Origin of the sequence: Vibrio qingdaonensis, from assembly GCF_026191675.1 — a bacterium.
GTDB classification, from domain to species: Bacteria; Pseudomonadota; Gammaproteobacteria; order Enterobacterales; family Vibrionaceae; genus Vibrio; species Vibrio qingdaonensis.
This window is the reverse complement of record NZ_JAKRRY010000022.1, coordinates 1-96,885: the sequence shown is the minus strand read 5'-3', so window position 1 is coordinate 96,885 and position 96,885 is coordinate 1. Positions and strand designations below refer to the sequence as shown.

Sequence of the window (96,885 nt, the reverse complement as noted above, 5' to 3'; positions counted from 1 at the left end):
TTTATTATTGGTATGGGCCTGTGGAGCAAGCTCATCCTATATTGTTTGATTCATGTATTTGATGTTGAGCATATTACTTATATTTAAGTTAAATAATGTGACCTGAGTCTTATGGTTAACTTTAGTGTACGGAGTTGGGGTTATTTTGTGTTTAAACTTGATTTTAGTCAAAAATAACAAACTTTAGGTCTGGATTGTTAACTTTTGTGTTGATGGCTATGAACGTTTGTAGTTATATAGTTACATAAAGTTGAGTTTGCTATTGCAATCACTTCTATAGGAAGGGACAATGTGTCTTGAGTTGAAGTTAACAGTAGTGGTCTAAGATGAACGCAGCAGCATATAAGTCATTCAGTGTCGAATTTACTGATTCAGATAGAGAATATTTAGCCTCCAATTTCCGCCTAGCCGATACCATGGCTGATTTTATTGGGCCTCATTGTGAAGTGGTGATTCACTCCTTTGAGAGTTTTGAAAAGTCAGTGGTTAAGATTGTCAATGGTCACCATACCGGGCGTGAAGTGGGATCGCCGATCACCGATATGGGGCTTAGAATGTTAAGCGCATTTGAGAGAACGGGTGAAGTGACCCCTAAATGCTACTTTACCAATAGTAAAGATGGCTCTCTATTAAAATCAACGACATGTGTTCTTGCTGGTGAGGGTGGGAAGCCAATCGGCTTGTTTTGTATCAACATGAATCTGTCTCACCCGTTCCCTGAAATCATGAAGACTCTGATGCCCGACAGCGCTTTGCCGCATGTTGGCGTACACGAAAACTTTAGCGCTTCAGCGACTGACGTCATTGAACAAGCTCTGGAACATGCGATCCAAGAAGTCGAAAGTGATGCATCCGTCAACTTGAAAAGCCGCAATAAGACGATTACCAAACTCTTATTTGAGAACGGCATTTTTGAATTGAAAGAGGCAACAGGACTCGTATCCGACCGCCTTGGAATTACTCGCCATGCTATTTACAAATACATTCGTGAGTTCAAAGCTTAAGCACAATAAAGGTCAATAAGATGAAAACAACCATACACACAGAGTCAGCACCTGCCGCTATCGGTCCTTATTCACAAGGAACGGCATTTAAAGAGCTGGTTTTTACGTCCGGTCAGTTACCGCTAGATCCAACGACGATGGCTTTTGTTGAAGGGGGCATTACCGAGCAAGCTCGCCAATCGCTGTCTAACTTACAAGCCGTATTGGAGGCGGCTGGCGCGTCTATTGATAGCGTAGTGAAAACCACGTGTTTCCTATCGGATATGGAAAACTTTGTCGCATTCAACGAGGTCTATACGGAAGTGTTTGGTACTGAAAATGCACCATCACGCTCTTGTGTAGAAGCCGCAAGATTGCCGAAAGACGCGTTGGTTGAAGTTGAAGCGATCGCGTATATCAAATAAATAGTCGCTCTTTGTTATCACAAGCCACCGGTAGTTATCGTCCACCACTTCATACTCTGATCATTCATTGCGTGGCTTGTTCTTTTCACTCTGTTCTCTTTAGGTATTCACCATGCTCAAGCTAGCCAATAATGCATTTTATTCTGGAAAAGCCAGCCCACTATTTTCAACCGACCAAGCGCGTCAAGCGCGTCAGTTTCACCAAAAAATTGAAGGTTACAAACCCACACCGTTAGTGTCTTTACCCGCCCTTGCGCAGCAGCTAGGTGTGAAAGCGGTATTGGTGAAAGATGAGTCCAAGCGTTTTGGTCTTAACGCGTTTAAAGTGTTGGGTGGCTCCTACGCATTAGGTCGTCAATTAGCGAAACATTTGAATGTGGATATTGCTGACATCGACTTAAAAACCGTGTCATCAAAGCTTGAGGCACCATTAACGTTTGCGACGGCGACCGCAGGAAACCACGGCACTGGCGTGGCGTGGGCAGCGCGTGAAATGGGTCAAAATGCAGTGGTGTACATGCCAAAAGGCTCGGCACAAGCCAGTGTTGATCGCATTAAAGGTTTAGGGGCGGAGTGCATTGTAACCGACGTCAATTATGATGATACCGTGCGCCTTGCCAATGAAACTGCGCAAGCAAATGATTGGATGCTGGTACAAGATACGGCGTGGGAAGGGTATGAAGAAATCCCAACGTGGATTTCTCAAGGCTACATGACCATGGCGGATGAAGCGATTGAGCAAACGGCGGCACTTGAATTTGGTATGCCGACGCATGTGGTATTACAAGCGGGTGTTGGCGCAATGGCAGGTGGCGTTTTGGGCTATTTAGCGGATAAGTTAGGCGCCGATACCTTTGATACTATTATTGCAGAGCCTGCGGCTGCGGATTGTATTTATCGCTCCGGCACCAGCGCAGAAGGCGATATGGTGAACGTGAGCGGTGATTTGAACTCCATTATGGCAGGGCTTGCGTGTGGTGAGCCGAACCCGGTGACGTGGCCTATCCTGCGTGATTGCAGCCGTTATTTTGTCTCGGTAGAGGACAGTGTGTCCGCGAATGGTATGCGCATTTTGGGTAACCCACTGAGTGATGATCCGAAGATCATCAGTGGCGAGTCAGGGGCGATCACGTTAGGTGCATTACGTGAACTGCATACGCAGGGTTTGGATGAGCAAGTGGGTCTAAATGCAGAGTCAGTGGTTTTGCTGTTTAGTACCGAAGGGGACACCAATCCAGATCGTTACCGTCGTATCGTATGGGACGGTGAGTACGCCGCATCGTAGGTTATGGCGGGCTATCTTAGCAATGAAAAAGCGCATCGATGATGCGCTTTTTCATTATTTGATACTTAGCGATTACTAACGCTAAGTGTCAGTAATCTTAGAAATAATGGGTTATTTTAATGGTGATCGTGGTTCATTTTACTCATGCCTGACATGACTTTTTTCACTGGCACGGTAACCACTTGTACTTCACCATTGGCAAACGTTAGTTCGACATCAATCGTTTGGGTTTCTTTTAACGGCTCATTGATATCCAGTAGCATGATGTGCAGGCTGCCAGGCTTTAACATGACATGACCGTTCGCTGGGATCTCAATGTTCTGGACTTGGCGCATTTGCATCACCTCACCATCCATTACTACATCATGAAGCTCGACCACAGCAGCGGCTTGCGAGTGTGCTTTGACTAGGGTTCTAACATTATCACTGGTGTTTTCAATGGTGGCAAATACCGCACTGGTCGTTGCATTCGGCGCAGTCGCGCGCGCGTAGGCATCGTGAACATCAATGGCCGCATTGGCAAATGATAATGGTGCAAGTGCAAGAAGAGATAAGAGTGTTTTGTTGAGCTTCATGTGGATTCCGATTCTTGTTGTCGTGGTATCTATCCCTGATTATTCAGTCGCTTGATCGCCTCAATAATAGGAGCTGGAGTTAGGGTGTGAGGCACCTTCTCAATCAATGTGCCATCGGGTTTAAGAAAATAGAAGTAAGAGCTATGGTCGAGGGTATAACCAAGTTTGGATCCCTCTAGTTCGGTTTTACGAAATATCACGCCATAGCGATGGGCCAGTGGGGTAGTTACATCAAGCGGTGCGGACAAACCTTCGATCATTGGGTGAAAATAGTGGGCATATTCCGCTGATGCTGCGGCAGCGTCGCGTTCAGGATCGAGAGAGATAAATAGAGGACGAATGGTTGTTTTACTTGATTCATCAATCTGATTGAGCGCACCAGCCAGCATCGCCAGTGACGTTGGACAAACATCAGGGCAACGTGTAAAGCCGAAATAGACGATACGGGTTCGGGAATCTTGTTGGTCAAAGATAGCGATAGGGTTATCATTTTCGCCAAACAACACCGCACTTGATGTTTCCTCTATCTGACGTTTAGCGTCGGCTTGCTGGTCGGAGTCTTTTTTATGTTGTAGGGTGATATTCGTTGCGATACCGACAGCAAAAGCACCAATCAGTAGCAGTAACCATTTTTTTTTCATCGTGTCATCCTTACTGCCGCTTGTACTGAATTCTCACCTTCGGCGATAGTGCCATACCATGTCATGCTATCTTCAGTACAGACTGGGAGAATGATTTCACCTTGATAAACATTCGGTTTGATCATATCGAGTTGGTATTTTACCACACCCATATCCATCTCTTTACCTTGTAAAGACACCAGTAGCTGCTCGGCTTCAGCATTGGGCCAGAACACTTGTATCTCCACGGGCATTAATGGATGAGCACGGTCTTTATTGAGTTGAATTTTGACGCCATCCTGCTCACAAAGCTTGGTTGATAGCATGCAGTATTCACTTAAATCGACGTGCATGGTCTTAGCTTTATTGAGTAAATTAGGCAGAAGAAAACCCGCACCGAGTGCAAGCGCGATAAATAAAAACTTTACTTTGTTGTTCAAGTTGTTATCAACCCAGAAGAAATTCGTAGGCGCATCGTAACATAATCTGAAATGACCGCCGTGCGGTCACTCCAAAAATACGAAATAATTGATGGATTTTTATAAAGCTAATTGCGTTGTAGGAGAAAGTTAGATCTTTATAAGCCCGTGCAGTTTATAGCATGGCAAGGCGCATTCTTTCGTGATACAGCTTTTCAATATCAAAAGATTTTTGGGTGTTTTTACCTTCCATAAGATGGCTGGTTTTCAATTTTTTACTCACACGAATAACGGTTTCTGTCGAGCAACCACAGTGAGACGCAATTTCTCGGTATGTCCAATTGTACGTAGCGTCGACTTTGACCAGATCGATCATACTGTCGATGACCCTGAGTTCTACGCTGTGACTCGGCATTTTTGACAAACGAATTTCGGCATGGCGCAGCTCGGTTGCCATTTCGCTCATTAGAAAACGGATGAAGTTGATATTGTTTTGAAAAAAGGCATCAAGATTGACGATGTGAATTTTCGTCAGGGTGACATCCGTTAATGCTTTCGCACCGACGTGGTAGGTTTGACCGGAAAGAAGCGTACGGTAACCAAAATACTGTTCACATGAGTAGACTCGGCTGAGGACTTCTTTGCCGTTAAGCAATAGTCGATTTAGCGCGATCAAGCCGTTGTCGATGAAATAGAAGCAGTCGGCGTTGTCATGTTGAAGATAAATGTCTTCACCCTTAGAAAATGTGACTTTTCGAAACTCGCAAGAAACCAAATCAAAATCCATTTACGTGCTCCTATTATTCCTTATGGTTTACAGGGTTGATGTTTACATATTATTGGTGTGCTGTCTGTGTCGGTTCCCATCTTTTCCCTTAGTATACTGATAGGTTGATCCTAGGGTTAACGAGATTACGAATACGTTGCTAACTGGAAGGAACCAGTGATTGAAAGAGGGTTCGATGTTACACAGAAGGCGTTAAAGAATGGTGATGTGCGAAAGGCAGCATTGTGTAATCAAAGTGTCACCATCGTAATCAAAAAATGGCGTGTAGAAAAAAGCCTCCTAGAGGAGGCTTTGGTGCAGCTATCTACTTTGAGCTGACACTTAAGTGGCCGCTTTGTTCAAGCTCTCTGCCTCTTTTTCCGCTTCTTGAAGATGTTTTGCTCTCATATCTTCCGCGATCATTTCTGCTGATGTGCCAACAATGATTTGTACAGTGGTTGGCGTAGGGCGAATGACACCCGCAGCCCCAAGGCGTTTGCACGCGGCGTCATCCACAAGGTCACTATTTTCTAGCGTAAGACGCAAGCGTGTCATACAGCAGTTGATGTTTTGAATGTTGGTGTAGCCTCCAGCAGCGGCGTAGTATGCGCCTGCCAGTTCGTCATTGTTGGTGGTCGTTTTTGCCGATTCAACGGCTTCTTCTTCATCTTCACGTCCTGGCGTTTTTAAGTTGAAGTACTTGATTGCAGCCGTAAAGGTGACGAAGTAAATGGCGAAGTATGCTAATCCTAATGGGATGATACGAATAGGGTTCGTAGCAAGGTTCCAGTTGAGCACATAGTCTATGAAGCCTCCGGAGAAACCGAATCCATGTTTGATGTTCAATAGGTCTGAAATGACATAGGACATGCCCATTAAGATAGCGTGCAGCGCAAACAAAATCGGTGCGGTGAACATGAATAGGAATTCAATGGGTTCCGTAATACCAGTTAGGAAACTGGTCAGTGAAATAGAGACCAGCATGCCGACAAGTGCTTTGCGACGCTCTTTTTTCGCTGTAGTGTAAAAGGCTAAACAAACCGCAGGTAGACCAAACATCATCACGACGTAGCAACCTGTCATGAATGCGCCAGCTTCTGGGTCACCAGCAAAGAAGCGCAATTGATCGCCAATGATTTCAGTCCCTGATGGATCGGTATACGAACCAAACATAAAGCGAACAATACTATTGAGGATATGATGCAAGCCAAACGGGATAAGAAGACGGTTCATTGCACCGTAAACAAACAGTCCAGGTTCGCCACTTTCAATCATCCACATACCAAAGTTGTTGATCATTGCGCCAATAGCAGGGAAACCGTGACCGACAATGAACGCCATGACGATTGAGCATAATGCCGTTACGATCGGTACAAATCGCTTACCACCAAAGAAGCCAAGCCAATCAGGCAGTTTGGTGTCTTTAAAGTTGTTATAAAGATAACCCGCCATGAGGCCTGCGATAATCCCTGACAACACACCCATTTTTAGATCGGGTGTGATGGTTTTCGCACCTTCTAAAATAATAAGGTGTGCGATAACGCCAGCGACCCCAGCGGTACCGTTATGATCTTTTGCTAAACCAACCGCAATTCCAACCGCAAACAGCATAGGTAGTCCGCCAAAGATGGCGCCCCCCGAAGCTTTCACAAAAGGAAGATCGAGTAAATCCGGCGATCCAAATCGCAGTAGTAATGCGGCAACGGGCAGTACGGCTATTGGCAGCATCAATGATGCCCCAACTCGCTGTAGCTGATTGAGTATGCCGGAGAGTATTTGTTTCATAAGAACCTCCAGTTCCATTCATTATTCGATAAAGTCCTGACATTAAAATAATGTCTTTCTACGCAATATTTTCTAGTTATAGGTCTTGGTTGTTACGTAGTATTTCAAAGTGAAAAATTACCGATATGACAGCCGTCATAAGTGAGGGGCTAACCAATCAAAGATGTGACTTTGCGCGCTTTATTGAGTTTCTTGTAATCAGAATTAGCCGACAATATCGCACTTATTGCTAGCAATGTTTAGCTTATGATCGCAGTCATACCCACTCTAAAATGGACCAAATATAATCGTGTGGTCGTAATTATAGGGAAAGCGCTATGTACAACTATCAGTCTGTTGTGTTCGACCTAGATGGAACACTACTTAATAGCCGCCATCAGATTCTGACCGAAAATAAAGCCGTTATCCAAAATTTACAATCAACGAAGGTTGATATTTATCTTGCAAGTGGTCGACCCCATCAACTGATGTTGCCTTATGCTAATGAACTCGGGTTAGAGACGCCATTAATTTGCTGTAATGGGGCGTATTGCTTTGACGCAAAGTCCAAGGACATTATTCATGGCCGCCCATTAGATAGAAATAGCCTTAGTGCGTTACTTACGTTCTGTAAACCGCTGGATGTTGCCGTGAGGATCATCAGCCCTAAGCACATTTACTTATATCAAGCGGCGCCCAGCTTTCAACAAATGTCTGAGTGGGAGAGAACGCGCGAACCAAATGGTGTACCTACCTATCAGCAGGTGCACGAAGAGCAGTTCGTCTCATTCGCGCAATCATTGACCATCTATAAAGCCGTGGTTGAAACAAAAGACCTTGCGGTACTTAAAGCATTACAAACGTATTGCGATGACCATGAATTGAATTTCACTCAATCGAGCCAAACGATGGCGGACATTACAACCCTTGGCACGAATAAAGCGCAGGCCTTGAGCCAGTTATTACAAGCTAAGTCCTATGATGTAGTTGATACGGTTGCCTTTGGGAATTACAGCAATGACATAGAGTTATTGGTCAGTGCTGGATTGGGAATTGCAATGGGAAATAGCCCGTTAGAAGTCAAAGAAATCGCCAATATTGTGACAACCCACCATGATGAGTCAGGAATTTACGATTCGCTTTGTCTTTATTTTTAACCGCTAATACTGAGCAAGGATAACCATTGAAATACACTAAATCATCGAACTGGAGAAGCGAAGGGCAGGCACCTGATTATCGGTTTTCTTTGGCCAATGAACGCACGTACTTATCATGGATTCGTACTTCTTTGGCGTTGCTTGCTGGCGCGGTTGGAATTGAACATCTAGTACCCGAGTTTGCGGCTTCGAACATGAGGTTGTTGTTGTCGGCGATACTTTGCGTGATGGCGGCAGCACTACCGTTGTTGGCTTATATACGCTGGGCATCCAATGAGCGCGCCATGCGCAACGGTCGGGAACTGTCGTATTCGGTCGCGATTAAGGTCATCAGTATTATCATCTTTCTGGTCGCGATGTTGGTTATTGCCATGATGTGGTTGCCGTGAGGCAGAGGTAGCGATGAGGATAAAAGATCCTGGACTACAGCTAGAGAGAACAGTATTAGCATGGTTTCGAACGATGTGGTTGAGCCTGTTACTAGCGATGGTAATGATGAAATATGCAATCACTAATCAGCAACTTTCTTTAATGATTGGCAGCGTTGCTTTAGCGGTGTTGAGTCTGTTGTTATTTGGATGTGGTCATTGGCGTGCTAGAAGGTTTCACTATGAGCAGCATCAAACATCGAATAGTGAGGCTGGAATTAAGAAGTTTATCGCATTATCGATTTTGCTGGTCGCGGTGGTGAATTTGTTGCAATTGGTCATTTAAATAGTGTGAGTGCCTTGTGCTGTGTGCTGTGTGCGTGTAGTGACTTGGGAACCTGCTTCGCTACATAAAAAGAAAGCCACCCATGTTTAGCTAAAATCCGTGACTGGCAGCTAAACTAAGTGGCTTTGTTTGATGGTTATTTACCTTGCAACATACTGTTCGAGCCTAGGTGGATTACGCTACTCCTTCCTGTTCTACGTTGTCCTCACCGCAAATAAACCCACCAGTCTGATGCGCCCAAAGCTGCGCGTAAACGCCTTTTTGTTCAATCAACTCTTGGTGTGTGCCTTCTTCAAGAACTTGCCCTTGGTCTAACACGATCAAGCGGTCCATGGCCGCAATGGTTGATAAGCGGTGTGCAATGGCAATCACGGTTTTACCTTCCATTAACTCATTGAGACTTTCTTGAATAGCGGCTTCAACTTCAGAATCGAGCGCGGATGTTGCTTCATCGAGTATTAAGATCGGCGCATTTTTAAGCAGGACTCGTGAGATAGCAATACGTTGTCTTTGTCCCCCAGAAAGTTTCACGCCTCGCTCACCGACTTGCGCATCGTAGCCCACGTTACCAAACGGGTCGGTAAGGGTTTCGACAAACTCATTGGCATGGGCTTGTTTAGTGGCCGAGAGGAGATCGTCTTCAGTGGCATCCGGACGACCATACATGATGTTTTCTCGGATAGAGCGGTGCAGCAGCGAGGTATCTTGTGTGACCATGCCAATTTTGCTGCGTAGAGAATCTTGTGTGACCTCTGAAATTGTTTGACCATCGATTCGGATCTGACCGCCCTCGACGTCATGGAAACGAAGCAGCAGGTTCACAAGTGTTGACTTTCCTGCACCAGAGCGACCAACTAGGCCAACTTTCTCTCCCGGTTTAATGTTGAGGTTGAGGTTACTAATCACGCCTTTATTCTCACCATAGTGGAAGCTGACGTTATCAAACTCAATACCGCCTTGGTCGACCACAATCGGCTTAGCATCAGGTTTATCTTGGATAGCGATAGGCTTAGACATCGTTTTGATGCCATCGACCACGGTACCCATGTTTTCAAATAACGCCCCCACTTCCCACATGATCCACATCGACATGCCATTGATTCGCAGCGCCAAACTAATCGCGATGGCGATGGCACCAATTGTGATGGCGCTCTGCATCCATAAATAGATGGAAATGCCAGCGATAGAGAACAATAAAATGTAGTTAGCAAGCTGTACACAGACATCAAACCCTGTCACTAGGCGCATTTGCCTGTGAACGGTATCGAGAAATCCGTCCATGCCTTCTTTGGCATATTCTGTCTCTCTTTTACTGTGTGAAAAGAGTTTGACGGTAGAGATGTTGGTGTAGCTGTCTACTATTCGTCCTGTCATCAAAGAGCGAGAATCCGCTTGCTCTGCTGCTACTTTTTTCAGCTTTGGGACAAAATAAAGCTGGATACCAATATAAGCGAATAGCCATAAAAGCATTGGCAGCATTAACCAAAGATCGGCCTGTGCCAAGATAAACAGCATGGAGGTAAAATACACCATGACATAGACAAAAACGTCAGCGGTTTTCATCACCGTTTCGCGAACCGCTAATGCCGTTTGCATCACTTTAGTCGCAACTCTTCCCGCAAAATCATCTTGGTAAAAGGACAAACTTTGCTTTAACAAGTAGCGATGCATTTGCCATCGGATAGACATGGGGTAGTTGCCAAGCAAGGTTTGGTGCGTCAATAAAGAGTACACCAAAATAAGGGCTGGCATGACGAGCAGAATAACGAGCCCGATCCAAAAGAGTGTGCTTCCGTTTTCTGCCATAAAGGTTTCGGGTGTGCTGGCGGTTAGTAAATCGACCAGTTCACCCATAAAGCTAAATAGCGCCACTTCTATAATCGCGACAGTGGTACTGAGTAGTGCCATTAGAATTAATGGCTTTTCGAATCCACGAGTAAAGTGTCGACAAAAAGCAAAGATGCCCTCTGGCGGTTGCTCGGGCTCCTGCTTTGGAAAAGCTTTTGTGAAAGATTCAAAGCGTTTAAACATGATTCACCTAGGTGCTATGAATGCTCGACTGCATTCAGAATAAAATGACGAACTCTCGCCACAATAGGCAGAGAGAAGCCTTTAGTAAGAATTTGTTTTTAAGCCGTTTTTATTTTACATGGCGAAGGTTCCATTTCGCTGAAGAGCACAGTGGAGTGCATTAAATTTATGACGAAATTGCAACGCCAACGAAACGGATAGTATGACAAGATTCAAAGGGCTACGAAATTAAGTGTATAACTTTCAATCAACTGGCTCAAGTTGTGTCATTAGATTAGTTTGAATATGAAACAATATTGTTACTTTGTTGTAGGCATATCAAAGAAAAATGGCGGAATCGGTGCAAAATAGTTGACGATTTTACTGACTTGCTTGGATATTCAGTAAATACGTCTGAATAAAGTGAATAATGCAGTTAATGAGTGGAGTCTTTGATGTCAAATAGGGTTGAATTCAGTTAATTGGCAATTAACATTTTGCTTACAATTCAAAAATCGTTGATGAAGTTTGTAGGATGAGTGGACTCAATATGAATCAAGGAACAGCTTTACATCTAAAATGGCCCCGTCAATCAAAGTTACAATGCTCGGTTCAAAATGCGAATTGTGTGGTGATGGTGCCCCCTAAAGAGTTCGGTTTTAATGCTGAAACAGCAAAAGATAATGAATTTCAACAGCCAGTGACGATGGACTCGGTTGCTGTACGTGCTGCTGCCATGGGCGAGTTCAATACTATGGTAGCGGCGCTGCGCAAGGTTGGCGTGCAAGTCGTCGAGTTTGATTACCCGAAATCAGAGCAAGAAACCCCCGATGCTGTCTTTCCAAATAATTGGTTTAGTACTACGCAAGATGGGGCGTTTTATACGTTTCCAATGGCATGTAATAACCGCCAGCATGAAGTGCGCCCTGAAGCGCTAATGAAATCCTTACGCGCTGCTGGGCGAGTGATTATCGCAACTGATTCCATGGAAAGCTACGCTAAGCGAGGTGCTTATTTAGAAAGCACTGGTGTGATGGTTAAAGACCATGTTAACCGAACTATCTATGCGGCTTTGTCTCAGCGTTGTGAAAGAGAGGCGCTGGAGGATTATGCCAAGCGTATTGGTTATCATCGCGTGGTCTCTTTTCAAACGGCACTTCCATCGGGACTACCGATTTATCACACCAATGTGATGATGGCGATTGGAGAAAATTTTGCGGTGATTTGTGCAGACCTTATTCCGGAATATGAGCGCCGATTTGTGATTAAATCTTTGGCTAAGTCCAAGCAAGTGATCACCATCAGTGAGCCTCAGATGAATCATTTTTGTGGCAATATTCTTCAGCTGGAAACGGTGAATGGCGACAAAGTCATTGCCATGTCACAATCGGCGTATGATGCCTTTACGCCTTCACAACGGCAGCAATTGAGCACGCATGGAAAGCTACTCCCTTTCGACGTCTCTACCATTGAGACCGTTGGTGGTGGAAGCGTTCGTTGTATGCTGAGTGAAATCTTTCTGCCATCGCGAGTGAAATCGTTGTAAGGGCGACTTTGAATGAGCATGTATTTGAATTTGCCGCGCAAATAACGTTTGGTGGTTCGATAGCTATTACTTATCGAATTGATAGTTAGATCCCGTTGTCTATTTTGATTATCCGCGTTTATAGTAAGTGTATTCAATCGGCGATGATTTGATCACTAAGGATCTACTATGACTAAGAAATTAACGACAGCGGCAGGTTGTCCTGTTGCACATAACCAAAACGTGGCGACTGCTGGTAAGCGTGGCCCGATGTTGCTGCAAGATGTCTGGTTTTTAGAAAAGATGGCGCATTTTGACCGCGAAGTGATCCCTGAGCGTCGTATGCATGCCAAAGGCTCTGGGGCTTACGGCAAGTTTACCGTCACCAATGACATTACTCAGTACACCAAAGCGGCAATTTTTTCAGAGGTGGGTAAAACGACCGAGTTGTTTGCTCGCTTTACCACGGTGGCAGGTGAGCGCGGCGCGGCGGATGCTGAGCGCGATATTCGTGGCTTTGCGTTAAAATTTTATACGGAAGAAGGAAACTGGGATCTAGTCGGTAATAATACGCCGGTATTCTTTTTGCGCGACCCACTCAAATTTCCAGACCTAAATCATGCGGTTAAACGCGATCCTCGCACCAATATGCGTAGCGCAGAAAATAACTGGGATTTTTGGACGTCATTACCTGAAGCATTTCATCAAGTCACCATTGTCATGAGTGACCGTGGTATTCCTGCCACCTACCGTCATATGAACGGTTTTGGTAGCCATACCTTTAGTTTAATTAATGCTGACAACGAACGTGTTTGGGTGAAATTTCATTTCCAAACACAGCAAGGGATCAAGAACTTAACGGACCAAGAAGCAGAAGCGTTAGTAGGACGTGACCGCGAAAGTCACCACCGTGATCTATACGAAAGTATTGAAAATGGTGAGTTTCCAAAATGGACGATGCAGATTCAAGTTATGACGGAAGCACAGGCTAATGCGAGTGAGTTTAATCCGTTTGATCTTACTAAAGTATGGCCTCATGGTGATTTCCCACTGATCGAAGTCGGTGAGTTTGAATTAAACCGCAACCCTGAAAACTTCTTTGCTGAAGTAGAGCAATCGGCATTTAATCCAGCTGCTATTGTCCCAGGAGTAGGGTTTTCTCCAGATAGAATGCTGCAAGGTCGTTTGTTTGCTTATGGTGATGCCCAACGCTATCGTTTAGGCGTAAACCATCATCAGATCCCAGTCAATGCACCACGTTGTCCAGTACACAGTTATCACCGAGATGGGGCAATGCGTATTGATGGTAACTATGGCTCAACAAAAGGCTATGAACCTAATCAGTATGGGGAGTGGGCAGAGCAATCTGAATATGCTGAGCCAGCGTTAGCCATCGAGGGAGATGCGGGGCATTGGGATCACCGTGAAGATAGTGATTACTTCACACAAGCAGGTGATCTCTTCCGCCTAATGACTAAAGAAGAGCAACAACGCTTGTTTGAAAATACGGCTCGTTCGGTAGGCGCGGCGTCTAAACCTATCCAGCTCAAGCATATTTGGCACGCATTGCAAGCTGATCGTGATTACGCGGAAGGTCTGGCTGCTGCTTTGAATATCGATATGGCTGAAGTGGAGGGTTAGCAATGACATGGTTGGAGAGAGTATTTCAGCTGGATCATGTCTTTTTTTCCATTGACAATCGAGTGGTGAAAACGTCTATGCAGCGTCAGTACTGCTCTTGTTAACGTAGTTACTGCCTTGTAAATCTGACTTCGATAGAAATGCCCGGGTACTATCCCGGGCATTTTTTATATCGGGTAGTAAATTAGAGTCGGAGTTGGTGGTGAATACTCGCTACTAAAGAGCGGCTCCGTTCTAGCACATCAATCATTCACATTATTGCTATACGCGCCTCATCCATTCTTTACTTTTGATTTAGATCAATTCTTTATTTTCTAGTGATGAAGTTTATACTGAAACAAGATTGGTAAGGAAACCATTCAAAAGGAATTGTATGCTGAAAGTAATAGCGGTGGTATCTGTGCTTACGGGGCTGGTGGTTGGCGCAAAATACAACAAAGAAGTGAATGATGTCCTCGACATAGAGCGTTATGAGTATGTCGTCGACAAAGTGCTTGAAAGTCATCTTGTTTTTGAAGAGCTGAGTGAAGATCTCACCCAGCTGTTTGAACCTTAGCGAAGTTGGGCTACCGTTCTCCCTGAACTTCGAAGTCATCGCTAATAAGTCGCGCTTTACCGTCATCTTCTACTGCCCACAATTCACGATGAACGACGCCAAAGGCTTTATTCATCGTCCAGCTTGATGTCAATATATAGCCCTTTTCGCCATGAGCTTGCCACTGAGTATCGGTGTATTCAACTTCTTTGAAACCTTGGTCCATTATATTTTGCCAAAACGCTTGTATGGCGTCTCGACCTTCGAACGTCCCAAAGGGGCGAGCATGCATGGTACAGTTTTCGTTATATTGCGCAGCACAACCTTGAGCATCTTGGTTGTTAAATGCGTCTTGCCATGCAGCGATACCTTGTTTGCAGGCGTTGAGTGTTTGATGGTTTGACATAAGGAGCCCTTACTTAAATAACTGAATACGGGTCCAGCATAGCGCTATGATTAGCATTGAAAAATAGTTATATTAAAAAGGAATGTTTAATAAAACAGAACAATAAAATGAATCGTCTAAGACAAATGTCAATCTTCGCGCATATTGTTGAAGCGGGCTCTATTTCAGCGGCTGCAGATACATTAGAGCTATCAAAGTCGGTCGTGAGTCAGCACCTAAAAGCGCTTGAAACAGAATTAGGTCTAACGCTACTTAAGCGAACGACCCGACGACAGGCACTCACAGAGGCAGGTCGAAGCTTTTATTCTCGTTGCAAGGATCTTAACTGCATTATCGATTCGGCTTGGGCTGAGGCTCAAGAGTTGGTAGCAGAGCCAACAGGAAGAGTCAGGATAACAGCGCCAAATGCCCTCATGGAGACTCTCATAACGCCGATTATTGGTGATTTAATGCAGCAATACCCACGTTTGGAACCGGAGCTGATAAGTAGTGATCAACATATTGATTTTTATGAGCATGACATCGATCTGGCGATTCGGGTAGGACCGTCGAAAAGCAGCAATTTAAAACAGCGACGTTTGGGCCAGTTTCGAGATGTGTTATGTGGGGAAGCATCGTTGGTGTCCAGCACGGCGTTGGATGACCTTAATTATATCTCTAATCATTGGCAAGGTAGGCAAATTCATCATGTTTTTACCAGTAAGAAAGAGGCAAATCAGGAATACCGTAAAGAGGCTCGCTGCATGACAAATTCATTTCATAGTAGCTTATCATTAGTCACTCAGGGGGCAGGGATCGGTCTCGTACCTGATTTTTATTTACCATTGGTAAGTCCCAAGCTCGTGCCTGTATTACCGAATCATCATCTGCCGCCAAATTCAATTTACGCACTTAATCCATTTAGTCAGAGCGTACCAATGTCAGTAAATGTGTGTATCAAAGCGATTGAAGAGCAATTAGTCATGTTGGTTTAATTAAACTTAAATTCCAGAAATATAGAAATAAAAGGCGAAATTAAAAAAGAAAGCGAACGTTCTTGGTTTGTCTGGTTTTAAGTAATGAGTTAACTGCTGGAGGTCTTAGAGATAACAGAAGGGGTGGTGCTAGGGGGGAGGATAAAAAAGTGGCGCAAACAGTAGACTGTTTGCGCCGCTCTTAAATTAGATAGCTACTACGTTTGCAGCTTGTGGGCCTTTTTGGCCTTGCTCTACTTCAAAAGACACTTTTTGGCCTTCAGCAAGAGTTTTGAAACCTTCAGAAGCGATAGCACGGAAGTGAACGAATACGTCAGCACCGCCGTTGTCTTGAGTAATGAAACCGAAACCTTTCTCTTCGTTAAACCATTTTACGATGCCAGTAGTTTTGTTAGACATGAGAGCCCCTTAATATATTTAATTTCATAAAGTTATCGCGAAATTGCGATGCGCTGATAGCTCGGAATTATTTAATGTTACGATGAAGCAAGGGAAACACTGAGGATAACAACACTAACGTGGGCATTCTAAGGCTTTACTTTTACTTGATGTTTCATTAATAACTCTGTTCAACAGAGCGAGACAAATCATACCCGACCCCTGTGGTAAGTAAAGCGTTATTTTGGTTTTTTCGAAATATATTTCACTATATTTTCTGGCGTTAATGCAGGATCTCATGTTTTTTGTTGGTTATTTGAATTTATGTGTTTGATTTAAATAAACGTTTTATGTTTGGGCAGTGCTCAATGACGCTTAGGTAGGCTGCGAAAAGATAGTCAATGTATTGTATTAACGAGCGATTAATTTTGATGTTCGTTGGAGTATACACTCTATATCTTGGAGGACATGTGGAACACACCAAGCAAAAAAATTGTGAGCGATTATGAGCGATAGTGGGCTAGTCTTACGTAATAATTGATATGTAGACCCTTGAGTGAAACATGGTGTTGTTGCCAAATTTAATGTCTTTGATATCGATAAAGCGCTGCGCGTTGCTTATTGTGAGTACGGTCAGTGTCGCTGGGTGCTTTCAATCGAATGCTCAAGGAGACCTCTTTAGTGATTATCAACATCGTATTGCCTCGGTGCAGCAGCAACCTGTTGCCATTGTCCCTGACGTTAGCTTGGTAAGCCTGCCCGATAAACGGGACATCTTTCTGACTATCCCTGTTACCACATTAGGCATCGTACAAACTTATCAGCTTCGCAAATGTGGACTGTTTGGGTTGGTTGCAGAAAAGAACTCGTCGCTTGGTAAGGTGCAAGATGAATTTCGGTATTTCGACTATCAACTACAGCTTATTGTAGGATTAGAGGCATGCCTAGCGTCAGACAGTATTGACAGTGATTTGAAGTCGGAACTACAAGCGATACTTGATAGTAAATATCACTACCTGCCGTACTATTTCTCTAACCTTGTGTTGTCCAGTGACGCAATGAGGTCTCAATTGAATAGCGATGGGTGGGTGGTGTTAAACGCTAGCCGAACAGCGGTTTATGTTCAACCAGCATTAGAAAAACTGAATCAAGTGTCGGATTACATACTTGGCGTCCAAGCGGGAACCTCATCAGCACTAGAGATGCCAGAGCCATTGATGGCGTATCAAGAAGTTCTAGAGAAGCAGCGCGTGGTTGGCAATCTGTTGTTTTCATTGAAAGCCAGCACGGCGTGGCTAAATGCAATCACCTTACAGCTGAAAGAACATGACTCAGGAATTGTTTGTGGACCCGGTAGAGATATGACTCGATTTCGTTATTTGGTTAATGTTTTTAACCAACAGTTCATCGCGAGAGTTCAGCCCTATTTGGCGTTCATAAGCTCCGAGTATCAAGTGATTGCACGGGATATTAGTGTTATTGATTCAGCGTTGCTCGCGGGTAATCATGACATGAGCCATTATCCGACGCATGCCATCTACCAACAATTTACCATCGCCACTCAGTCACACGTTAGGTACTGGAAAGCGCTGTTTCAGCGTTGTGGGAAAACACTGAATGAAGTTCGTGGGCACTGACTCCGTTAAATTTGACTATTTACCAAATAATTGGAGGGGAATCCGCTGATAGGTTTTGCTGAACAGTCAAATTATAGCGTAGCCGTTCTTCATGATGCCCGGTCGACGATCAGAGAAATTATATCGTCATGACTTTGGCTGTTTGTTGTGTGTGCAATGGTAGCGAGATCGATGATAGGGCTAAATAGCAGGCAGCTCAGTGTTTCTGTTGTTGTTTTTGAAGCTTTAGCGGCGATGGATAGCATACCAACAAGGCGTATTTTGGCTGTTGTAATTTCGCCGTTGATTAAGCTATAGGCGTTGATATTGTTTCTTTGCTTCAGGTACATAAAGTGGTCAGGATAGTCTAAAAGGTAGTGAAACAGATTAGTACAAGCTGAGTGTATGCTATTATCAAGATCCTTATGTGGGCGCAGTATTGCAACGATAAGTCTATTTTCAATATCGCTTTGCGCATAGTTAAGCATATCCTTTTTACTGTTAAAATAGACATATAAGTTACTTGGAGTCATTCCTGATTTTTCTGCGATTCTAGGTACCGTAAGGTTATTGTAGCCAACCTCACGAGAGGCGCATGCTATAGCATCACTTATTATACGAAGCTTCTTTCTTCTATTCATATTAATGTCCGGTGTGTTACGCGAGAACTATTCTTAAAAGTTTGTTGCTAGTAATAAATTGGTCTATTCATTATTGCCATAATTCCTGGAAAATTATGCATTCTGAACTTAAATTAAATCGATTACCGAAATATAGAGGCGTGTATGAAAAGAATTTCTTTGTTATTGGCTGTATTCCTGATGACCGTGTCATTTAATTCTATTGCTAAAAGAGGTGAGAGTAGCGATCAATTACCTTGTATTAAAGATGGCTACTTTCTAGGTTCTATGTCTGAAGTTAACTGTAAGGCTGTTAAAGGCCTTACAGTTAAAAATTGGACAGACTATTAGAAAAATGACCGCAGCAATGCACCTCGGATCTGTGTTGTTTAGAAGAACATTTTAGCACCGAGGCCAAACTGTGTTTGGTCGTCGGTTGCCATTCGGGTTACAGCAAACAACCTCAATCCTTTACTATAGTTGTAAGCAAGGTCAACTATCGCGAAGGTACCAGTAATATCATTACCCACAGAAACTAGTGGCTCAAATCCGTTTTTGAAAGTATAGCGAGCCATAGCGGTTGCGCTGAGTCCAACACCATCCTCATACACCATACCTGCGCGTTGGAAACCAGAATTTTCTAATGTGTCATCTAAGCTTTTTCCGTCATCCATATTTGAATAGGTCAAGTTACCAGCGAGATACCACGGACCTGTTCTGATGTAACTACTTACAGAGTGAACTAGGTTTTCGTGGTTGGCGTTGTGGTATTGATAGCCGCCTGCAGCTGCTCCACCAGTACCAAAGCTATCGCTTGGCGCATCGCCATACTGCGTAGCGAAATGTTCATTTGTGACATCGTAATAGACGCCCCAGCCATCAAAACCACGCGCATATGGTGAGAATGTATCGTACGCAAGCGTCATTCCCCATGTTCCTTCTGTCCGAGCGGGAGAAGCAGCGTGAATTTCATACACCGGTGATTCGGGCCTATAAACACCACGAACTAGCCACTTGTTATTCCATTTATTGTGATAGAAAATCTTTGTACCATCATTTTTTGCATTGAGTTGTAGTTCTGTTAAACCAAACATGTTGTATTGGTCAAAGATTGTACCTGCTCCCCACTGCGTGACTTGTTTACCGACAGTGAGCGCACCGAGTGTTTTGTGTTCAAAACCAATTTGAAGTTGTTCGAAATAAATAGGGTCTTGGTTTAGAACTGGTGTATTGTAGTCTCGTTCCCAATGCATTTTGTTTTGTTCGAAGTCACCCGTCACCCATGCTTCAGTAATAAAACGGAAATTTTCTGTAAATTCATAGTTACCATTTACTTGTACTTTTGCTTTTATCGCCGCGCCCTTATCTGAGCCATCAACGGCATTGCTAATAAATGTAGGCTTAATCAGTCCTTTTACTTCCCAGTTGCCAGCCGCCTTAGGTAGAGGTGTCGCGAAACCATGTGGCGTATTTACGTGTGAGAACCATGTTCCTTGGAATCCATCATTCAATCCCGATGTTTCAGCCAGTACGGAATTAGAGCAGAGTGCGATAGCCGTAATTGTGGCTAAGGTTGTATATTTCATAGTAACCCCAAAATTATGCTTGATATATTGAATTAAGTTAATTGTTGCTAATTGTTTTTTTTATATCTTCCGCATTTAGTCCAAGTTCAAATGCGTTTTTAAAAGTAGGTATGTATTTTTCTATATGTAAAAATATCTTTTTATATCCATTACAGAAGTAGTTTTTATTGGGAATGCCAGAGGAAGACAGTTCAAATCTATGCTTAGGGCATCCTCCATTGCAAATAGATAAGAAAGGGCATGTGTTACACTCTGTTGCCATATTAGTTTTCTTATCTGACCCGAATTTAGTTGCTTTGGGTGAGTTTGCTATATTTTCTAGTTGTTCGGTATGTATATTTCCTAGTTTATATTCTGGATAAACGAAATGATCACATGAGTAGGTGTCACCATTTAATTCCAGTGCGAGTGCATTGCCGCATTCTTTTTCGAAAACACATAGATTTCCAGGCTCACCTAGCATTTTACCTAGCGTATTTTCAAATGTTTGAATAAAAACCTCACCCAGGTCATGCTTAATCCAGTGATCAAACATCGTTGTGATAAACTCGCCATATGCCGACGCGTCAACGCTCCATGGTGCAACAGTGGCTTGACTCATATCCGTTGGAGAAATAAGTGTAAGTCCGTCCTTTGTAGGGGTGTTCGCAATTCGTTCAACAAGTGGTGTGAATTGAAAGTGTCTAGCGCCAATAGACTTGAAAAACTCATAAACCTCAATGGGTTTTTCGACGTTTGCTTTACTTACTACGGCTAAAATATTGTAGTCAATGTTGAATTTATTAAAAAGCTCTACCGTATTGATTACTTTACTAAAAGTGGACTTTTGAGAGCGACTTTTACGATAGCTATCATTAATCTCTTTCGGACCATCTAATGATAGACCTATCAAAAACTCATGTTGTCTAAAGAAATGACACCATTCTTCATTAATTAATATGCCATTAGTTTGTAAGGTATTGGAAATTAGCTTTCCGTTAGCGTACTTATTTTGAAGTGCAATGACCTTGTTGAAAAATGCAAGGCCCAATAATGTCGGCTCTCCACCTTGCCAAGAAAAAAGAACGTTATTCCCTTTCTGTGCTTGAATGTATTGCTTGATATAGATATCAAGCGTTTTATCATCCATACCTACCGTTTTGTTCCTTTCTGGGTATAACTTTTCCTTTTCCAGATAGAAGCAGTAATCACAATCAATGTTGCAAAGTGAACCTGAAGGTTTTGCGGTAACGTGAAAGTCGGACATATCGGGCCTGCTAGCGTTTATCTAAGATCAAATAGTGGGGTGACTTTTTCACCTAAAGAAGCATCGTATTCTTGAGCTTCTTTCACCATCATGGCGAGCACTTCTGGATTTTTCTCTGCGACATCGAGCTTTTCTTCTTCATCATTGATCATGTTGTACAGCTCTGGCTTTTCCAGCTTGTAACCAGAGTAATTTTTCGGGTCACTTCCGTAAAAGACCACTTTCCATTCTTGATTTCTATATGCTTGCATGTTGCCTTTGTAGTAGTAAGGCATAACCGTGCGTGCACTTGGCTTCCCTTCCAAAAGCGTGGCACTTAAATCAACACCATCTAGGTCTGCGTTTGGAAGTGTTGAACCAGTTAGCGCCGCAACCGTTGGTAAGATATCCATTGCGGAACCAATATCGTTGACGACTTTAGGTTCAATTTTCCCTGGCCAGTAGAAGATACCAGGTACACGAGCCCCTCCTTCAAAGGTACTGTTTTTGCCGTTTCTTAGTGGAAGGGCAGAGCCCGCATGATCGCCCATTTGTAGCCAAGGACCATTGTCTGATGAGAATACAATGAGTGTATTTTCATCGATATTGTACTTCTCTAGCGTTGCAACAATTTCACCGACAGACCAGTCAATTTCCATCATGACATCCGCATAGAGTCCATGACCACTTTTTCCTTCAAACTCAGGAGAGACAAACAGCGGCGCGTGGTTTTGCGTATAAGGTACATACGCAAAAAATGGGTCATCTTTATTGTCTTTAATATAATCTTTTAGACGAGCGGTGATATTTTGTGTATGCATTGCTTGGTTTAATGGACGCTCAACAACTTTATCGCTATAGACTCCGTTATTATTATTGGACTCCATAACAGAAATATCCCAATATTCGTCTTTAGGGTTTTTTAAAGCCTCATATTTTAACGCCATATCTTTTTGTAATGCCGCACCTACTTTTTTGACTGTTTCCCAGTCTTTCTTTTCTTTCGCTTTGGCAATTTGAACAAATGCACCTAATTGTTGTAGGCGAGGTAAACCGACGGTGAAGTTCATGTCATTAGAAGCAATGGTTCCATACCACTGCTCGAATCCATGTCTCGTAGGGTACGAAGCCTCAGTATTGCCTAAATGCCATTTACCAAACATTGCGGTTTTATATCCATTGTCTTTCAACATGGTAGCTATGGTGGTTTCTGTCGCCGGAAAGTCGTTTTGATTTGGCTCCATCACCACCGGAATTTCTTTGCCGTATAAACCGGTTTTAGTACCAAGTCGTCCAGTAAGTAAGCTGCCTCGCGATGGAGAGGAAACTGGCGAAGTGACATAGAATTGGCTCCAACGTTGACCGCTGTTAGCAATCTTATCCAGATTTTCAGTCTTATATGGTGCGCCTTGCGTGCTCATGTCTGCCCATCCCATATCGTCAGTAAAGAAGACAATGACATTGGGTTTTTCCACGGCTTTAGGTTGGGCAAATGCACTCGGTACTGCTGACATAAGTGCTAATGCGATTCCTGTACTGATTGCCTTTCGGCGAAATGAAGGGGTGTTCATAAATCGTCTTCCTTTACCTACAACTTTACGGATGAGTCATAACACGCTGTGCTGTGCTACATGTGTAACAGGAACAATAGCACACGTGTAACAGAGTAAAATGTGACATGGATCTTTGCGTGCAATGATGACCAGTAAGTTGTTTTGTATTTGTGAACTGAATCATCTATTGATTAATTTGCCAATTAATCCTGTTTATTTAAAATCAATTAAATCAACTGTTTGCGCTGTGATTTGGTGTGCCATATGAGCCGGGTTGATGTTAATGAATGGTGATTTTTCATGCTCTGGATCTCAATTTGGTGTGGTAAGTATGCTTGGATCACATTAATTGCGAATGCCGCTATTCAAAATGATGGTACACGTGTAACACTGTCGATAGTTTGATTGCTGAGGCAAAAATATGACATACACAGTAGAAGAGACCAGACGTAGAATTTTAGCGATTTCTCAAGAATTGTTTACTCAAAATGGGTTCTATGACACACAAATGACGGACATTGCTAAAACCGTGGGAATCAGCCGTACGAGTTTGTATCGCTACTATAAGGACAAGTTCTCATTAGGATTGGCTATTTTAGAAACCGTGATTTCATCGGAAATGTCGATGGAAAACTTGAACACGTTGTCAGACAGAATTTCCGGCAGCCCAACGGGACTAAAGAAACTGGAAGAGTTTAGCTTGTTTTTTTGGGCTGAAGATCGGTTTGACAAAGTAGAACGGTTTCTGGCTGAGTTTGATGGTTACTTTACGAGCCAAAGATTAGATAGTGAAGATATTGATAAACTAAAAGCACAAACAGAAAAGAACGCAACAGGATTACTTATTAAGTCTTATATTAATGAGGGAATCGTAGATGGATCAATTCAAAGTAAAGTCGATTCTCATTTAGCGAGTGTCACCATTATTAATACTATCCGAAGTTTAAAGCATCGATTGATTTTACGTGGGGATACATTAGTAGAAGTCTCACCAGAATCGCACAATGAGGTGATGAAAACTGCGATTGAATTTGTACTTCATGGTTTAAAAAATAATAAATAACAGGAAATTATCATGACCAGTCAAACAGCGACAATTTCGGATCATAAAGAAGATCTAGATGTTATTCCAAGAAAGCAAAGTTTTTCATTTACTGCCGCACTGGGTGGGCAAAATATAATATTTGGTATACAACTTAGTTTTTTAATGTATGCGTTTACGGATATTCTAGGTTTATTGCCAGCGGCTGTCGGTACATTGGTTCTCGTCGCGAGGTTATGGGATGGATTTAATGATCCTCTTATGGGCATTCTTGCAGATCGAACGAATACGCGATGGGGAAAATTTCGTCCTTGGTTACTTTTTGTGCCAGTCCCGCTCGCCATTGTCACGACGCTCTGCTTTTACAACCCAGGCTTTTCTTATACCGGTACTTTGATCTATGCCTATGTCATTTATATCTTGTGGGGCATGCTATATACACTGACTGATATTCCTATCTGGGCGTTGTCTACCGTGATGACAAGAAGCTCATCGGCGCGTACCAAGATGGTGAGTATTGCTCGTTCTTTTTCGACCATGGGGATACTTGTTCCGACCATTCTTATTCCTGTTTTGGCTGAAAAGTTTTCTCCCGAGGATCCCAGTCAAGGTTACTTCTATTCAGTTGCTATATTCGCTGTACTCAGTGTGCCGCTGATAACGTTAGCATTCTTTGGAGTAAAAGAGCGCTTAGTCGTTAAACGCCCAAAGATTCGCCTATCTGATACGGTAAACGTATTTAGATCCAATCGCCCATTGCAGTTAGTATTTTTGACCATGCTTTGTTCATCGCTAACCGCTGCCCCTGTTTCCGCAGTGATCTATTTCGCTACTTACAACTTAGGTGATGCAAAACAGATGGGGATTATTAGTTTAATCTCGATGCTTGGCATGATTATAGGTATGGCGTTTACTCCTATGATGATCAAGCGTATTCAAAAGAAAGGCGTCATCATTGCGACCTCTATTTTACGTGTCGCTCTGCTCAGCCTGTATTTCTATCTCGGTTATGATGACTTGATTACGGTTTATGTCATGACATTCGTGCTTGCAACATTGAACTCTCCTTTCCTTGTCCTTCAGCCCATTATGGTGGGTGATTCTGTTGATTATGCCGAATGGAAAACGGGCATTCGTTCTGAAGGGGTGGCATTTAGTTGCATGACATTTGCAAACAAGGTTATTACTGCTCTAGGTGCGTTTGCCGTTGGTCTTATTTTGTCTATGACTCACTACGTTGCTGGCACTAGCCAAACGCAAGAAGCCATGGATGGAATCTTTTTGGCGATGACAGTTCTGCCAGCGATCAGCTGCGTATTAATGCTTATTCCTATCAAATTCTATTCATTAACCGACGAAAAATTGGCTGAAATATCAAAAGAATTGGAAGTAAGAAATGAAAAATAGACAATCAATTCAAAAAGAAGTGAACGAGTTGCTTACTCAACTCACTCTAGAAGAGAAAGCCAGTCTGTGTTCAGGCAAAGACTTTTGGCATTTACAAGATATAGAGCGTTTAGGTATTCCATCAGTCATGGTTACGGATGGCCCTCACGGTCTTCGTAAGCAACAAGGAAATACGGATCACCTAGGCTTGAGTGCTAGTGTAAAAAGTACCTGTTTTCCAACAGCAGTGACGTTGGCAAGTTCTTGGGACGTTGATCTTATTGCTACTGTCGGAGAATACTTGGCGACAGAAGCATTAAAGGAAGATGTGAGTACTTTACTTGGTCCAGGTATGAACATTAAACGCCACCCATTGTGCGGACGTAACTTTGAGTATTTTTCTGAAGACCCTTACTTGACAGGTCGACTGGCTACTTCATTTGTTAATGGGGTTCAAAAGCACAACGTTGGCACGAGTGTGAAGCACTATGCTGTTAACAATCAAGAAACCAATCGAATGGTCATTGATACGCTAGTTGATGAGCGGACGTTGCGTGAAATTTATCTTCCGGGCTTTGAAGATGTGGTTAAAAATGCCCAGCCATGGACCGTGATGTGTGCGTACAACCAAGTCAATGGGGAGTTTTGTAGTGAGCACAACCGACTCTTGAATGACATTTTACGTGAGGAGTGGGGCTTCGAAGGCTTAGTCGTGACCGATTGGGGTGCAATGAACAATCGTGTCGAGGGAATAAAAGCGGGCTTGGATTTGGAAATGCCTGGCTGCGCAGGGCTCAATGATATTCGAATTGTTGAGGCTGTGAAAGATGGTTCACTGGATGAGAAGGCACTAGATCGAGTTGTTGAAAGAATATTGGCGCTGATTGTGAAGTCTAAGCGAGCGATTACTTCTCATGAACAATTCGATATCGACGCTCATCACCAAATGGCTCGTAAAGCCGCTGGTGAGTCCATGGTGTTATTGAAGAATGATGCGAAGGCCTTGCCATTATCGAGCTCAGAAACGGTGGCGGTTATTGGTCAGTTTGCCAAAACGCCACGCTATCAAGGTTCAGGTAGCTCACAAGTCACGCCGACGAAAGTATATTCTTTGTGTGACGCATTAAATGAAAAACTCAGTGCAGAGGTTTGCTTTGCAGCAGGATATCGAGAGTCCGGTGAGTTAGATGCCGGTTTGATTTCTGAAGCGGTGGAGCTAGCTCGAAGTGTCGACAAGGCAATTGTGATGGTTGGCCTTCCAAATAGCTATGAAGCAGAGGCTTTTGATCGTATTCATATGAATTTACCTGAATCTCATAATGCATTGATTGAGGCGGTTAATCAGGTCAATCCGAATGTCATCGTAGTGTTGAGTAATGGTTCTCCCGTGACGATGCCTTGGATTGATAAAGTACCCGCAATTTTAGAAAGTTACTTAGGGGGACAGGCAAGTGGAGGTGCAATTTGTGACATTCTGTATGGTGATGTATGCCCTAGTGGTAAGCTGGCAGAAACGTTCCCTCTGACATTAGAAGATTGTGCTTCAAACGCCAATTTCCCAGGTCTTCCTAAGCAGGTTGTTTATAAAGAAGGGTTGAATGTTGGCTACCGACATTTTGACTCCCATTGCGTACGCGTACTGTTTCCGTTTGGACATGGCTTAAGCTATACCGATTTTTCTTATCATAATGCCACGGTAGTTAGCCAAACAGACGAGCAGATTGTGTTTTCGGTTGAGGTGACGAATAGTGGCTCCGTAGCTGGCAAAGAAGTGCTTCAGCTGTATATTGAGAAACTGAATAGCCAAATTGAACGAAGTAAACAAGAGTTGAAAGCCTTTGAGAAGGTAGACTTGCAACCGGGAGAAAGCAAAACCGTAGAGTTCACTTTGGATCGACGAGCGTTCTCATTCTTTAGCTCGGCGTCAAAACAGTGGGAAGTCGAAGCTGGGGAATATCATATTCATATTGGTGCCTCGTCACGTGATATACGAGATAGTGTTCTAGTGACATTGGTTAGTGACTATATCGTTAAGCCACTTGATGCGAGTAAACGCCAAACAGTGATGACAGATCAGCAGTTTGAAGCGCTACTAGGCAGAACGATTCCGGCTCTACAAACCATGACACCATTTACCGAAAACTCGACACTCAAAGATATTCAAAGTACCTGGATAGGTCGTAAAGTAAATCAAAAAGTGGTGGAAAACATGGCAGGGTCGTTTGGTCCAAATAAGCCTAGTGAAGCGGTACTGTTAATGGTTGAAAAAGCGATTCAAGGTATGCCGCTGCGCTCTTTAGTATTACTAGGTGGTGGGAAGTTGAAGTTTGAGCAAATAGATTTTCTAGTGAAGTTATTGAACGGGCATTACATCCGAGCGCTGGGTATGTTCCTAAAGCGTAAGAAATAATGACTTAGCGTTTAGTTTTAAAGGGATGTAATGGTAAAAACCTTATCATTGCACAAGCAATACAAAGGCGAGCATTTGGCTCGCCTTTATTCGTTAAACGATGCAAACTATTTTCGCGCACGGGATATCAATGCTCAAACACAACCTCAGTCATTGACACGCGGTGGCGCTCACCATAGACACCGTCATCAGCACGTACACCGCAGCTGATGATCATAGTGATTTCATGGCGTGGATCCATCCCAAGTAATTGCTTGGCACGATGTGAATCAAAGCCTTCCATTGGGCAGGTGTCATAGCCTTGCTCACGCATAGAGAGCATAAAAGTCATGGCCGCCAATGCGGCACTTTTGTGTAAGCACACACGAACATCTTCCTTACTCACCTCTCTTACCATAGGCTTGTTGCGCCCAATCCAAAAACTAAACAGCTTACGAGCAACGCCCCTAAGACCGAGTTTATCGTTGTTGTACAACGTAGGTATGAGCGAGTCGTAATATTTCAGCGCACGTTTGGTAGTGCTGTCTTCGCGACCAGCAAAAGCGGCGCGGACTGTTTCCGCGTTCATCTTTGCACGTTGCTGCCAAATATTAGGCGTTACTGTCACCACAATAAGTTCATTTGCCGTTTTCGCCGCATTTTGTCCCATGCAGATGTCAGCCAATTGGCGTCGTTTGTCTTCACTGATAACACGATGAAATGCCCACATTTGCATGTTGCTACTGTTTGGGCTGAGTGTCGCAAGTTCTAGCGATTTCTTTACCGCGTCGTGGTCAAACTGGGCTTGGGTGTCGTACTTACGCACTGAACGTCGAGCGTTAAGGATGTCTTCTAGAGATGCGGGCTGAATCATAATAAAGTGACCATACGGGAAGTTTGGTCACTTTCTATCAGTTATTGATGGTCTATACAAGTTGCTTAGAGGAAGGTGGTTTAAGCTTTCTAAACGATGCTGTTGACAAAGGGGTCTTTTCTAAGAGGATGACGATCACTGGAGTGATAAGTAGCGTACCAATGAACACCAATGCATCTCGAGCCATAAACTCAACACCTAGTAACCCTGCTACGTTATTTAACCCAATGATGACGAGTAAGTGCACCACATACATAGGAAGCACCAGTTTCGCCAACGTATGGACAATAGGGTAATTTCCAAGCTGTGGTTGACTTTGTAGCCATAAAAACAGGCCTGTCGCCCAAAAAACAGTCCCAATCAAGAAGTCGTTACTATTAAATTCGTGACCTAACTGATGCAAATAAAAGGCTTCGGAATAGTGTAGAGCGATACCGAAAACCGCTAAAAGTATCGACTTTGAGGCTGATAACTTCCAATGATGACGTCGGATCTCAAATCCTATGGAGACCATCAAGAAACTAATAAACGGACCATTTCGCGTGAAAATCGCGGTTTCGTCGTGAGTAATGACCTGATAGCTACCAGCGATGAGGCCGTAGGTGTAAATGATGGCAGCAAAAGGAATAAGCAAGGTTCGGCAATGGTTATCCACAAACCATGCGATCATTAATACGGCTAAACATAACGAAGGCAAAAACCATAAGTGCACTAATCCACCCTCAAAAAGGGAGTTGAGTGGGTTCTGCATCAGGTAGTCCCAATATTGCTGGCGTTCAGCAAGGTAGCCAAATTCACTGACAGTGGCAAGGTTAAAAGGGATAACCAGATAGGTGACGCTCCATATTGCCCAAATGACCATAATCGGGTAGCTGTAGGCCCGTACCGTTCGGTAGGGACTCTCGTTAAGTTTTGGCTGTATCAAATAACCAGCAATGATAAAAAATAAAGGGACAGCGAAACGAGCAGCCTGGTTAGTGAGATAGTTGAACCAAGGTTCGTCATTCACCAAGCTGTGGGTTAAAAACAGCTGACAATGAATAGAGATCACCGCTATCAATGCAACAATTCTCGCCAACTCAAAACTACTCACGATTTTATTATTCGACACATAAGCCCCTTGTAAATAATGACAACGAAACGGTAACGCGTCTCGACTCGATTATCTCATGCGTTATATCAATCGTTATCGAGTTAGCTTGCAACTAAGTGTAACAATTAGGTGTAGACCGCATATTTACGTAATTTCAACGAGGCACAAACGGCGATTTTTTTTGGGTTAGCTCGATAATAGGCAGCCAAACAGCATAATCGTTTAGTTAATTTGAACGTTTATTATAAAAAGCTTGATATTATGAACGTTAAGGCTGGGTTAGCATTCAATGAACCATAACGCGAGGAGATGCATATGTGTAAGTTGGATGAAGGCTATGAAGATTTGATGTTTGAAATCGATGATTCAGATATAGAGATGCTGGGTTGGGATGACAAAGAATGGTGGTTCGAATTGATTGTATTTCTGCTTATTTTAGCGAGTGCGACGGTCATTGCACTGTTCCGTGTTATCAGCGAATAAAGTGGTGGGTTTAGTCGTCGAACAAATAAGCGGAATTAAAAAAACGACACTATGTCTGTTGACTGATTTAGCTAGTGAGCCACTCATTGCTAAAATGGTCAACAGACACATTTACTTCCTGTAATTTAATCGTTATGCCAACGGCCACGATAGGCATGACTATAGTCTGGCTCATCAATCTGTGGATCTAATGCTTCACACGCTTTAAGTGGGCCAATTACGGTTCGATACGGTAAAACGCCCGCCCATGCTTTGATATTCATATCTGAAGCATCATCGTTTACGCCGTGACGACCGATTTTTACTGAAGCTTCATTCAATTCAATCGCTAATAAATCTGTGGCGGCGAGTTCTTTTTCGCTACTCAATCTCACTTCTTGTGTTCGACCAGGGGCAATATGTTCAATGAAGTGGTTTAAGATTCTATCTTTCTCATTGTTGTTTTCAATCGCCGTGAAGTTGCCAAAAACCATGGCGCTACGGTAGTGAGCGCTATGGTGAAAAGCAGAGCGAGCTAATACCCAACCGTCAAAAAGTGTAAAGGTTAAACAGGTTGCTTGGCCGGATTTTAATGTTCGCAGTAGCCGGCTGTTTTTCGCGCCGTGAATGTACACATGGTTGTTCAGCCGCCAGGCTAACATGGGAATGATCACGGGGCCGAGCTCATTCGTGATGGCGACATGGGCAATCAATGATTCATCAATGATATCGTACAGTGCTTGTTGCTCTAGCACGGCTTTATGACTGCCTTTTTTTATCTCAGTACGCTTAGTTTGTGACAACATCTAATTTCGCTCCCTAATCAATGTGATACCGTAAAAGTAATGAATATCTGGTACTGTTAAGAGTGCCAATTGATAAATAACTGTGGATCCAAAATGGCTGACATCGATACGGCGAACTTAGTTTTAGTGAATGAAGGGCATACACTTCAACAAGCACTATTTGAGCAGATTAGAGAAAAAATTTTGTGTGGTTCATGGCTGGCGGGAGCACGGTTACCTTCAACGCGAGCGTTAGCTTCGGAATTAAAAGTGAGCCGGAATACCGTCATATACACTTATGAACAGCTTCTGGCTGAAGGTTATTTGGTATCGAAAGCTAAATCTGGCTTTTTTGTTGCGGTGACGCCACCGGATCAGTTTTTGACGACGGTCTCGCCTATCTCACCAACGCCTCAAGGGACGAATAACTCACCAAGTAACCGTTTGTTTTCACCGGGTATCGCGGATCTTGCGCAGTTTCCAATTAAGCAATGGAACCGATATTTGCAGCGTCATGTCGGACGGTCTTCGTTATTGGGGAATCAGGATTTACAAGGGCTATTAGCGCTAAGAGAAGCTCTGGCGACTTACTTAACCAGTAGTCGCTCTGTTGAGTGTTGTGCCGACCAAATCATTGTCACGTCGGGTGCCCAGCAATCCATCGCCATTGCGTTGCTGGTGACACAATCTTCAAATGCTACCGCGCCTTTTTTAGTTGAGTACCCTGGATACCGACAAGTGGTCAAAGTGCTGGAGTTGTTCAATATTAAGCATGACTATGTGAAGGTGTCTGGTGGTTCGGGGCTTGATGTAGACTCCGTTGTATCTCGTTCGGCAACTGGGGTTTATTTGACGCCGAGTAATCAATACCCGATGGGGTGTTCACTCAATACCGACCAGAGACTGCAGCTTATAGAGTGGGCGAAACGTGGTAAGCGGTGGATCATTGAAGATGACTATGACAGTGAGTTCCAGTTTGACAGTCGCCCTTTTCGAAGTATGCAAGGGCTGGCGGCTCAAGCAAACGCGGCTGACCAAGTCATCTATATTGGTTCGACAAGCAAAGTCATGTTCAATGCGTTGCGAATTGGCTATATGGTGGTACCAAAACATTTGGCGGCGAGATGCTTAGAAGTTAAAGATGCACTGTCGGGTGATACGCCATCTCACGTTCAAGCAGCGTTGGCTGATTTCATTACCGAGGGCGGATTAGTTCGGCATATTCGTAAAATGCGTCGTGTGTATGAAGCTAAGTTTCAGGTAATGACAGCATCGATTCAACAATATTTCGGTAGGGATTGGGTAGTGATATCTCAAGGCGCTGGGCTGCATATTACTGTCGAATGGCGTTCAAATGTAGATGAGGTGTTACTGTCAACCCAAGCGGAGCAGGTAGGAATCGTGGTTCGGCCAATGCGTTTTTATCAGCCCGCACAAAACAAGATCATGCTGTCACGAGAGCCGCGTAACAGTGCGATTGTGCTTGGATTTGGCAATGCTTCGATGGATGACATTGCCCCAAGCGTGGAACGGCTATCAAAATTGTATTATGACTTACTTGATGAGCTTGAGTAAGGCTCTAAATTGTTCACCTTCTGCCGACTTTTGAAGTTCAAAAAGTGCCATTTCGGTGGAGGTCAATATCGCGCCAGCTTGCGCTAACCGCTGAATAGCGAGGGCTTTGTTTTCTGGCGTGCGTGAGGAGATGGCATCCGTGACAAGGTGGACGTTAAACCCTTGAGACATTAGATCCATTGCGCTTTGATACACACAAATGTGTGCTTCAATGCCTACAAGTAGAATGTGTTTTTTCGTTGGGTCGATTGCACGGCGAACAGCGGTACTTCCCCAAGCGCTGAAGCTGGTTTTGGCGATGGGCTTTCTGTCGGGGAGTTCTTGGCTTATCTCGTTGATTGTTCCTCCTAATTTATCCGGAATCTGCTCTATCCACACAATTGGCAGATCCATAAGCAGAGCGGCTTTGGTCATGGTATTTAAATGGCTAAAGAGGGCGTCCTTATCGTGCATGATTTGAGCAAGTTTGCCTTGTACATCGATAATCATTAATTGTGTGTGGTTTTGCTCTAACATGCTTACCTCTATTCTTTGTTGTCTCGATCCAATATGGCTTCAATTAGCCAATGTCCAGCTTGACCTAGTCCACTTCGCCAAGACATCTCGACCGGCCAAACCATCGCATTATCATAACGCCCGACATCCAGTTTTTTAACTAGACCAAGGTCTAGGTAAGGTTTAGCTAACTGTTCTGGGTATAACGTAAAACCGACCCCAAGCATGAGTAGATCATGCAGCTGGTAACTGCTTTGGTAGCGAATTATTTTAGGGCTGAATCGTAATGATTCAACCAACTCGGTTGTGGCGATTTCCCCTTCATTGGTGAGGATCTGTGGATATTGTTCTAAATCTTGTGGTGTCACCTCTCCTTTTAGCGCAGCAAGAGGGTGGTTCGGCGAGACTAAAAAGCACCATTCGATAGCATCGACAACGGCGTTATCGGTGCCTCTTATTGGATGAAGTTGAGCTGGTGCGATCATGATATCTGCGCCGGGTGTTTCTGAGCCCTCGGCTAACCCTTGGGTTTCAGCATCGATAAGGTTTAAGTCAACATCGGGAAACCGTTTTAGCATTTGCGAGATGATCTCCACAAAGCTTGGATAAAGCGTCATACTGTGAGTAGCGATGGTCAGCTGAGTTTCTTCACCTCGCTGTAGTGAGCGCGCTTTTTGTTCAATTGCAGTGAGTCGGGGAATAATATCGAGTGCTTGGAAGTACAGGGAGCGCCCCGCGGTCGTCAAAGATGGGCTTTTCCCTGCAACTCGTTCAAAAAGTATAACGCCTAGGTCCAGCTCCATAGATTGGACGGCTTGATTGACAGCGGACGCACTAACGCCCAGCTCTCGTGCGGCGGCGGAGAAGGAGCCGAGCTCCGCAATTGTTACCAAATAGTGTAGCCGTTCAGTCGTTAATAGCATGATAATCCTAGGCGAGAGAATGCGCGTAAAGTTTATACTGTAAACTTATTTGTTTAATTTTGCTCTAGGGTGCGCGCCCAAAATGACTTCTTTTGGTTGTTCATTATTGAACATATCAAAGTTATAGCGTTCTATTTGCCAAGTATCATAGCGGTCAAGAACGATCTCTTTAGCATTTTGATCCGTGTAGATAGTCCAAAGTGTTGGAAAAACATCGTTAGCATAGGGGTCTAGCTGACTGTAGCCAGCAAAAACGGAGGCGCCTGCCGCCTTCATGCTATTTAAGGCTTGTGTGTTATCTGAGACATCTCGAGCGTACATGTCGTCTAATATCGCTTTTGCTCTAAGGCGACGATCGTAGGCGCGAATGGTTGATCCTGCTTCGGTTTGTTCTTTGTCTAAATTCATATGAAATGAGAACTCTGGATCATTTGAAAGGTACTGTGCGCTAGGTGCGGTGTTTACGTCACCGTGGTAAATCTTAATTTCACCGTCAATGAACTCAATGACAGCACTATCACCATGCGCATCAGTTAAGTGGTAATGAACTGGAGCGGGGATACATTCACCTTCGTGGTTAGGTAAATCACACACTAAATCCTGAATGACATCGATACCTGACAGGTCGTCGATAACGTCTTTTACGGACGCGAAGTTATCGACGGCATAGCTTGGAAACTTAGATGCTGCAACATCAGGAATGCCTTCTCGCTCCGGCGCCATTTTTGTGTAATCTAACCCAAGATAAAGAATTCGAGCAACGAGACCTTGATCGTTCATGGCTTCAGCAACAATTTGTGGGCCAAAGGACTTAATTTTTAATGCGGCATATTTTGAGTGAGCAGTTAACCCCTCCTTCGTATCGGCATAGCGAGTTTCAATACCGCTTCCTACACCTACAACGACGGCATCATCATGCCCAAACCAGTCCATGGTGCGCACTGAAAGGCTTGCTGAGCCGTGATTGTATATTGCCGACGTACAAGCCTGGCTGGTGGCAACCATGCCTGAAGATAATGTTGCGGTAAGTGCGAATGTTAATGCTATTTTTTTCATGAGAACCTCATAAGTGTTTGCTTAGGTTGCGTACTTTGTGAGGTCATAATAGGCCGTCGTTGTCATTAGGTTAAATTATCACCTGTAAGTTACGTTAACAGGTAGCCAGTTGGCGTAGAGTGAAATTATGATCTAGAGTAATAAGTCAATAAAAGTGACGAGACCAAGGAAGAGTATGAGATCGCTACAGCAATGGTTGGATGCTTATGGAGAAAGCCACCAAAACAACACAAATCGAAAGATTCATAAGGTGGCAGTGCCTGGGATCTATTTATCAATCGTTGGGATTATTTGGTCCTTACCTGTGTTGTCTTTAGGTGTGGTGCAAATTAACTGGATATGGTTCGTGATGATACCTGTGATGATGTTTTATGCCAGTTTGTCTAAACAAGTGTTGGTGCAGATGCTGCTTTTCACTCTCGCATGTTTAGCCGTTATATCGTTTTTGGCTTTGTATCAAGCGCCGATTTTTTCTCTATCGATTATCCTCTTTATTGCATTATGGATTCTGCAGTTTTTAGGTCACCATATTGAAGGTAAAAAGCCCTCGTTTTTTGATGATATTCAGTTTTTGCTTATTGGGCCGATTTGGGTATTTCGCCAAAAATAAGGTTTGGCATCAGATTCGACAGGAATGTTTAATCAGAATCGTCAATGAACGAAGTTGGCCTCGCTGATATCGAGGCCAACACGTTAACGATTACTGAACCAAAGTGTCATGGTAATCCAGCAACGAATTCCCGCTAGTTTGTACCGAAAGATAGCTAGGTTGGTTAAAACCTGAATTATCGCCTTGCCAAGTAAGGTGCCCTAGCACCGACGTTAACTGCTCGCCAGAATCGATGGGGTCAAGGTAGGACAGCAAAGGTTCGGCTGATAGGTTCTGGCATTGAATCTTACTATTGTTGTTTCCTAAGTCGTTGAGGGTACAGTCAATGCCGTCAATGGGTTGCCATTGCCACAAGCGAGCGGGCGTTGCGAGTTGTACTGTGATTGAAAATGGTTCAAGAGAGGCAGCATAATAGGGGGAAACGACGCCTTCTAGCTGAACGTTACCTTGCATGGAGTCCCACCAAGTTAATGTCACGTGAGCGGTCGGTATATCGTCAACATTACTAGGGTCTGAAAAACCGAGAAATTCACTAAGGTTTGAGAATTGGTCGTTATCTAAATCCTCAGCACTGTCATCAATCAGAGGGTTGAGACCGAAAAACGCTTCGTAGCCATCCCACAGCTTGTCACCATCTTGATCACTAAAGTTAATCAATTTCGGATTGCTGAGTAGCCAAGATGGCATTATTTTGTCAAAAGAGAGTGTATTATCGTTATTATTTTTGATAACAATATGACTGGTCATTTCAAATTGATCTGGCATATCAGCGTTGGACTCTGTCTCATGATATTGCGCGGTGAGCAGCATAATATTATCGATAGCTGTAAATTGTAGCGTTCCTCCCGCAAGCACGAGTGGGGTCCCTAACACGTTGGGTAAATTTGAGTCTTGTTGAAAATACTTTATATCTTTCGATGAAATATCAATGTATCCAGTGTCAGACAAAAAGATCTTACCAGAGTGGTTAGTATAATTGGTAAAGAAAATATTACTTGAATCAGGACAATATGCCGAACTCTTAACATCAACCAATATGGATTCTTCGCCGGTATTCGTATTAACGCTGATATTACTTTCTTTGGTATGCTGACAAGAACCTAAATTGTTCTCCTTGATGGTGCCATCAATTTGAGTATAACGACCATCAGGTTGGGTGATTTTAAAGTTGGCGTATGAGGTGCTCATGGTGACTGGTTGCATGAGCTGTATATTGGATTCATACACATTGATTTGTAATGTGCCATCGAAGATAACACCGCTCCCATCAAGGTCACATTGCTGATAGTGTTGAATGTGATAACCCGTTTGAGTGAGAGAGTTAATATGCGTCGTAGTTGTACCTGTGCCAGTGGCACAGTTAAGTGCTTGGTCTACTTGATTTAAAGGGGCGATAGCACGTTGCGAAGCATAGGTGGTGACATTAGGTGTCCATGATGAATTGTTGAAAAGTAATGTATTACTGAGCGTAGCAGACAGTTTTTCCGGTGTAATTTTTTTGGCCTGATCCATATTACCTTGGTAGATTGGCGCTGTGTTTAAGGATGGAAAACTTTGGCTGTGACTTGTGCTTGCATCATTGCTTCCTCCGCCACCACAGGCGGTAAGTACGCTCACTGCGATTGATGCGAAAATATAAGCGTTAATATTCATTCTTGTATCCAATATTGATATATAAGTTTTTAAATTTGAAAGGACTAATAAAATTAATGCTATTAATAGCCGTTTCAGATCGCGAAGGGGGAGTTACACCTACTCTATATTGGTAGGTTTATATTTTTATAGGAAAGAAATGTTATATTAAGGAAGGGTATACAGAACGTGATTATATTCGCGTTTATAAAATAGTGTGTAAATTAATATTCTGATGATTAATAAATAAAAGCGAGAACGATTTTCATCGTTCTCGCCCTGTTCTGTTAGAATAAATGGCCATTTAAACTAAGGTGGAGCAAGATACTTGCCGCATAACCAAGAGCAATAACTGGCGCCCATTTTAAATGGCCAAAGAAGGTATATTTTCCATGAGCTGCGCCCATTAAGGCAACCCCAGCCGCCGATCCAATAGAGAGTAAGCTGCCGCCTACCCCGGCTGTTAAGGTGACTAATAACCAGTTGCCCATTGAAAGCTCTGGGCTCATTGTCAGTACGGCAAACATCACAGGAATGTTGTCGACAATGGCAGAGAGTATACCTACCATGACGTTAGCCCAGATAGGATCCCATTGGGTGTACATGATTTCAGACACCACACCTAGGTAACCAAGTAGGCTCAATCCTCCAACACACATCACCACGCCATAGAAAAATAGCAAGGTATCCCACTCGGCATGGGATACTCGGCGAAATACATCAAAAGGCACAATTGAACCTAAGCGCTTAAGTGCCATTTCATCATTATTGGCTATGGCCATTGCTTTCTTTTTAGCAATCGAGCGGGGCAGAGTTCGGCGTAGGAAAAACCCAAAAAACTGTAAATAGGCAAGTCCCATCATCATTCCCATCACTGGTGGGAAATGCAGTACTGCGTGGAACGCGACAGCGGTCGCGATGGTGAGTACAAACAGACCGACAATCCTTAGTGCACCACGTTTTAGCTCGATACGTTCGTGCACCGCGTCGGGTTGAGTCTTGGGAACAAAGAAAGACATAATGATAGCGGGGATAAGATAGTTAACAACAGAAGGTAGAAAGAGTGGCATAAACTCAGAAAAGGAGACATGCCCTGCTTGCCACACCATTAACGTGGTTATATCGCCAAATGGGCTAAACGCTCCGCCAGCGTTGGCGGCGATAACAATGTTGATACAAGCAATGTTGACAAATTTTAGATTACTTCCGCCCACTTTAAGCACGACGGCGCACATCAATAGAGCGGTAGTTAAGTTATCGGCAATAGGGGAGATAAAAAAAGATAGGATGCCGGTTAACCAAAACAACGTTCGAAAATTGAATCCTTTTCCCACCATCCAAGACTGAAGGGCATCGAACAATCGCCTTTCTTCCATTGCCGATATGTAAGTCATGGCGACCAATAGGAATAATAGCAGCTCTGCGTATTCAAGCAGGTTGTGCTCTAAAGCCGCTTTCGCGATTTCGACTTGATCGAATTCTTTGTAAACAAATCCGATGATGATCCAAATAAGACCTGCGGCGAGCAAGACGGGTTTGGATTTTCGTAGTTGCAGGTATTCCTCCATCATCACCAAGGTATAGGCGAGCCCAAAAATAATAAGTGCGGCGTAGCCGGCGGTCGATTGGGTCAGGTTTAGTGGCGCAGTGGAGGTGGTAGCGGAAGCAAGGGCGGAGGTAGAAAAAAGAGTGCTGGCAACTAAAAAGAGTAGAAAACAAAAGGGTCGTTGACGCGTCTTAATCATGTTTTGATCCTTCAAAAGCAAATAAAATCAGTCATTAACATTAATTACACGATATTTTAAAATGAAATCAACAAAATCGTTGTGAGCTAACTCTTATCTAAAGAAAACGCTGCTCATTTTTTGACAACCTTCTCTTCTCATCTAGTCTCTTAAAGAATAAGGAGAGAATATGTCACCTAAAGGATTGATACTGCTTCTATTATTGTTTGTTACCAACACAGCTAGCGCGGACGCTAAGGACTGCTATGTTGTCACTAATGCGGACGAATCCGGCCAATCTGCTGTTCCTACGCTAAATGCTGAGTGCCCGATTGGGAAAGGGATTTGGGGAGGTGCAAAAATACAACCTGAACTGCAGACATATTGGATTCAGTGTGGTTTCTTTCGCTCTTCTATTAGCGTAGACGACTGGAAGCCGCTGCAGCAACGACTTGATAAACCTGTATGGGTTAAGCCAGAAAAAGAAGGCTTGCGCTGTTTAATTGGACCATACGATGGTTATAGCCAAGCTAAAGTGGGGCAATCTGCAGTACAGGCTCTACCTGGCTACAAAGATGCATTTCTGCGAGCTTTACCTCAAGGTATTAGTGTTAAAACGGTGCACTCCAGTAAACCACTATCGCCTGATAGAAAATACGAGACTCCGCCAGCGAATGCAAAGTGGCAAGTGACCACACCTTATATGATCGCTGGTGAGCATGCTCGGCAAGATTGCTTGTGCTTTTTTTAAAAAATAGCGATGCAATGTAGTGTTGGGATGGACACCATTACACTAGTAAGCACGGATCCCAAACGGTCTAAGCTTTAGCGGTAGTATTGTATCGAGCTGCTCTAACTCTTCAGGGAAAATTTCAATAAGATCAAACTCATGGTCGTGATAGAGCTGGCGAGTTTTTTCAATCGTCTTAGTATCGACAGGGCCGTTATCGGTGCCCCAAAACTGAATGTAAACTTTGCCCTGTGGTAGGTAGAAGTCGCTAATTACATCGGTGTCGATCGGAAGTTGGCGCTGATAGGCGTGTAGAACGCTGCCCATATAAAGCCAGTTATCAATGATGAGTTCGCCTTTGGATTGAACATAATGGCCATCTAAAGTGCGGTGTTTGGCTGAGAACTTTTGTTTAAACCGAGAAAAAGAACGGTCGGTTGATTGATTATCTGCGTCACTGCCTTTGAATTCCCCCACCGATTGCTTCAGCCGCTTATTGCGAAGCAGGCTAGGGTGCCAAAGGACAAATGTGGCATCTTTCACCGAGTCGATACGCTGAAATGCGCCCGCTCTTAATCCGCTCTGTGTTACCAGCCATTGCTGCCCTTCTCGCTTAATCCAACCTAATTCGCTTAGCAGCAAGTTGATTTTTTTGGCTGGCATTGAAAAGTACTCGCCAATTTGAGTCGCGCTTAAGTGGGCGTCTGAAATGAGAGTGTCATCAATAATGAGGTTTGTTGGCCAGACAATAAAACGACCGTATTTTTCACTCTCTCTGTACTCTCCACCAAAGCGAAAGCCAATGTCAGTAAGTAGCCACTTCGACTCATGCCAAGAGAGGTAGCCCGCTTGCTTTAAGGTTGTGAATAGATCTTTGGCAACCATGTCTCGGTGTTTCGCTAATGCGGATGTGGAGAGTTTATCGTTCATTGTGATCCTAGAGTTGTGGTGGATGAGCCAATAACCGTGTTAACTCACGGGCAGCTTGTTGCGGAGAGCTCGCATGGCTAATGGCAGACACCAGAGCAATACCATGAACGCCAGTTTGGGCGATGGCAGAGATGTTTGTCTTGTTAATACCACCAATGGCGACAATCGGTAGTGTCGTTTGGTTGAGGGCATTTTCGAGGCCAACTAGTCCCCATTGTTTTTTAATATTACTTTTGGTCGCGGTCGCAAAGATTGCGCTTAACCCAATATAATCAATCGGTAGGTTGTTAGCGTGTTTAAGCTGCTGCTCATTTTCAATAGATAGCCCGAGTAGTTTGTTTGGTCCGAGTAACTGACGTGCGAGTTCGACAGGCATATCGGACTGCCCCAAGTGAACCCCATCGGCGTTAATCGCTAACGCGACATCAACGCGGTCGTTAATGATTAAAGGCACGTTCGAGCCTTCTAACACTTGCTTTATCGCCGCCGCCTTGTTGATAAAGGCGCGTATATCATGATGCTTTTCTCGTACTTGCACCATGGTTACGCCACCTTGAACCGCTTGTTCAACAACCTTGAGCTGAGTTTGAAGATCCTGCTGCTCATCAGTGACGAGGTAGAGACGATAAGGATTTAGCGGCATGTTTATTCCTAGATTTCGTTGATACTTAATCGTTCAGAGAGTGTCTTGGCATCAAGTTGATACAAGGCATCGAGTAAATTGAGTTGCAGCGAACCTGGACCATTTGATTGCTCGGCTGCGATCTCGCCTGCCACACCAAATACGGCGGCAGCAGCACCACCAGTGTGATCACCAACCGCAGCAAAAGCGCCTGTTACAGCAGAGAGTGAACAACCCATAGCAGTCACGTAAGGCATCATTTCATGGCCATTGTTCAAAGCGATGGTGGAATTAGGGCTAACGATGTAATCCGTTTTGCCTGAAATCACTACACTGCATTGGTAGGCATCAACTAGGGATTTAGCGGCATTAAGTGCAGCCTCACTACTATCCAATGCGTCAACACCCTTGTTGTGACCTTGCTCACCCGCCATGGCAATGATTTCTGACGCATTGCCGCGAATGATGAGATATTTTGCCGCTTCTGCAAGTTGACGAGCTGTGGACGTTCTTAACTGGCTTGCCCCGCAGCCAACCGGATCGAGGACAACCGTTTTGTCGTGTAAATTGGCCTGTTCGACAGCAAAAAACATACCCGGTCGCCATACACTGTCAATGGTGCCAATATTGATGACCAGTGCGCCAGCAAACGCCATCATCTCAGCCATCTCTTGCTTAGAATGCGCCATGATAGGAGAAGCACCGACAGCAAGAAGTGCATTGGCAGTGTTGTTCATAGCAACGAAATTAGTAATGTTAACCACAAGCGGTTTATTTTCACGCACTTGTTGTAGGTACTCGACAATTTTGCTTTTGTTCATTATTCGTCATTTTTTATGGTATGAGGTGGCAAGTATTCTAGCAGAGTGCGGTTGGTTTGCTATGCAATTTAGTTGAATCCGGTATGGTTGCTGGAGAGCTGTTTTGTTGTATTGATGGTTGGTATTAAAGCAGACCGAACGACGATAAAATTACAATACCTAACGTACATGTGATGGCCGATAACACCGTTGTGAAGGCAATGATATTAGCGGCGAGTGCAGAATTACTCCCCATTGCTCGTGCCATGACATAGCTAGCGGCAGCAACAGGAGACGCGTTCATGAAGAAGATAATCCCCATTTCGATGCCCTTAAAGCCCATTAGATAGGCGGCAAGGGTAATGCTGATTGGCGCCAATAGAAGCTTATAACCGGTCGCAAACCATGACGCAGCTTGTTCATTTTTCATTGAGTTAAGGTTTAGCGATCCCCCTGTACACAGTAGAGCCAATGGTAACGTCATACGGGCGAAGTAGTTTCCGGCATCCACCGCTATCTCAGGCACTGGTATGGAGAGGCTATAGAATACGATGCCAAATACAATGGCGATGATGAGCGGGTTTTTGGTGAGTGTTCTAAGCATGACTTTTCCCGCTTTTGTTCCAGATGCTTCTGAGCGAGGTGTCAGGCATATAACGGCTTGGACGTTATATAGAAATGTAGTGGCGGCAACATATAGCGCAGCGAGAGCAACCCCTTGGTCACCGTAGGCATTTGCCACGTAGGCTAGCCCAATAATAGCGGTGTTAGAGCGAAATCCACCTTGAATAATTACGCCTTTGTCAGGTGAGTTTCGAAACCAATAATTAACAGAGAGTGTCGTAAAAACAAAAAACAAGATGCTGGCAATGAGCCCAAAGCCAACAAATTGACTAGCGGCAGAAAAGTCATGCTTAGCGGTCACTATGCTGAGAAATAACATGGCAGGCAGTGTGACTTGAAAAACCAGCTTTGAAGCAACATCGATAAAATTTTCGTTGATCAAACCAATGCGCTTGAAGATGACACCAAGAATAAGCATCAAACAAATTGGTCCGGTTATTGATAAGGAAAAATGCAGCTGCTCCATAAGAACATTCATAACTCAATCCATGTTAGGTAAGGGACGTTGGTGCGGCTATTCTAAGCGGCTATTTAAGAGGTAATAGTGTCCCATAGGTAGACCGACAATTAAACGTGTGTTGAGAAATATAATAACGGTCTGTTGATAAATAGCACGACCGTGCTAAATTAAAGGCAATGATTCGACATGAGGTAAAAATGAGTAAGGGCAAACTAACCAAAGAACATATTCTTTGTCAGGCTTTTGAATTGGCAAGCCGAGAGGGATTAGAGAGCCTAACTATTGGCGAGCTTGCCAAGCAGTGTGGCCTGTCAAAAAGTGGTTTGTTTTCGCATTTTAACTCGAAGACGAATCTACAAGTTGCCGTAGTAGAATACGCTGAAGTTACGTTTCAGTCGCGTGTGATTGGTCCGGTTAGAGCCTGCGAATACCAACACATTCGGCTGAAAATCAATCACTTAATTGATAATTGGATAAGCTGGAACCAGTCGTTTCAAGGAAGCTGCATGTTTATTGATGCATGGCGTGATAGCCAGCAGGATGATTTGCAATCGGCATTGCGTAGTACGATTCATCGCTGGATAAACTACTTAACGATTCAAATTGAAAAAGGAATGGTAAGCGGTGAATTTAAAGCGGATTTGGATCCAAAGCAGGCAACGTTTGAACTCTACGGGCAGTACCTGAGTGCTCATGTGTTTTATTCACTTGTCGGTGAGCAGGAGAGTAGCCAGCGTTTTAGTAAAAGCGTTGAACGTCTGATGGATTCTTGGATGGATGATTCGAGAAATTAAATGGTTCTGAGGTTAATCATTCACGGAAAAACATTTACCACAAAAAAGCACGATCGTACGAATCGAGAGAAAGGAAGTGAGTCATGAGCGACAAAATCTATTTCAACACATCAAAAAAATTTAGTTTTAAGAAGCGACTGGTGAATCTTACCACTCGCACGCATCATAAATTGGCACCAAACCATGCGAAAAATATCGCGAAAAAGTTGTTGTTAACGCCAGTGCGATCTAAGCCAAAAAATGCTCAACCTGATGGGTTGGTTGTCGCGGATGTTGTCACGCCTGAAGGGGTTCTAAAAACGTATCGTTTGGGTCAGGGACCTGTGTGGATTTTGACGCATGGCTGGTCTGGTACGGCCAGCCAGTTTTTCCCTTTGATGGCGCATATTGCCCAGCAAGGCTTTACAGCGTTGGCGTATGATCATCCAGCCCATGGGGAAAGTGAAGGACAGTATGGGCACATTCCTGCGTTCGTTGGTGGCTTAGAAGGACTCTTGGATAGTGAAGACGACGTTGCTGGTTTAGTTGGGCATAGTATGGGGACCGCTGCGGCGCTAGAGTGCAAACATGCCAAGCTGGTGGATAAGCCTTTGTTACTCATTGCCCCTGTGCTGGATTATGTCGATAATTTATTTGGTAGTGTTGCTCGTTCGGGTTACTCAATGCGCCTTTTTGAAGCAGTTGTCGGGGATATAGAAGATCAGTATCGCTATCCAATTCAGTCCATTGACCCCTTTCAAAAGTTGTCACGCCGTCAAGCCGAGACCATCATTGTTCATGATGAGAAGGACAAGTTTACTAAGTACGACGTGTCAGAAAAGGCGTCAAAAGAAATGGAACGAGTCACTTTGGTGACGACTCAAGGGCAGGGGCATGGTCGAGTGATGCAATGCCAGGAAGCAAAAGATAGCTTCAACCGATTACTGATTAATATGCCTGCGCATATGTCGTGAACCCGAATAGACTCGTGCTCATAAAAATGCACGGGATAGTGCCTTAGGGTAAGTTGTTGCAATTATATCCATATTGTTGATGTGGTTAACAGATTGATAAATTTGTATTATGCGCTTGATTGGCTATGTGGGATCATAATTTGGTTCCGCAAGTCTTAACAATCGAGAATCAGCGCTTTGCTCCGATTTTAATTTTTATAATGGGCATGGTTAGCGTAAATGATCGCACTTAGATGCCGGTTTTTATTGAGAACTTGTGGTTTTGGGGAATTCACCCCGGGGGACTCCACCCCAGTTAACAAAAGGAAGCCATAATAATGAATAGAAACGATAGTGTCCCTTTGCCCTCTAACACCCGAGAATGGTTTTTAAACCGCAACAGTCTGATTATTCTTGCGGATATCGCGCTGTTTTTTGTCCTTTATAAAACGCTACCATTTGACCCTAATGTGGTGCTTGGAATCAGTATCCTTGCCTTCATTGCTGTGCTCTGGCTGACGGAAGCGCTGCATGTGACCGTCACTGCAATACTCGTCCCTATCATCGCGGTCTTGTTTGGCGTGTTTGATACTCAGACCGCGCTAAATAACTTTGCTAACTCCATCATATTCTTGTTCTTAGGTGGCTTTGCGTTAGCCGCGGCGATGCACCGACAGGGATTAGACAAAGTGATCGCCGATAAAGTATTGGTCCTTGCCAAAGGGCGGATGAGCGTCGCGGTCTTTATGCTATTTGGTGTGACTGCTGTGCTGTCTATGTGGATCAGTAATACGGCGACAGCGGCGATGATGTTGCCACTGGTATTAGGTGTACTCAGTAAAGTAAATGAAGAAAGTGGTCACAACACTTATGTATTTGTTTTATTAGGTATTGCTTATAGTGCCAGTATTGGTGGTATTGCAACCATGGTCGGCAGTCCGCCTAACGCGATTGCTGCAGCTGAAGTCGGGTTAACGTTTACCGATTGGATGAAGTTTGGCTTGCCTACGGCGATGATCTTATTACCAATTGCGCTGGCGGTACTCTTTGCCGTGTTGAAGCCAAAGCTAGACGGTGAATTCGAAATTAATCATCAAGCGGTAGAGTGGGATAAAGGTAAAATTGTCACCTTACTTATTTTTGCTTTAACGGTGTTCTTTTGGATCTTTAGTAAGCCAATTAATGCCATGATTGGCGGCTACGCAAAATTTGACACTATTGTAGCGCTCGGAGCGATCGTCGCGGTGAATTTTGCCCGTGTTGTCCACTGGAAAGATATCGAAAAAACGGCTGACTGGGGCGTTTTATTACTATTTGGTGGTGGTATCTGTCTCAGCAATGTACTGAAGGCGACGGGAACCAGTGTATTTCTAGCCAATGAGTTAAGTGCGCTTATTTCTCAGTTCGGCCTAGTGTTGATTATTTTTGTCATCGCAGCATTTGTGGTGTTCTTGACTGAATTCGCCAGCAATACAGCCAGTGCGGCATTGCTTATCCCTGTCTTTGCGGGTGTGGCTGAAGCCTTTGGGTTATCACCTGTTGTCCTATCTGTACTGATCGCCGTCGCAGCGTCGTGTGCATTTATGCTGCCCGTTGCCACGCCTCCTAATGCGATAGTTTTCGCTTCTGGCCACATCAAGCAACAGGAAATGATGAAGATCGGTATTTTGTTAAACATCGCTTGTATTATGGCCTTAACGGTCATTGTCATGATGTTCTGGGCGTAGGGGCTCGATCTCCCCTCTTATTGGTCAGCCAGTAAGAGGGAAAGCGACTGACTATTGGCACTATTGTTATAGATACTATTGTTACAGATAATATTGTTTCGGATATTGTGCTTGACGTTAGTCGCTTTGATATTTTTCCCAATGGTCTTGAAAATTAGCTTATTAGCTTATTAGCTTATTAGCTTATTAGCTTATTAGCTTATTAGCTTATTAGCTTATTAGCTTGGCAATAACACCTTGGAGCTGTTCGAAAATGACGTTAGCACCAATAGCAGATAAGTGAATGCCATCATTTTGATAGAGCGCCGTATGGCCATGCTCTCGTGCATAGGCTTCAAACGCTTGATAAATATCGACCACTTCCATGCCGAACGGGCCGTGCCCATACATTGTGACTAACCGTTTGCTGTGTTCTGTACTTAATGCTTCGATCGCATCTCGAATACGGGTTACCGTTGCCTGTTGATGAGCAAATAGTGGTAATGACCCAACAGGGTCAATAGGCGAGGTAATGATGACGACAGGTTGGATCTGATGGTGCTGTGCTTGTGCAATCATTGCGTTGTAATTGCAGGCAATCTCATTAATTGGCGCATCCCAGTTTAGATCGTTTAGACCACCGAAAATCACAACCACATCGGGTTGCTGGTCTATCACTTGTTGTTGAAATCGTGACATCATCCCAGTTGTTGTATCACCCGGAATTCCGAGGTTGATGAATTGGCTCCCGGCAAATGTAGACGCCAGAGCATCGGACCAGTTTTGTCCTTTTTCTAGCCCCCAACCTGCGGTTAGGCTATCGCCAAGTAAGGCTATTTGTTTCATGAATTATGTCCTATTGTTTCGTGGTTTCGATAGCGGTCTATTCGATGCTATTGGGGAGGTGCAGTGGGAAAGTCTGGATTTAAAAAGCCGCTTTATTAAGCGGCTCTTGGGCTTGACTAAGTGGTGTTGGAGTTAGTGTTGACTCACGTAGTCTTTAAAGCGTGCTTTCGTTGCATCATCGGCTTTGTTGTACCAGAAAATGAGCATCTCTTCCGCAGTGGTATCGCCAGCGGGGGCATTGACATTGGCGGGTAAAGTGACGGGGGTCGCCGTTGCTGCGACAGCTCCAATGGCCGCAATGGCCGCGACGCCACCTTTACGGTTGTAATCTTCTGCTTCACGGCTGTAATCACGACCAATTTGCATGCCATCTTTAATGAGTACGTCTTGCTCTACCGCTATCACGTTGCCTTGTTCATCTTTTAATGACCACGCAAAGGTATCGATGTCTTTTTTCGCCTGTCGCTCGTTTTGATAACTTGGAACTTCTAACGTCAGTGTGGTATTGCTTGCGTCAAATCGGGCAATTACGGCTTTACTTGGAACACTCACGCGCTCCTCGCGATTAAGATCAAAGTAGGGCTCAAAGCGAAATACGATTTGATTGGTACCATCGGGTAGTGTTGCGGTTTCGCCAGACGAGAAAAACCCGTTTGATTTTGAGTTAGCTTCACCAGCGTTGACGGATAGCAAGTCAACGGATTCAGGGATGTTAATCGTAACGTCAGCGACTGCGAATGTGCTGCTACTCGCTAAAAGAGCGCAGGTAAGAATTTTAAGTGCTTTCATTATGCTTGTCCTTCAAGGATTATTCTCAGTAGTTTAGCGCATCCTAGCTTGCCTATATTGCATAATGAATGCAACGAGTTACTGAGCGAACCCATCAAATTTGACGAAACTTCATGTGAGCGCTAGAGAGAGGCTTTATGGTTACCCAATATAGCAAACCGACAAACATTACAAACTTCATATGTTTTTTCTAGTATAGCGTGAATTACGCACCTTAATTTCGAATGGGTTGTTGTTGGGTATGATTATTGGCGGTGGCGATCTTATCTAATTGTATAGTAACAATATTTATTGTTTTTATGGTTTTCATAAAAGAGTGAGGTGTCTCGTGCAGATATGATGAGCTAGATTTTTGACGGTTTAGCGGCGTTTATCTATGTTAACTATCTTAAATTCGAATGGGTCGGCTTTATCTACGAATGGTATTTTAGTAGCATCACCATCGCCTATCGCTTGGGCACACACAAGGTACGGCTTTAGATACGAGTACCATGAAGAAAGGAATCTCAGTGTGGTACGTAACGAACACGACTAATTGAGATTTCTGTGCATACATCCCTTATCAAGACTTCACTGTTATCCCTCTCTCTCATTACTGTTGCGACTTCTGTCTTAGCAGAAGATGCCGCAAAGGTTGAAAATCATGCTGCCGAGAGTCGAGAGCCCACACCACAAAATGCAGGTGCAAGTAGCACGCCTTCGCAAGAACTTGCTAGCCATCAGCCTCAGGTAGCAGGTGAAGAAGCCCTACCAGATAGAAAGTTTGCAGCATTTCCTGTTCCGATTACTGATGATGCATTGGGGGTTGGTCTTGGAGTTAATGCGATGTATTTGCATGACCGAGCGGAAGGGGCAACAAACCCGTCTACCAGTATGTTTTATGGTCAGTATACGGATTCTGGCAGTGGCATGGCGATTGTTGGGCATGAACATGTTTTTGCGCATGATGCATGGCGTGCTGGATTTTGGGCGGGGCATTTTAGTTTGAATTTAAAATACACTGGCCGCGTTGGGATGCAATTACCAAAAGCTGCAAAATATTCAAGCTACTCGAATTTTGTCTATGGTGAGGTGCGTAAGCAGATTATCGATGACTTGTATTTTGGTGTTCAAGGGCTATGGAGTGGCGGTAATGCAGACTTAAAAGAAAAAGCGACGGCGGAAGAAAAGCGCGAATTTGAGCGTCAAATGAGCGGCAACAATAGTGCCGTTGGTTTTCTAATGACTTACGACTCTCGTGACAACATGATGGGTGCAAGTCAGGGCTTAAATGTCGACTTGAGCACATTACATTACTCTAAAGATAGCCGTACAGGTAAGCGATTTGATAGATTAGACGCAGAAATCAGTCAGTACTTTCCAGTGGGTGAAGATGTGCTCGCTTATCGTGTTATTGGTAAAGAAATGCTTGGAGACACGCCGGAATATGAATTCGTCACACCGGATTTACGAGGCGCTGATTGGAATAAATATCGTGGTAGTGCGATGTATCAGGCTGAAGTTGAATACCGCCGTAAGTTCTCAACATTATGGAGTGGTGTGGCTTTTGCTGGCGTGGCAATGGTTAAGAATGAGTATAAAGGTGCATCGTATAGTGTGAAATCAGACGTTATTCCGAGTGCAGGGGTGGGCGTTCGCTATTTGTTGAACGCAAAAGAACGATTTTCGATAGGTGCTGATGTGGCGGTCTCTAAAATGGGCAACACGAGTTTCTATATTCGATTTGGTGAAGCGTTTTAATTGATCTATCCCCCTGGTTGATTTGCCTTGGTGCTTGTATTGGTTGGGGTTATGAGTTGGTGCAATTATTGTGCTATTGTTTTACGATGACATGGTTATTAATAAGTGATTCAAAGGGTTGAATATGCTGAATATTGAGCAGCTAGTGGCATTTGTCGCAGCAGCAGAGCAAGGTTCCTTTTCTGCAGCAGCAAGGCACCTCGGAAAAAGCCAAAGCTCGGTAAGTATTGGTGTGAATAATCTCGAGGTTGATCTCGGTATTACGCTGTTCGATAGAAGTACTAAGTACCCCAAGCTCACCCCTCAGGGTGAACGGATGCTTTCACAGGCAAAGGTACTGTTGCGACAAGCCGAGCGAATCCGCAATTATTCCCGAGCAAGTGTTGAGAATGTCGAAGATACATTGAGAATTGCCATTGATCCGTTGCTACCATTTAGTTTACTGGAATCTGCGATTGAGAAAATGTCACAACGGTTTCCATTCACTCATGTGGATGTATCACGACTTGGTGCTCATTATCTCACGGCAGCCATCTCCAATGATGATATAGAACTTGGATTTAATATTGCTGCTGACGCGGTGCCGGAGGGGTTAGATTTTGTCTCTATTGCTAACATTGAATGGGTATGTATTTGTAGCCCAGACTCAATTTTTGCCGATATGGCGCAAGTGAGCAATGAAACCTTAATTGGTGAAAGACAGATTGTTTGTCGTAGCATGATGCAAAACCCAGTGCTGAACGCGCAAGGTGCATTTTCGCAAGATATTTGGCAAGCAGACGATCAAGAAGACGTGATTAAGCTGGTTGAGCAGGGAATTGGCTGGGCTATTGTGCCGAAAGACTTCATTGTTGAAAAGCAAGCATTAGGCACATTAATCGACTTTAGACCCGAATTCCAACGCTATGAAATGCTAAACTCCGCGGATGTGCTTTGGAAGTCAAATGCACGATTAGGACCTGCCGCTAAGTACTTGTGTGAAGTGTTAGGCGTGTTCTAGTACCACATTTTGCCAACTGATTATTTAAAAAAGGCTTATCCGAGCATTCGGGTAAGCCTTTTTTGTTATTGTGAATTGTACAGTCGGTAGGGTATCTTCTGCTAGAACCTAATATTCACCTCACCATTAAATCTTTTTTATAGTACAGTCAACAGCCTTGATTAGCGGTAGAAACAGACAGTATTTCGACCTTTTAACTTTGCTTGCTGGAGACTTTGCTTAGCGCGGCTAATCACCGCATCAGGCGTGTCGCCAATGCTCGTGGCTCCAATGGTCACAGATGTTGAAATCCATTTATCATGCATATTGAGGGGCTGCTTTTGGATGAGTTGTCGTAACCAGTCCAGCTGCTTTTCTGCTTCATCACTACTCGCTGCTTCAAAAAGAACGGCGAACCCCCCTGACTCGTCACGGGATATACACATTGCATTGGGCTTTTTGAAGTTTCGTTTAATGGTGTCGGCGACATATAAAATGATGGTGTCACCTAACATATCGCCATGCTGGGTGTTGATGTTACCTAATCCATTAATATCAATGAGTGCAAACACCGCGTGACGATTCCGCAGCTGCTGGCATAGTGATTCACGCATGGTTTGTTTATTATCCAACCCTGTCAACGGGTCTTTGCTGTGCAGTGCTTGAATGAGCAGTAAATTAGACAGTGCTACCTCAGAAAAATCACGAATAGCGCGCATAACCCCTTCAAAAGCGAAAAAGGAACTCTTAAGGTAAATAACGCCAATAAGCGTATCTCTTTGATACAGAGGCATTGTGTAGTGACGCCCTTTCATTTGCAGTTTTCTTGCTAAAGCATCAGATTGCGTATTGTATGAGTAGTTCAGCTCCCGGCGAGTGAGAACTGAAGGCAAAGTATCGGCATGATGAATCACTTGCGTATTGCCATGAAAATCGATGGTTCTGAAATGACCGGAGTCATTGTCATAAAGGCAAAGTTGCATCCCTTTATGAAAGGTAAATTGGTTGAATATCGACTTAAGTTCATGCTTAAAATGAGAGATGTCGGGTGATACATTGAGCTTGGCAAGCGACTTATTAAGCTGGAAGGTAATATAGTTAATAGAAAGTAATAAAACGACCAGTGATAATATGATGACCGCTGTTAATGATATTTGATAAGACGCAAAGAGAATATCTGAGCGGTTTGTGCCTGACACAAAAACCCAATTCATGGGATTATGACTATCAAAAACACTCACTTTATATTGCCCATTATAATAGTACTCGTAGGTGCCACGCTTTTCTTCTTGGTTTATTCTCTCTTTCAGTCCGCCAGCAAAACTAATTGACGGTGTTCCTATTCGTAACGGATTAGGGTGAAAGACCAGTCGCCCCGTCTCCGCGTCAATGACAAACACGTAGCCTGCTTTCAGGGTTTTTAAGTTTGCCAAGTATTGAGTGGTATGCTGAACATCAAATTCAATCCAGACTTCTTTTTCATTGGCCTGGTTAACTTGTTTTATCGCGAAAACCCAAAAGCCATTGGCTTTTTGATAGATGCTAGAAACTGCGTAAGTTTTAGATGTTGCCTGATATTGATGCCACTGAATCGCATCAATAACTTGTTTGGAAATAGGTGCGCCATTCACAGGCTGATACTCGTGAGTCGTTGGGTTAAAACGAGCCACATTCTTATATAAGTAGGTGTTGGACAACACATCTTTGGACAATGTGTCAAAATGAGTTGAATTGGAATGGTTTTGCAGTAAGTCGACTTTACCAAATGTGGCTTCAATTTGTGCCCAAACTAACGCTGACGCCATTTTTACATTAGATTGAGATTGTTCCATCGCCAGTTCTTGCGAGCGCTGATACTGTTGATATGAGATAAAAATAAGGGTTGCGATGAGCCCAAAAGTAAATGGACGAAATATACGCAATAAAAATTTTGGCAGAGACATAAACTATTCAACTGATTGAGCAAGTGTCTGATATTACTATTGCTAGTCAGTATTTTTCAAAGAATTATTACATTATCCGGTGAGATTTTTATTTTGGCGACAATCGGTAAAAAAAGAGCCTAAATAGTCGGCTCTTTTTGGTGTTATAGAAGATGTTTATTGATTTGGAGAAAAATGCAATATCGCCATAGACATTGGCGCTTGCAGAATTTCGCCCTCAGCATGACCCACTTCTGCGTCAGCGATGTGAGTATCACAAATGGTTTTCCAGCATTGTTTTCTGTCGTTAGGCAGTGAAAAGCGTGCGGGTGCTTTAGTTTGGTTAATCAAATAAAGCATTTCATCGCCATCTTCACCAATACCAAGGTGCAGTGCGACACTGCTTAGTCGATTCCAATCTTCCATACTCATTAGCTTTCCATCAACGCGGCTCCAGAAGATCCGGTTATTGTTGCGGTTTTCACCACTGAAAGCTTGAATGAATGGCACCATATATTGTTGACGAGCGGTAATCATATCGGCCAACCAAGTTTTAAAGTGCTGTTTGGCGGCGCTTTGTTCCCAATTTAACCAGCTTAACTCGTTGTCTTGACAGTAAGCGTTATTATTTCCTTTTTGAGAATGAGAGAGAACATCGGCTGTCAAAATATGCGGGATGCCAAAAGAAAATAACAGCGTTGCCATAAAGTTTCGCTTTTGCTTTTCTCTGGTTGCAAGAATTACAGGGTTATCTGTTTCACCTTCGACCCCGTAATTGTCAGAGCGGTTGTCACCGTGACCATCACGGTTGTTTTCTCCGTTGGCTTCGTTGTGTTTATGCTTATAAGACACAAGGTCTTGCATCGTAAAACCATCATGATAGGTAATATAGTTGACGGTAAGTTTATAGGGCCAGTTAGCAGCGCTGTATAAGTCGCGAGAGCCCATAATACGCGTCGCAAACTCTTTCAAATACCCTTGATCCCCACGCCAAAAGCTACGCGTGATATCACGTAGGCGGTCGTTACATTCGTTCCACCCAAATGGAAAGTTGCCCACTTGATAACCATTTGGTCCGATGTCCCACGGTTCGGCGATGAGTTTTGTTTGTTTCAGAGTTGGGTCTTGAGCGACGGCCCTAAAAAATGCCGCATCTTGGTTAAAGTTGTCACCATTTCGCCCCAATGTCGCTGCAAGATCGAAGCGGAAGCCGTCAACTTTAAATTCTTCTACCCAATATCGAAGCGTGTCCATCACCAGGTTAAGTGCTGGTTGATAGTTAAGATCAACGGTGTTGCCACAGCCAGTAAAGTTGGCGAAGTATTCACCATGTCTAAGGTAAAATTGCTGGTCCAGTGCTTTCAGGTTGAAGACTGGGCCATTATCGCCACTTTCCGCAGTGTGGTTGTAAACTACATCCAAAATAACTTCAATGCCGTGTTGGTGAAGCGTTCGAATGGCCGTTTTTAGCTCAATAACGGCATCATTGTCTGCATATCTCGGATCAGGCGCCATAAATACGTAAGGGTTGTAGCCCCAGTAATTGACCTTATCCATATCGAGCAGGTGCGGTTCATGCATGCATGCCGCAACAGGTAATAATTGCAGTGAGGTAATATTTTGCTCGCGATAAAACGCCAGCATATCGTCACTAACGAGTCCTAAATACTTACCCTGATGTTCTTTTGGTACGCGTTCATTGAGTTTGGTTAGCCCTTTTACGTGGGTTTCAAACAAAATCATCTCTTCACGAGGGATTCGCGGTGACGTTGAGCCTTGCCAATCAAAGTCATCGTCAACGATGACACATTTCGGCAATAGCGAGCTCTTGGAATCATCGAAAGGAGGAATGTAATGCAGGGGCTTATCCAATGCTTTTGCATAAGGATCGGAGATAAACTGAAGTGAGTCTGACTTCTCGATAACGAAATTGTAACGTTGACCCGCATTTATCCCCTCAACGCGAGTGTATTTAATACTTGCGTACTCTTCATCGAGCGAGACGAGTTGATAGGAATCATCGTCATTAAATATCGCCAGTTTGATTTGTTCACAATCTGGCGCATGGATAGCAAAATTACATCCCTTGCTATCTAAAGAAGCCCCTAAAGGGTAGGGACTCGGCTGAATTTTTGTCATAAGCGTTATTTTACTTTTTAGTTGTTGCTGACAGTATTTGTTTTTAATAGTTAATAGGTTTGTCAACTTTAGGTCAAGCCTAGATCACAGAAATTTAAATGTAATTTTATTTCACTAATTTTACCAATTCGTTAAGAAAAGTGACATAAAGCGTACTTTGCGCGTCAATCCATTATCAATATCCATACTACTCCCCCCTAAATCTGTGATCAGGGCAAAAGAAATGGCGTACGGTTATTTTTCTCATCCTTTCTCATCCCCCCCTTTATAAAAGCAAGGTGGAGGACGTGTTTCACCTATGACTTCGTTAATGTTCATTTCGTTCAATGAACTCGGGACCCTAAAACCGATATTTCAAGTGTTGAGGGCGTGGTACTGCCTCCATAGCGCTCAACAAGAATGAATATAACAATAAGTTAAACGGAGTTTTCTAATGAAAAAAGTAAGTGTAATAGCTGCTGCAGTGGTTGGTGTGCTAGCGTCGGGAACTGTAATGGCCGACGACAAAGTACAAGAAGGTTGGCAAGTGAATGGTTATGGTCACATGCTTTATAATGTCGGACAATCTTTGGCATTGAATGAAACATGGGAACATCGCCGTGATTATCGTGCTGCAGGTGCGCCATTTTCAGGTAATCCAAATCAAGTAGAGTTCACCGTAACCAAAGGGAATAACTACGAGAGTGGTGCATGGTCTAAGTACGTACTTAAAACCGAGTATGGTAATAACGAGGGTGGCAATGGTCGTGGATTCTATGGTTCTTCTTCAGGTAATGAAGGTCATTTGGAAACGGGACAATTAGAATTTAAAGAAGCCTACGTTGAGCTTGGTGACTTATCCTATTTTAAAGAGGGGACAAGCATCTGGACTGGTAAGCGTTATCTGAACCGTCAAGCGGGTATTATTACTAAAGAATTCTGGAAACAATCGTCAGGTGTTGGTGGCGGTATTCAATATAACGATATGGGTATTGCGGTGATGTCTGCAGACTCTGGTGAAGGCAGCTGTTTCGATACTAATACTGGTGATAACTCTAGCTGTAAGAATAATGGTTTAGATGATAAGCAACGTAGTACAACAATGACTTCAGTCGATCTTTATTTTTATGGTGTTGAAGCATTAGGTGGTCGTTTTGATTTCGATGCTAAATTAATGACACGTGCTAACGTAGAAGAAGACAACACGGCAAAAGATGGTTATGGTCTCGCTGTTACTTATTCTCGTGATTACTATGGCTTTGATGGCTGGACAACATCAGCGATTACTTATGGTAAGGGTGTTGCGGCAAACCGTGGCGTTAACTTTGGTCAGTGGAGTGGCAACTGGCAGAAAGACGACCAATCTATTTTCTTTACATCATACGGTGTTGCAAATATTACAGATAAAATCCAGTTAGGCACTGAACTGACATATTGGAATTTGACCAATTCGGAAACAGATCAAGTTTGGGGCTCTAAAGACGGTTTATCTAGATTTATTGTTGGTGCAACCCCAACTTATAAAGTGAATGAGAACTTCCGTTGGGAAGCAACGCTAACGTATGCAATAGAAGCGTTAGGTGAAGATGGTGGCGTTCCTGCTTGGGGTCGTGAAGATAAGAACACGAGTTTCTATTCTGCGACTTTAGCACCAGTGTTTACGGTTAACGCTGACTATTGGGGACGTCCTCAGATAAAGCCATACGTTGCATATATGTCATCGAGTGATAGCAACTATAAGTGGAGTAATGGTGCTTCAGATAGTTCAGAGACTCGCTTTGGTGTTGAAGCTGAAATCTGGTTCTAATCAATGAGATTTAAACTTATAGGATAAATCTAAGCGTTACTGAGGTAGTCTAAGGACTACCTCCTTTTACTCTTAATGGTGGATATTATGAATAAAAATATTTTAGCACTGCTACTTGGGTTGAGTGTCGTAGGGTGTGCGAGTAATTCTGTTATTAAACCCACCATATCCACCTCGCAAATGAGTGCTGAGGATGTATGCTGTATTAGTAAAAAAGACTTTGCTTGGGTCGAATTGGACAAAGTGGAAAATGTTGGATTTATTATTGATGATTCTGCGCCTGTTTGGAATTTTGTATCGGGGAAGAGTTTTTTCAATGCGTTTGAGTTTTCTCCTCGTTCTGGAAAAGTGAAGCTTACGTTAAGCAGTAAAATGCTAGGAAAAGAAGTGTTTGCGCCGACAGTCCAGTTGCTTGATAAAGAATATAATGTTGCTCGTACGATAAGTTTGGATGAGTTTAATATCCGATTCTCTGATATGTTCGATGCCAACCGCTATATTGCTAGCTTCGAAGTTGACGCACAAAAGATGCCTTATATGATTATTTATACACAGGCGTCAGATGTAGGTAAGATGATAACAGTGCCGCATCCAGCGAGAGTTAGAGCTGAAGAAGCGGGTGAACCTCGTCCTATTGTTACTGATCCAAAATTTGTACATAGTTATACTGGTGAGCTAACCCTAGAATTAGAAACACTAAGCCTTGGCTCAAGAAAAGTAGTGTCTGATTTAGGAGCTAACTCTGGGGTAATAACTGGCGCAGTAGTAGCTACCACTTCGGTGACGGTTCAGCCAGAAACAAAAAATTACTACCATACCGCCATCCAAAAAGCCGTTTCAGAAGACAACATCCCTAAAGCACTAAGCTTACTTGATGAAGCCAAAGCCTTAAATATCGAAGGGGCACAAGCAGTGTTTGTGAAGGCCATTAACCGTAAGAAATAATATCGCGGTACAGTTTTTAAACCCTGGATAACACATGTTGCGCCAAAGCGACTGGTGCTCCGGGGTTTTTTATTGCTTAGAATTATTTACAGGGTCTCGAATTTGTCGCCGGGAAAGGGTGAAAGTGTCGTTTTGGCTTTGGATTGAGCAATTACAGGGGAAAAGATGTAAAACCGTGTGGCGGATCGTCAAAGATGCTTCATTTAATGGTAAACCTGCCGTTACTATAACTAAGTAATTACACTTAATGAGCTTTCTATTTTATGTCGACACTTTCTATCGCTATCGGTGCAACAAGCCTTTCGCTCATTTTGGCGTTTGTTTGGATGTTTTCCTTATCTATTCGAAAAAAGCGATTGGAGCAAGAACGCATTGCACGAGAAGCAGCGTATCGGCGGACGATTGAAAAGGCTCGACAGCAAGAGCGCAAAGATCGAATTTTCAAAGCTGAAACCGGTCATACACCAACCATGCTGTTTTTAGCGAAAGAAGCCGAACGGAAAAACATCCAAGAAGCCTTGTATTGGTATCAAAAAGCCGCGCAGTTAGACAATATCACTGGCATGTATGGCATGGTTCGTTTAAGTGAGTCTAAACGCGAAGATATGGTGCTTCGTGAGCAAGCCAATTACTGGCGTTTGTGCATTGCTGGAGCAGAAGGCGATTTACACGCGAAGTTTGAGGCAGCGAAAGCCTTAGTTCATGGACGAGGTGTGGAGTGCAATATTCCTAAAGGTATTGCGGTGATTGAGGAGGTGGCGCAAGAGGGCAACCTAGAAGCGATGCTTTTCATGGGCGATTGGAGCGTATCACCTGACAACCCGCTGCCGTCACCCAAACAATCGACGCAATGGTTCGCACAAGGCGCAGAGAAACAAAATACAGAAGCCATGACCAAGCTTGGGCTTAACTACCTAAAAGGGGTGGGCGTAGAACAAAGTACCGAGCGTGGCTGTTATTGGTTAGAACGAGCGGCGGAAAAAGGCAGCGTGGAAGCGATGTTTTTTGCCGGCGAAGCGTGGCGAGATATTGCGCCTAACGGTGCGGCCATTGCTTATATATGGCTGTTTATGTCGGCACATTTAGGGTATGAACCCGCTAAAGCGGTGCGTGATAGTGTGGGTTCGACACTCGGAGTGGATTCGGTGGTTGGGTTGCAATCATTAGCAAAGCCAGTGCTAAAAAAGCTGCAGTTGAGCTCAATGGTTAAGCATTCACTCATTAAGGCGCTAAACAAATTATATAAACGTCAATTGCCGTTATTTGAACTAGAAGATAGATTAAGTAATGACGAGGATAGTTTGAAGGACTCTGAGCGGGGCCCTGTTGACGAGAGTTCAGCGCATAAGGCGCAAGATACGCAAACGCAGATGTCTACCGATCAGCACTCTTCCAGCGACTCAACAAGCTCGGCCTCGACGTTAGCGAGTGAATCCCATCGCGATTCGATAGCGTCGAGCTCCCCAGGGCACTATTCGAACTACCAACAAACCTTTGTGAAATGATAGTTTTCATAAGCTGGTTAGCGTTAATCGATTAAATGGCTCGGCTTTGAATCATAAATGAAATAAATGCTTTCATTTCCTCACTAAAATAATCATTTGTGATTCATTATTGTGATATTGTTATTTTTTTGGGGTTAATTTGTGTTTGCATAATCACCTTTCGATGCTTTTCTTGTGACGCTTATCACTTAAACTTTTCTGTTGACACTGCTATGACATTTCAGCGGAACAAAATCATATTCTGACCTCCGTTCAGTGTTGCAATTAAGGATGCTTGGCAGTGGCCTTACTTGTTAGCACGTTAAATCTGATGCCGTTGGCATTCCTGTTCTATACGGAGCTTTATCATGAAAACTTTAAAACTGACTCTAGCAGCAACACTTGTTGCCGCTGTTGCTCTTCCTGCAAGCGCAACTTATGTTGATGTTCGTGGCGCATACAAGACAGAAGCAAAAACATACGAAACTCGTGTACGTGCGGGCTTTGATTTTGCAGAAGATTGGCAGATCCACCTTGAAGGTACACAAGCTCAAGGTGATAAACTGTTCAGCAACTCTGGCAAAAACGTTGCAGCATTTGAAACAGAGCTTAACTATAACTGGGCAATCAACGACAACGTTACGTTGACTCCTGGTTTCGTATACTGGAATGGTTCAGACCACACAGAATACCGTCCTTACCTAAAAGCGACGTACGCAACAGGTAACTTCTACACGGCAGCACGTTACCGTTACCAAGCGGCGACAAACAGCGTTTCTGGTGGCACAACGAACGATACTAACCAAGTTGACGCTTGGATTGGTTACAATGTTTCTGACTTCAACCTAGAATATAACCCAGCGTACATCAACCAAAAAGATGGCGGCGCATACACGGGCAATAATGGTGACAAAGCAGATACTAAGTGGGAGCACACGTTCCAAGTTAAATACACTGGTTTCGAATCTTGGGCACCATATATTGATTACCAAATTCTTGACAAGACTTACGGCGCTCTAAACAACGGCGTATTCGAGTCTAAAACAGAAAACCGTATCCGTGCGGGTGTAACGTTTAACTTCTAAACGTTATTGAATCGCGGTTTACTTCGCGACGATAAAAATTTTAAAGGCAGTGCGATATCGCACTGCCTTTTTCGTGCGGTCAGCAAAATAGTGTGCTTGAAAATAGGGCGATATAACAAGCGGTTAATCCAAGCTTTTCTTAAATCTAGACGCTGCGACGGCCATCCCAACTAACGTAAAGCATGCTAGCCAAAGCGAGTCTCTCCAAACATCGGTCAAATCGGCGCCGCGCAAAATGATGCCACGAATCATGCGCATAAAATGGGTGGCAGGGAGCGCTTCTGCGACCCACTGAGCGGCGGCTGGCATGGCTTCATAGGGAAACATAAAACCGGATAGCAAAATGGAAGGCAGCAAGATGAATACGGTCATTTGCATCGCTTGTAGCTGAGTTTGTGCGATGGTGGAAATGACCAGCCCCAAGGTAAGGCTGGCGGCAATAAAGAGTAAACTGCCGAGCAATATTTGACTAAGTGCCCCATTGATTGGGACGTTAAAAATAACATAACCAAGTCCGAGAATAATAAAGATTTGAAGCAGCCCAATAAAGATATAGGGGACGATCTTTCCCACCATTAGTTCAAGAGAATGAATAGGCGTAGTAATCAACAGCTCTAAGTTTCCGCGTTCACGTTCTCGAACGATTGCCGCGCTGGTAAATAAAATCATTGTCATCGTTAAAATGACGCCAAGAAGTCCAGGAACAATATTTACAGCGGAGCGACGACTGGGGTTGTAGAGTAGCGTTGCCTCAAAGGTTTTGGCTTGATTTGGTTGATAGCCAGCAATAGAAAAAGCCTTAATTGGCATGGTCTGAAGTGCAAGTAATGCTGAGCTGATCATGGTATCAGAACCGTCGACCAGCCATTGGCCTAGTATGTCATGATGGGTAATGCGCTGCCCTAAATCGGAAGGGAGAATTAGCGCGGCACGAACCACACCTTTTTTAATGGCGGCTTCTGCTTCAGTAACGGTCGCGTAGTGGGTTTTAACCGTGACGACTTGAGTCACTTTAATCGCTTCGGTAATGATTCTTCCAGGAACAGAACCACTTTGGTCGACAACCGCGATGGGAATGTTTCTGACATCAGTATTCATGGCAAAGCCAAAAAGCAGTAATTGAATGAGAGGGATCATGACAACCATGCCAAAGGTGATTCGGTCGCGTGATAACTGACGAATTTCTTTCACCATGATGGCGCTTATTCGAGATAGGCTTTTCATTGTCTTCCCTCTCCTGTTACCGAGACAAAGACGTCTTCAAGGCTTGGTCTCGCGGGCGTCAGTTCGGCGTGCTGAAGTTCAGGAAACTGGCTACGTAACCAACCGATAGGATCCACAACGGATTGGTTAATCAAAATGCGCAGGCGGATCCCTAACTGAGCGGCAGAACGTACCTCGGATCTTTGTAGTACTTTATCTTTCAGGGCTCGAAGTTGGTTGGCTTTGACTTCGACAATATTGACACCCATATTGCTCATTAGAATTTCTGGTTCATCATCGGCGCGCATTTCACCCGCTTCCATGATAGCGAGCCGATGGCAGCGCTCAGCCTCGTCCATGTAGTGCGTCGTGACGAGGATAGTGGTGCCTTGATCACTAAGATCAAACAGTTGCTCCCAGAATTCTCGACGATTCTCAGGATCGACCGCTGAGGTGGGTTCATCTAAAAACAGCAATTCGGGTTTGTGCATCGTGGCAGCCGCTAAGGCGAGCCGTTGTTTTTGTCCCCCGCTCATGCCGCTGACGCGTTGTTTTTGAAGGTTCCTTAATCCATAGACCGTGAGTTGTTCGTCTAGCCGTTGCTTACGTTGCTGCGCAGTCATCCCAAAGATCTGCCCGATAAATTGCAGATTTTCGTTGACCGTGAGATCGTCGTAGAGTGAGAATTTTTGTGTCATGTAACCAATTTTTAGTCGCAGCGCTTCCGACTGTTCAGGAATACTCAAACCGAGAACCTCAATCTCTCCGGCCGTGGGTCTAAGTAGCCCGGTAAGCATGCGAATCGTTGTGGATTTTCCACAACCGTTTGGACCAAGAAAACCATAAATACTGCCTTTTGGAATGGATAGGCTAATGTTATTGATCGCGGTGAAGTGACCAAATTTTTTCACCATGTTTTGAGCTGAAACGGCAATATCAGACATCTACTGTAACCCTTCTAAATCCACTTGAGCGGGAACCCCACTTGGTAGGAGTTCAGCTTGACTGCCAAGGTCAACTTCGGCGAGATACATTAAGCGCGATCTTTCATCTTCTGTGAGTGCGTAGTATGGGGTAAAAGAAGGATCTGTCGCGACCCAGCGAACCTTTCCTGGTAAGGGAGCCTCGAGCCCGTCGACATAAACGTTAACCTCAAGACCTGGAATAAATTTAACGCGAACGGATGCGGGAACGTAGACACGCGCATAGGGGATACGATCAGCGAGCACCACCGCAACAAAGGCGCCAACGGGGACTCGTTCGCCTAGGTTATAGGGGAGGTTATCTAAAACGCCATTACGAGTGGCGACAATGGTCAGTTCATCGAGTTGTTGCGTTTGCAGTGCAACTTCCGCAGTCGCGGCGGCAAGTGCGGCTTCCGCTTGGGCAATGTCTTCAGGGCGTGTCCCGGCTGTGAGTTTAGAGTATTCCTCTTGACTGGAATTTAGCTCTGCCTGAGCGGCATCGCGGTTAGCGACGGCTTGATCTTTTTGTGATTGGCTTGCGAGCTTTTTACGTACCAACTCTGATGCCCGAGAATAGTTTTGTTGAGCTTCCGTTAAGCGCGCTTGTGCCATGTCCACTTTTGCTTGGGCGGCGGCAATGTCTTCAGGTCGTTCTCCATTGGTTAAGCGAAGTAAGTAGGCTGTGGCTTTAGCTTGCTCGGCGATAGCATGAGCAAGGATGGCTTCTTGGCGTTTCGTATCCAGTTTGACGAGCACATCCCCTGTGGTGACTAGGCTTCCTTCGCGAATAGGCAGTTCACGGATAATTTCACTGGCGGTGGCAGAAAAGGTGATCCGGTCACGCTCAAGTGTGCCCAGTGCTTTGTTTTGCTCTTCAGATTGACATCCCAACAGTGTGAAAATCAATGGAAAAATGATGAGAAATAACCGCTTCATATTGCGCCCTTTTTATGTCGTTATAGGATCAATATTAGAAGGCTTTTTGTCGTTTTCTAGCCAATTTTCATGAAGTTATGATGTGAGACTACTTTTTAATTAATCAATTATGGATGGTTATGACAGCGAGCGTCCACCATCTTGTTTCTTAGGCGGATTTTAGGCGGATTGATGTCGGGTAAAGTAAGCGAGAGTGTGGATGCTTGTCGCCATAATCAAAACGAAGAGTGTTGCGGTTCTTTTGGTGTGGATATTAAGGTTAACTTATTATTTTTATTAATTATTTGACACCAAATCACGTCCTGACATTTTCCACTTTTTTTAGACTAGTACCCAGCAAAACGATTGAGTAAGTTAATGAGCAATATCACGATTATTCGTGATGTCGCACGTCGTTAGTGCTCTTATTCTCAGTCATGGAAAAGACGGTTACATACATGAAAGACCAGCTAACCATATCGATTTCAACCATCAATGGCTCTACGCATTGGCAACTGAGCAAGCGGATGCGGCGCAGCCTTAAAAGTTTAGCCAGTGTCACCGCTGTTGGCGTAGTGTCCGCGATGCTCCTTATTTTGCATTTATACAATAGTGTTGATGATGCGCAATTAGAGCAAGCCAAACTGACGAATGAATCTCAGAGCATGGAAAATGCACTGACTAACCTACAGCATTTAAAACAGGCCTTAGAGCAAGATCTATCCGAACGTGAGGAGCGGATTACTTATGTGTCTGAGAGGCTATCTGAGTTAGAAAATGTACTCGGTGTTGCTCAAGATGGTAGCGTGCATGAGCTGGATTCTCGATTAAACACCGCGGCGATTCATTCTAATGTGCGTATGACAATGTTGACGCAAATTCCCAGTGGATCGCCAGTGGGTAAACAGCGTATGTCATCGCAGTTTGGTAAGCGTATTCATCCTGTGACCAAAAAAGCCAAGATGCATCGAGGACTGGATTTTGCGGTGAATACGGGAACAAAAATCTATGCACCTGCTGATGGTGTAGTTGAGGTTACAAGGAAAAGTAGTAAAGGTTCAGGCAACTTCTTACGCCTTCAGCACGCATTTGGCTTTTCTAGCTCTTATTCGCACCTGAAGAGTTTTAAGGTGAAAAATGGTCAGTTTGTTCATAAAGGCGAATTGATTGCACTTTCAGGAAATAGTGGTTTGTCTTCTGGTCCTCATCTTCATTATGAAGTGAGGTTTGTGGGCAGGGCGTTAAACCCAAAACCCTTTGTGGATTGGGGAGTGAACGAATTTGAAGATATTTTTGAGAAAGAACGGGGAATACGATGGGAATCTTTAGTAAAAACAGTGGAACAACGAGCCGCGCAACAACTACAACTCTCATTGCCAAAGGCTGTACTATTAGCGGAAAACTCAAACTAGAGAATGATATCCAAGTTGATGGCTATGTCGATGGACAAGTGAATGTTGAGGGCGCGATTGTTATTGCAGAGTCTGGGCGAGTGAAAGGTGAGGTCTTTGCTAAGCACGTTGTCATTAATGGGATGTTTGAAGGGGACTGCCACGCCGATCATATTCAGATATTGTCGAATGGTAGTGTCAAAGGAAAAATCTGGAGTAACAACCTAAGTATTGATCCAGGCGGTAGCTTTTTTGGCGAAACGGCAGGGCTGGCCGAGAATGAAGTGGTCGAACTTGGTGTCAAAAAGGTGATTGATAGGACGAAAACCTCAAACGGCACCAACATTAAAACCTCAAACGACAATAACATTAAAGCCTCAAACGGCAATAATACGAAAACTTCAAACAGCAATAATATGAAAACCGCCTAGTGAACCACACGACGGGTCCTGTGTCCCCGCATTAGGGCTAACTTTCGTGGCTCAGCTGAGCGATGGCTAATTCGACTGTAATTGGGTGGAGCGTAAATTGGGTGACGCGTAAGTGGGGTGACTCGTAAGTCGCGTGGTGCCGTAGTGGTGAGAAATTGCGGATAAAAGTCGGCAGTGTGATCGAAGCGGCTCGACTATTTTGATATAAATCAAGCAACCTTGCGTATTACTAAAAAGAGTAATGTTAATCGAATTAAATCACATTAGATTTATATCATGAGATGAACGCATAGCTCACGCAAATGAGTGGGCATGGTTGAGGCAAATACGATGTCACGTTCGAAAACTTCGGAAAGTCGCCGACGATTTCTAAGAGATGCCGCCCGAACGGCGGTTGGCGTTGGGGCGGCTGCCACATTGCTAGGCTTGCAGTCAAAGCAAGGCCAAGCTAAAACCAGCGGTGGCGTCCCTATACGTCCACCGGGCGCACTGGAAGGTCAACAATTTTATGAAGCCTGTTTACGTTGTGGACTGTGCGTACAAGCCTGCCCGTACGATACATTGAAATTGGCAACATTGCTCTCCCCAGTGGCCTCTGGCACCCCTTACTTTACCGCAAGAGATATTCCCTGTGAGATGTGTGATGACATTCCCTGTGTCGTGGCATGCCCAAGTGGGGCACTTGATCATGCGTTGACCAATATTGATGATTCCCGAATGGGACTTGCTGTATTGATTGATCATGAAGAGTGTCTTAATTGGCAAGGTCTTCGCTGCGATGTGTGTTACCGGGTGTGCCCCCTGATTGATGAGGCAATAACACTTGAACCAATACGGAATCAGCGTACGGGCTACCACGCCAAGTTTATCCCCACTGTACATTCAGATGCGTGTACTGGGTGTGGTAAGTGCGAGCAAGCTTGTATTACGGAAGTGCCAGTGATCAAAGTGGTACCGATTGAGCTCGCGAAAGGGCATATGGGGGACCATTATCAGCTTGGCTGGGAAGAGAACGTCGAGCTTCGTGATGGTACGTTTCCTGAAACCCCAGAGATTGCGCCAAGTGAGCATATTCGCATCAATGATGGGAGAAAATAGTCATGGCTAAAAATCTCGCTAAAGATGCCGGTAAGGACGCCATTCGCGAATTGGGCTGGTGGAAAGCTCATCGTTTCTTGCTGCTAAGACGTGTATGTCAGTTATCTATTATCGCTTTATTTATGATTGGGCCGACATGGGGCGTGTTGAAGGGGAACCTCTCCTCAAGCTTATTATTGGATACGATTCCGCTTAGTGATCCGCTATTGCTCCTGCAAACATTAGCAACCGGGCATTGGCCGGAAGTGAATGCCCTGATTGGCGTTACCATTGTTACGGTGTTCTACATGGTTATTGCGCCACGAGCCTTTTGTGCTTGGGTCTGCCCATTGAACATAGTGACGGATTTCGCCGCATGGTTGAGGAGAAAACTCAACTTAAAGGCAAGTTATAAATGGTCACCTAAGATTCGTTATTGGCTGATTCCAGTCATATTACTCGGCAGTGCGGTTTCTGGCTCCTTGCTATGGGCGTGGGTAGACCCGGTTGCGACGCTGCATCGTGGGCTAGTGTTTGGTATGGGGGCCGGTTGGATACTTATCGTATTAGTGTTCTTGCTAGACTTAGTCATGGTTGAGCATGGTTGGTGTGGGCACCTTTGTCCATTGGGTGCGACTTATGGCGTCATTGGCCGTAAGAGTGTCATTCGTATAAAAGCAACCCACCGAGAAGCGTGCACAAAATGCATGGATTGCTACAACGTTTGCCCCGAGCCGGATGTGCTCAGGCAACCGCTTAAGGAAGGCGATCGCCGTGTGATGAGTCAGGACTGCATCAGTTGTGGGCGCTGTATTGATGTTTGTGCACTCAGCGTGTTGGAGTTTAAGGTCAAACCTAAAGCTGATTGACCCGGTATTACGGTATGAGACCGCTACACGGCAAGAGCCGATGGACTCTGTTCGTGTCGGGCAGTCTTTGCTAGATCCCCTGATAGTCTTTTACCAATAATGAATTTATTGCCAATTGATGGGTTTCATATGGCAATGACTGTCTGGTGAAAAGACAATCAACCAGGCACTTTCTTCCCAGTTAACATAGGTATTATCAATCGCTTGATAATTAGTCGATTGAATATTAAGACATTGAATACTTGGCTGTCCTTCTCTTTTCAATTCTAGTGTTAAACGTCCTGCGTACTTTGGCACAGTGAGTGGTTGTGACAGTGTTTTTCCCTCAAGCCCTTGGATGATTTGAGTTCCATTCAGATAAAGATCCGATGCCGTGTTTTGACTAGGCGTAGACGCATCAATGACAAATACGGGTACCGTCTGTTCAGATTGAGTCACAACCGGTCTTTGGACGGTATACAGTGAATAGTTATTAGTGTTGCTATCGCCGAAAGCAAAGACCCAATAAGGTTGTTCTGCGTCGGCAATAATTTGCGTGCTTGCTTTCACGAGTTGTGTATTGCGGTCAAGCAGTGCAATGGTGATTTCTTGATTGTTTAACGTATCAAAATAGTAAGAAATCGTTGAGCGTGCACTGCTACTAAATAACATGTGCGGCTCGGTTAGGCGTTGCTGACTGTTTTCATTACTGTAGGCAACGACATGCGTTACTGAAAAGTCACTTCCGCCATAAACATAATCGAAGACATGCAGATCTTGTTGCACCTTGAATCCATCAATGTCAGGTGTCACGTTGACTCCGCCGTCACTGCCTCCCCCGCCACAGCCATAAAGAAAGAGACTAGTGGTAAGCAGTACAAAAATGTCGAATGAACGAAAGTTATGCATAGTGTTGTTCTCGAATTAATAAAAGGCAAAAGTAAGGTAAGGCAAAGGCGTGATCATTTAGTGAGAAAAAAATCGCGGCTTTTTATATATAAAGCCATCCTTGGGCATCGAAATGGCTTGAGAATATGTTGCCATCTTGGTGTCAAATGGTTCGCAGTAACGCAATAATGGTTGGTCATATAATCTAATGTCTCTTCAATCACTTGATCCCATTGCGAGTCAAATGCAGTGGTAAGTTGGCTAGATTTAGGGGACGTAGACCAGATCTTATTGCTGATTTGTGGACAAATATAAATATTGCCCACTTCATCAACAATGACTTCCCCTTTTAATTGGTTATCCCGAAATTTTTTATTTACGTCATCTTGTGCATCGGTCTTAATTTCGATTGAATAGATATATGGCATGTTATTTTCCTATGGTTATACGCAGCCCTCAGGTGTCATCCTGATAGGCGTCTTTAATGTCATTTAGTGATTAGAGAAAGTGGCGAGGGTCTCTAATACTTAGGTCAATACCATCCAGTTGGTTTGATAATTGCGAAACATCATTAATGATGATCTTACTTCGATTAAGCTCGACAAGGTGCTCTCGTTCAAGTTGTTTCATGACTTCATTGACCCGTTGCCTAGCAATCCCCGTCATTTCACTGAGCTGCTGTTGCGAGAGCGCTATTTCATTGCAGGTTCGATGTTTGTCTAAGTGCGCTAAAATTTCTATGAGTTGATAAACCACTCTAATATTAAGGGTTTCACTGTTGATAAGTTGGCTTTGCAGCCATTTCGCTCGTGATTCAAAGGTGAGCGAATAAAACCATTTGTATATTTCATGACTACTGTGGGCAATATTTCTTAATTGTTCATTATTAAAGTTCACCACTGTGCATGGTTCTATTTCAATAAAAACAAATGACGATAACGACGATGTACTATCAATATAGTTTCCAAACCAACCACCTTTTCCGATAATAATACAGTTTGCGGTTTTTAAGTTTGGTGTTTGAATACATACCGCCAATGTGCCTTGTTCAAGAAAGTTAACGCCTTGATTAATGAGGCGAGAGTTATCTAAATCCCGCTCTACAACCTGTTTTCGCTTAGCAAGTGTGACTAATTGTTGTTTTAAAGCCGAGGAAAGCTCCGTCGTCCACCTTAGGTTTTGACTGTCTACATTGTCGGTCATGCTTTCCTCACCACTATTCATCAACGCTGTTTTCTCTATCACAATCTACCATCGCTAGTGGCTGATTTATAACGAAGTATACTGCTCTACATTGAAGTATAGTCTCCTTGTATTCGCTTCGCTTACGTTGTCGAGGTTTTGTACTCATGCCTTGATGTTGCAAGTAGTATAAAAGCAACCTAGTACAAGAAATATCCGTTAGCGGACACTTCTCAATAACAATGAGAAAATAGCCCGAAAGGGTAGTTTCTGGCTCCTGGAGTAACCAGTTTTAGTAGTAAGTAGTAAGTAGTAAGTAGTAAGAAGTAAGCGGCTTAAGTTAGAAGCTCGCGACCAAAGAATCAAAAGCGTGGAAAGCGCAGAATATGAAAGAGTTGGCGTAAAGTTAAGCAGAGTGGACGTGAACCTACAATTAAAGCATGACTTTGTTTTGCCGTGGATTAGCCTCCAATTCGACCGCTGTGGGTAGAAGGTCGAAAAGGAGAGGAAAAATGCTAGTTCGCAATATCGAGTTGGTTATCTTTCACGCCATTCGTTCTAAACCAGCCAGCAATGCTAAAGCGTTCACGTTGAGTTGGGAGAACTTCATGTGGAAATTGCTCTGAGAAGAAAACCAGTAAACGTCCGGATTTCGGGGTAATGCGAGTGAGCTCGTTGTCATTAAGATCGTAAACCACTAAGTCACCGCCATCTTCTTTTGACCATTCATCATTCATATAAAACACGGTGGTGAGACGACGGTTTTCATTGTCGCGAAAACAGTCTAGATGTTTTTGGTAAAAGTCGCCTTTTTCATATTTTGCGAAATGCGCTTCGTATTCAAACAACCCCAGAAAGAAGTTTTGATTGGCGGCTTGGCGGATAATTTCCATCTTGCTTAAAAACTGTTGCACAGGCTCACCAAGATCCTTGGATAGCCAACAGATCTTGTCACTGCGAATCGCGCTTTCTCGCACTTCTTCATCGTTTCGGCCGATACAGGCATTCTTCCAATTTTCAGGCAAACATTCTTTTAGTGCGCCTACTTGCTCTGGAGATAAAAAGTCATCCCAGATGTAATAACCTTGGGAGTCTAAGGTGTCGATTAGCTTTTGCATGATTGGCGCCGTGGTTGTCAGAAACAGGAGGGCGCTTTATAGAGAAAACGAGTACAGCGATCAATTCAGGTTTGTTATCGTCACGGTAGAAGAGGGTGATAACCCCCTTGATAGGGGCATCAAGGGGGAGAGGGCTTTATCGTCTTATGTTCATTATAGAACCCCGAACGTTATAGGATGAAGCTCTATAATTCGATACGATAGACCGAGGTCGTGCCACTGACTTCGTTGCCAACGGCAATAAAGTGTTGACCTTGGCGAGTGAAGTATTTAATGGATTCTGGACCTAAATCGCCCGCTTTCGGATTATAGATGTCATTGTCACAGTCACCGTCGTCGACTTCGGTACAAACCGATTCCTCAAAGTGACGATTATTGACGTACTTTAGAAATTTCGCTTGAGCGGGCTCAGTGACATCGTACACCATGATGCCTCCGTGACGTTCTAAACCAATGAACGCGTATGCGCGGCCATTGATTGTCGCGACATCGATGGCTTCAGGTTCCACCCCTTTATCATCACTGCGGTCGTCGGCAGAGTGATTGTTGTCATTTGTGCTGTTGAAGTGGGCTTTCTCTTGGCTTAGGACAACGGTCGCAAACTCGTCACCGCTGTCGAATACTCGCTCTCCCGTATCACTCCAAATAGAAAATGAACGTGCGCCAAACGCTTGAACCTTGTCGCTAGCGGCTAGCTCGCCTTCAGACTTAATCACTTTTAAGCGTGCAAGCTGGGTGTTGTCCTTGAGTGCACTAGCGAGAGGATGATCAGCCGCCACATTGAGTTTCTTGCCACGCACTTCGTCACTATAAGCGATACAAAAGTCCTTGTTATTGGCATAATCACTGACGCTTTGATCGTCGTCACCATCCCATTGGTAACCTAATTGATCACATTGTTGTTGAGTCGTGTCGAATCCGTATTCACGCCCATCGCCCTCGTTGGCTGTCACAATATATGTTGAGCCGTTAATGGTGTAACTGGCGATACTGTCTGGCATGTAAAGCCCTTCGAGCATGGGGTAGTGCTGTAAGTTACCGACGATTTTATCTTTGTTGGACGCATCCAGTTTCGCGCTTTGCCATGATTTCCCCCCTAATCCGTAGATAGCGTCGACAGTGGCGGAGCCCACATCAATCGCACTAAGGGCGTTATTCTCTTGTAAGGCAACAAAGATCTTTCCATTGTCGGTAAATGTCAGGTATTCAGGCTCTAAGTCTTGTGCAACGCTGGCTTTAGGGTGCCCAATACGGGTGCGAGCGTCGAGCTCAGAATGACGGCTACCCCCCATATTGAAATCTCTAAAATTGATTTGAGTGACGACGGCGTTCATCGGGCCAGAATTAAGATCCACTAACGTCACTGAGCCGTCTGGGTCGATGGAGTAATCGGCGTTAGGCTCCCCTTCATTCGCTGCTGCGATATAGCGGCCATCTTTTGAAAAGCTGACCATATCTGGCAGTGCACCCGCGGGATAGGTTGTGATGAGTGCAAGCGTATCGGAGCGGTACAGGGCGATAATACCATTCTCTTGTTTGTTCGCATTCTCTATAGCGACAGCCACTAAGCCTTGATGTGCTGAGACACTATTTGCAGCGCCAATCGAGACACCAGATTGATTGGCGGCAGATTGAAGATCGATGACACCCGTTGATTCAGGCAGGCTTTGTTCATTAAGTGATAACACATCTATTTTTTTCGCTTGGGCGTTGACGACATAGAGTTTATCGGTACAAGAATCGTAACTGACAATTTCCGCCGCTGATGTCGCAAACGGGGCGTTTGCGATGGAGGTACCGATTAATGATAACCCGCTGAATGTCGCTTCAGTTTCGCTAGGGAGTTGCTGCTCTTGACACTGAATGTTGAAGCTGTTGATTGCGTTAAAACCTTCAGTAGACTGATGATTTTCTGAAGGCTTTGAGCAGCCTGACATAGCGGTAATCGCGACGGTAAGCGCAGTGAGTTTAAGGTAGTGACGATTCATGTTTCCTCCGTGAATAATGCAACTTTGGATAACGCTCATAAACAAAAACAGAGCGCTCGATGACCATAAACATATTTTGTTACGCTTTGGTGACTTTTACGGAAAACAATGAAGCCCCTCCCGGAGAAACGGAGTGACAGAATGCTCAATTACTTAATTTATCGAGTGATAAGCGTAAATTAGCTCGGTAGGAGTGCTCGTCAACACTCCTACTATTACGGTAAAGGTTACGCGATTAACGACGTAAATCTAGGTAGGCTGTGTGCAAATCGCTGGTGGACATCTAGGTAGGTTTGCATATAGATCTCGTCAATGGTGTCGGGGCAAGGAAAGCGGCTAGAAAAGTCCATGTGTTTGCGGTCAATAGACAACTTTGCAGCCTCGATGATATGCGCAATGAACATGCGAGGATCTTCCAGTCCAATGGAGATTCGCATGGTCGTAGGCTTTATTCCAGATTCAACCAGAGCTTCGTCACTGAGCTCAGAGTGCGTGGTGAGGGCCGGGCACAGCGCAACGGTATTGGTTTGTCCTAAGCTTACTTGCATCCCAATGGCGGGTTCAAGCATGTCGAAGAACTGTTTAAATACATCACGATTGATAGGGGCGCGATTACCGTTTCCTTCCATATCAATCGTAAACAGTGCAGCAGGCAAGCCTAGGTACATATTGTTTTGGCAGTGCTCATAATTGTCACTATCAGGAAGGGCTGGGCATGAGACGTTGATGTCGGGATGTGCGTCAAATAACTTGGCTAACGTTAGCGTGTTAATGGTCTTTTGAATGACCCTCATCTCATAGGTTTTCATGCCGTTAAGTACTTCAAAGGCTTTATCGGCATCAAGAAATGCCCCCTTAATGTAGTAGACGTTCCAGAATAAGGTTTCGTTCCAAGGAATAATCACGTCTTCGCCATTAGGTTTAGTAAACGAAATGTCCTCACCTTTCGGCGCAAACATGGTTTCATTGCGTCCTATGACGACCCCTGCCGTCGTGGTGCCTGATCCAGCCAACTCTTTCGTGTACGAATGGACAACAAAGTCAGGACGCTCCATGACATCATCGCGTTTTAATACCGGGTGCAGTAGAGGGGTTCCGACGGTTGAATCGACAATGACGTCCCATCCTCTTTGGTGGGATTCATAGCTGATGGCGGCTACATCTAAGACATACCCGTGCGGGTTACACGGCGACTCTAAATAGACGTAGATTTTTTTCCCTTTGGCTAAGCGGTCTGCGTATTTCTCCGTGATGTCATCTAGGCGAGTTGCGAAATCATCGCCCCCGTAACCATCGACCCATTCGACGGCAATATTGAGGTTTGAAGACTTGCCAAACCAATCTTCTAGTAGCTGATAAGATCCGCCATAAATATTACGAGAAGAAAGCACGATATCTTCATAACCCAACAAGTGACTAAACAAGCCATCAATGGCAGCCATACCTGAGTTGAAGTTCCAAGCTAGGTATTCGTTCGCTCGCTCGCCCGCTTCAATATCAACCATATGATTGGCTAACGCGATAGACGTTGGGTTGAGCAAACGTGAGTAAATGTCATGTAATGGCTCTTTACCATTAAAGGCATCTTCAATCCATTCAGTACACGCAAATAAGTAGGTTGCCGTACGAGTAATCACTGGGCTTGCGGAGAATATCGCCGAGACATTATCGAATATTGGGTAGGCACCTTTCGACGCAAAATGACCATTGTTGGTGGCAATAGATTGGTACGTGGAGCGCATAGGGTTTTGCAAATTATCGAGAATTTTTGCAATCTGAAAGGATAAGAAGCGTTTGGCATTAAACCAGGCGATCCTGTCGCTTTTGTCGAGCTCAGACAGTCCATCAACGGTGATAGCCCATAAGTCATGAGTTTTACTGTTTGCTTGATAGAGCGTGGTCGCGAGTTCGACCAGAGTCGTGCCATATTCACTGTTTGGGTCAATACCAAAGTGTTTGGCTTGCTCAATGGCCAGTGTTTGTGCTTTTTCATGCTTGGTGGTTTTTCGTAGTGGGCTCAGTTGGGTTGCGATGTTCATGTCTGGTTCCTTTTGACTGTTCTCCTTAAAGTCTAGAAATCCTCAGTGGCGAATGATTGCGAGTTTCCACTCTTAGTACTAATGTTAAGCAATATTATTGCGCATGAGCGGTAAAGATTGATAGATAATTGCGAGAATGGTCATGGATGATATAGATAAGAGAATTTTGAGTGAGCTGCAGAGTAATGCACGGCTGTCTAATCAAGAGCTGGCCGATAGAGTATCGTTGTCACCTTCCCCTTGTTTACGTCGCGTCAGGGCATTAGAAAAGCGCGGTATAATTAACGGTTATCATGCCAGTGTTGACCAAGAAGCGTGCGGGTTGCCAATAACGGTGTTTGTGTTGGTAAAATTAGAAAAGCCGACGCAGGAACAGATGCGGCATTTTGAGCAACATGTGGCGCAGCTCGATGAGGTGTTGGAGTGCTTTTTGATGACGGGAAACCACGATTATCTACTTCATGTCGTGAGTGGTTCTTTGAAAACCTACGAGCAATTTATTCGTAGAGAGTTAACGAGATTGCCGAACATCGCAGCCATAGAATCCAGTTTTGCATTTGGTCAGGTGAAGCGTAAAACGAAGCTGCCCATTTAGCTTAAACATCATCAAACTTAAGCACGATCAAACTTAAGTGCTATCACTATGCTTCATCGTTGGTTTTGGGTGATGGAGACCCAAAGCCAACGATGTTATTTCGTTAGTCGATGACTATTGGCTAATCACCATTTGTCCCAGTATATAGCCTGCGCAACAGGCTGAAACCACACCGATAAGCCCGACACTCATGAATGAGTGGTTAAAATACCACTTGCCAATTTTCGTTGTGCCAGACGAGTCAAAATTCACCGTAGCAATATCGGAAGGGTAGTTAGGGATAAAGAAGTATCCGTAGACAGCAGGCATTAAACCAATCAGTAGTGCGGGTTCAAGCCCGAGCCCTAAGCCGACGGGTAGCATCATACGCGCTGTTGCGGCTTGGGAGTTGACGACAACAGAAACCGTAAATAGCGCAAGCGCAAACGTCCATGGGTAGTCCGTGACCATACCGACGATACCCGATTTGAATTGTGGCATTGCGTATTGGAAATACGTATCAGACATCCAAGCAATACCAAAGATGGCAATCGCTGCGACCATTCCAGATTTAAACACAACGCCGTTAGGGACTAAGCGTGGGTCGGTATTAGTGGCAAGCAGAATAATGCCCCCAAAGCAGAGCATCATCATCTGAATGATCACAGCCATGCTTATGGGTTTGCCCCCGTCTGTAATGGTGCGAATCTCAGGTACCATCGCAATTATCACGATCACAACGATTGATAGCAAAAAGATCAATACCGAGTTTCTTGCAGAACTTGGGAGGACTTCATCAAGCGATGTTGCTGTGGTATTTAGGATACGCTCACGCCACTCCGGATCTTTTAAGCGTGATTGATACTCAGGATCATCATCAAGCTCCTTGCCGCGTTTCATGCTGTATAACGACATGAGCAAGGTACCAAATAAGGTAGCAGGAACGGTCACCATTAAGATAGACAGTAAGGTAATATTGGTTTGGATCTGTGAGAGTTGCGCGAGGTAATAGACAACGGCAGCAGAAATTGGCGACGCGGTGATGGCAATCTGAGAGGCAACGGAAGACGCCGCCATTGGTCGCTCTGGACGGATGCCATTTTTAAGTGCGACATCACCAATAATAGGCATAATGGAATAAACCGCGTGTCCAGTGCCAAGTAAAAACGTCATGCTGTAAGTCACAAATGGCGCAATGAGAGTGACGCGTTTTGGGTTTTTACGCAGTAGTCTCTCCGCGACTTGAAGCATGTATTTTAGACCGCCAGCGGCTTCTAAAATAGACGCACAGGTGACCACCGCTAAAATAATGAGCATGACGGTGACTGGCGGAGAGGTTGGTGGCATCTTGAAAATGAAAACTTCAATGGTTAAGCCGATACCCGATACAATGCCAAGACCAATCCCGCCTTTCCTCGAGCCAATATAGAGCATGAGGAGTAGGAACAGAAACTCTAGATACAACATCACTATTTCCTTATTTACAATTTGTAACAGTGAAGTAATTATCCCCTATTATTGTATGGTTATTTGAATGTAAGATCACATAACGTATTGAACTTATGCTAGAAATTTAATTCTATAAGATGAGTCACTCTATAGGTGAGATTCGTGAATGAGGTGTAAATTAACTGTGATTAATGCGCAAGGATAAGGTTGCAATAGTGAAAATCTCTACACCGATAGATATAGAAAATTGGCGTAAAGGTTAATAGCGAACGATAAATAGCGAGTGTTTCGTTATTTATCGTTATATATGCGCAGACTCTTTCGTTTCACAGCTCATTATGTGTCACTAGGAGGGAATAACCGAGCGGACGTAATGAATTCCCCAAAGGTTTCGCACCAAACAATTGCGGTAGTGTATTGGGCTAAATCGGTATTTTCGGGTAGAGAGAGTAGGAAGCGGTCAAAGGTCTTGATATCGCCTATACGAAGCATATCCGCTTTGTGAGTGTTGAAATCACTTTCTGTTTCAATATAAGTCGGCGATAAATACAGCTTGTAATCTGGGCCCGGCGCGAGTTCGCCGATAAACATCACACTGTTATGGGTGACGGTTATTTTACCTTCACCCCAATGGAAGAAGTCACTGTCTTCACGGTCTTTAGAGAACTCACCGACCATACTGATTTGCTCGGTAGGCAGAGTTTTTGTGTTGAACTCGGGGGAGTCTGGTTGTATCAAAATAGGCAAAATATAGATACCGAGCATAAAGCCGGAAAATAACGCCGCTAAATGGGTACAAAGTAATATCACTCGTTTCAAAATTGCTCTCCGACTGGCCGTCTTTTGGTCGCTCTTACGGGCTTTCCATTCTCACGAATAATGACGAATGTATCGCCAATAGCTGGCTTATCATCAGTGATTGGCTGATAGATAATAGCGCGTCTAACGCTGATAACTTAACCATAGAACATTTCAATGCAGAGCCTCAAACAAATTCGTTTCTATTGCAATGTCGGTCGCATGGAATGGGCTAGCAATGGTTTAATCCGATGTCATTGACGCCTTATTGGTATTGATGGTTCTGAATGGTATTGCGAATTAACTGACGAGTGGCTTTATGTTGCTCGTCATTGAGGAAGCGACGGTGATAAATCATTCGAAACTGAACGTCTCTTAACTGAATGGGGATATCGATAACCTTGAGGTTAAGTAGCGGTGCCATATGTTTAGCAAGAGACACGGTGGATGCACCGATTAAATTGGTCGTTGCAGCAAGCGATAACATACTCGACAGGGAGCCAGTCTGTGCTTTAACTCGTCGGGGTGGCATGGCTCTTTCTGCTAGGAATTCAAGCATGACCATGTCATTTCTGCGAATATTGAGTGCAATGTGTTCCAATTTAAAATACTGCTCAAACGTCAAACTGTCGCCAATACTCGGATGATCGTTGCGACAAACACAAACAACAGGTTCACTGAATAGGTCTTCAACGACGTGAGAACGACTTTTGCTGCTAGCAACATCGATAACCAAGTCGACTTTTTGTGAGTCAATATCGGCTAACAGTTGTGATTCGCTAAGCGGGGGCTCTTGGAAAGAAAGACCGTCGATATCACAAACTAAGTGCATCAAACTTTCGTTACAATAGACTTTGGTAACATCTTGGTTTTGTTCGATGCTTTCCAGTACGGCCAGAGGCGCGGCTATCTTATTGGCAAGTGCCACGGCTGCGCCGGTAGGAGTAATACTGCGACCGGAACGGACAAACAAGGCCTTTCCCACCACGGCTTCTAGTCTTTTTAATGCTGCACTAACGGCTGGCTGTGTGACCTCCAGAGCATCGGCTGCACGAGTAATCGAGCCGTGTTTGTATATCGCTTGAAATGTGATGAGTAGATTAAGATCCATACGGTGTTGCACTCCATGAGTTTTTCTAGGCTTATCACGAACGATGGGAGGTGAGTCGTAGTATTGACATCGCCGCTCATCCATTAATATATCAAGGTCAATACGAGGTCAAGGGGGAGAAGAAGGGGGGAGGGGGCGGTGAAGAGTACGTTTGGTTAGGTGATATTCAATCCTTCGAATATCAGTATGTTATGCAGGTAAGTGGTAGGGTGGTTTAGTCATTAACCCTAGCTCTTATGCTGATCAGAATGGAAATACCACACCAACCTTACCGTATGTGTTACGAGTATCTTTGCCAAATACACCTTCATTACCGACTTCAACATAAGGCACCATGTTTTGGATGTCGGTGAAAGTGGCACGCAACTCTAGGTTGTAGATTGTGTCTTTATTTCGGTCAGCACCAGAATCTAAAGCAATCACATCTTTATTATTCTGTTTTTGGCCCACGACTTTTGCGTTAAAATACATGCGGTCTGTGACTTGCTTACCCGCGGCGAGATCAAAACGATAGATGTCTCCTCTTGGCGCATTGTGGCCAGAGCGTAAATCGGTATCTTTACGTAATCGAAGTGATGTATCGAATAGATCGGCAATATTACCGCCAACTGTTACACCAAATTTGTTTTGGTCATTAACTGGCTTTGCCGGGTCATGTTGTACACTCTTCTTGTCTACAAATTCATACTCTCCTTTTAGCCAAAAGCCATCGAAGTCATGCTTGTAGTTAACATTGTACTCATTTTCGAAATTCGCTTTACGTTTTGCTGATGCACCAAAACCTTCATAACCGACAAATGCTTTGATACCAGAGCCGTTATTCGCTGAATATTCTTTTTCACCATTTACAAACTTCGCGTCCAGTTCTACGCCGCCAGATAGGCCTTCTGCCATAATGTTTGCAGAAAAAACCGATGTTAGCGCAAGGACGATTGCTGTTTTTTTCATTTTCGTTACCTTATTTTATGAGTCCACTGATTTGGAACGGCGCTAAGTTAACGAAAATATCGAATAGATTTAAATTGGCTTCTGACTTGTTTTCGAATGGGTGGCGGTTGACATTTTTATTGGCTGCTTTTGGTGTGATGAAAAAAATAGTAATGTCTCTGAAGCCATTAAGGAGCGTTAATGGGGGGAGGTATCCTAAAAGCAAAAGCAAAAGCTAACAAGGAATAGGCAAAAAAAACACCTCGAAAAGTGAGGTGTTTTGAGCACAATGCCTGTTCCAGAACTCCGTAGAGTCCAAGTCTTTAATGAGCTCCAATGGGTTAATCTGCTATCTGCTATCTGCTTGTGATGGTTTAAATGGCATTTAAGTAGGCTTTTAATGCCTTTAATCGGACAGTAGCGCCACCAATGATATCCATGAAACCAAGCTTAGAGGATGGTTTATCGGCTGATACCCAGCCAGAACCCGTGGCACCAAGCGGTACGTTATAGCCTTCTGGCTCTTCGAACTCGATAACAATGGTACGTCCATGTGAACCGGTATTATTGCCAACGTGTTGGCGGACTTGCTGGCTAGAACCTAATGCAGAGACGGTTGCTTCACCAGTGTTGCTTGTGATGCTATGAACGCGTCCTCTAAAAATTTCACCTGGATGAGAATTGACAAAAAATTCCGCAAACTGTCCTTCTTTGATATGACGATATGTTTGGTCGCTAACGCGCATTTCGACAAATTTTCGACCCGTGTCATATAAGAACAAGTTACCAGTACGAGATCCTTTAGCGATGTTAATCACACCAACAACGCCATCAAATGGTGCTCTAACCTGATTGCGGTCATTAAGCCATTGCTTTTGGTTTATTTGCGCTCTAATGCTGTCGGCATCAGAGTGGGCAGCCATTAAATCTGCATTGCCTTGTTGAATTCGCGTATGCAGTTCATCACGCTCTTGCTCTGAGCTGAATTCATCCAAACTGATGAGGCGTTGGTGATTCTTTTTATCAATGATGATTTGTTCTTCAATGCTGATAATTCTATGCTCACTGGCAATCAGTCGTGAACGTAGGCTTTTAATTTCTTCATCGGTATCTTCTGACTCTAACGTATAAAGCAGTTCACCTTTTTTAACAATTTGGTTATGAGTGACGTAAATGTCTTTAACTTGTTGCCCAAACAGTGGGCTAAGTACCGCGTGGGGGGCTTTCACCGTTGTACTGTCCGTCAGATCGGCAGGAGACCAGAATCGGTGCGCGGTAAACAATAGAAATGCGATAAACGCACCAAAACCTACGCTTAACACTGCGTTTCTCAGTGTCCACTTGATGACACCGAGTTTAACCAGTAACCAAATAATCAGGACGTAAGGGAGCATGATCTCTTTCATTTCATTTCTTCCTTCTTATTGCCGTAGATACCGCTGTTGATTACTCGACTTATTGCTTTACCAACGGCTTCCCAATCTGTAAACGCAATGATGATTGCCAGTACCCACCACAGCTTATCAATGAACAAACCACACAGAGACAGGGCAAACACTAAGTTAGCATGGGCACTTTGCATGTATTGGCTGCGGTGTACGGCCACTTCGTGGAGTTGCCAAAGTAAATACAGGACATAGGCAACAATCGATAAAGTAATGACAAAAATGATACCCATGAACATTTCAGAGTTAAGCAGACCAATGATGGTCGGCTGACCATTGGTAAAATGGTCGCTAGGCAACGCTTGCCCATGTATGGTTGAAAGTAACGAAAAGGCGTAGCTCAAGGTTAAAAAGCTACCAATAATGAGTACCGCCTTAAGGCTGAACCTAAAGGACTTAATGAGAAATGGTTTCATGCTAGGTTATCCGTGTATCGATAAGAGAGCGAAAGTAAACGGGAGTCAAAGTGGCAGCAAGTCGTCGTTTCACTTGAAACGTATGTACGGCTATAAGCCAATTTTCTTGAGGATGAACGCCAGTGGTGTCGGGTGTTAAAAGGCGATGTTGGTTAAATAGTCTGAGCATAGTTTTTCCTATATCAGGCTATCCTTAGCGTTAATGCGAACCGTAAACCTCTAAACGATCATTCAATGGCTATAATCTATTGAGAAGCGTAGTTGTAGTGAATCGATAGCGCGTCGATACTGGGCAAGTAAACCGCTGTTCTACGATTCTGTGTATGGAAATATCGTATTCTATTTGCCCATTGAAATACATTCGGTCAACTAGGGTTCTGACATCAATTTCATTTATGTATTGTCGTCGGTGATTGGCAAATTTGAGGATGAATCGAAAGGATTGGTTGTTGGTAAATCATTCAAACTGATTACTTGTTCACCAAACAAACGGATTTCTATGCTTTTATCTAATGAAATGCTATACAAGTAAAATATCGTCAGTTAACATTCGTTTGTTCCAGAAAATTGGAACCAAAATGATAACAAACGGACGTTTGTACTCATTGATGCCGAGATGGTGAAATTGGTAGACACGCTAGCATGAGGTGCTAGTGCCTATGGTGTGAGGGTTCGAGTCCCTCTCTCGGCACCATTCCTTTCCTTATTGTACACAGAGCACATTCGTACATAGACTACATAAGTACACAGACTACATGCAGAACAACGGAATCGGTTCAAAGCACATCAGTACGTCTAACTCAGATTCAATTCAACTATTGACTGAGGTGTCTCTTCACGCCCTTTTACACCTAGAATTCAAAAAACGCGATGCAAAGTCTATGCACCTTGATCGTGATAAATGCAATGATTTGTTGGTTCGCTGGTTAAAACCAAAACTCAAAAGCAATAAATACAAAGCCATTCGTAAGCAGCTTAAGACGATGAGTCTACAGGCCAAAAAGTCTCAAGTTGATCTAGAAGAGGTACTGTTGATTGGCATTGAGGCAAAACCTGAAGTCATGCAACCGCATTTAGACAGCTATTTGCTGCTCATTCGCGAAATTGAAAAAAAACTGGGTACCACCGCACTACTTTCTAGCCCAAGACACGTCGACCTTAAGCATGATGAAGATAGTTGCTTGTTGTGTGTGTTATCTGATGATCTTAATAGTCACTTTGGTACTAAAAATCAGTTGGTGAGCAGTATCTCTATTCTATTTCGTGGGACAGTTCGTGAAAAGCACCTATTCCTTGGTACTATCTATGCGAATGATGTTTTTGCGTATCAACTCCAATATGAAGATGAAAACTTTGTACGGATTGAGCTTGAGCTAAATCATTAACGCAAAAATATCGTCGATGAGTAATTGACTTTGTTCTGGTCGAGATTGACTGGCGCGCACGTAGCTTCGAATACCCATAATTTGTATCTGAACATATTGACCTAAGCGTTGGGCGTCGAGTGAGGGGTCTATTTCGCCACATTCCTGTGCCTCTTTTATTACCTTCTCAAATTCATTTTCAATTCTAAGCAGAGCTTGCCTGGCACTGTTAAGCAATTCTGCGTTGTCTTCGGTAAGTTCTGCAATGGTCTTTGCCAGCATGCATAAGTGACTTGGCATTGGTTGCTCATTGGGAATGACCGCAGCGCTGACAAAGCTCTTTAAACCTAGCAAAGGAGAAGAAGATGCACAGACAGTGTCAGACAGGCGTCTAATGCTTTGCTCAGCGTAATGCTCTAATGCCACTTGGAATAGCCCTTCCTTACTGCCAAATTCCGCATAGATACTGCCAGGTCGCATATCGATTGCGTCTTGTAAGCTACGCATAGAGGTGGCGTGATAGCCTTTTTCCCAATACAACAGCATAGCATTATGTATGACTTCTTCGCGTTGGAATTTAGCCGTTTTGGCCATGATGCTTTTCTCTTAATTGAACGTATGTTCAAATTTTAGCGTGAACCTAATATGAAGTAAAGTGGGGGCGCTTGTACTAGGAGGCGGGTTAGATAATGTGATTTGTCTTAGTTTGATTGGTCTTAGTGTGAATATAAAAAAGAGCCACGATATCGCGGCTCTTTGTGTGGCTGAGTAATTGATTATTTATACTTAGGCCGTCGCTTCGCTCTCGCCTTTTAGCGGAAGTACCACACCTTCTACCAGCTTATCAATCATTTCGTTCGTCACTAGCACGATACCATTTTCTGATACGGTAAAGCGGGCATTGTCTTGCTCAGCATCAAAGCCGATGATCATACCATCAGGAATTTGACAGCCCTCACCAACAATGACTTTTTGAAGTTTACAGTCCATACCTACGGTGGCATTAGGCAGAAGGATAGAGTCTGTGACTTCTGCACGGTCTTCCACTCTTACGTCAGATGAAATAAGACTGTGCTTGATCTGCGCGCCGGAAATGATCGCGCCGGCACACAGTACAGAATCAATAGCAAAACCACGTCGATCTGGTTCATTGAATAAGAACTTTACGCCAGGACGCTGTACCTGGCTGGTCATGATTGGCCAGCTGGTATCGTAGAGATCTAGCTCAGGCGTTGGGGCAAGTAGATCCATCGTTGCAGCGTAGTACTCTTCTACATGACCCACATCACGCCAATAACCGTTGGCACCAGGGTGACCTTTTTCGCTAAAAACGTAGCCTTTTAACTTACTACGGCCGATAAGGCTTGGAATGATGTTATGGCCAAAGTCATGCTTGTAATTTGGATCGTTAAGCGCCTGTTTTAATTCGTTATCAAGTACATCCAGATTGAAGATATAGATACCCATAGAGATCAGAGCTTTGCTTTCATCGTTTGGCATCGACGGTGGGTTACTTGGTTTTTCTACGAAATTAATGATGTCGCCGTCTTGGTTAAGCCCCATCACTCCGAATTCCGACGCTTCCTCGATTGGTTTTTGGATACAAGCGACAGTAACGTCTGCGCCACTTTCCACATGGAAATTGACCATGCGTGAGTAGTCCATTTTGTAGATGTGATCGCCACCCAAAATTAGAATTCGTTCTGTTTGGTCGTGTCGTTTAATGAGGTCTAAGTTTTGGTAAATCGCATCTGCCGTACCGCGGTACCAGTCTTCACCGACACGTTGCTGGGCAGGAATGATGTGTACCCCTTCATTTAGCGCCGAGTACGTTGATTGCCAACCCGTTTGGATATGAGTGATCAGGTCTTGCGCCATATATTGCGTAAGTACCCCGACTTTTCGGATACCTGAGTTGATACAGTTGGATAATGCAAAATCGATGATTTTAAACTTACCACCGAATGACACTGCTGGTTTTGCAACGCTAGAGGTGAGTTCTTTAAGCCGAGTTCCTTTTCCTCCTGCGAGGATCATAGCCGTTGTATTACGTAGTCGAGCATTACTCGAAATATGAGAATATTGGTTTTCCTTTGGCATTGTATTACTCCTTTTATTACAAGCGCAAAGACGTGCGGGGGAGTGTAAACGTGCTTTCTTCTCGTGAGAAAGTTAGTGTTTATTTGAGTTCACCCATTAACGTCATATAAATAGCCCCTCTATAAGAACAGAGAAGCGCTATGCGATCCATGTCATATTAGGCAAAGCGATTAACAAGCATTGGATCTTGGTTGTAGATCACAGAACGCCGTATCAATAGTGAAACAATTGTTGTCAACGTGTTTCAAACGTAACGGGTTTCGTACGCTTTGCTCTGTCTAGTAATCAGTATGCACCGTATATGCACTTCATTACATTCATATGACATCGATAGGGATCAGTAGCGAGACGTGTTTCAAACGTTGGAGTGTGAGGTAGGCGACGTTTATCGCTGGCAGCGAAACCGAGTTCTCACGGTAATAAAGAGTTGAGTTATCCGTAATAATACATAAACTTGTCGGTATTCAGAGCGTGACCGATCGCGAGCACGCTCTTTTTTGATTTAGATGATGAGTAATGAGGTTTTAGCATGTCTAAAAAAGATTATTACAGCGTGCTAGGGGTCTCGAAAGGTGCCTCCGAACAAGAAATTAAAAAAGCCTATAAACGGCTAGCAATGAAGTACCACCCAGATAAAAACCCGGGTGATGCGGCGGCGGAAGCGAGCTTTAAGGAAGTCAAGGAAGCGTACGAAATCTTGACGGATAAAGATAAGCGACGTCAATACGACCAATTTGGTCACGCGGCATTTGAAAATGGCGGGCATGGCGGACGTGGTGGTCACCATGGAGGATTCGATGACATCTTTGGTGATGCATTCCGACAGCGCGGACAAGGTTTTGGCGGCGGTTTCGGCGGTTTTGAAGATATGTTCTCTCAAGGACGAGGGCGTCAACCTCGACCTCAGCGTGGTCAAGATAGCGAGTTTACTCTAACCGTTGACTTTGTCGACGCGATTCAAGGCGCAGATAAGGTCGTTGAGCTACCAATTAACGGTGAGCATAAAAAGATCAACGTTAAAATACCCGCAGGTATTAAAGACGGTGAAAAGATACGTTTCTCCGGTAAAGGTGGCGCGGGGTCATACGGCGCACCAGCAGGCGATCTGTTATTGATTATCGCCACCAGAGCACACGCGTTTCTTGAACGAGATGAAAATGACCTCATCTGTAATACCCCCGTCGATATGATCACAGCGGCGTTGGGTGGTGAGATTGAAGTCAACGTGCTTGATAGTCGTTTTAAACTTCGCATCCCTGCTGGGACTCAGCACGGGCGAAAATTCAAAATGACAGGGAAAGGGGTGACCAGTCGTAAAGGAGAAACAGGTAACTTGTTGGTGAGAATTCAGATCAAAGTGCCAACGGATCTGAGCGATCAACAACGTTCCTTGTTAGAACAGTTTAAAGAGACGATGCAATAGCGTGCATTCGGCGCGTTTATTCGTTTTCGCTTAATGTGTTACGTGTGATTTGATAAAGACAGCCAACTTTCGGTGGCTGTCTTTTTGTTTTTCATGACCTGCGTTATTGGCCAATAGGCGCTATGCTTATCAATTACAGTAAAATTTAGGCTCCTATCTCGCCCATCCTTTTTTAAGTAAAGCAGATATCGACATGTCCTTTGCATTTCACAACCAGCCAAGGAGAGAGCAATGACGATGGTGTTCAAAGCCCTTATTTTGGGATTGCTGTTTGGTTTTGTCACGAAGGAAGTACTCGCCCAAACATCCATGTTTTTGGTCTGTTAGCCTACGAGGGTTCAGGCTATTGAGTCGCATCAAAAGGATAGCGATCTAACCCGTTACTTATTCCATCTTCATCACTATCGTTATAGATGCCATCTACTGGACTTTGCCCCCATTCTGCAAGTGAGCGGTTAATGGCTTTAGATACCGAAATATTGTCAAAGTAGAGTGTCTTAGGGCTTCGAATTTCGGTATACATGCCAAATTTCATATAACCGTCGTTGCCAACCAGTAATGTTTTTCCTGCTCGATCAAGTTTCAACTCACCATTTACCCACACTTTAACATGACCATCGTCACCCAGTGATTTCTTGAAATACACACGAATATCCGTCCATGTGTCTTGTGGTGCTGTACCTAGGTCGACGACGGGCTGACCACTTGAATGGTACGTCAGTGCAAATTTACCATCGTTACTTAACCGGATCGCCGCATGGGGACCTGAACTAAATGACTTCCATTGAGTAATAATCACCGAATATTTAGTGACGGTTTGCCACGACTCGTCGGGACGAATACTCGCGCTGTAATAGGACTCTTCACCGGGTGAGAATCGGTAAATGCTGCTCATAAATGCCGCTTCAGAGCGATAGGCTGGTGGTTCTCCAAACACCTTTAACACTCGCTCGCCTGTTCTTGCCCATGGCACTGCTTCCGTTTGGTAATAGTGATAACTCGTGGGCTCTTTAGTCAGCGAGTCGAGGTCACTAGAAAAAGACGGCGTGAGCTCGCCAGGAAGTTCGGAGTGTAATGTGCCATTTTCCCATCCTGCAGTGTAAATAGGGGCAGCGTTATTAATAGGGGTGGTGCGATTCACTTGGATATCAACCACCGCTGACTCTGAACGGTTAAACCCATCGTCAACTGAGTAAGTAAAGTCATCCAGTCCAACAAAGCCTACGTTGGGCGTATACAGAACATGCTCCGCAGTGATGGTTAGCGTGCCGTAACGAGGTGCTTGGTCAATGATAATCTGCAACTCATCTTGCTCTGGGTCAACGTCATTACTTAACACATCACACAGCAGTTGCTTATCTTCTAATCCATCACAAGAGTCCGGCACAACCATCGTCACTTGGTTTTCCCAGCGACTCGCGTCAAGGGGATAATCATCCATGTCGTCATTCACACCATCGCCATCATCATCAAGATCTTGATTGTTGCCAATCCCATCTTGATCGGTGTCGATCCATTCATTGGGATCATTAGGGAAGGCGTCTTCGGCATCGACGATGCCATCTCCGTCAGAGTCTTTGGATAAAGGCGAGAGATTAAATTGAAGTTTATCGACTCGTACCGAACCATCTATCGCTCTAAGAGTCAGTGTGTGCTTACCTTGGGTTAGATAGATGGTTTGGGGGTCAGTCGGTTCAAACTCGCGAGCAACTTGAGTGGAAGATAAAAAAGGCAGATGAGCGAGAACCTTACTCCCTTCGGCGAGCTCGAGGTTTTTTGTTGTGCTTGCTGTGGACCCTAACCAGGCAGAGAACTCAAAATAGGCGTCTTTCGGCACCTCGACGGTGTAGTTCATCCATTCGCTACGCGCAAACCAGCCTACATGAAAGTAGCCTGAATGGTTCGAGATATCGATGGCATCATTACGGTAGTTCTTGCCACCACGATTGTCTTCTGTGGTTTCAAAATAAGCGATGTTTTGCCCCCCTAAATCGTAGTCTTCTGCTTCAACGATAGCTGGGAGAAGGTGAGTGGGTAAGGCGTGTTTGTCGGGGTCCCATGGATAGACATCCTCACTGTCAATGATGCCGTCGCCATCAGTATCTAATGCATTCGCGCTCGCGGTGAGCGATGCCGTTAAAGGGGCAAGTATCATGGTGGTTCCAGCAGCGATGTAAAGCAGGGAAGCTAGCCGATTTGTATTTTTTAATGGTGTCATGGCATATCCTCGTTTAATTCCAGCCGCGCAATGACGCGCGGATAACGTCACGGCTATCTGTGACGATTAACGTTGTTAGGCGGCAAAAGTGTGAATTAATTGAGTGCACTCATGAGTAAGGTAGTGAATATGGAATTAATATCAAACCATGCTCATATTGATTTGGTGAATGAGTCGTGCGAGTGATGTCATGTTTTGTTGATGTAATGTGGCATTTGTCGGCAACGACGAATTAGTAGGACATTGCAATCATGGAGTCATGTTCTCAGTAAGTTATATCGCTAAGCTCAAGAAATGGCGGGATGTTATTGATAGAAAGCGTGCTGTGATCATTCATGTTTGGTGTCACAAGTGAGGTAGAGAGACCAAGAAAATGGGCAAGTGACTTATCTGAACGGTTGTCATGGTTATGTATCTGAATGTTATCTAAAAATTGAACCAAATTTTTCTATATCAGATTTCTGACTTAATTCTGATTATTTTGAATTAAGATCGCGTCTTGTTTATCTAGTCGTGGTAGTACCACTTTGATATGCTTGGATCAACGCGGAGGTACAGTATGAAGTGGAAAGTTGTTGTGATGTTAGGCGCTGCATTGACCTTATTTGGGTGCAGTAAACCCGATGCAGAGCCAACAGAAAGTGAATTATCGAACCATCAAAGCCAGCAGGTCGTCATTGTTCATGGACTCGGTCGCAGTGCGTGGTCAATGCAAACCATGTCAGACCTAATCTCGAAGCAGGGCTATCAAGTTTGCGTGGTTGATTATCCAACACTTCGCCAATCCATTGATAACACACTGGGTGAAAGTGCCAGTGCCATTTCAAACTGTCTTAGCCAGTTTGAAGAAGCGGATTTTGTTCACACTAATCAATCAAAAACACACTTTGTGGGTCACTCATTAGGTGGGCTTGTGATTCGCTCATATCTAGCTAATCACCCCGACTTTGTGTCGTCTAAAGAGATGGGAGAGGTGGTATTTTTAGGAACGCCTAATCATGGTAGCGATGTCGCCGATTATTTTGTGAACAACGGCTTATTGTCACTATTAGGAGAAACGGCCACGTCATTGACCACGGATCCAAACAGTTTTCCAAATAGCCTGCCGCAACCAAACTATGAATTTGGTGTGATTGCCGGGACACAGAGCTACCCTGTTTTTAGCGGTATGTTTGATAACTCCAACGATGGGCTAGTGTCGGTTGAGTCGACCAAATTAGAAGGCATGAAAGATTTTGTTGAAGTGGACATTAAACATGACAAGCTAAGACGAGATCCTTACGTGACTCGCCTTATCCTAAGCTTTATCTCAACCGGAACGTTTGACGCCTCATAAAGAGCGACGATATCGCTAAGCTTTAATGACACAATCATGAGGGGAGGTAAACTCCCCATTGTGTTCATGAAGATAATTCACTGTGATAGCTGAATGAAATTGATATAACTAAAGTACCCCAAGGAAGAGGGAGTACGACATGGAGTTATTGATAAAACTGGAATACATTGCCCTGCAAATCTGGGCAATATTTTTGATAAAAGCGCTACTGTTTGGTTAGCGTGGTATAAGTAGCGTTTGAGTATCCTATTTTGGGTTCTCATTCGATACGGCGCTACCTATTTCCCCCCTCGGCTCTATGTCTTATAAATGCCACTCTACTGGATAGGCTGTACTTGGTTTTGCCCCGAAATCGCTTAGATCAAATACTCTATAAAATTTCGTAACGTGCGTTTTCCCTACCAAAACTAATCCGATTTAGAGAGGCATATAATCACCTCATATACTAGACAGCATTGTGAAATAATATGTGATGAAATTTTTTCGCTTGCTTTGCGCTGACTAAAACGCTGCTCATAATTAAATTTAATTATTTTATTTCAGCGCTTTAGGTGGTAAGTTTTCGCCTTTATTTGTTTGATTTATAGGTTTATCTTGTGCGGTATTTTTCTATTTTCCCTATAATTGCAGCGCTTGCTGGTAGTCCAAGTTTAGCTGCCGATCCATTATCAGAATTTCAAAATGAATTACAACAGCCGAAGCTTAGTGCTGAGCAGCGACTTGCGCTGGCTGAATCTATCACCAAGCATACCGCTTGGAGTGCAGGGGCATTGGCACAATTCTATTACACGGGTGAGGGGCTAGAGTCGCCGAATAAAGATCGTGCGTTGGCAATGTTTGAATTGAGCGCACAATTAGGCGATGCCTATTCAGCTTACAGTGCATTTTTAGGTCATCTCCAAGGTTGGTCAAGTCAATCAGACCCAAGCAAAGCGTCACCATATTTATGGCAAGCCGCAAAAGCCGATATTAGACAATCTCGAATGTATTTAGCGGAAGGTTATCGAACGGGCAACTATGGGTTGCCTCAAGATTTAAAAGCTGCGATGCAATGGGCTAACACGACTGAAGTGCCGCCGCAAATGCATTTGGATATGTGTCTTCAAGAGGACGCTTTATATCTAAGCCAGCATTGTGTTAATGAATGGGTTAAACCAGCCGCATTGCAAGGCGATGCGATAGCAAGTTACCGCATGGGATTACAGTTTCAGCATGGCATTAGTATGTTGACTCCAGATCTAAATGAGGCTAACACTTGGTTTGAAAAGGCTGGTAACTACGGACCTGCGTTATTCGCTCGTGGTGATCTTTTATTTGCTCAACAAGGAAATTCTTTTTTCAATAAAGACGATAGCGAGCAGATGAAATCATTGTTGTTCTCTGCCGCTCAGACGGGTGAGCTACGCGCGTTTACAGAACTCGCATATGTGATGATTAATGGCGGTGAATCTGACTCTGCTTTGACGTTACTAAGTCAAGCCGACATAGTTGGATCGTGTGACGCTGAATGTAAGTATCAATTGTCAGTGCTGCTTGAAAAAAGTGAGCCCGAAAACGCTGAAGCATATTTACAAAGTGCGATGAGTGAAGGTGATGCCAACGCTTTGCTTGAAACGGCACTTAAACAAGCCCAAGATTTACCCGATACTCGCGCTAAAATCTACCAAGCAGCAATTAAAGGCAATGTAACTGCAATGCTATGGTTGATGGATAGAGCAAATGAGTCGGGTGATAAAGAGCAAGCGATTATTTGGCGTCAAGAAGCCGCAGCTTTTCAAGACAGGTATAGTCAGTTTGAGTTGGCTTTGCACGCGAGGAAAGAGCAGTGGTATGAAGCTTCTAGCTATTGGAAGAGCAGAAACGGGTTTTCTAACCGATTTAAAGATGACGTTAATGTCTTAGCTGATAGCGGACGTCCTGAAGTACGTGAGGATGCCATTCAATATACGAAACAATTTGGCGGTGATCTGAAAAAGCGTTATCAAGAGTTGAACGCTCAGCATGATGAGCCAAATTATTATTTAGAACATAACCGCTTACTTAACCAACTTAAGCGTGTTCGCTTTCGTGAATACTCATTATCACCATGGAGGATTGTCGCTGAAGCCCCTGATGTACCGCAAATAGAGGCTTATAACCGTGGTGATATGAAAGTGCCAAGGAGGCATAAAGATGGGCGTTTAGCCGTGGATGGAGCTTGGAATCCGCCCGAGAAACTACCGTTTAAATTATTGGCTAATAATCAAAGTGTGCAACAAAGCCATTGTGGATACTTATTTAATCGTGCGACAGGGGATCATCTTTTAATCCACCGCTTGAAAGGGGGATGTCGTCCTGAACCAAGCATATTGACTCGACTTGAGCAAGAAGGGGCGAAAAAGCTAGTTCATAACGACGCGGCTTCAGCTGCTCTATTTGATGATGGAAGTGTTGTCACTTGGGGCGGTGCAATGGCTGGTGGCAGTCCTATTCTTGCGGCATCTAATTTTGAAGATTCAGCCTATCAAAGCCTTGATGATGAACTCAAAGTTTATCGTCGTTTACAAGCGAATATTGTCGATATCGCGCCCGTGCAAAGCCATTTCCTCGCTTTAGATAGCTCAGGGGATATTTTGCTTTGGGGACCAATGGCTTATCATTTTGGTGGTGAAATTCAAGGCGAGTATCAAGCACTGGCGGCGAGCCCTGATAGTGACCGCTTTTGTGCGTTGAGTCGCAACGGTGATGTCGATTGTTGGGATTTAGGTGGCGGCGCTTCACCAGTAGTAATTGCTCATAACAAGGCTCGAGTGATGAAAGTTGAAGGTACTTTTGACACTTTTGCAATGCTTGATGAACAAGGGCAATTGACTTTACAATCGATCGTTATGAATCAAAATACCGATGATTTAGTACCGACGCTTGATAAAAATAAGCGCTGGAAAAAGCTAGAACAAGTGATTGTCTACGGTAGATTGCGAACACTACTGGTTGATACGGATGATAAACTCTATTACATAAAACAAAATCATCAAAAGTTAGAATTAAAATCGGTACGTAATATTGGCAAAGAAACGTTATTCATTACTTCAAATGAAACAATGGCATATTTGAACTAGGCTGTTTCTTTGCATGGTAAGGGCCTCTTTAGCTGTATAAGGTTAAAGAGGCTTTTTTATCTTATTATCTAGCTATGGAGATGGCCTTACCTTCAATTAACTTGCTATAAATTACCAAACCACATGAAAAGTCTGCGTGACGAAATTTCGCGTTTAATCTTGCGCTCGAATAAAACACCGATTCATAATCGGCATTTGATGAGCTTAATAAGATCAGATTGTAAGGAATGAAGCATGCTGCAGTGGTTAAAAGCAAGATCAGGAAAAATGTTAGTCGTGATGTTCTCACTATGGAGTTTGGTCGGCTACGTCTTGTACCCAGCAACCATTGTTTAATATAAATCCATCTTACCAGTAAAGGCTTCAGGCCTTACAGCTATTGCTGGGCAGAAGGTTTAAGATACTTTTTCTTACTTGAACTGATGCCACTAAGTCATTTTAGCTAAGAAGCTTTTTTCCAGAGACGTGTTATGCCGCCATGCTTTGGGACAGAAGCGACTTAACGGTTTAGCCACGGTCATTGATTTTGCTCGCTTTGGGACAGTAGTACGATAAATGCAATGAGTTTTCTATAAACGAGTATTGCAGAATATGAAATAAACCAATAGTCTAATTAGTGAGCGATGGCGGTGTCATCGTGCCACAAGGCGAAGTTCTGAGTATCTCAGGGTTTTGCCAATACACAATTTTTTTGAGGTTCTGTAGGGAACTTAAGAGGAAATACTAAATGACTATTCTAGCTCCAGAGGAAGTGCTACCTCGCGCCAATTGTACTATCGTGCGCCATGAATCATACGGTTCTACTAGTACAAATCAAACTGAGATCGTACGCTCTATCAAGGCAAACTTTGATAACGACTCTCATCTCCAAGCCTTTACAATTGCTGTTCATGCCAACCCTGAGGGGTCGCCACAAGAGCAAGAGCTGGCTTACCTCATTGAATACAGTGATGGGCATATAGAGTTGTTTGATAAGCACTCGATGTCGATCAATCGCTCTCCGAGAGAAAGCGAAGTTCTCTCGATGATCCGAACGCTTGTTTATCTGGGTTTTGGCGATCGCCTGTTTTACTGCACGAAACGTCTATATACGCAGGTTTTTCAACAAACCCCGCTCTTAACTGTAACTGTGATTAAGGCGAAGGGTGTTAAGTCGCTGCTCCCTCATTGGCATGAGTTTACATCGGTGAATAATGAAGCTTATGAAACCTACTCTAAGTCTATTTATAAAGCAAAGGAGTGGGACAGAATAGCTGAGTTGACGCAAATCTCAATCAACGAGGCTCAAGTTCTCAGCTCAATTGATTTCGTTGACAATCTTCGTTCTGATGATGAGGTTATCGTGGGATATGTCGGGCGTAGCTTCAAGAAGTGGATCTTTGTTTGTCGTCGTGGACGCAAGGCTTACTTGACCTTTTGTGACGAGCGTACAATTCATTTGGCTTACCACTCCATGGTCGGCAAGTACAATATGAAAGCTTATGGTGACTTCATAAAAGAAAGCGTTGAAGAGAGCTACGCTCAGCGCTTAATTAGTGTTAATCAAGGGCAGTTCATCACGGATTTTAATGAACACCATCATAAGTGGTTATTTGAGCGCGTAATAGATAATTTGGTGGTGATTTAAGGTTGTTTAGAACGAGGGAGGATATTATCCTCCTTTTTTCACCCCCCGCCAACGGGTGACCCTCAAGAAGTTACCTTAGAATACAATGTGGCGTTAGCTTGTTCACTCGATGAAGTAAAAGCATTCAGTATTGATTCGTTTGTTGTAACTGAAACGAACAAAGAAAAGAACCCCTTCAATTCTTGGATTAAATCAAAGGGTTCAGATAACATCAGCACCATCTTGAGTACTCCAATATTGGTTAATGAGCCTAAGATTCTGCTCTATCAGTTTGTAGGCTCTAAGAAAACAGCGTTGAGCTATGACAATGTCCTTCCTGTCAAAAAAGGCAGTGCCGTTTATCGTGATGTCTTTATACCTGTTAAGCCTTCCGTTCAAGTTGGGGAGCGTTTAGGTTGGCCTACAGAGGGGTATTTCTACCACTTTATTGATGATGAACTTATCCATGAGTACAAAATCGCGGGTAATAACAAGTGGGGTTTCAATGTCACAGAGTCCACTAAAGATGGGCTCAGCGATGAAATCATCGTACCCAAACCACAATCTACGATTTTACTACCTTATAAAATCGACAATCAAGTGATTGCCAGGCAACACCTTTTGTATAAAAAAGAGAAACTCTCACAAGACCTACTTTTGGGTGATATTTCGGCGAAGTGGCTCGATGAATACGCTTGTCTTCTTGATATGGATACGGTGTTTTCCACTCGAACAGCACCGATTTTAGAAAAAGAGAAAGAGAAGGATGGTAAAGTCATTTACATCATTAAGAGTGGGGATAGTCTGTCTAAAGTCGCGCACAGACAGGGAATAACACTCGAAGAATTACTGACTTTAAACCCTAGGTACAAGGGCTCTCCAGATAGAGTGAATGTCGGTGATGAAATTATCATTGAAGTTGACCAAATGACACAATTTGAACCTGAGTATCATACCTGTCAACTTGACTCTAAGACGAATCAACGTGAAACATGGAGTAGTATTGCTGCGTTATATAATCTTTCGCCTAAGTCCCTATTAGGGATGAACCCGCACTATGATGCCGACCCTTCTGCGTTATCACTTGGTGATAAGCTTCAAGTGACATTACCTAAAGAGTCGAGTGGTCAATATTCCGCTCGTTCTCCTTTGCCTGCTGAAGACGTGACAACATCAAAAATAGTGTTTGCTCATTCTTCGTTCAGAGCCGTTATCAACATCGGACAACTTGGAGTTATTGGCTTTTGGTGATGGAGAGGCCCTTAGTAATGGAAGTAAAGGTCTTGAAGTCAAAGTCGTTCAAGAGGCATTGATTGAATTGGGTTTCGATTTAGGTCCTGCGGGGGCCGACGGAGATTTTGGCAAAGCGACAGAAAGCGCTATTACACAGTTTCAGAAGGGTTATGAACCGACGCATAACACGCATGAAACTTATAAAATTGGTGAAGTCGATGGGATTGTAGATAAGAACACAGCTCTTGCTTTGGATGAGGGCGTCAGTGAAAATTGGCAATATATTGATGATGCTATGGATGAAAAATGGTTAACTGTGCCCAAGGGACAATTTACCTTTGATAATGAGGGCGATGATATTGAGTCATCCGCTTACTTCTCAAGAAAAGCCCACGTCCCTCATAATTCAGACGGGGTAGTGATTGGTCAATCGGGCGTTACGATTGGGCGAGGTTTGGATTCAGGGAACCCACCCACAGGAGCAACCGGGCAGTCACCTTCTAAATTGCACTTAAAAGAGCTATTTCAAGTGTCAGAACTGACGTCAGAATTGTCCGATTGGTTACTCAGTGTAGAAGGTGTGAAAAAAGAAAGCGCCCTAGAGTTACTTAACAATTCAAGCTTGGAGAGCAATGAGCTTACATTAACACGCAAGCAGCAACACTTAATGTTTAATACTGTTTATGAGTATATGGAAGAAAAGACTCGTATTTTGTTAACGAAGTCAGATGTTCAAGCTAAATTTGGGGTTGTTGATTGGGCCAGTTTACCTCTTAATGTTAAGGAGGTCCTAGTCGATTTGACTTATCGTGGGGACAACAGCCCAAGAACAAGAGAAGGGTTTGTTCCTGCTTTAGTTGATTTTGATATTCTTAAATTTAAAAAAATAATGTTCAATAGCAACAACTTGTGGGTTGGAGTTGATTTGAACAGGAGGCTAAGACGTGAAAAACATTTATAAGAGTATGTTCTGTGTTCTTGTTGCTTTTTCTAGCGTAACATTTGCGAGTGAAAAACTTCCTTCTAGCTCAGACATTAGAGAGTTAAAGCAAAGTTATGATAATCGTACAGGTAAAGTTGGTGATCTTATTGCCTATATTCCGACAAAAAAGCCTTGCTTGAATGTTTTATCTAAAAATAAGCATGTAGAATTCTGCTTTATCGACTCAACGGCAGAAGATTTAGGTAAGAGCGATAAGGCAGGTTTTTTCATTACTCTCTCAAGTATTGCCAACGAGAGCGTATCTTTTGAATATCATACGATGTGGTACTCAAAGAGGTGTAGTTATTTTACATTCGAAGAACAACCAACTTGCGAACAGCCTTATACTAATTAAGTCTTCGACTTAGAGGTATTATCAAACATTTTAGCTAGTTCAATGGTACCCATCGCGCTAGCTCGCCCCCTTTTATTTTGCAAAACCTGAAGTTATTCATTAATAGCTAAGTTAGCAAAGGGACTGGTATATTTCTGTCCAATAACTATTTAGGTATATCAGCCACACCTTATAAACCAAGGTTAAACCCCAGGGCAAAACTGTCAGCTCTTGCTTAAGCCAGTACGGCTTAGATTAGTTGATAAGTGTGAATCATTCTTCTGCCTTCG

The 96,885-nt window shown here is 43.9% G+C and carries 88 protein-coding genes and 1 tRNA gene; 43 read left to right on the top strand and 46 right to left on the bottom strand.

The annotated features are described in order from the left end of the window. The first annotated feature begins 326 nt into the window (after positions 1-326). The 3 genes from MD535_RS16060 to dpaL all read left to right on the top strand — a co-directional run bounded on the left by MD535_RS16060 (position 327) and on the right by dpaL (position 2,693). Entirely contained in the window at positions 327-1,004 is a 678-nt protein-coding gene (locus tag MD535_RS16060; RefSeq protein ID WP_265676043.1) for a helix-turn-helix transcriptional regulator, read from the top strand. A 20-nt stretch (positions 1,005-1,024) separates the two neighbouring features. Next, entirely contained in the window at positions 1,025-1,408 is a 384-nt protein-coding gene (locus MD535_RS16055; RefSeq protein ID WP_265676042.1) for a RidA family protein, read from the top strand. 112 nt (positions 1,409-1,520) lie between these two features. Beyond that, positions 1,521-2,693, top strand: a complete 1,173-nt coding sequence (dpaL, locus tag MD535_RS16050; RefSeq protein WP_265676041.1) for a diaminopropionate ammonia-lyase — start codon at positions 1,521-1,523, stop codon at positions 2,691-2,693. A gap of 116 nt (positions 2,694-2,809) precedes the next feature. Here the strand turns inward: dpaL and MD535_RS16045 are convergent, their stop codons facing one another. The 5 genes from MD535_RS16045 to MD535_RS16025 form a co-directional block, all read right to left on the bottom strand. Then, positions 2,810-3,268 carry a copper chaperone PCu(A)C gene (locus MD535_RS16045; protein WP_265676040.1) on the bottom strand — a complete coding sequence of 153 codons (459 nt, stop codon included), beginning with the start codon at positions 3,266-3,268 and terminating at the stop codon, positions 2,810-2,812. Positions 3,269-3,297: 29 nt separating this feature from the next. Beyond that, positions 3,298-3,909 (bottom strand): SCO family protein, encoded by a 612-nt coding sequence (locus MD535_RS16040; protein ID WP_265676039.1) that lies wholly within the window; start codon positions 3,907-3,909, stop codon positions 3,298-3,300. Continuing rightward, positions 3,906-4,328: a hypothetical protein gene (locus MD535_RS16035; protein ID WP_265676038.1), complete on the bottom strand. Its 423-nt coding sequence runs from the start codon at positions 4,326-4,328 to the stop codon at positions 3,906-3,908. Before MD535_RS16035 ends, MD535_RS16040 begins: the two co-directional genes overlap by 4 nt. A 154-nt stretch (positions 4,329-4,482) precedes the next feature. Beyond that, positions 4,483-5,094 carry a Crp/Fnr family transcriptional regulator gene (locus MD535_RS16030; protein WP_265676037.1) on the bottom strand — a complete coding sequence of 204 codons (612 nt, stop codon included), beginning with the start codon at positions 5,092-5,094 and terminating at the stop codon, positions 4,483-4,485. 321 nt (positions 5,095-5,415) lie between these two features. Continuing rightward, positions 5,416-6,858, bottom strand: coding sequence for a PTS transporter subunit EIIC (locus MD535_RS16025; RefSeq protein WP_265676036.1), 1,443 nt, complete (start codon positions 6,856-6,858; stop codon positions 5,416-5,418). Between the two features lie 317 nt (positions 6,859-7,175). Between MD535_RS16025 and MD535_RS16020 the strand changes: the two genes are divergently transcribed. Genes MD535_RS16020 through MD535_RS16010 form a run of 3 tightly spaced genes read left to right on the top strand, consistent with a single transcriptional unit; the run spans position 7,176 to position 8,708 of the window. Next, positions 7,176-7,994: an HAD family hydrolase gene (locus tag MD535_RS16020; protein ID WP_265676035.1), complete on the top strand. Its 819-nt coding sequence runs from the start codon at positions 7,176-7,178 to the stop codon at positions 7,992-7,994. A gap of 26 nt (positions 7,995-8,020) precedes the next feature. Next, a complete protein-coding gene (locus tag MD535_RS16015) occupies positions 8,021-8,383 on the top strand; it encodes a YidH family protein (protein ID WP_265676034.1) in 363 nt (120 codons plus the stop codon). A 13-nt stretch (positions 8,384-8,396) separates the two neighbouring features. Beyond that, entirely contained in the window at positions 8,397-8,708 is a 312-nt protein-coding gene (locus tag MD535_RS16010; protein ID WP_265676033.1) for a DUF202 domain-containing protein, read from the top strand. 174 nt (positions 8,709-8,882) lie between these two features. On the opposite strand, the gene MD535_RS16005 is transcribed toward MD535_RS16010, so the two are convergent. Continuing rightward, positions 8,883-10,739, bottom strand: a complete 1,857-nt coding sequence (locus MD535_RS16005) for an ABC transporter ATP-binding protein (protein WP_265676032.1) — start codon at positions 10,737-10,739, stop codon at positions 8,883-8,885. Positions 10,740-11,268: 529 nt separating this feature from the next. Here MD535_RS16005 and MD535_RS16000 point away from each other — a divergent pair. From MD535_RS16000 to MD535_RS15990, 3 genes are all read left to right on the top strand, one after another. Next, positions 11,269-12,264, top strand: coding sequence for an arginine deiminase-related protein (locus tag MD535_RS16000; protein WP_265676031.1), 996 nt, complete (start codon positions 11,269-11,271; stop codon positions 12,262-12,264). Between the two features lie 168 nt (positions 12,265-12,432). After that, positions 12,433-13,884, top strand: coding sequence for a catalase (locus MD535_RS15995; protein ID WP_265676030.1), 1,452 nt, complete (start codon positions 12,433-12,435; stop codon positions 13,882-13,884). Between the two features lie 373 nt (positions 13,885-14,257). After that, positions 14,258-14,440, top strand: coding sequence for a hypothetical protein (locus tag MD535_RS15990; protein WP_265676029.1), 183 nt, complete (start codon positions 14,258-14,260; stop codon positions 14,438-14,440). Positions 14,441-14,450: 10 nt separating this feature from the next. Here the strand turns inward: MD535_RS15990 and MD535_RS15985 are convergent, their stop codons facing one another. Then, a complete protein-coding gene (locus tag MD535_RS15985) occupies positions 14,451-14,825 on the bottom strand; it encodes a YybH family protein (protein WP_265676028.1) in 375 nt (124 codons plus the stop codon). 107 nt (positions 14,826-14,932) lie between these two features. Between MD535_RS15985 and MD535_RS15980 the strand changes: the two genes are divergently transcribed. Next, complete coding sequence (locus tag MD535_RS15980) at positions 14,933-15,799, top strand: LysR family transcriptional regulator (protein WP_265676027.1); 867 nt, start codon at positions 14,933-14,935, stop codon at positions 15,797-15,799. Positions 15,800-15,985: 186 nt separating this feature from the next. On the opposite strand, the gene cspE is transcribed toward MD535_RS15980, so the two are convergent. Next, complete coding sequence (cspE, locus tag MD535_RS15975; RefSeq protein WP_102468123.1) at positions 15,986-16,198, bottom strand: transcription antiterminator/RNA stability regulator CspE; 213 nt, start codon at positions 16,196-16,198, stop codon at positions 15,986-15,988. 542 nt (positions 16,199-16,740) lie between these two features. Between cspE and MD535_RS15970 the strand changes: the two genes are divergently transcribed. After that, positions 16,741-17,814 carry a DUF3080 family protein gene (locus MD535_RS15970; RefSeq protein ID WP_265676026.1) on the top strand — a complete coding sequence of 358 codons (1,074 nt, stop codon included), beginning with the start codon at positions 16,741-16,743 and terminating at the stop codon, positions 17,812-17,814. A gap of 89 nt (positions 17,815-17,903) precedes the next feature. Here the strand turns inward: MD535_RS15970 and MD535_RS15965 are convergent, their stop codons facing one another. Further along, positions 17,904-18,434: a TetR/AcrR family transcriptional regulator gene (locus tag MD535_RS15965; RefSeq protein WP_265676025.1), complete on the bottom strand. Its 531-nt coding sequence runs from the start codon at positions 18,432-18,434 to the stop codon at positions 17,904-17,906. Between the two features lie 144 nt (positions 18,435-18,578). On the opposite strand from MD535_RS15965, the gene MD535_RS15960 reads away from it, so the two are divergent. Further along, positions 18,579-18,764, top strand: a complete 186-nt coding sequence (locus tag MD535_RS15960) for a hypothetical protein (RefSeq protein WP_265676024.1) — start codon at positions 18,579-18,581, stop codon at positions 18,762-18,764. A 38-nt stretch (positions 18,765-18,802) separates the two neighbouring features. Here MD535_RS15960 and MD535_RS15955 read toward each other — a convergent pair whose 3' ends face one another. The 3 genes from MD535_RS15955 to MD535_RS15945 are packed head-to-tail and all read right to left on the bottom strand — an operon-like array spanning position 18,803 to position 22,795. Then, positions 18,803-19,999: a hypothetical protein gene (locus MD535_RS15955; RefSeq protein ID WP_265676023.1), complete on the bottom strand. Its 1,197-nt coding sequence runs from the start codon at positions 19,997-19,999 to the stop codon at positions 18,803-18,805. 37 nt (positions 20,000-20,036) lie between these two features. Further along, positions 20,037-21,245 carry an anaerobic sulfatase maturase gene (locus MD535_RS15950; RefSeq protein WP_265676021.1) on the bottom strand — a complete coding sequence of 403 codons (1,209 nt, stop codon included), beginning with the start codon at positions 21,243-21,245 and terminating at the stop codon, positions 20,037-20,039. A gap of 17 nt (positions 21,246-21,262) precedes the next feature. Further along, a complete protein-coding gene (locus MD535_RS15945) occupies positions 21,263-22,795 on the bottom strand; it encodes a sulfatase-like hydrolase/transferase (RefSeq protein WP_265676020.1) in 1,533 nt (510 codons plus the stop codon). A 403-nt stretch (positions 22,796-23,198) separates the two neighbouring features. Between MD535_RS15945 and MD535_RS15940 the strand changes: the two genes are divergently transcribed. From MD535_RS15940 to MD535_RS15930, 3 genes are read left to right on the top strand one after another with little or no spacing between them, the layout of a single operon-like run. Beyond that, positions 23,199-23,840: a TetR/AcrR family transcriptional regulator gene (locus MD535_RS15940; RefSeq protein WP_265676018.1), complete on the top strand. Its 642-nt coding sequence runs from the start codon at positions 23,199-23,201 to the stop codon at positions 23,838-23,840. Positions 23,841-23,852: 12 nt separating this feature from the next. Further along, a complete protein-coding gene (locus MD535_RS15935; protein ID WP_265676017.1) occupies positions 23,853-25,226 on the top strand; it encodes an MFS transporter in 1,374 nt (457 codons plus the stop codon). Further along, the gene (locus tag MD535_RS15930) at positions 25,216-27,615 is read left to right on the top strand and encodes a glycoside hydrolase family 3 C-terminal domain-containing protein (RefSeq protein ID WP_265676016.1); all 2,400 of its coding nucleotides are present in this window, start codon (positions 25,216-25,218) and stop codon (positions 27,613-27,615) included. The genes MD535_RS15935 and MD535_RS15930 overlap by 11 nt, the downstream gene beginning before the upstream one ends. Before the next feature lie 127 nt (positions 27,616-27,742). Here the strand turns inward: MD535_RS15930 and MD535_RS15925 are convergent, their stop codons facing one another. Both MD535_RS15925 and MD535_RS15920 read right to left on the bottom strand, forming a co-directional pair. Continuing rightward, positions 27,743-28,468, bottom strand: a complete 726-nt coding sequence (locus MD535_RS15925; protein WP_265676015.1) for a nitroreductase family protein — start codon at positions 28,466-28,468, stop codon at positions 27,743-27,745. A 52-nt stretch (positions 28,469-28,520) separates the two neighbouring features. Continuing rightward, positions 28,521-29,579: an acyltransferase gene (locus tag MD535_RS15920; RefSeq protein ID WP_265676014.1), complete on the bottom strand. Its 1,059-nt coding sequence runs from the start codon at positions 29,577-29,579 to the stop codon at positions 28,521-28,523. 297 nt (positions 29,580-29,876) lie between these two features. Here MD535_RS15920 and MD535_RS15915 point away from each other — a divergent pair, with 297 nt between their 5' ends. Beyond that, positions 29,877-30,044 carry a hypothetical protein gene (locus MD535_RS15915; RefSeq protein ID WP_265676013.1) on the top strand — a complete coding sequence of 56 codons (168 nt, stop codon included), beginning with the start codon at positions 29,877-29,879 and terminating at the stop codon, positions 30,042-30,044. A gap of 125 nt (positions 30,045-30,169) precedes the next feature. Here the strand turns inward: MD535_RS15915 and MD535_RS15910 are convergent, their stop codons facing one another. Continuing rightward, entirely contained in the window at positions 30,170-30,829 is a 660-nt protein-coding gene (locus MD535_RS15910; protein ID WP_265676012.1) for a pyridoxamine 5'-phosphate oxidase family protein, read from the bottom strand. 93 nt (positions 30,830-30,922) lie between these two features. Between MD535_RS15910 and pdxR the strand changes: the two genes are divergently transcribed. After that, positions 30,923-32,383 carry a MocR-like pyridoxine biosynthesis transcription factor PdxR gene (gene pdxR / locus MD535_RS15905; RefSeq protein WP_265676011.1) on the top strand — a complete coding sequence of 487 codons (1,461 nt, stop codon included), beginning with the start codon at positions 30,923-30,925 and terminating at the stop codon, positions 32,381-32,383. On the opposite strand, the gene MD535_RS15900 is transcribed toward pdxR, so the two are convergent. From MD535_RS15900 to MD535_RS15890, 3 genes are read right to left on the bottom strand one after another with little or no spacing between them, the layout of a single operon-like run. Further along, positions 32,363-32,899 (bottom strand): hydrolase, encoded by a 537-nt coding sequence (locus tag MD535_RS15900; RefSeq protein ID WP_265676010.1) that lies wholly within the window; start codon positions 32,897-32,899, stop codon positions 32,363-32,365. The two genes, pdxR and MD535_RS15900, sit on opposite strands and share 21 nt — an antisense overlap. 8 nt (positions 32,900-32,907) lie before the next feature. After that, a complete protein-coding gene (locus MD535_RS15895; protein WP_265676009.1) occupies positions 32,908-33,801 on the bottom strand; it encodes a LysR family transcriptional regulator in 894 nt (297 codons plus the stop codon). Positions 33,802-33,846: 45 nt separating this feature from the next. Further along, positions 33,847-34,857 carry a linear amide C-N hydrolase gene (locus MD535_RS15890; RefSeq protein ID WP_265676008.1) on the bottom strand — a complete coding sequence of 337 codons (1,011 nt, stop codon included), beginning with the start codon at positions 34,855-34,857 and terminating at the stop codon, positions 33,847-33,849. Positions 34,858-35,032: 175 nt separating this feature from the next. Here MD535_RS15890 and MD535_RS15885 point away from each other — a divergent pair, with 175 nt between their 5' ends. After that, positions 35,033-35,467 carry an Mpo1 family 2-hydroxy fatty acid dioxygenase gene (locus MD535_RS15885; protein ID WP_265676007.1) on the top strand — a complete coding sequence of 145 codons (435 nt, stop codon included), beginning with the start codon at positions 35,033-35,035 and terminating at the stop codon, positions 35,465-35,467. A 90-nt stretch (positions 35,468-35,557) separates the two neighbouring features. Here the strand turns inward: MD535_RS15885 and MD535_RS15880 are convergent, their stop codons facing one another. Both MD535_RS15880 and nhaD read right to left on the bottom strand, forming a co-directional pair. Next, positions 35,558-37,120 (bottom strand): hypothetical protein, encoded by a 1,563-nt coding sequence (locus tag MD535_RS15880; RefSeq protein ID WP_265676006.1) that lies wholly within the window; start codon positions 37,118-37,120, stop codon positions 35,558-35,560. A gap of 266 nt (positions 37,121-37,386) precedes the next feature. Further along, positions 37,387-38,844 carry a sodium:proton antiporter NhaD gene (gene nhaD, locus MD535_RS15875; protein ID WP_265676005.1) on the bottom strand — a complete coding sequence of 486 codons (1,458 nt, stop codon included), beginning with the start codon at positions 38,842-38,844 and terminating at the stop codon, positions 37,387-37,389. A 169-nt stretch (positions 38,845-39,013) separates the two neighbouring features. Here nhaD and MD535_RS15870 point away from each other — a divergent pair, with 169 nt between their 5' ends. Continuing rightward, a complete protein-coding gene (locus tag MD535_RS15870) occupies positions 39,014-39,574 on the top strand; it encodes an SPOR domain-containing protein (RefSeq protein WP_265676004.1) in 561 nt (186 codons plus the stop codon). A 42-nt stretch (positions 39,575-39,616) separates the two neighbouring features. Here the strand turns inward: MD535_RS15870 and MD535_RS15865 are convergent, their stop codons facing one another. From MD535_RS15865 to MD535_RS15850, 4 genes are all read right to left on the bottom strand, one after another. Further along, complete coding sequence (locus MD535_RS15865; RefSeq protein ID WP_265676003.1) at positions 39,617-40,483, bottom strand: glycerol kinase; 867 nt, start codon at positions 40,481-40,483, stop codon at positions 39,617-39,619. Between the two features lie 7 nt (positions 40,484-40,490). Continuing rightward, positions 40,491-41,126 (bottom strand): thiamine phosphate synthase, encoded by a 636-nt coding sequence (gene thiE / locus MD535_RS15860; RefSeq protein ID WP_265676002.1) that lies wholly within the window; start codon positions 41,124-41,126, stop codon positions 40,491-40,493. A gap of 8 nt (positions 41,127-41,134) precedes the next feature. Then, entirely contained in the window at positions 41,135-41,926 is a 792-nt protein-coding gene (gene thiM, locus MD535_RS15855; protein ID WP_265676001.1) for a hydroxyethylthiazole kinase, read from the bottom strand. 124 nt (positions 41,927-42,050) lie between these two features. Further along, a complete protein-coding gene (locus tag MD535_RS15850) occupies positions 42,051-43,007 on the bottom strand; it encodes an AEC family transporter (protein ID WP_265676000.1) in 957 nt (318 codons plus the stop codon). 179 nt (positions 43,008-43,186) lie between these two features. Between MD535_RS15850 and MD535_RS15845 the strand changes: the two genes are divergently transcribed. The 3 genes from MD535_RS15845 to MD535_RS15835 all read left to right on the top strand — a co-directional run bounded on the left by MD535_RS15845 (position 43,187) and on the right by MD535_RS15835 (position 46,442). Beyond that, the gene (locus tag MD535_RS15845) at positions 43,187-43,783 is read left to right on the top strand and encodes a TetR/AcrR family transcriptional regulator (protein WP_265675999.1); all 597 of its coding nucleotides are present in this window, start codon (positions 43,187-43,189) and stop codon (positions 43,781-43,783) included. Positions 43,784-43,866: 83 nt separating this feature from the next. Further along, positions 43,867-44,736, top strand: coding sequence for an alpha/beta fold hydrolase (locus MD535_RS15840; protein ID WP_265675998.1), 870 nt, complete (start codon positions 43,867-43,869; stop codon positions 44,734-44,736). Between the two features lie 317 nt (positions 44,737-45,053). After that, positions 45,054-46,442 (top strand): SLC13 family permease, encoded by a 1,389-nt coding sequence (locus tag MD535_RS15835; protein ID WP_265675997.1) that lies wholly within the window; start codon positions 45,054-45,056, stop codon positions 46,440-46,442. Positions 46,443-46,652: 210 nt separating this feature from the next. Here the strand turns inward: MD535_RS15835 and MD535_RS15830 are convergent, their stop codons facing one another. Continuing rightward, positions 46,653-47,267 (bottom strand): SGNH/GDSL hydrolase family protein, encoded by a 615-nt coding sequence (locus MD535_RS15830; protein WP_265675996.1) that lies wholly within the window; start codon positions 47,265-47,267, stop codon positions 46,653-46,655. A 132-nt stretch (positions 47,268-47,399) separates the two neighbouring features. Beyond that, positions 47,400-48,056 carry a DUF2057 family protein gene (locus MD535_RS15825; RefSeq protein WP_265675995.1) on the bottom strand — a complete coding sequence of 219 codons (657 nt, stop codon included), beginning with the start codon at positions 48,054-48,056 and terminating at the stop codon, positions 47,400-47,402. 546 nt (positions 48,057-48,602) lie between these two features. Here MD535_RS15825 and MD535_RS15820 point away from each other — a divergent pair. Together MD535_RS15820 and MD535_RS15815 are read left to right on the top strand one after the other, a co-directional pair. Continuing rightward, a complete protein-coding gene (locus tag MD535_RS15820; RefSeq protein ID WP_265675994.1) occupies positions 48,603-49,796 on the top strand; it encodes a BamA/TamA family outer membrane protein in 1,194 nt (397 codons plus the stop codon). 124 nt (positions 49,797-49,920) lie between these two features. Continuing rightward, complete coding sequence (locus MD535_RS15815; protein ID WP_265675993.1) at positions 49,921-50,796, top strand: LysR family transcriptional regulator; 876 nt, start codon at positions 49,921-49,923, stop codon at positions 50,794-50,796. 161 nt (positions 50,797-50,957) lie between these two features. Here MD535_RS15815 and MD535_RS15810 read toward each other — a convergent pair whose 3' ends face one another. Together MD535_RS15810 and glgX are read right to left on the bottom strand one after the other, a co-directional pair. Further along, on the bottom strand, positions 50,958-52,718 hold the full coding sequence (locus MD535_RS15810; RefSeq protein WP_265675992.1) for a sensor domain-containing diguanylate cyclase: 1,761 nt from the start codon (positions 52,716-52,718) through the stop codon (positions 50,958-50,960). Between the two features lie 156 nt (positions 52,719-52,874). Beyond that, positions 52,875-54,836, bottom strand: coding sequence for a glycogen debranching protein GlgX (glgX, locus tag MD535_RS15805; RefSeq protein WP_265675991.1), 1,962 nt, complete (start codon positions 54,834-54,836; stop codon positions 52,875-52,877). A gap of 433 nt (positions 54,837-55,269) precedes the next feature. On the opposite strand from glgX, the gene MD535_RS15800 reads away from it, so the two are divergent. From MD535_RS15800 to MD535_RS15785, 4 genes are all read left to right on the top strand, one after another. Then, on the top strand, positions 55,270-56,622 hold the full coding sequence (locus MD535_RS15800) for a carbohydrate porin (protein ID WP_265675990.1): 1,353 nt from the start codon (positions 55,270-55,272) through the stop codon (positions 56,620-56,622). A gap of 87 nt (positions 56,623-56,709) precedes the next feature. Then, positions 56,710-57,567 carry a MalM family protein gene (locus MD535_RS15795; protein ID WP_265675989.1) on the top strand — a complete coding sequence of 286 codons (858 nt, stop codon included), beginning with the start codon at positions 56,710-56,712 and terminating at the stop codon, positions 57,565-57,567. Between the two features lie 263 nt (positions 57,568-57,830). Beyond that, the gene (locus tag MD535_RS15790; RefSeq protein ID WP_265675988.1) at positions 57,831-59,072 is read left to right on the top strand and encodes a tetratricopeptide repeat protein; all 1,242 of its coding nucleotides are present in this window, start codon (positions 57,831-57,833) and stop codon (positions 59,070-59,072) included. A gap of 347 nt (positions 59,073-59,419) precedes the next feature. Beyond that, positions 59,420-60,136: an oligogalacturonate-specific porin KdgM family protein gene (locus tag MD535_RS15785; RefSeq protein WP_265675987.1), complete on the top strand. Its 717-nt coding sequence runs from the start codon at positions 59,420-59,422 to the stop codon at positions 60,134-60,136. Positions 60,137-60,259: 123 nt separating this feature from the next. On the opposite strand, the gene MD535_RS15780 is transcribed toward MD535_RS15785, so the two are convergent. Genes MD535_RS15780 through MD535_RS15770 form a run of 3 tightly spaced genes read right to left on the bottom strand, consistent with a single transcriptional unit; the run spans position 60,260 to position 63,240 of the window. After that, the gene (locus MD535_RS15780; protein ID WP_265675986.1) at positions 60,260-61,360 is read right to left on the bottom strand and encodes an ABC transporter permease; all 1,101 of its coding nucleotides are present in this window, start codon (positions 61,358-61,360) and stop codon (positions 60,260-60,262) included. Further along, the gene (locus tag MD535_RS15775) at positions 61,357-62,283 is read right to left on the bottom strand and encodes an ABC transporter ATP-binding protein (protein ID WP_265675985.1); all 927 of its coding nucleotides are present in this window, start codon (positions 62,281-62,283) and stop codon (positions 61,357-61,359) included. Before MD535_RS15775 ends, MD535_RS15780 begins: the two co-directional genes overlap by 4 nt. After that, positions 62,284-63,240: an HlyD family secretion protein gene (locus MD535_RS15770; RefSeq protein WP_265675984.1), complete on the bottom strand. Its 957-nt coding sequence runs from the start codon at positions 63,238-63,240 to the stop codon at positions 62,284-62,286. It lies immediately after the preceding gene. A 437-nt stretch (positions 63,241-63,677) separates the two neighbouring features. Between MD535_RS15770 and MD535_RS15765 the strand changes: the two genes are divergently transcribed. The 4 genes from MD535_RS15765 (at position 63,678) to napH (ending at position 66,987) form a co-directional block, all read left to right on the top strand. After that, positions 63,678-64,631 (top strand): M23 family metallopeptidase, encoded by a 954-nt coding sequence (locus MD535_RS15765; protein ID WP_265675983.1) that lies wholly within the window; start codon positions 63,678-63,680, stop codon positions 64,629-64,631. Further along, positions 64,535-65,041 carry a bactofilin family protein gene (locus MD535_RS15760; protein WP_265675981.1) on the top strand — a complete coding sequence of 169 codons (507 nt, stop codon included), beginning with the start codon at positions 64,535-64,537 and terminating at the stop codon, positions 65,039-65,041. The genes MD535_RS15765 and MD535_RS15760 overlap by 97 nt, the downstream gene beginning before the upstream one ends. A 330-nt stretch (positions 65,042-65,371) precedes the next feature. After that, positions 65,372-66,139 (top strand): ferredoxin-type protein NapG, encoded by a 768-nt coding sequence (napG, locus tag MD535_RS15755; protein ID WP_265675980.1) that lies wholly within the window; start codon positions 65,372-65,374, stop codon positions 66,137-66,139. A 2-nt stretch (positions 66,140-66,141) separates the two neighbouring features. Next, a complete protein-coding gene (napH, locus tag MD535_RS15750) occupies positions 66,142-66,987 on the top strand; it encodes a quinol dehydrogenase ferredoxin subunit NapH (protein WP_265675979.1) in 846 nt (281 codons plus the stop codon). Between the two features lie 105 nt (positions 66,988-67,092). Here the strand turns inward: napH and MD535_RS15745 are convergent, their stop codons facing one another. The 6 genes from MD535_RS15745 to MD535_RS15720 all read right to left on the bottom strand — a co-directional run bounded on the left by MD535_RS15745 (position 67,093) and on the right by MD535_RS15720 (position 74,181). Continuing rightward, the gene (locus MD535_RS15745) at positions 67,093-67,875 is read right to left on the bottom strand and encodes a hypothetical protein (RefSeq protein ID WP_265675978.1); all 783 of its coding nucleotides are present in this window, start codon (positions 67,873-67,875) and stop codon (positions 67,093-67,095) included. 53 nt (positions 67,876-67,928) lie between these two features. Further along, a complete protein-coding gene (locus tag MD535_RS15740) occupies positions 67,929-68,282 on the bottom strand; it encodes a hypothetical protein (protein ID WP_265675977.1) in 354 nt (117 codons plus the stop codon). Positions 68,283-68,352: 70 nt separating this feature from the next. Beyond that, a complete protein-coding gene (locus MD535_RS15735) occupies positions 68,353-69,099 on the bottom strand; it encodes a Crp/Fnr family transcriptional regulator (RefSeq protein ID WP_265675976.1) in 747 nt (248 codons plus the stop codon). A 452-nt stretch (positions 69,100-69,551) separates the two neighbouring features. Next, positions 69,552-70,154, bottom strand: a complete 603-nt coding sequence (locus tag MD535_RS15730) for a 2OG-Fe(II) oxygenase (RefSeq protein ID WP_265675975.1) — start codon at positions 70,152-70,154, stop codon at positions 69,552-69,554. 185 nt (positions 70,155-70,339) lie between these two features. Then, the gene (locus tag MD535_RS15725; RefSeq protein WP_265675974.1) at positions 70,340-72,142 is read right to left on the bottom strand and encodes a choice-of-anchor I family protein; all 1,803 of its coding nucleotides are present in this window, start codon (positions 72,140-72,142) and stop codon (positions 70,340-70,342) included. 227 nt (positions 72,143-72,369) lie between these two features. Continuing rightward, a complete protein-coding gene (locus tag MD535_RS15720) occupies positions 72,370-74,181 on the bottom strand; it encodes a PLP-dependent transferase (protein ID WP_265675973.1) in 1,812 nt (603 codons plus the stop codon). Between the two features lie 142 nt (positions 74,182-74,323). Here MD535_RS15720 and MD535_RS15715 point away from each other — a divergent pair, with 142 nt between their 5' ends. Beyond that, positions 74,324-74,776 (top strand): Lrp/AsnC family transcriptional regulator, encoded by a 453-nt coding sequence (locus MD535_RS15715; protein ID WP_265675972.1) that lies wholly within the window; start codon positions 74,324-74,326, stop codon positions 74,774-74,776. A gap of 114 nt (positions 74,777-74,890) precedes the next feature. Here the strand turns inward: MD535_RS15715 and MD535_RS15710 are convergent, their stop codons facing one another. The 3 genes from MD535_RS15710 to MD535_RS15700 form a co-directional block, all read right to left on the bottom strand. After that, complete coding sequence (locus MD535_RS15710) at positions 74,891-76,222, bottom strand: anaerobic C4-dicarboxylate transporter (RefSeq protein WP_265675971.1); 1,332 nt, start codon at positions 76,220-76,222, stop codon at positions 74,891-74,893. A gap of 318 nt (positions 76,223-76,540) precedes the next feature. After that, positions 76,541-77,023: a DM13 domain-containing protein gene (locus tag MD535_RS15705; protein WP_265675970.1), complete on the bottom strand. Its 483-nt coding sequence runs from the start codon at positions 77,021-77,023 to the stop codon at positions 76,541-76,543. Positions 77,024-77,267: 244 nt separating this feature from the next. Next, positions 77,268-78,113 carry a LysR family transcriptional regulator gene (locus MD535_RS15700; RefSeq protein ID WP_265675969.1) on the bottom strand — a complete coding sequence of 282 codons (846 nt, stop codon included), beginning with the start codon at positions 78,111-78,113 and terminating at the stop codon, positions 77,268-77,270. 50 nt (positions 78,114-78,163) lie between these two features. Between MD535_RS15700 and MD535_RS15695 the strand changes: the two genes are divergently transcribed. Next, entirely contained in the window at positions 78,164-78,331 is a 168-nt protein-coding gene (locus tag MD535_RS15695; protein WP_265675968.1) for a hypothetical protein, read from the top strand. 25 nt (positions 78,332-78,356) lie between these two features. Here MD535_RS15695 and MD535_RS15690 read toward each other — a convergent pair whose 3' ends face one another. From MD535_RS15690 to MD535_RS15680, 3 genes are all read right to left on the bottom strand, one after another. After that, positions 78,357-79,061, bottom strand: coding sequence for a hypothetical protein (locus MD535_RS15690; protein WP_265675967.1), 705 nt, complete (start codon positions 79,059-79,061; stop codon positions 78,357-78,359). A 353-nt stretch (positions 79,062-79,414) separates the two neighbouring features. Then, positions 79,415-80,446: an HlyD family secretion protein gene (locus MD535_RS15685; RefSeq protein WP_265675966.1), complete on the bottom strand. Its 1,032-nt coding sequence runs from the start codon at positions 80,444-80,446 to the stop codon at positions 79,415-79,417. Beyond that, positions 80,443-80,901 carry a magnesium transporter gene (locus tag MD535_RS15680; RefSeq protein ID WP_265675965.1) on the bottom strand — a complete coding sequence of 153 codons (459 nt, stop codon included), beginning with the start codon at positions 80,899-80,901 and terminating at the stop codon, positions 80,443-80,445. Before MD535_RS15680 ends, MD535_RS15685 begins: the two co-directional genes overlap by 4 nt. 610 nt (positions 80,902-81,511) lie before the next feature. On the opposite strand from MD535_RS15680, the gene MD535_RS15675 reads away from it, so the two are divergent. Both MD535_RS15675 and MD535_RS15670 read left to right on the top strand, forming a co-directional pair. Beyond that, positions 81,512-81,595 (top strand) — tRNA-Leu (locus MD535_RS15675). A 76-nt stretch (positions 81,596-81,671) separates the two neighbouring features. Next, positions 81,672-82,286, top strand: coding sequence for a DUF2913 family protein (locus MD535_RS15670; protein WP_390902946.1), 615 nt, complete (start codon positions 81,672-81,674; stop codon positions 82,284-82,286). Here the strand turns inward: MD535_RS15670 and MD535_RS15665 are convergent. Both MD535_RS15665 and glgC read right to left on the bottom strand, forming a co-directional pair. Beyond that, positions 82,275-82,859, bottom strand: a complete 585-nt coding sequence (locus MD535_RS15665) for a TetR/AcrR family transcriptional regulator (RefSeq protein WP_265675963.1) — start codon at positions 82,857-82,859, stop codon at positions 82,275-82,277. The two genes, MD535_RS15670 and MD535_RS15665, sit on opposite strands and share 12 nt — an antisense overlap. A gap of 192 nt (positions 82,860-83,051) precedes the next feature. Further along, positions 83,052-84,365, bottom strand: coding sequence for a glucose-1-phosphate adenylyltransferase (gene glgC, locus MD535_RS15660; protein ID WP_265675961.1), 1,314 nt, complete (start codon positions 84,363-84,365; stop codon positions 83,052-83,054). Positions 84,366-84,894: 529 nt separating this feature from the next. Here glgC and MD535_RS15655 point away from each other — a divergent pair. Further along, positions 84,895-85,788, top strand: coding sequence for a DnaJ C-terminal domain-containing protein (locus MD535_RS15655; protein ID WP_265675960.1), 894 nt, complete (start codon positions 84,895-84,897; stop codon positions 85,786-85,788). Between the two features lie 343 nt (positions 85,789-86,131). Here the strand turns inward: MD535_RS15655 and MD535_RS15650 are convergent, their stop codons facing one another. Next, complete coding sequence (locus MD535_RS15650; protein ID WP_265675959.1) at positions 86,132-88,006, bottom strand: heparin lyase I family protein; 1,875 nt, start codon at positions 88,004-88,006, stop codon at positions 86,132-86,134. 559 nt (positions 88,007-88,565) lie between these two features. Here MD535_RS15650 and MD535_RS15645 point away from each other — a divergent pair. The 6 genes from MD535_RS15645 to MD535_RS15620 all read left to right on the top strand — a co-directional run bounded on the left by MD535_RS15645 (position 88,566) and on the right by MD535_RS15620 (position 96,616). Further along, the gene (locus MD535_RS15645; protein ID WP_265675958.1) at positions 88,566-89,342 is read left to right on the top strand and encodes an alpha/beta fold hydrolase; all 777 of its coding nucleotides are present in this window, start codon (positions 88,566-88,568) and stop codon (positions 89,340-89,342) included. A 596-nt stretch (positions 89,343-89,938) separates the two neighbouring features. Further along, positions 89,939-92,440, top strand: a complete 2,502-nt coding sequence (locus MD535_RS15640) for an SEL1-like repeat protein (RefSeq protein ID WP_265675957.1) — start codon at positions 89,939-89,941, stop codon at positions 92,438-92,440. A 727-nt stretch (positions 92,441-93,167) separates the two neighbouring features. Then, complete coding sequence (locus MD535_RS15635) at positions 93,168-94,067, top strand: hypothetical protein (RefSeq protein ID WP_265675956.1); 900 nt, start codon at positions 93,168-93,170, stop codon at positions 94,065-94,067. A gap of 87 nt (positions 94,068-94,154) precedes the next feature. Next, complete coding sequence (locus MD535_RS26200) at positions 94,155-95,297, top strand: LysM peptidoglycan-binding domain-containing protein (protein WP_265675955.1); 1,143 nt, start codon at positions 94,155-94,157, stop codon at positions 95,295-95,297. Beyond that, the gene (locus tag MD535_RS15625; protein ID WP_265675954.1) at positions 95,284-96,240 is read left to right on the top strand and encodes a pesticin C-terminus-like muramidase; all 957 of its coding nucleotides are present in this window, start codon (positions 95,284-95,286) and stop codon (positions 96,238-96,240) included. Before MD535_RS26200 ends, MD535_RS15625 begins: the two co-directional genes overlap by 14 nt. After that, the gene (locus tag MD535_RS15620; RefSeq protein WP_265675953.1) at positions 96,224-96,616 is read left to right on the top strand and encodes a hypothetical protein; all 393 of its coding nucleotides are present in this window, start codon (positions 96,224-96,226) and stop codon (positions 96,614-96,616) included. The genes MD535_RS15625 and MD535_RS15620 overlap by 17 nt, the downstream gene beginning before the upstream one ends. Positions 96,617-96,885: the final 269 nt, after the last annotated feature.

Excerpts from the sequence above, each read along its gene's own strand:
- nhaD (WP_265676005.1), bottom strand. The coding sequence starts at position 38,844 with ATGATTAAGACGCGTCAACGACCCTTTTGTTTTCTACTCTTTTTAGTT.
- MD535_RS15935 (WP_265676017.1), top strand. The coding sequence starts at position 23,853 with ATGACCAGTCAAACAGCGACAATTTCGGATCATAAAGAAGATCTAGAT.
- MD535_RS15790 (WP_265675988.1), top strand. The coding sequence starts at position 57,831 with ATGTCGACACTTTCTATCGCTATCGGTGCAACAAGCCTTTCGCTCATT.
- MD535_RS15955 (WP_265676023.1), bottom strand. The coding sequence starts at position 19,999 with ATGAAATATACAACCTTAGCCACAATTACGGCTATCGCACTCTGCTCT.
- MD535_RS15880 (WP_265676006.1), bottom strand. The coding sequence starts at position 37,120 with ATGAATATTAACGCTTATATTTTCGCATCAATCGCAGTGAGCGTACTT.
- MD535_RS15995 (WP_265676030.1), top strand. The coding sequence starts at position 12,433 with ATGACTAAGAAATTAACGACAGCGGCAGGTTGTCCTGTTGCACATAAC.
- MD535_RS15885 (WP_265676007.1), top strand. The coding sequence starts at position 35,033 with ATGAGATCGCTACAGCAATGGTTGGATGCTTATGGAGAAAGCCACCAA.
- MD535_RS15745 (WP_265675978.1), bottom strand. The coding sequence starts at position 67,875 with ATGCATAACTTTCGTTCATTCGACATTTTTGTACTGCTTACCACTAGT.
- MD535_RS15785 (WP_265675987.1), top strand. The coding sequence starts at position 59,420 with ATGAAAACTTTAAAACTGACTCTAGCAGCAACACTTGTTGCCGCTGTT.
- MD535_RS15825 (WP_265675995.1), bottom strand. The coding sequence starts at position 48,056 with ATGAAAGCACTTAAAATTCTTACCTGCGCTCTTTTAGCGAGTAGCAGC.
- MD535_RS15900 (WP_265676010.1), bottom strand. The coding sequence starts at position 32,899 with ATGTTAGAGCAAAACCACACACAATTAATGATTATCGATGTACAAGGC.
- dpaL (WP_265676041.1), top strand. The coding sequence starts at position 1,521 with ATGCTCAAGCTAGCCAATAATGCATTTTATTCTGGAAAAGCCAGCCCA.
- MD535_RS15865 (WP_265676003.1), bottom strand. The coding sequence starts at position 40,483 with ATGAACGATAAACTCTCCACATCCGCATTAGCGAAACACCGAGACATG.
- MD535_RS15795 (WP_265675989.1), top strand. The coding sequence starts at position 56,710 with ATGAATAAAAATATTTTAGCACTGCTACTTGGGTTGAGTGTCGTAGGG.
- MD535_RS16030 (WP_265676037.1), bottom strand. The coding sequence starts at position 5,094 with ATGGATTTTGATTTGGTTTCTTGCGAGTTTCGAAAAGTCACATTTTCT.
- MD535_RS16000 (WP_265676031.1), top strand. The coding sequence starts at position 11,269 with ATGAATCAAGGAACAGCTTTACATCTAAAATGGCCCCGTCAATCAAAG.
- MD535_RS15870 (WP_265676004.1), top strand. The coding sequence starts at position 39,014 with ATGTCACCTAAAGGATTGATACTGCTTCTATTATTGTTTGTTACCAAC.
- thiE (WP_265676002.1), bottom strand. The coding sequence starts at position 41,126 with ATGCCGCTAAATCCTTATCGTCTCTACCTCGTCACTGATGAGCAGCAG.
- MD535_RS15940 (WP_265676018.1), top strand. The coding sequence starts at position 23,199 with ATGACATACACAGTAGAAGAGACCAGACGTAGAATTTTAGCGATTTCT.
- MD535_RS15890 (WP_265676008.1), bottom strand. The coding sequence starts at position 34,857 with ATGAAAAAAATAGCATTAACATTCGCACTTACCGCAACATTATCTTCA.
- MD535_RS16010 (WP_265676033.1), top strand. The coding sequence starts at position 8,397 with ATGAGGATAAAAGATCCTGGACTACAGCTAGAGAGAACAGTATTAGCA.
- MD535_RS15690 (WP_265675967.1), bottom strand. The coding sequence starts at position 79,061 with ATGAAAAAAACAGCAATCGTCCTTGCGCTAACATCGGTTTTTTCTGCA.
- napG (WP_265675980.1), top strand. The coding sequence starts at position 65,372 with ATGTCACGTTCGAAAACTTCGGAAAGTCGCCGACGATTTCTAAGAGAT.
- MD535_RS15730 (WP_265675975.1), bottom strand. The coding sequence starts at position 70,154 with ATGCAAAAGCTAATCGACACCTTAGACTCCCAAGGTTATTACATCTGG.
- MD535_RS15945 (WP_265676020.1), bottom strand. The coding sequence starts at position 22,795 with ATGAACACCCCTTCATTTCGCCGAAAGGCAATCAGTACAGGAATCGCA.
- MD535_RS15665 (WP_265675963.1), bottom strand. The coding sequence starts at position 82,859 with ATGGCCAAAACGGCTAAATTCCAACGCGAAGAAGTCATACATAATGCT.
- MD535_RS15845 (WP_265675999.1), top strand. The coding sequence starts at position 43,187 with ATGAGTAAGGGCAAACTAACCAAAGAACATATTCTTTGTCAGGCTTTT.
- MD535_RS15655 (WP_265675960.1), top strand. The coding sequence starts at position 84,895 with ATGTCTAAAAAAGATTATTACAGCGTGCTAGGGGTCTCGAAAGGTGCC.
- MD535_RS15715 (WP_265675972.1), top strand. The coding sequence starts at position 74,324 with ATGGATGATATAGATAAGAGAATTTTGAGTGAGCTGCAGAGTAATGCA.
- MD535_RS15680 (WP_265675965.1), bottom strand. The coding sequence starts at position 80,901 with ATGAAACCATTTCTCATTAAGTCCTTTAGGTTCAGCCTTAAGGCGGTA.
- MD535_RS15635 (WP_265675956.1), top strand. The coding sequence starts at position 93,168 with ATGACTATTCTAGCTCCAGAGGAAGTGCTACCTCGCGCCAATTGTACT.
- MD535_RS15800 (WP_265675990.1), top strand. The coding sequence starts at position 55,270 with ATGAAAAAAGTAAGTGTAATAGCTGCTGCAGTGGTTGGTGTGCTAGCG.
- MD535_RS16055 (WP_265676042.1), top strand. The coding sequence starts at position 1,025 with ATGAAAACAACCATACACACAGAGTCAGCACCTGCCGCTATCGGTCCT.
- MD535_RS16005 (WP_265676032.1), bottom strand. The coding sequence starts at position 10,739 with ATGTTTAAACGCTTTGAATCTTTCACAAAAGCTTTTCCAAAGCAGGAG.
- MD535_RS15840 (WP_265675998.1), top strand. The coding sequence starts at position 43,867 with ATGAGCGACAAAATCTATTTCAACACATCAAAAAAATTTAGTTTTAAG.
- MD535_RS15770 (WP_265675984.1), bottom strand. The coding sequence starts at position 63,240 with ATGAAGCGGTTATTTCTCATCATTTTTCCATTGATTTTCACACTGTTG.
- pdxR (WP_265676011.1), top strand. The coding sequence starts at position 30,923 with ATGGCTGACATCGATACGGCGAACTTAGTTTTAGTGAATGAAGGGCAT.
- MD535_RS15700 (WP_265675969.1), bottom strand. The coding sequence starts at position 78,113 with ATGGATCTTAATCTACTCATCACATTTCAAGCGATATACAAACACGGC.
- MD535_RS16020 (WP_265676035.1), top strand. The coding sequence starts at position 7,176 with ATGTACAACTATCAGTCTGTTGTGTTCGACCTAGATGGAACACTACTT.
- MD535_RS15710 (WP_265675971.1), bottom strand. The coding sequence starts at position 76,222 with ATGTTGTATCTAGAGTTTCTGTTCCTACTCCTCATGCTCTATATTGGC.
- MD535_RS15835 (WP_265675997.1), top strand. The coding sequence starts at position 45,054 with ATGAATAGAAACGATAGTGTCCCTTTGCCCTCTAACACCCGAGAATGG.
- MD535_RS15760 (WP_265675981.1), top strand. The coding sequence starts at position 64,535 with ATGGGAATCTTTAGTAAAAACAGTGGAACAACGAGCCGCGCAACAACT.
- MD535_RS15970 (WP_265676026.1), top strand. The coding sequence starts at position 16,741 with ATGGTGTTGTTGCCAAATTTAATGTCTTTGATATCGATAAAGCGCTGC.
- MD535_RS15725 (WP_265675974.1), bottom strand. The coding sequence starts at position 72,142 with ATGAATCGTCACTACCTTAAACTCACTGCGCTTACCGTCGCGATTACC.
- MD535_RS15980 (WP_265676027.1), top strand. The coding sequence starts at position 14,933 with ATGAATCGTCTAAGACAAATGTCAATCTTCGCGCATATTGTTGAAGCG.
- MD535_RS15775 (WP_265675985.1), bottom strand. The coding sequence starts at position 62,283 with ATGTCTGATATTGCCGTTTCAGCTCAAAACATGGTGAAAAAATTTGGT.
- MD535_RS15910 (WP_265676012.1), bottom strand. The coding sequence starts at position 30,829 with ATGTTGTCACAAACTAAGCGTACTGAGATAAAAAAAGGCAGTCATAAA.
- MD535_RS16045 (WP_265676040.1), bottom strand. The coding sequence starts at position 3,268 with ATGAAGCTCAACAAAACACTCTTATCTCTTCTTGCACTTGCACCATTA.
- glgX (WP_265675991.1), bottom strand. The coding sequence starts at position 54,836 with ATGACAAAAATTCAGCCGAGTCCCTACCCTTTAGGGGCTTCTTTAGAT.
- MD535_RS15830 (WP_265675996.1), bottom strand. The coding sequence starts at position 47,267 with ATGAAACAAATAGCCTTACTTGGCGATAGCCTAACCGCAGGTTGGGGG.
- MD535_RS15780 (WP_265675986.1), bottom strand. The coding sequence starts at position 61,360 with ATGAAAAGCCTATCTCGAATAAGCGCCATCATGGTGAAAGAAATTCGT.
- MD535_RS16060 (WP_265676043.1), top strand. The coding sequence starts at position 327 with ATGAACGCAGCAGCATATAAGTCATTCAGTGTCGAATTTACTGATTCA.
- MD535_RS15915 (WP_265676013.1), top strand. The coding sequence starts at position 29,877 with ATGTGTAAGTTGGATGAAGGCTATGAAGATTTGATGTTTGAAATCGAT.
- MD535_RS15960 (WP_265676024.1), top strand. The coding sequence starts at position 18,579 with ATGAAAAGAATTTCTTTGTTATTGGCTGTATTCCTGATGACCGTGTCA.
- MD535_RS15950 (WP_265676021.1), bottom strand. The coding sequence starts at position 21,245 with ATGTCCGACTTTCACGTTACCGCAAAACCTTCAGGTTCACTTTGCAAC.
- MD535_RS15850 (WP_265676000.1), bottom strand. The coding sequence starts at position 43,007 with ATGAATGTTCTTATGGAGCAGCTGCATTTTTCCTTATCAATAACCGGA.
- MD535_RS16025 (WP_265676036.1), bottom strand. The coding sequence starts at position 6,858 with ATGAAACAAATACTCTCCGGCATACTCAATCAGCTACAGCGAGTTGGG.
- MD535_RS15650 (WP_265675959.1), bottom strand. The coding sequence starts at position 88,006 with ATGACACCATTAAAAAATACAAATCGGCTAGCTTCCCTGCTTTACATC.
- MD535_RS15815 (WP_265675993.1), top strand. The coding sequence starts at position 49,921 with ATGCTGAATATTGAGCAGCTAGTGGCATTTGTCGCAGCAGCAGAGCAA.
- MD535_RS15685 (WP_265675966.1), bottom strand. The coding sequence starts at position 80,446 with ATGAAAGAGATCATGCTCCCTTACGTCCTGATTATTTGGTTACTGGTT.
- MD535_RS15740 (WP_265675977.1), bottom strand. The coding sequence starts at position 68,282 with ATGCCATATATCTATTCAATCGAAATTAAGACCGATGCACAAGATGAC.
- MD535_RS15930 (WP_265676016.1), top strand. The coding sequence starts at position 25,216 with ATGAAAAATAGACAATCAATTCAAAAAGAAGTGAACGAGTTGCTTACT.
- MD535_RS15720 (WP_265675973.1), bottom strand. The coding sequence starts at position 74,181 with ATGAACATCGCAACCCAACTGAGCCCACTACGAAAAACCACCAAGCAT.
- glgC (WP_265675961.1), bottom strand. The coding sequence starts at position 84,365 with ATGCCAAAGGAAAACCAATATTCTCATATTTCGAGTAATGCTCGACTA.
- thiM (WP_265676001.1), bottom strand. The coding sequence starts at position 41,926 with ATGAACAAAAGCAAAATTGTCGAGTACCTACAACAAGTGCGTGAAAAT.
- MD535_RS15965 (WP_265676025.1), bottom strand. The coding sequence starts at position 18,434 with ATGAATAGAAGAAAGAAGCTTCGTATAATAAGTGATGCTATAGCATGC.
- cspE (WP_102468123.1), bottom strand. The coding sequence starts at position 16,198 with ATGTCTAACAAAACTACTGGCATCGTAAAATGGTTTAACGAAGAGAAA.
- MD535_RS16040 (WP_265676039.1), bottom strand. The coding sequence starts at position 3,909 with ATGAAAAAAAAATGGTTACTGCTACTGATTGGTGCTTTTGCTGTCGGT.
- MD535_RS15925 (WP_265676015.1), bottom strand. The coding sequence starts at position 28,468 with ATGATTCAGCCCGCATCTCTAGAAGACATCCTTAACGCTCGACGTTCA.
- MD535_RS15810 (WP_265675992.1), bottom strand. The coding sequence starts at position 52,718 with ATGTCTCTGCCAAAATTTTTATTGCGTATATTTCGTCCATTTACTTTT.
- MD535_RS15645 (WP_265675958.1), top strand. The coding sequence starts at position 88,566 with ATGAAGTGGAAAGTTGTTGTGATGTTAGGCGCTGCATTGACCTTATTT.
- napH (WP_265675979.1), top strand. The coding sequence starts at position 66,142 with ATGGCTAAAAATCTCGCTAAAGATGCCGGTAAGGACGCCATTCGCGAA.
- MD535_RS15765 (WP_265675983.1), top strand. The coding sequence starts at position 63,678 with ATGAAAGACCAGCTAACCATATCGATTTCAACCATCAATGGCTCTACG.
- MD535_RS15985 (WP_265676028.1), bottom strand. The coding sequence starts at position 14,825 with ATGTCAAACCATCAAACACTCAACGCCTGCAAACAAGGTATCGCTGCA.
- MD535_RS15895 (WP_265676009.1), bottom strand. The coding sequence starts at position 33,801 with ATGCTATTAACGACTGAACGGCTACACTATTTGGTAACAATTGCGGAG.
- MD535_RS15990 (WP_265676029.1), top strand. The coding sequence starts at position 14,258 with ATGCTGAAAGTAATAGCGGTGGTATCTGTGCTTACGGGGCTGGTGGTT.